Source organism: Bacillus sp. 1021 (assembly GCF_014534735.1).
Taxonomy (GTDB): domain Bacteria; phylum Bacillota; class Bacilli; order Bacillales; family Bacillaceae; genus Bacillus; species Bacillus siamensis.
In genome coordinates, this window is record NZ_JACVSR010000006.1 from 1 (window position 1) to 101,982 (window position 101,982).

98 protein-coding genes, 1 rRNA gene and 4 pseudogenes are annotated in these 101,982 nt (G+C 47.4%); 35 read left to right on the forward strand and 68 right to left on the reverse strand.

The window, feature by feature from the left end; genetic code table 11:
- Both ICW23_RS17330 and ICW23_RS17335 read right to left on the reverse strand, forming a co-directional pair.
- Nucleotides 1-62: ribosomal RNA gene (locus ICW23_RS17330) — 16S ribosomal RNA — on the reverse strand; the annotation flags it as partial.
- A gap of 230 nt (nucleotides 63-292) precedes the next feature.
- On the reverse strand, nucleotides 293-1,177 hold the full coding sequence (locus tag ICW23_RS17335) for a nucleotidyltransferase-like protein (protein WP_016936703.1): 885 nt from the start codon (nucleotides 1,175-1,177) through the stop codon (nucleotides 293-295).
- Between the two features lie 202 nt (nucleotides 1,178-1,379).
- Here ICW23_RS17335 and ICW23_RS17340 point away from each other — a divergent pair, with 202 nt between their 5' ends.
- Nucleotides 1,380-1,733 carry a YgzB family protein gene (locus tag ICW23_RS17340; RefSeq protein WP_007408568.1) on the forward strand — a complete coding sequence of 118 codons (354 nt, stop codon included), beginning with the start codon at nucleotides 1,380-1,382 and terminating at the stop codon, nucleotides 1,731-1,733.
- 34 nt (nucleotides 1,734-1,767) lie between these two features.
- Here ICW23_RS17340 and perR read toward each other — a convergent pair whose 3' ends face one another.
- Entirely contained in the window at nucleotides 1,768-2,205 is a 438-nt protein-coding gene (gene perR / locus ICW23_RS17345) for a peroxide-responsive transcriptional repressor PerR (RefSeq protein WP_013351502.1), read from the reverse strand.
- Between the two features lie 124 nt (nucleotides 2,206-2,329).
- Nucleotides 2,330-2,803, reverse strand: a complete 474-nt coding sequence (gene bcp, locus ICW23_RS17350) for a thioredoxin-dependent thiol peroxidase (RefSeq protein ID WP_188154860.1) — start codon at nucleotides 2,801-2,803, stop codon at nucleotides 2,330-2,332.
- Nucleotides 2,804-2,959: 156 nt separating this feature from the next.
- Here bcp and ICW23_RS17355 point away from each other — a divergent pair, with 156 nt between their 5' ends.
- Both ICW23_RS17355 and ICW23_RS17360 read left to right on the forward strand, forming a co-directional pair.
- The gene (locus tag ICW23_RS17355; RefSeq protein WP_016936705.1) at nucleotides 2,960-4,249 is read left to right on the forward strand and encodes a glutamate-1-semialdehyde 2,1-aminomutase; all 1,290 of its coding nucleotides are present in this window, start codon (nucleotides 2,960-2,962) and stop codon (nucleotides 4,247-4,249) included.
- Between the two features lie 209 nt (nucleotides 4,250-4,458).
- A complete protein-coding gene (locus tag ICW23_RS17360) occupies nucleotides 4,459-5,526 on the forward strand; it encodes an aromatic acid exporter family protein (RefSeq protein WP_016936706.1) in 1,068 nt (355 codons plus the stop codon).
- A gap of 76 nt (nucleotides 5,527-5,602) precedes the next feature.
- On the opposite strand, the gene ICW23_RS17365 is transcribed toward ICW23_RS17360, so the two are convergent.
- The 5 genes and pseudogenes from ICW23_RS17365 to fabL form a co-directional block, all read right to left on the reverse strand.
- Nucleotides 5,603-7,345, reverse strand: coding sequence for an ABC transporter ATP-binding protein (locus ICW23_RS17365; protein ID WP_049628142.1), 1,743 nt, complete (start codon nucleotides 7,343-7,345; stop codon nucleotides 5,603-5,605).
- A gap of 81 nt (nucleotides 7,346-7,426) precedes the next feature.
- Nucleotides 7,427-7,957, reverse strand: a complete 531-nt coding sequence (ntdP, locus tag ICW23_RS17370) for a nucleoside tri-diphosphate phosphatase (protein WP_003155475.1) — start codon at nucleotides 7,955-7,957, stop codon at nucleotides 7,427-7,429.
- A 135-nt stretch (nucleotides 7,958-8,092) separates the two neighbouring features.
- Nucleotides 8,093-8,359 (reverse strand): YgaB family protein, encoded by a 267-nt coding sequence (locus ICW23_RS17375; protein WP_003155476.1) that lies wholly within the window; start codon nucleotides 8,357-8,359, stop codon nucleotides 8,093-8,095.
- A gap of 160 nt (nucleotides 8,360-8,519) precedes the next feature.
- A pseudogene (locus tag ICW23_RS17380) lies at nucleotides 8,520-8,672 on the reverse strand (gamma-type small acid-soluble spore protein); the annotation flags it as partial.
- 84 nt (nucleotides 8,673-8,756) lie between these two features.
- Nucleotides 8,757-9,509 (reverse strand): enoyl-[acyl-carrier-protein] reductase FabL, encoded by a 753-nt coding sequence (gene fabL, locus ICW23_RS17385; RefSeq protein WP_045925463.1) that lies wholly within the window; start codon nucleotides 9,507-9,509, stop codon nucleotides 8,757-8,759.
- Nucleotides 9,510-9,591: 82 nt separating this feature from the next.
- Here fabL and ICW23_RS17390 point away from each other — a divergent pair, with 82 nt between their 5' ends.
- Nucleotides 9,592-9,816: a hypothetical protein gene (locus ICW23_RS17390; protein ID WP_016936709.1), complete on the forward strand. Its 225-nt coding sequence runs from the start codon at nucleotides 9,592-9,594 to the stop codon at nucleotides 9,814-9,816.
- A gap of 6 nt (nucleotides 9,817-9,822) precedes the next feature.
- Here ICW23_RS17390 and mutY read toward each other — a convergent pair whose 3' ends face one another.
- Nucleotides 9,823-10,920 carry an A/G-specific adenine glycosylase gene (gene mutY / locus ICW23_RS17395; RefSeq protein WP_047476561.1) on the reverse strand — a complete coding sequence of 366 codons (1,098 nt, stop codon included), beginning with the start codon at nucleotides 10,918-10,920 and terminating at the stop codon, nucleotides 9,823-9,825.
- A 224-nt stretch (nucleotides 10,921-11,144) separates the two neighbouring features.
- On the opposite strand from mutY, the gene ICW23_RS17400 reads away from it, so the two are divergent.
- Nucleotides 11,145-12,128 (forward strand): metal-dependent hydrolase, encoded by a 984-nt coding sequence (locus tag ICW23_RS17400; protein ID WP_016936711.1) that lies wholly within the window; start codon nucleotides 11,145-11,147, stop codon nucleotides 12,126-12,128.
- On the opposite strand, the gene ICW23_RS17405 is transcribed toward ICW23_RS17400, so the two are convergent.
- From ICW23_RS17405 to ICW23_RS17430, 6 genes are all read right to left on the reverse strand, one after another.
- Nucleotides 12,125-14,710: a YfhO family protein gene (locus ICW23_RS17405; RefSeq protein ID WP_188154861.1), complete on the reverse strand. Its 2,586-nt coding sequence runs from the start codon at nucleotides 14,708-14,710 to the stop codon at nucleotides 12,125-12,127. The genes ICW23_RS17400 and ICW23_RS17405 overlap by 4 nt on opposite strands.
- A gap of 36 nt (nucleotides 14,711-14,746) precedes the next feature.
- Nucleotides 14,747-15,727 (reverse strand): glycosyltransferase family 2 protein, encoded by a 981-nt coding sequence (locus ICW23_RS17410; RefSeq protein ID WP_016936713.1) that lies wholly within the window; start codon nucleotides 15,725-15,727, stop codon nucleotides 14,747-14,749.
- 218 nt (nucleotides 15,728-15,945) lie between these two features.
- On the reverse strand, nucleotides 15,946-16,806 hold the full coding sequence (locus tag ICW23_RS17415) for an alpha/beta fold hydrolase (RefSeq protein ID WP_016936714.1): 861 nt from the start codon (nucleotides 16,804-16,806) through the stop codon (nucleotides 15,946-15,948).
- A complete protein-coding gene (locus tag ICW23_RS17420; protein ID WP_064778741.1) occupies nucleotides 16,803-17,135 on the reverse strand; it encodes an SdpI family protein in 333 nt (110 codons plus the stop codon). Before ICW23_RS17420 ends, ICW23_RS17415 begins: the two co-directional genes overlap by 4 nt.
- 85 nt (nucleotides 17,136-17,220) lie before the next feature.
- Complete coding sequence (locus ICW23_RS17425; protein WP_016936716.1) at nucleotides 17,221-17,748, reverse strand: SH3 domain-containing protein; 528 nt, start codon at nucleotides 17,746-17,748, stop codon at nucleotides 17,221-17,223.
- Between the two features lie 133 nt (nucleotides 17,749-17,881).
- Nucleotides 17,882-18,151, reverse strand: coding sequence for a YfhJ family protein (locus ICW23_RS17430; protein WP_016936717.1), 270 nt, complete (start codon nucleotides 18,149-18,151; stop codon nucleotides 17,882-17,884).
- Nucleotides 18,152-18,274: 123 nt separating this feature from the next.
- On the opposite strand from ICW23_RS17430, the gene ICW23_RS17435 reads away from it, so the two are divergent.
- On the forward strand, nucleotides 18,275-18,427 hold the full coding sequence (locus tag ICW23_RS17435; protein WP_003155495.1) for a small, acid-soluble spore protein K: 153 nt from the start codon (nucleotides 18,275-18,277) through the stop codon (nucleotides 18,425-18,427).
- Between the two features lie 173 nt (nucleotides 18,428-18,600).
- Here the strand turns inward: ICW23_RS17435 and ICW23_RS17440 are convergent, their stop codons facing one another.
- The 3 genes from ICW23_RS17440 to recX all read right to left on the reverse strand — a co-directional run bounded on the left by ICW23_RS17440 (nucleotide 18,601) and on the right by recX (nucleotide 21,049).
- Nucleotides 18,601-19,794, reverse strand: coding sequence for an MFS transporter (locus tag ICW23_RS17440; RefSeq protein WP_076982532.1), 1,194 nt, complete (start codon nucleotides 19,792-19,794; stop codon nucleotides 18,601-18,603).
- A gap of 142 nt (nucleotides 19,795-19,936) precedes the next feature.
- Complete coding sequence (locus ICW23_RS17445; protein ID WP_016936719.1) at nucleotides 19,937-20,251, reverse strand: YfhH family protein; 315 nt, start codon at nucleotides 20,249-20,251, stop codon at nucleotides 19,937-19,939.
- A gap of 6 nt (nucleotides 20,252-20,257) precedes the next feature.
- Nucleotides 20,258-21,049 carry a recombination regulator RecX gene (gene recX, locus ICW23_RS17450; RefSeq protein WP_016936720.1) on the reverse strand — a complete coding sequence of 264 codons (792 nt, stop codon included), beginning with the start codon at nucleotides 21,047-21,049 and terminating at the stop codon, nucleotides 20,258-20,260.
- Between the two features lie 90 nt (nucleotides 21,050-21,139).
- Here recX and ICW23_RS17455 point away from each other — a divergent pair, with 90 nt between their 5' ends.
- The 3 genes from ICW23_RS17455 (at nucleotide 21,140) to ICW23_RS17465 (ending at nucleotide 22,468) form a co-directional block, all read left to right on the forward strand.
- Nucleotides 21,140-22,039 carry a TIGR01777 family oxidoreductase gene (locus tag ICW23_RS17455; RefSeq protein WP_047476553.1) on the forward strand — a complete coding sequence of 300 codons (900 nt, stop codon included), beginning with the start codon at nucleotides 21,140-21,142 and terminating at the stop codon, nucleotides 22,037-22,039.
- Between the two features lie 57 nt (nucleotides 22,040-22,096).
- The gene (locus ICW23_RS17460) at nucleotides 22,097-22,207 is read left to right on the forward strand and encodes a YfhE family protein (protein ID WP_003155504.1); all 111 of its coding nucleotides are present in this window, start codon (nucleotides 22,097-22,099) and stop codon (nucleotides 22,205-22,207) included.
- 69 nt (nucleotides 22,208-22,276) lie between these two features.
- Entirely contained in the window at nucleotides 22,277-22,468 is a 192-nt protein-coding gene (locus tag ICW23_RS17465) for a YfhD family protein (RefSeq protein ID WP_064778744.1), read from the forward strand.
- A 38-nt stretch (nucleotides 22,469-22,506) separates the two neighbouring features.
- Here ICW23_RS17465 and ICW23_RS17470 read toward each other — a convergent pair whose 3' ends face one another.
- From ICW23_RS17470 to mprF, 3 genes are all read right to left on the reverse strand, one after another.
- Nucleotides 22,507-23,091 carry a nitroreductase family protein gene (locus ICW23_RS17470; RefSeq protein ID WP_047476552.1) on the reverse strand — a complete coding sequence of 195 codons (585 nt, stop codon included), beginning with the start codon at nucleotides 23,089-23,091 and terminating at the stop codon, nucleotides 22,507-22,509.
- Between the two features lie 76 nt (nucleotides 23,092-23,167).
- Complete coding sequence (locus tag ICW23_RS17475) at nucleotides 23,168-24,052, reverse strand: PhzF family phenazine biosynthesis isomerase (RefSeq protein ID WP_095242129.1); 885 nt, start codon at nucleotides 24,050-24,052, stop codon at nucleotides 23,168-23,170.
- Nucleotides 24,053-24,150: 98 nt separating this feature from the next.
- Nucleotides 24,151-26,721 (reverse strand): bifunctional lysylphosphatidylglycerol flippase/synthetase MprF, encoded by a 2,571-nt coding sequence (mprF, locus tag ICW23_RS17480; protein WP_188154862.1) that lies wholly within the window; start codon nucleotides 26,719-26,721, stop codon nucleotides 24,151-24,153.
- 168 nt (nucleotides 26,722-26,889) lie between these two features.
- Here mprF and ICW23_RS17485 point away from each other — a divergent pair, with 168 nt between their 5' ends.
- The gene (locus ICW23_RS17485; RefSeq protein WP_188154863.1) at nucleotides 26,890-27,372 is read left to right on the forward strand and encodes a MarR family transcriptional regulator; all 483 of its coding nucleotides are present in this window, start codon (nucleotides 26,890-26,892) and stop codon (nucleotides 27,370-27,372) included.
- A 106-nt stretch (nucleotides 27,373-27,478) separates the two neighbouring features.
- Nucleotides 27,479-29,071, forward strand: a complete 1,593-nt coding sequence (locus tag ICW23_RS17490) for an MFS transporter (RefSeq protein ID WP_188154864.1) — start codon at nucleotides 27,479-27,481, stop codon at nucleotides 29,069-29,071.
- Here the strand turns inward: ICW23_RS17490 and ICW23_RS17495 are convergent.
- The 5 genes from ICW23_RS17495 to ICW23_RS17515 form a co-directional block, all read right to left on the reverse strand.
- Nucleotides 29,031-29,573 (reverse strand): YfiT family bacillithiol transferase, encoded by a 543-nt coding sequence (locus tag ICW23_RS17495; RefSeq protein WP_095242126.1) that lies wholly within the window; start codon nucleotides 29,571-29,573, stop codon nucleotides 29,031-29,033. The two genes, ICW23_RS17490 and ICW23_RS17495, sit on opposite strands and share 41 nt — an antisense overlap.
- A 25-nt stretch (nucleotides 29,574-29,598) precedes the next feature.
- Nucleotides 29,599-29,871 carry a ribonuclease inhibitor Barstar gene (locus ICW23_RS17500; protein WP_016936729.1) on the reverse strand — a complete coding sequence of 91 codons (273 nt, stop codon included), beginning with the start codon at nucleotides 29,869-29,871 and terminating at the stop codon, nucleotides 29,599-29,601.
- 22 nt (nucleotides 29,872-29,893) lie between these two features.
- Nucleotides 29,894-32,305, reverse strand: a complete 2,412-nt coding sequence (locus ICW23_RS17505; protein ID WP_188154865.1) for a PEP/pyruvate-binding domain-containing protein — start codon at nucleotides 32,303-32,305, stop codon at nucleotides 29,894-29,896.
- 344 nt (nucleotides 32,306-32,649) lie between these two features.
- Nucleotides 32,650-33,738 (reverse strand): acyltransferase family protein, encoded by a 1,089-nt coding sequence (locus ICW23_RS17510; protein WP_064778750.1) that lies wholly within the window; start codon nucleotides 33,736-33,738, stop codon nucleotides 32,650-32,652.
- Nucleotides 33,729-34,331: an NAD(P)H-dependent oxidoreductase gene (locus tag ICW23_RS17515; RefSeq protein WP_016936733.1), complete on the reverse strand. Its 603-nt coding sequence runs from the start codon at nucleotides 34,329-34,331 to the stop codon at nucleotides 33,729-33,731. The genes ICW23_RS17510 and ICW23_RS17515 overlap by 10 nt, the downstream gene beginning before the upstream one ends.
- Before the next feature lie 221 nt (nucleotides 34,332-34,552).
- Between ICW23_RS17515 and ICW23_RS17520 the strand changes: the two genes are divergently transcribed.
- Nucleotides 34,553-35,104: a PadR family transcriptional regulator gene (locus ICW23_RS17520; RefSeq protein ID WP_064778752.1), complete on the forward strand. Its 552-nt coding sequence runs from the start codon at nucleotides 34,553-34,555 to the stop codon at nucleotides 35,102-35,104.
- Between the two features lie 39 nt (nucleotides 35,105-35,143).
- On the opposite strand, the gene cyoE is transcribed toward ICW23_RS17520, so the two are convergent.
- The 20 genes and pseudogenes from cyoE to ICW23_RS17620 all read right to left on the reverse strand — a co-directional run bounded on the left by cyoE (nucleotide 35,144) and on the right by ICW23_RS17620 (nucleotide 60,658).
- The gene (gene cyoE / locus ICW23_RS17525; protein ID WP_188154866.1) at nucleotides 35,144-36,091 is read right to left on the reverse strand and encodes a heme o synthase; all 948 of its coding nucleotides are present in this window, start codon (nucleotides 36,089-36,091) and stop codon (nucleotides 35,144-35,146) included.
- A 303-nt stretch (nucleotides 36,092-36,394) separates the two neighbouring features.
- Nucleotides 36,395-37,252: a catechol 2,3-dioxygenase gene (gene catE, locus ICW23_RS17530; RefSeq protein WP_064778754.1), complete on the reverse strand. Its 858-nt coding sequence runs from the start codon at nucleotides 37,250-37,252 to the stop codon at nucleotides 36,395-36,397.
- A gap of 16 nt (nucleotides 37,253-37,268) precedes the next feature.
- Entirely contained in the window at nucleotides 37,269-37,673 is a 405-nt protein-coding gene (gene catD, locus ICW23_RS17535; protein WP_014304646.1) for a DoxX family oxidoreductase CatD, read from the reverse strand.
- A gap of 168 nt (nucleotides 37,674-37,841) precedes the next feature.
- Nucleotides 37,842-39,659: an ABC transporter ATP-binding protein gene (locus ICW23_RS17540; protein ID WP_016936738.1), complete on the reverse strand. Its 1,818-nt coding sequence runs from the start codon at nucleotides 39,657-39,659 to the stop codon at nucleotides 37,842-37,844.
- Nucleotides 39,640-41,373: an ABC transporter ATP-binding protein gene (locus tag ICW23_RS17545; protein WP_016936739.1), complete on the reverse strand. Its 1,734-nt coding sequence runs from the start codon at nucleotides 41,371-41,373 to the stop codon at nucleotides 39,640-39,642. The genes ICW23_RS17540 and ICW23_RS17545 overlap by 20 nt, the downstream gene beginning before the upstream one ends.
- Nucleotides 41,374-41,666: 293 nt before the next feature.
- Nucleotides 41,667-43,994, reverse strand: coding sequence for a peptidase G2 autoproteolytic cleavage domain-containing protein (locus tag ICW23_RS17550; RefSeq protein WP_188154867.1), 2,328 nt, complete (start codon nucleotides 43,992-43,994; stop codon nucleotides 41,667-41,669).
- A 198-nt stretch (nucleotides 43,995-44,192) separates the two neighbouring features.
- On the reverse strand, nucleotides 44,193-45,779 hold the full coding sequence (locus ICW23_RS17555) for an alpha-glucoside-specific PTS transporter subunit IIBC (RefSeq protein ID WP_029575234.1): 1,587 nt from the start codon (nucleotides 45,777-45,779) through the stop codon (nucleotides 44,193-44,195).
- 16 nt (nucleotides 45,780-45,795) lie between these two features.
- Entirely contained in the window at nucleotides 45,796-46,557 is a 762-nt protein-coding gene (locus ICW23_RS17560) for a MurR/RpiR family transcriptional regulator (RefSeq protein WP_188154868.1), read from the reverse strand.
- A gap of 67 nt (nucleotides 46,558-46,624) precedes the next feature.
- Nucleotides 46,625-47,974 carry a maltose-6'-phosphate glucosidase gene (gene glvA, locus ICW23_RS17565; RefSeq protein WP_060963313.1) on the reverse strand — a complete coding sequence of 450 codons (1,350 nt, stop codon included), beginning with the start codon at nucleotides 47,972-47,974 and terminating at the stop codon, nucleotides 46,625-46,627.
- Between the two features lie 171 nt (nucleotides 47,975-48,145).
- Nucleotides 48,146-48,328 (reverse strand): small acid-soluble spore protein H, encoded by a 183-nt coding sequence (locus tag ICW23_RS17570; RefSeq protein ID WP_016936743.1) that lies wholly within the window; start codon nucleotides 48,326-48,328, stop codon nucleotides 48,146-48,148.
- Nucleotides 48,329-48,393: 65 nt separating this feature from the next.
- A complete protein-coding gene (locus tag ICW23_RS17575) occupies nucleotides 48,394-50,202 on the reverse strand; it encodes a sigma-54-dependent Fis family transcriptional regulator (protein WP_188154869.1) in 1,809 nt (602 codons plus the stop codon).
- Nucleotides 50,203-50,309: 107 nt separating this feature from the next.
- Nucleotides 50,310-51,689 (reverse strand): dihydrolipoyl dehydrogenase, encoded by a 1,380-nt coding sequence (lpdA, locus tag ICW23_RS17580; protein ID WP_188154870.1) that lies wholly within the window; start codon nucleotides 51,687-51,689, stop codon nucleotides 50,310-50,312.
- 14 nt (nucleotides 51,690-51,703) lie between these two features.
- Nucleotides 51,704-52,897, reverse strand: a complete 1,194-nt coding sequence (locus tag ICW23_RS17585) for a dihydrolipoamide acetyltransferase family protein (RefSeq protein ID WP_188154871.1) — start codon at nucleotides 52,895-52,897, stop codon at nucleotides 51,704-51,706.
- A 14-nt stretch (nucleotides 52,898-52,911) separates the two neighbouring features.
- Nucleotides 52,912-53,940: an alpha-ketoacid dehydrogenase subunit beta gene (locus ICW23_RS17590; protein ID WP_016936747.1), complete on the reverse strand. Its 1,029-nt coding sequence runs from the start codon at nucleotides 53,938-53,940 to the stop codon at nucleotides 52,912-52,914.
- A pseudogene (locus ICW23_RS17595) lies at nucleotides 53,925-54,945 on the reverse strand (thiamine pyrophosphate-dependent dehydrogenase E1 component subunit alpha). The gene ICW23_RS17590 and the pseudogene ICW23_RS17595 overlap by 16 nt, the downstream one beginning before the upstream one ends.
- 272 nt (nucleotides 54,946-55,217) lie before the next feature.
- Entirely contained in the window at nucleotides 55,218-55,670 is a 453-nt protein-coding gene (locus ICW23_RS17600) for a DUF6884 domain-containing protein (protein ID WP_188154872.1), read from the reverse strand.
- 184 nt (nucleotides 55,671-55,854) lie between these two features.
- A complete protein-coding gene (locus ICW23_RS17605; protein WP_188154873.1) occupies nucleotides 55,855-56,838 on the reverse strand; it encodes a tRNA dihydrouridine synthase in 984 nt (327 codons plus the stop codon).
- A gap of 616 nt (nucleotides 56,839-57,454) precedes the next feature.
- On the reverse strand, nucleotides 57,455-57,754 hold the full coding sequence (locus ICW23_RS17610; protein WP_188154874.1) for a YfzA family protein: 300 nt from the start codon (nucleotides 57,752-57,754) through the stop codon (nucleotides 57,455-57,457).
- Nucleotides 57,755-58,249: 495 nt separating this feature from the next.
- The gene (gene rlmD / locus ICW23_RS17615) at nucleotides 58,250-59,650 is read right to left on the reverse strand and encodes a 23S rRNA (uracil(1939)-C(5))-methyltransferase RlmD (RefSeq protein WP_060963320.1); all 1,401 of its coding nucleotides are present in this window, start codon (nucleotides 59,648-59,650) and stop codon (nucleotides 58,250-58,252) included.
- Nucleotides 59,651-59,794: 144 nt separating this feature from the next.
- Nucleotides 59,795-60,658, reverse strand: a complete 864-nt coding sequence (locus tag ICW23_RS17620; RefSeq protein WP_188154875.1) for a DNA-3-methyladenine glycosylase family protein — start codon at nucleotides 60,656-60,658, stop codon at nucleotides 59,795-59,797.
- 106 nt (nucleotides 60,659-60,764) lie between these two features.
- Here ICW23_RS17620 and corA point away from each other — a divergent pair, with 106 nt between their 5' ends.
- The 3 genes from corA (at nucleotide 60,765) to ICW23_RS17635 (ending at nucleotide 63,346) form a co-directional block, all read left to right on the forward strand.
- Complete coding sequence (gene corA / locus ICW23_RS17625; protein WP_188154876.1) at nucleotides 60,765-61,724, forward strand: magnesium/cobalt transporter CorA; 960 nt, start codon at nucleotides 60,765-60,767, stop codon at nucleotides 61,722-61,724.
- A gap of 63 nt (nucleotides 61,725-61,787) precedes the next feature.
- Nucleotides 61,788-62,435: a hypothetical protein gene (locus ICW23_RS17630; protein ID WP_188154877.1), complete on the forward strand. Its 648-nt coding sequence runs from the start codon at nucleotides 61,788-61,790 to the stop codon at nucleotides 62,433-62,435.
- A 50-nt stretch (nucleotides 62,436-62,485) separates the two neighbouring features.
- Nucleotides 62,486-63,346 carry an NAD(P)-dependent oxidoreductase gene (locus tag ICW23_RS17635; protein WP_188154878.1) on the forward strand — a complete coding sequence of 287 codons (861 nt, stop codon included), beginning with the start codon at nucleotides 62,486-62,488 and terminating at the stop codon, nucleotides 63,344-63,346.
- 34 nt (nucleotides 63,347-63,380) lie between these two features.
- Here ICW23_RS17635 and pdaA read toward each other — a convergent pair whose 3' ends face one another.
- A complete protein-coding gene (gene pdaA / locus ICW23_RS17640) occupies nucleotides 63,381-64,172 on the reverse strand; it encodes a delta-lactam-biosynthetic de-N-acetylase (RefSeq protein WP_188154879.1) in 792 nt (263 codons plus the stop codon).
- A gap of 101 nt (nucleotides 64,173-64,273) precedes the next feature.
- Nucleotides 64,274-64,459, reverse strand: coding sequence for an SE1561 family protein (locus ICW23_RS17645; RefSeq protein WP_003155558.1), 186 nt, complete (start codon nucleotides 64,457-64,459; stop codon nucleotides 64,274-64,276).
- Between the two features lie 145 nt (nucleotides 64,460-64,604).
- Between ICW23_RS17645 and yfkAB the strand changes: the two genes are divergently transcribed.
- Nucleotides 64,605-65,726, forward strand: a complete 1,122-nt coding sequence (gene yfkAB, locus ICW23_RS17650) for a radical SAM/CxCxxxxC motif protein YfkAB (RefSeq protein ID WP_188154880.1) — start codon at nucleotides 64,605-64,607, stop codon at nucleotides 65,724-65,726.
- A 6-nt stretch (nucleotides 65,727-65,732) separates the two neighbouring features.
- Nucleotides 65,733-66,566 carry a mechanosensitive ion channel family protein gene (locus ICW23_RS17655; RefSeq protein ID WP_016936760.1) on the forward strand — a complete coding sequence of 278 codons (834 nt, stop codon included), beginning with the start codon at nucleotides 65,733-65,735 and terminating at the stop codon, nucleotides 66,564-66,566.
- Nucleotides 66,567-66,594: 28 nt separating this feature from the next.
- Here ICW23_RS17655 and ICW23_RS17660 read toward each other — a convergent pair whose 3' ends face one another.
- Complete coding sequence (locus ICW23_RS17660) at nucleotides 66,595-67,389, reverse strand: YfkD famly protein (protein WP_095242108.1); 795 nt, start codon at nucleotides 67,387-67,389, stop codon at nucleotides 66,595-66,597.
- 70 nt (nucleotides 67,390-67,459) lie between these two features.
- Nucleotides 67,460-68,539, reverse strand: a complete 1,080-nt coding sequence (gene cax, locus ICW23_RS17665) for a calcium/proton exchanger (protein ID WP_255034265.1) — start codon at nucleotides 68,537-68,539, stop codon at nucleotides 67,460-67,462.
- A 134-nt stretch (nucleotides 68,540-68,673) separates the two neighbouring features.
- Between cax and ICW23_RS17670 the strand changes: the two genes are divergently transcribed.
- Nucleotides 68,674-69,852, forward strand: a complete 1,179-nt coding sequence (locus tag ICW23_RS17670; RefSeq protein ID WP_016936763.1) for an MFS transporter — start codon at nucleotides 68,674-68,676, stop codon at nucleotides 69,850-69,852.
- Between the two features lie 185 nt (nucleotides 69,853-70,037).
- Here the strand turns inward: ICW23_RS17670 and ICW23_RS17675 are convergent, their stop codons facing one another.
- From ICW23_RS17675 to ICW23_RS17685, 3 genes are read right to left on the reverse strand one after another with little or no spacing between them, the layout of a single operon-like run.
- Nucleotides 70,038-70,877 carry a YihY family inner membrane protein gene (locus ICW23_RS17675; RefSeq protein WP_016936765.1) on the reverse strand — a complete coding sequence of 280 codons (840 nt, stop codon included), beginning with the start codon at nucleotides 70,875-70,877 and terminating at the stop codon, nucleotides 70,038-70,040.
- Between the two features lie 11 nt (nucleotides 70,878-70,888).
- Entirely contained in the window at nucleotides 70,889-71,215 is a 327-nt protein-coding gene (locus ICW23_RS17680) for a hypothetical protein (protein ID WP_016936766.1), read from the reverse strand.
- Nucleotides 71,216-71,228: 13 nt separating this feature from the next.
- The gene (locus tag ICW23_RS17685) at nucleotides 71,229-71,702 is read right to left on the reverse strand and encodes a low molecular weight protein-tyrosine-phosphatase (RefSeq protein WP_016936767.1); all 474 of its coding nucleotides are present in this window, start codon (nucleotides 71,700-71,702) and stop codon (nucleotides 71,229-71,231) included.
- 155 nt (nucleotides 71,703-71,857) lie between these two features.
- Between ICW23_RS17685 and ICW23_RS17690 the strand changes: the two genes are divergently transcribed.
- From ICW23_RS17690 to ICW23_RS17710, 5 genes are all read left to right on the forward strand, one after another.
- Nucleotides 71,858-72,073, forward strand: coding sequence for a DUF1128 domain-containing protein (locus ICW23_RS17690; RefSeq protein ID WP_003155571.1), 216 nt, complete (start codon nucleotides 71,858-71,860; stop codon nucleotides 72,071-72,073).
- 333 nt (nucleotides 72,074-72,406) lie between these two features.
- Complete coding sequence (locus ICW23_RS17695; protein ID WP_016936768.1) at nucleotides 72,407-73,600, forward strand: MFS transporter; 1,194 nt, start codon at nucleotides 72,407-72,409, stop codon at nucleotides 73,598-73,600.
- 27 nt (nucleotides 73,601-73,627) lie between these two features.
- On the forward strand, nucleotides 73,628-74,389 hold the full coding sequence (gene aroD / locus ICW23_RS17700; protein WP_188154881.1) for a type I 3-dehydroquinate dehydratase: 762 nt from the start codon (nucleotides 73,628-73,630) through the stop codon (nucleotides 74,387-74,389).
- A gap of 64 nt (nucleotides 74,390-74,453) precedes the next feature.
- On the forward strand, nucleotides 74,454-75,338 hold the full coding sequence (locus tag ICW23_RS17705; protein WP_045925423.1) for a shikimate dehydrogenase: 885 nt from the start codon (nucleotides 74,454-74,456) through the stop codon (nucleotides 75,336-75,338).
- A gap of 136 nt (nucleotides 75,339-75,474) precedes the next feature.
- Nucleotides 75,475-76,506 (forward strand): LacI family DNA-binding transcriptional regulator, encoded by a 1,032-nt coding sequence (locus ICW23_RS17710; protein WP_188154882.1) that lies wholly within the window; start codon nucleotides 75,475-75,477, stop codon nucleotides 76,504-76,506.
- Nucleotides 76,507-76,525: 19 nt separating this feature from the next.
- Here ICW23_RS17710 and ICW23_RS17715 read toward each other — a convergent pair whose 3' ends face one another.
- The gene (locus tag ICW23_RS17715; RefSeq protein ID WP_003155578.1) at nucleotides 76,526-77,041 is read right to left on the reverse strand and encodes a type 1 glutamine amidotransferase domain-containing protein; all 516 of its coding nucleotides are present in this window, start codon (nucleotides 77,039-77,041) and stop codon (nucleotides 76,526-76,528) included.
- A gap of 220 nt (nucleotides 77,042-77,261) precedes the next feature.
- Here ICW23_RS17715 and ICW23_RS17720 point away from each other — a divergent pair, with 220 nt between their 5' ends.
- The 3 genes from ICW23_RS17720 to ICW23_RS17730 all read left to right on the forward strand — a co-directional run bounded on the left by ICW23_RS17720 (nucleotide 77,262) and on the right by ICW23_RS17730 (nucleotide 83,632).
- Nucleotides 77,262-81,554 (forward strand): multifunctional 2',3'-cyclic-nucleotide 2'-phosphodiesterase/3'-nucleotidase/5'-nucleotidase, encoded by a 4,293-nt coding sequence (locus tag ICW23_RS17720; protein WP_188154883.1) that lies wholly within the window; start codon nucleotides 77,262-77,264, stop codon nucleotides 81,552-81,554.
- Between the two features lie 180 nt (nucleotides 81,555-81,734).
- A complete protein-coding gene (locus tag ICW23_RS17725) occupies nucleotides 81,735-82,874 on the forward strand; it encodes a YibE/F family protein (protein WP_188154884.1) in 1,140 nt (379 codons plus the stop codon).
- On the forward strand, nucleotides 82,871-83,632 hold the full coding sequence (locus tag ICW23_RS17730) for a YibE/F family protein (RefSeq protein ID WP_047476487.1): 762 nt from the start codon (nucleotides 82,871-82,873) through the stop codon (nucleotides 83,630-83,632). The genes ICW23_RS17725 and ICW23_RS17730 overlap by 4 nt, the downstream gene beginning before the upstream one ends.
- Before the next feature lie 39 nt (nucleotides 83,633-83,671).
- Here ICW23_RS17730 and ICW23_RS17735 read toward each other — a convergent pair whose 3' ends face one another.
- Together ICW23_RS17735 and ICW23_RS17740 are read right to left on the reverse strand one after the other, a co-directional pair.
- Entirely contained in the window at nucleotides 83,672-84,337 is a 666-nt protein-coding gene (locus tag ICW23_RS17735; protein WP_016936776.1) for an NAD(P)H-dependent oxidoreductase, read from the reverse strand.
- A gap of 131 nt (nucleotides 84,338-84,468) precedes the next feature.
- Nucleotides 84,469-84,596 (reverse strand): annotated as a pseudogene (locus ICW23_RS17740) (trehalose operon repressor); the annotation flags it as partial.
- Nucleotides 84,597-84,666: 70 nt separating this feature from the next.
- On the opposite strand from ICW23_RS17740, the gene ICW23_RS17745 reads away from it, so the two are divergent.
- The 3 genes from ICW23_RS17745 to ICW23_RS17755 are packed head-to-tail and all read left to right on the forward strand — an operon-like array spanning nucleotide 84,667 to nucleotide 85,631.
- Nucleotides 84,667-84,927: a spore germination protein gene (locus ICW23_RS17745; RefSeq protein ID WP_007408496.1), complete on the forward strand. Its 261-nt coding sequence runs from the start codon at nucleotides 84,667-84,669 to the stop codon at nucleotides 84,925-84,927.
- Between the two features lie 14 nt (nucleotides 84,928-84,941).
- Nucleotides 84,942-85,184 carry a spore germination protein gene (locus tag ICW23_RS17750; protein ID WP_003155595.1) on the forward strand — a complete coding sequence of 81 codons (243 nt, stop codon included), beginning with the start codon at nucleotides 84,942-84,944 and terminating at the stop codon, nucleotides 85,182-85,184.
- A 15-nt stretch (nucleotides 85,185-85,199) separates the two neighbouring features.
- Nucleotides 85,200-85,631, forward strand: coding sequence for an Hsp20/alpha crystallin family protein (locus ICW23_RS17755; RefSeq protein ID WP_016936777.1), 432 nt, complete (start codon nucleotides 85,200-85,202; stop codon nucleotides 85,629-85,631).
- 9 nt (nucleotides 85,632-85,640) lie between these two features.
- Here ICW23_RS17755 and ICW23_RS17760 read toward each other — a convergent pair whose 3' ends face one another.
- Nucleotides 85,641-86,018, reverse strand: coding sequence for a DnaJ family domain-containing protein (locus tag ICW23_RS17760; RefSeq protein WP_016936778.1), 378 nt, complete (start codon nucleotides 86,016-86,018; stop codon nucleotides 85,641-85,643).
- Nucleotides 86,019-86,265: 247 nt separating this feature from the next.
- On the opposite strand from ICW23_RS17760, the gene ltaS reads away from it, so the two are divergent.
- Nucleotides 86,266-88,203 carry a lipoteichoic acid synthase gene (ltaS, locus tag ICW23_RS17765; RefSeq protein WP_188154885.1) on the forward strand — a complete coding sequence of 646 codons (1,938 nt, stop codon included), beginning with the start codon at nucleotides 86,266-86,268 and terminating at the stop codon, nucleotides 88,201-88,203.
- A 40-nt stretch (nucleotides 88,204-88,243) separates the two neighbouring features.
- Here ltaS and ICW23_RS17770 read toward each other — a convergent pair whose 3' ends face one another.
- Entirely contained in the window at nucleotides 88,244-88,687 is a 444-nt protein-coding gene (locus tag ICW23_RS17770; RefSeq protein WP_007408492.1) for a YfmQ family protein, read from the reverse strand.
- Nucleotides 88,688-88,815: 128 nt separating this feature from the next.
- Entirely contained in the window at nucleotides 88,816-90,192 is a 1,377-nt protein-coding gene (gene nagE / locus ICW23_RS17775; RefSeq protein ID WP_188154886.1) for an N-acetylglucosamine-specific PTS transporter subunit IIBC, read from the reverse strand.
- A gap of 165 nt (nucleotides 90,193-90,357) precedes the next feature.
- On the opposite strand from nagE, the gene map reads away from it, so the two are divergent.
- From map to ICW23_RS17795, 4 genes are all read left to right on the forward strand, one after another.
- Complete coding sequence (gene map / locus ICW23_RS17780) at nucleotides 90,358-91,107, forward strand: type I methionyl aminopeptidase (protein ID WP_016936782.1); 750 nt, start codon at nucleotides 90,358-90,360, stop codon at nucleotides 91,105-91,107.
- A 56-nt stretch (nucleotides 91,108-91,163) separates the two neighbouring features.
- On the forward strand, nucleotides 91,164-91,475 hold the full coding sequence (locus tag ICW23_RS17785; protein WP_003155607.1) for a DUF3243 domain-containing protein: 312 nt from the start codon (nucleotides 91,164-91,166) through the stop codon (nucleotides 91,473-91,475).
- A gap of 81 nt (nucleotides 91,476-91,556) precedes the next feature.
- Complete coding sequence (locus ICW23_RS17790) at nucleotides 91,557-91,712, forward strand: hypothetical protein (protein WP_003155608.1); 156 nt, start codon at nucleotides 91,557-91,559, stop codon at nucleotides 91,710-91,712.
- Nucleotides 91,713-91,891: 179 nt separating this feature from the next.
- A complete protein-coding gene (locus tag ICW23_RS17795; RefSeq protein WP_003155609.1) occupies nucleotides 91,892-92,026 on the forward strand; it encodes a YflJ family protein in 135 nt (44 codons plus the stop codon).
- Nucleotides 92,027-92,066: 40 nt separating this feature from the next.
- Here ICW23_RS17795 and ICW23_RS17800 read toward each other — a convergent pair whose 3' ends face one another.
- Complete coding sequence (locus tag ICW23_RS17800) at nucleotides 92,067-92,726, reverse strand: MOSC domain-containing protein (protein ID WP_047476468.1); 660 nt, start codon at nucleotides 92,724-92,726, stop codon at nucleotides 92,067-92,069.
- Nucleotides 92,727-92,793: 67 nt separating this feature from the next.
- Here ICW23_RS17800 and ICW23_RS17805 point away from each other — a divergent pair, with 67 nt between their 5' ends.
- The gene (locus ICW23_RS17805; RefSeq protein ID WP_016936784.1) at nucleotides 92,794-93,066 is read left to right on the forward strand and encodes an acylphosphatase; all 273 of its coding nucleotides are present in this window, start codon (nucleotides 92,794-92,796) and stop codon (nucleotides 93,064-93,066) included.
- On the opposite strand, the gene ICW23_RS17810 is transcribed toward ICW23_RS17805, so the two are convergent.
- The 7 genes and pseudogenes from ICW23_RS17810 to ICW23_RS19315 all read right to left on the reverse strand — a co-directional run.
- Nucleotides 93,060-94,151: a nitric oxide synthase oxygenase gene (locus ICW23_RS17810; protein WP_188154887.1), complete on the reverse strand. Its 1,092-nt coding sequence runs from the start codon at nucleotides 94,149-94,151 to the stop codon at nucleotides 93,060-93,062. The two genes, ICW23_RS17805 and ICW23_RS17810, sit on opposite strands and share 7 nt — an antisense overlap.
- A 123-nt stretch (nucleotides 94,152-94,274) precedes the next feature.
- Nucleotides 94,275-95,069: an MBL fold metallo-hydrolase gene (locus tag ICW23_RS17815; protein WP_047476464.1), complete on the reverse strand. Its 795-nt coding sequence runs from the start codon at nucleotides 95,067-95,069 to the stop codon at nucleotides 94,275-94,277.
- 51 nt (nucleotides 95,070-95,120) lie between these two features.
- Complete coding sequence (gene citM, locus ICW23_RS17820) at nucleotides 95,121-96,419, reverse strand: Mg(2+)/citrate complex secondary transporter CitM (protein WP_095242097.1); 1,299 nt, start codon at nucleotides 96,417-96,419, stop codon at nucleotides 95,121-95,123.
- 193 nt (nucleotides 96,420-96,612) lie between these two features.
- A complete protein-coding gene (locus tag ICW23_RS17825) occupies nucleotides 96,613-97,575 on the reverse strand; it encodes a tripartite tricarboxylate transporter substrate binding protein (RefSeq protein WP_045925410.1) in 963 nt (320 codons plus the stop codon).
- 12 nt (nucleotides 97,576-97,587) lie between these two features.
- A complete protein-coding gene (locus ICW23_RS17830) occupies nucleotides 97,588-98,268 on the reverse strand; it encodes a response regulator (protein WP_188154888.1) in 681 nt (226 codons plus the stop codon).
- A complete protein-coding gene (locus ICW23_RS17835) occupies nucleotides 98,265-99,869 on the reverse strand; it encodes a sensor histidine kinase (protein ID WP_188154889.1) in 1,605 nt (534 codons plus the stop codon). The genes ICW23_RS17830 and ICW23_RS17835 overlap by 4 nt, the downstream gene beginning before the upstream one ends.
- 428 nt (nucleotides 99,870-100,297) lie before the next feature.
- Nucleotides 100,298-101,982, reverse strand: a pseudogene (locus ICW23_RS19315) (collagen-like protein); the annotation flags it as partial.

Sequence of the window (101,982 nt, forward strand, 5' to 3'; positions counted from 1 at the left end):
ACTTGCATGTATTAGGCACGCCGCCAGCGTTCGTCCTGAGCCAGGATCAAACTCTCCGATAAAGTAGTTTGACTGACTACGCACATCGCTGTGCGATTTATTTAAAACTTTGAATTAACAGGTACGTTTTGTCTTGTTTAGTTTTCAAAGATCATCTTCAACCTCATCTTGAGGCGACTTTCTCAGTATAACATTTCAGCAAGTTGCTGTCAAATGTTTTTTTGTTTTTATTTCTCCGCCGCTGTGTGCTTTTTGTCGAAGCGCATCAGCGACGTTTAATAATATAACACGCCTATAATTCAGCGTCAACACTTTTTTTGAAAGAATATCCTCGATGATATACTTCCTGTCCTTTTGTCTCTATTTGAGATACTTCAATAAAACCTTTTTCCGTCAGGTAATCAAGCATGACACCGAGATCTTGGGTGAAAGGCGCCAGCTCAGGATGCTGAAGCAATTCTCCAAACTGCCACATTTCTTTTTCACTCATAACTTGAAAAAGATGCGCAGAACCGATTTCAGCTTTTGAATGGATGAGAAAATCATTTGCTAAGAATAATAATTCGAGCCTTTTCTCCAAACTTTCGTGGCTCTCGACAAGTTCGGAATATAACTTATATACCTGCGGCTCAATATGGCGGACCTGATTCCAGACTGTCGTTTCAGGATAAAACCCCCGGTCAATCACTTCTATGCGGGCCAAGTGGTGAAGAGCATGCACGACCGCATAATATGCATCCAGAAAATGATCAGCTTCAAAAAACGCTTTTCCTTCTACAAACCTTCTGATCAGCTTGCCGTATTCCATTCCGATCTTTAATTTCCGCTCGGCGAAAGGAAAAGTGCTGAGCCGGTCATTGAGTTCAGATATATATTCATTGCGGTCAAACAGCACCTTGCCGTTTATGATCCAATCTATAACTCTTCTATTTGTCCCCAGCAGAATCCATTCCTGGAGCAGGGCATCCGTTACAATATGTAAGGAAGCGGTTTTGTGTTCGAATTCATAATGCTTTATAAAAAGAGGCTCTTCAGCCTGTTTGACAATGACAAGCATGACCGCATCAAAGTTATCCGTGATGGATGATGCTTTGCTCCTTCTCTCAATCATAAGGACGGCCAGCGTATCGGGATGACTTGCTCTTTCTTGGTAAATTGGACGGAGAAGATTGTCCATTACGATTCCTCCAATGCGATTGTTTCACAAGCTTTTGTTTCTACATTTCTATGATAAAACATGAAAGTCCTTTTTTCTAAACACATTGAACTATTATAACAAATTTCCTTTCAGCTGCCATATCTATTCTTCCCTTTTCTTACGAAAACATGAAGAATATGCCATCTGATTTGTGCTATAGTTAAACCAGAGGGGGATGGACATGGCGAAATACTCAAGCAAAATTAATAAGATCAGAACGTTTGCGTTAAGTTTGGTTTTCGTTGGGTTTATCATTATGTACATCGGGCTGTTCTTTAAGCAGTCTGTTTTGCTTGCCAGCTTGTTTATGATTCTCGGCCTGCTGTCGATCGGGCTGAGCACCGCCGTTTATTTTTGGATCGGCATGCTGTCCACAAAAGCGGTCCGGGTGATGTGCCCCGCCTGCGAGAAAGAAACGAAGATTCTGGGCAGAGTGGATATGTGCATGCATTGCAGAGAGCCGCTTACATTGGATAAAGGTTTGGAAGGCAAAGCGTTCGATGAGTCTTATAACAGAAAAAACAGTGTGAAATAAACAAAGCTGACCGTATCAAAGCGGTCAGCTTCGTTTAATGGTTTTCTTTTTTGGAGCATTCTTGGCAGACGCCGTAAATCTCCAAACGATGGTGGCTTACCTTAAACCCCGTTACGTGAGCCGCAAGCTGTTCCACTTCGTCAAGGCCAGGATAATGGAAGTCCACGATTTTTCCGCAGTTTTCACAAATGGCGTGATAATGGTCAGAGGTGACAAAGTCAAATCTGCTGGACGCATCTCCGTACGTAAGCTCCTTTACAAGCCCCGCTTCCCGGAATACACGCAAATTGTTATAAACTGTCGCAACACTCATATTAGGGAATTTCCCTTCCAAGGCTTTATATATATCGTCCGCTGTCGGATGAGCCATAGAGTCCACGAGATATTCCAGAATGGCATGACGTTGAGGAGTAATCCGGACTCCCGTATCCTTCAACGTGTCTAAGGCTTCTTTTAATTCATGTGCAGCCATCCGTCATGCACCTCTCTTCTAAAAAAGATTCTTACTTTATAATGTTTATAATTAGTGTACATCTTTTTCCGGTCTCCTGTCAAATGCAATCTGACGAAAACCCCGTGAGTTCAGCATTTGTCCATTAATTAGACGCAATTTGTTCTAATTCGCGAAGCGCTTCCTCAACATGATCTTTCACTTTTACCTTTCTCCATTCCTTCACGAGACGGCCTTCTTTGTCTAACAGAAAGGTGGAGCGTTCGATTCCCATATATTCTTTCCCAAAATTCTTCTTCAGCTTCCACACATCAAAAGCTTCCGCCAGTTTGTGCTCATCATCGACGAGGAGCTGGAAAGGAAGATCGTGTTTCTGCTTGAATTTTTCATGTTTGTCACGGCTGTCAGGGCTTACTCCGATGATAACCGCATCAAGTCCCGCGAAACTTTCGTGCTGATCACGGAAATCGCATGCTTCCGTCGTGCATCCGGGTGTCATGTCTTTCGGATAAAAATAGAGCACGACGTACTTCCCTTTAAAATCTGTTAATGATACTTTTTCTCCGCTGTCGTTCACTAATTTCATATCCGGTGCTGCTTGTCCGATTTCAATCGTCATTTCTTATACCTCCGGGTTTTTTATTAAGCGTATCCAATTCGCGTTAAGATTACAACCGTTATCCCCCGCTCTTTTCTGGAAGCATGAACCGTTGTACTCGCATTGAAGCATGCTACAATAGAATATGATGTAAGGAGATATTAGGAGGGTCATTTTTTGTATACAAAATCAGTTGAACTTCATAAGGAAGCGTTAGAGCATATCGTGGGAGGCGTGAACAGTCCGTCCAGATCCTACAAAGCAGTGGGCGGCGGTTCACCAGTTGCGATGGAAAAAGCAAATGGCGCTTATTTCTGGGATGTAGACGGGAATCAGTATATTGATTATTTAGCGGCTTACGGTCCGATTATTACCGGACATGCCCACCCGCATATTACAGAAGCGATTAAAAAAGCCGCTGAAAACGGCGTACTGTACGGAACGCCGACTAAGCATGAGGTCACTTTCGCCAAAATGCTGAAGGAGGCCATTCCTTCACTTGATAAAGTGCGGTTCGTAAACTCGGGTACTGAAGCTGTGATGACAACGATCCGGGTTGCACGCGCTTATACCGGCCGGACAAAAATCATTAAATTCGCCGGCTGCTATCACGGCCATTCTGATCTCGTGCTTGTCGCTGCGGGTTCAGGTCCGTCTACACTCGGCACCCCCGATTCCGCCGGTGTGCCGAAAAGCATCGCCAAAGAGGTGATTACCGTTCCTTTCAATGACATTGACAGTTACAAAGCCGCATTGGACAAATGGGGTTCAGAAATTGCAGCGGTTCTTGTCGAGCCGATTGTCGGCAATTTCGGCATCGTTGAACCTAAAGAAGGCTTTTTGGAACAGGTCAATGAATTGACCCATAAAGCGGGCGCGCTCGTCATTTATGATGAAGTGATCACGGCGTTCCGTTTTATGTACGGAGGCGCGCAGGATCTTCTCCAAGTAAAGCCTGATTTAACGGCGCTCGGAAAAATCATCGGAGGCGGGTTGCCGATCGGCGCTTACGGAGGCAAAAAAGAGATCATGGAACAGGTTGCTCCGCTCGGTCCGGCATATCAAGCCGGCACGATGGCCGGAAATCCCGCATCCATCTTATCCGGTATCGCCTGTCTGGAAGTGCTGAAGGAAGAAGGCGTTTATGAGCGGCTTGATCAGCTCGGCGCCAGACTTGAACAAGGCATTCTCGCCCATGCAGAGACACATGGCATTACCATTACCGTCAACCGTTTAAAAGGCGCGCTTACGGTTTACTTCAGTGATGAAAAGATCGTAAATTATGAGCAGGCGGAAAATACGGACGGAGAAGCATTTGCCAAGTTCTTCAAGCTGATGCTTGAACGCGGGATCAATCTCGCCCCGTCGAAGTATGAAGCTTGGTTTATCACAACCGCACATACTGAAGAAGATATCGACGCCACTTTAAAAGCGGTCGAAGATGCGTTCAGACATATGAAAAAATAACTGTTGAAACAAGCGGAAGCCCGGGGCTTCCGCTTTTTCTTTTTGTCCGATTTGTGAGATAATGGTTTTTTCAAAAAAAGACCTTGAATAATTGGTATGATCCCTGTATATTACTTTATTGTTTAGCAAATAAACCGACAGGGAAATGTAAGTGTCAGCCGTTCGTTCGGCACATAATTTATTAGAGAAAGGAATGCACGCACAAACCAATGAAACTTGGTGCCCGCATTTTTAAAACAGGGATTGCGATTACGCTCGCCCTCTACTTAGCATCATGGATCGGACTTCCGTCGCCGATCTTTGCCGGGATTGCAGCTATATTTGCCATACAGCCCTCTATTTACAGGTCTTTTCTTATCATTATTGATCAGGTGCAGGCAAATATCATCGGCGCTGTCATCGCTACGGTATTCGGACTGATTTTCGGACCGAGTCCGATTATGATCGGATTGACCGCAGTCATTGTCATTACGATTATGTTAAAACTGAAAATTGAACACACCATTTCAATTGCGCTCGTTACAGTTATCGCGATTTTGGAAACACCGGGAAACAGCTTCCTGACGTTCGCTCTGATTCGAACAAGCACCGTTATTTTAGGCGTGCTTTCTTCTTTTATTGTGAACCTTGTGTTTCTTCCGCCGAAATATGAAACGAAACTGACTCATCATACGGTTGAATACACCGATGAGATCATGAAATGGATCAGACTGACCATGCGCCAGTCGACGGAGCACTCGATATTGAAAGAAGATATTGAGAAGCTGAAGGAAAAGATGATGAAGCTTGACCATACGTATCTTCTTTATAAAGAAGAGAGAAGCTACTTTAAGAAGACAACGTATGTAAAGTCGCGCAAGCTTGTTTTATTCAGACAAGCGATTATTACGGCGAACCGGGCGCTTGATACGCTGAAAAAGCTGCATCGCTATGAAAACGAGATTTATCATATGCCGGAGGAATTTCAGGAGACGCTGACAGAAGAAATTGATTATCTGCTTCATTGGCACGAAAGAATTTTGATGCGGACTGTCGGCAAGATTAAGCCGCATGATGACGATGCGGAAGAAAGCATAAGATATAAACAGCTTTTGACGAAGTCTTTCTTGAAAAATCAGCAGAACTGCGAGGATGAACTGCTTGATTACAATATGCTCAGCATTATGGCTGCGGTTGCGGAATACCGCGAGCAGCTGGAACATCTTGATACACTGATTACGAGTTTTCAGACATACCACCCGAAAGACAGCGAATTAGAAACAGACGATGATGAGTAACCCGGTGCTAAGAAGAACCGGGTTTTTTTGTATAAAAAAACTTATGCCGCCCATTCGGCCGGCATAAGTTTTTCGGTCAATTTAAATTCTGGATCGTAAATAAATGTCTGTACTGGCCGTCACGCGCCATTAATTCTTCGTGCGTGCCGGTTTCAATGACGGAGCCGTTTTCCATGACGACAATTTTATCCGCATGCGTAATCGTGGACAGCCTGTGGGCGACGATAAATGTCGTCCGGTTTTTCGCAAGCTTGTCCATCGCTTCCTGAATGTAATGTTCACTTTCAAGATCAAGAGCCGATGTCGCTTCATCCAAAATCAGCAGCGGCGGATTTTTTAAGAATACACGCGCGATCGAAATCCTCTGCTTCTGCCCGCCTGACAATTTGACGCCCCGCTCGCCTACTTTGGTCTCATAGCCTTCGGGGAAGCCCATAATAAATTCATGGGCATTTGCCGCTTTCGCAGCCGCAACCACCTCATCCAGAGACGCTCCCGGTTTACCAATGGCGATATTTTCACGAATCGTCTCACTGAACAGAAATGTATCTTGAAGCACCATTCCGACTTGATTGCGGAGGCTTCTCGCTTCATAATCACGAATATCTGTGCCGTCAATCAGCAGGCTGCCGCCGGACACATCATAAAAACGCGGTATGAGGCTGACAAGCGTAGATTTTCCGCCGCCGCTCATCCCGACAAGCGCAACGGTCTCCCCTTTTGTCACCTTTAAGGAAACGTCCCGCAAGATCTTTTCTTTTCCTTCTTCATAGGAGAACGAGACATTTCGAAATTCAACCTCGCCTTTAATGCCGTCAGCTTTGACGGCATTCGGTTTATCAGTCAATTCATACGGCTCGTCGATAAATTCAAATATGCGGTCCATTGAAGCAATCGACTGGGTCAGCGTCGTCGATGAGTTGATCAATCTTCTGACCGGATTGTACATTCTGTCAATGTAACCGACAAACGCAACCATTGTCCCCACTGTCAGCGGGCCGTTTATGACAAAATAGCCCGCAAACGCGATAACGAGCAGTGGCGCTAAATCCGTAATGGTGTTTACGACCGCAAATGTTTTGGCGTTCCAATTCGTATGACGGATCGCTTTGTCCAGAAAATGTCCGTTTTTCTCATCAAAATTGGCTTGTTCATAATTTTCAATGGCGAAGCTTCTGATAACGGGCATCCCTTGAACTCTTTCGTGCAAATGGCCCTGCACCTGAGCGAGAGCCTGAGAACGCTCGCGTGTCAGTTTTCGGAGACGGCCGTAAAAGTATTTCACTGAAATTCCGTATAACGGAAATAAAATGACAGATATCAGTGTCAGCTTGATATCTAGTGTGAACATAATACAGATGACGATCAGCACCGTCATCATATCAAGCCAGATATTCATCAGTCCCGTTATGACAAAGTCTTTTGTCTGTTCGACATCATTTATCACCCGGGAAATGACTTCGCCTGTTCTCGTATTGGCATAAAACCGCAGGCTCAATTTTTGAATATGGTCAAACAATACTCCTCTGATATCGTAGAGCACCCGGCTGCCCGTCCATTGCGCGAAATATTGCCGATAATATTCTACCGGCGGACGCAGAACTAAAAACAGCACGAACATGATGCCCATAATCGTGAATAGTGATGACGTTTTAGCGCTTGCCGTGCCGCTCCCTTGAATAATGTCATCGACTACGTATTTTAACAGAAGCGGGAGAGCCAGCGGGATGGAGAACTTTATAATACCGATACACACTGTGATAAAGATTTGTTTTTTATAAGGTTTTACAAATTGCATATAGCGTCTGATTACGCCCACACTTTATCCCCCTCTCTCTTTAAGGCGTGTGAGCCCATGTGAAAAACCTGTTGACACCCCAACAGGTTTTTATTATATTCTTTATTTTGTATAGCGCAGATACCGTTCATACCACATATCAACAAATTCCGGAGCAAACGGTCCTTTCCGCTGATGAATCCAGTGCAGCAGCGTATTCAGATACTCCTTCAGAATGCTGTCGATCTCTTTAGGGTAATTCATTGATTTGCGGTGATCATCGTATTCATCTTCGTCAAGAATGTTATACGTCATATCCGGAAACACCTTGACATCCAAATCGTAATCAATATATTTGATGGCCTCCCCGTCATAAGCGAACGGCGAGCTGATGTTGCAGTAATAGTGAACCCCGTCATCTCTCAGCATTCCGATGACGTTAAACCACTGACGGGCATGAAAGTAGCAGATCGCCGGTTCTCTCGTCACCCACGTCCGTCCGTCGGATTCCGTCACCATTGTCCGGTCGTTAGCTCCGATGATACACAATTCCGTACTTTTTAAAATCGTCGTTTCATTCCAAATTCGATGAAGCAGCCCGTTATGCTTATAGCTGTGAATTTGAATGGTTTCTCCTTCCTTGGGATATCCCATATTTCTCCCCTACTTTCTGTAAAGCCCTGCAGTCAATGCAGCCGCAATTGCTTTCCGACAAGTCTTTTCACTATTATACCGTTACGAATTAAAAAATGAAAATAAAAGAACCACTCCGCTTCCGGAATGGCACATTCATTTCTGCACATAGGAAGACGGCTTTTCCGTGCTGCGATAAGACTGGATGACTTGCTCTGTCTGCCTTTGGAATAACTCCTGTATGCCGGCCAGATCTTTTCGCTTTGTCGCAATTTCGTCCTGTACATTGTCCAGCTTCGCATCTCTTTCCAGACTGATGAGTTCCGCCTCCACCTGCCGGCAGCGGTCGAGTTCTGACTGCAGCTCGAGAAGCTGATCCATGATCTTCATCTGTTCACTTACAAGCTTTTCAAACTCTGACATCGGGTTCCTCCTTAGGCTTTTAGGTTGATACTCCTTACCATTTCGATTTTCAGCCGGAAAACCCTTTGACTCATTCTGTAGAGGAATCACAAGTTTTGTCGTTTTGAGAAAAGAAAAAAGCACTTCCATCCGAGGATGAAGTGCTTTTTTGTTTCAGTGATTAGCTGTTTTGCTGTTTGTTTTGTTCAGCAGATTGGTTTTGCTTTCTTACCTGCTGCGCATCAGTTTCACTGCCGAATTCAGTGCCGTATTGACCTTGACCGGAAGCTGATTGCTGATTTTGTTTTTTCACCTGCTGAACGTCTGTTTTGCTGTATTTTGAGTTTGCCATTGTTATCACCTCCACGCACTTTAGAATGTGCAGGAGGTGTTAAGGCTATTCATGTTTTTTAAAAACTTATACGAGCAGAGAGCGTCCGCCGTCGATAATGATGGTCTGGCCGCGGATCATGTCCGCTTTTGAAGAAACTAAAAACTCCACCGTATCGATCATATCTTTAATTTCGACCATTCTGCCGGCCGGCGTATTTTGGCGGGCATCGTCGAGCAATTCGTCTCTGTTAGGGAAATGCTTCAGCGCGTCCGTATCAATCGCTCCGCCGGAAACCGCGTTTACGATGATGTTTTTCGGAGAAAGCTCAACTGCCAGGTAACGGGTTAACGCTTCTAAAGCGGCTTTTGAGACACCGACCGTCGTGTAGTTCTCAAGATAGCGGATGCTGCCGAGCGAGCTGATGCTGACGATGTGGCCGCCTCCGTTTTTCTCCATCAGCTTTGCCGCTTCCTGAGCGCAGAAAAGCAATGCTTTCGCGTTGATATTCATCGTCCAGTCCCAATGTGTTTCTTCGAGTTCCATAACCGGTCTCAGCACGCCTGAAGCCGCGTTATTGACGAATACGTCCAGTCTGCCGAATGTTTCGTCGATCTGGCGGAACATGTCTTTAATTTTTGCCGGCTGGCCGACATTGGCTTTAATGACAAGCGTTTTAACGCCGAGTTTCTCAATTTCTTCGGCGGTTTCTAATGCCGCTTTTTTACTGCGGGCGTAATTGATGACGATGTTGTAGCCTTTTTCCGCGAGTCTGATGGCTGCCGCTTTTCCGACGCCCCGGCTGCTTCCCGTGATCAGTGCGCATTTATTTTGTTCCATTTTTCCTCAGCTCCTTGCTGCGTATAGTTCTTTTCATTCAACAAACAATAAAAGCAATATTCATTGAAAGGGGTCTTTTTATATGTATGTCGGACGTGATATGGGCGAATTGGCCATGATGCCCAAACAAGATTGGAAAGATTCAGAGCTCGCCTATTTCCACCATGCCTTCCAGCAAATTATGCCGTATTTAAACGAGGAAGGCCAGTCCAAATACCGGGAACTGATTCAGGAAATCGAAGCCCGCGGCGGACTGAAACGGAATGAGGCGGATTACAGCCACGGCACGCGCGTCAGCTATGACTGACGCTTTTTACCGGCGGCCGCTTTCGTCCGCCATTTTCCAAATCTTTTGATGGGAAACGGGAAAAGCATATTCCTCGAGTTCCTCTTTTGTGACCCGTATTAATTCTGATGTATCCGACACTTGTTTTACTTTACCGAAAAAGACCGAAATATTCCAGACGAGATGAGTAAAAACATGCTCAACGATGCCTTCCAGCTCTCCGATTTCAGCGGTTGTTCCCATCTCTTTTTCTAAAAAGGCTTCAAGCTGCTCTCTTTCGGTCTTGATTCCTTTTTGGGTTTCGGTGTTCGGAAACTCCCACAGATTGGCGAGCAGTCCTTTTGGCGGCCGTTTATGAATATAGACATTGTCCTGGTCGTCTGTCAGCACAACGGCTGCCATTGTTTTCACCCCGGGTTTTTTCTTTTTGCTTTTGACGGGCAGCTCCCGCTCTGTCCCTTCCGCAAATGCCGAACAGTGCTTTTGCACGGGGCACAGCAGACAGGACGGCGATTTCGGGGTGCAGATGATCGCGCCGAGCTCCATTAAACCCTGATTGAATTCAGATGGTTTTTCATGAGAAATGAATGCGGATACCGCCTGTTCGAAAATGGTTCTCGTTTTCGGCTTTGCGATATCGTCCCATATGGAAAGAATTCTCGACATGACACGCATCACATTGCCGTCTACGGCCGGAACCGGCTTGTTATATGCAATGCTGAGCACGGCCCCTTTTGTATAAGGGCCGACACCTTTCAGTCCGCCGAATTCCTTTTCTCCGTCAGGAACGACTCCCCCGTACCGCTCGTGCACTTCTTTTACGGCGCTTTGCAGATTTCTCACACGGGAGTAATAGCCTAACCCTTCCCAGGCTTTGAGCACTTTTTCCTCATCGGCTTCAGCGAGCGCCGAGACGGTCGGAAATTGCTCAAGAAACCGTTGAAAATAAGGGATGACGGTATCTACGCGCGTCTGCTGCAGCATGACCTCTGACACCCACACCCGATACGGGTCCTGATTTTCTCTCCACGGCAGAATTCTCTGTTCTCTTTCGAACCATGTAATTAAATCCTCACGAAATGCGTCTATATCTTTTTGTTTCAATTTTTCTTCAAGTGCGTTCATATCTTCTCCTCAGATGTTTCGGGTCCCGCTTTTCTTGACACTGTATTTTGGTGTAAACTAAGGGCACGTTACGTAATATGTTACATTAAATAGTGATAAAGAAAAAGCGGAAACATATGAGAACGGCGGATAAACGCCATGATTGGGCAAACAGAAAATGGGGAATATCTTATAATGCGAAATATGCGGGCGACTGATGTATAACGCCTGCTAGGAGGTCACCAATGGATACTGGCACTCACGTTGTCATGGGCATCGCGCTTGGCGGAATCGCAACTCTCGATCCTGCCGTCGGCATGCATACCCCCATGTCTCAGGCAGTTATGATCGCCGCTCTTGCCGGCTCTCAGGCACCTGATATTGATACCATATTGAAGCTGAAAAATAATGCCGTTTATATTCGAAATCATAGAGGGTTCACGCACTCCATTCCCGCCGTTTTATTTTGGTCCATTCTGATTCCGGGCATTCTGTTTATGTTTTACCCGGAAGCGAACTTTCTGCACTTGTGGCTGTGGACGCTTCTGGCTGTCGTTCTGCATGTGTTTGTCGACATTTTTAACGCGTACGGAACGCAGGCCCTCCGCCCGTTTTCGAAAAAATGGGTCGCTCTCGGTCTCATCAATACCTTTGACCCGTTTATTTTCATCAGCCATTTGGCCGCGATTGCTGTGTGGTATATCGGAGGCCATCCGGGCGTGACATTTTTGACGCTGTATATCATCCTCGCAGGATATTACGCCGTCCGGTTTTTGATGCAGCTGCGGATTAAGCGGCGGCTGCGGGAGATGATTGAAGAAGAAATTGAAACCATCATTATTTCGCCGACGATGAAATTCAGGCAGTGGCGAATCGCCGTAACGACGGCGCATGCCTTTTATGTCGGCAGAAGCCTTGACGGCCATGTGGTGATATTGGATACATTCAACCGCGTGCCCGTACCGGAAACCGATGTGATGAAGGCCGCGAAACAGGATGAAAATATTGCAGCCTTTCTATCGTTTTCGCCCGTTTACAGGTGGGAGGTCGATACCTTTAAAGATCATTATGAGGTGCGCTTTATTGATTTGCGCTACCGAAGCAAAGGGCACTACCCCTTTGTCGCCATCGTCCACCTCAGTCATGATTTAGAGCCTCTTTCTTCTTACACAGGCTGGATTTTCAGCGAGGAAAAACTGCAGAAAAAATTAAAGCTCGGCTCTGTTTAAGAGCCGGGCTTTTTTTGTCTTCTCACATATATGGCGGCAAGCACGAGGCTGATGACCGATAGAGCGGCAGCCGGTTTAAAAAACGGCGGGTAATACGTTAATTGAATATCATTTTTTCCTTTTTGCGCTTTAAATCCGATAAAGGAATAATCCGCTTTTTCAATCTGTTCTTGTCTGCCGTTTATCTTCAGTTCCCATCCTTTTTCATATGGAATCGGAAGCATGATATACGGCGCGCCTGTTTTGTTTTCATACGAGATATGAAGCGTATTTCCGCGCCAGCTGAGATCGGCCGGCGATTCTTTTTCCGCTTTTCGGTATGCATTTTTCAGTGTTCCGTACCGTTCTTCGTAAAGCGCCAGTCTGTCGAGCTGATACGTTCCTTTCGGCAGCCGGATTTGAATGTTTTTTGTTTTCGGCACTCTGACGGTGAGATCATTTACACCTGTTTTATAAATGGATTGATTCGATTTTCTCGTTGTCGTGTAATCGTTCACTTTTAATGTAAATCCCTGGTCCTTCGCTTTGTTCAATAAATAAAAGCTGACATAATAATCTCCGCCGCCAGCCTCAGCGCCGTGCGGTGTAATGATCAGGCCGCCGCCGTCTTCGTTTACCGTCAGGATGCCGTCTTGATAATCCGCATGGTCGGCCGTTACCTTTGCCTGACGGATCATATTTTTCGCTTTTGGGGCTTTTTTCGTTTTTACTGTGCTCGATTCCGTGATGATCCCATCAAGCAACGCCCGCTCCCTGGCAAGGGCGGGCGCTTTTTTCAGGTCGCCCTCGTTATATACACGATCGGCTGTCCGGACGAACGGGAGCACATATTGATTTTGATAAACCGCATAGCGGGATGACTCCATGATTTTTTTGAATCCGTAAGGGACGCCGGCCTCGTTTGTTTTTTCCGTCATATAATATTTTCCGTAAAGCAGGCTGTATAAATTAGCCCTGTTTCCTAATGTCGCATAGCGGCTGACGCTTTCTCTTCCCATATCAATCTGGAGGTCGTTCCAGTAAAAGGACAGCAGATTGCGGTTCAGGATGCTTGAGTATACGCTGAATCCGTTGAACCCGTAAATGATCGGAGTGTTATTAAATACTCCGTTCATCCAATCTAAACGGGCAAAGGGATCCGGATCTTTTTCTTTCAGACGCTGAATAAGCTCTGTTTGTTCTTTGCCCTTATAATCAGGACCCGTCATAAAGGTATGAGATACCGTATAAATCTTCCCGCCTTCTGATAACGCATATTTTTCATATGTATTAGCCGTCAGCACCGCCGTCAAGAGAATGACGGCATAGACGGCGGGCACCGCGCCTTTCAGTCTTGTCTTTGCTGCAAGGAAAGCGGCAATGGTCAGCCCCAGAAGGAGCAGGATAGGCAAGTTGGCCTGATCAGAAATATCCAGACTGAACCGTCTCACCTGGCTCCAATAGAGCAGAACGGCGAGTACGGCGGATATTAGCATACTCTTCATGCTGATGTCTGAAAGCTTAGAAAGCCCTGCTGCAACCGTTCCGGCAATCGTGAAGCACAGGACGTATTCAAACCTGTTTTGCGGAGCTGAAAAACCGTTAAAGGCACTTGCCGCAAACGGACTGAAGTGAAACAGAATGTACAGCAGACTGATTCCCGCGAACAGCCGGAACAGCCGGTTTTTATATAAAGAAAATGTAAATAGAAAAAGCAAAAAAACCGCCGGCAGAATGATTATCCGGCTTGAAAATAAAATGTTGTCGGAAAAATCGAGCCATGCAATCTGCTCTGAATACGGCGGCCGCAGATTATGAAGATATCCGTATACGACAGGGATAAAGGAGACTGCGCTTATGCCGAAGCCGAGCAGGCCTGACAAAATAAACATTCTGCATTGAGTGAGCTTTTTGGCTTCATTCTCTTCAAGATGAATGATCCATCTGAATAAGATGTAAATGCCAATGAAAATCAGGTTAATATACGCGAAATAAAAGTTGTTGATCAATGTCAGCGCACAGGCGAAGATAAACCACGCCGGCTTTTTTTCTGTGATGATTTTTTCCGCGCCGAGCACGAGCAGCGGCAGCCACACCATACTGTCAGTGAAAAAGTCCCAATACACCTCATGCCGGAAGTAGATAATCGAGACCCCGTACAACACGGCGCCGACAAAAGCAGGCACCGTCCGTTTGACGAAATAACGGAACACACAGGCCGCCGTGAATATGACGAAACTCTGCTTGGCGATGCTGATAAAAACGGAGGCCTGGGCCCAAAACAGCGCATCCGCGTCACCCGACAGCTGCATAAGCTGCAGGATGCGGACAGCGGCGGAGATAAACAGAAAGAGAAAAGAAGTAGAGAAATAATAGCCGAGCTGACTGTACACTCCCCCGCCCATTCCGAACGAATAGCTGTAAAACAGCCGGCCGTTCATATATTGGTCAAACAGCAGCTTTTTGAAGACCGCCATTTGAGCGATCCCGTCTCCAGACCCCGTCATATAGCGGCCTGCCGACCACTCCTTCAAGAAAAAAATATGAGCGGCTGCCGCAGCCAGCACACAGGCTGCCGGCAAGATCCATTTATTTTTTTTCATATAACGTCCCCAGACCCTGCGCACAGCGGCGGCTGTTTAATGGTTCCACTTGCGCTTTTTTGTATAATTCGTTTCATTTTGTTCTCCGTACGTAATATTCGCTTCTTTAATTAAATAGTGCGGGCGTTTTTTTGTTTCATAGTAAATCCGGCCGATATACTCGCCGATGATGCCGAGACTCAAAAGCTGGATGCCTCCTAAAAACAGCACGGCGGAAATAATGGTGAAGTATCCGGGAACGGACACGCCGTGTGTCAGAATATGAATAAAGGTCGTTACAATATAAACCATCGACAGAAGCAATATCAGAATACCGGTGAAAAAGCAAACCCTCAGCGGTTTGTTGTTAAAGGAGACGACACCGTCCATTCCGTAGTTGAACAGATTGCTGAATGACCATTTGGACTTGCCGTTCTGCCTTTCGACATTTTCATAAAACACGATTTTCTGGTCAAACCCGATCCAGCAGAACAGCCCTTTTGAGAAGCGGTTCCCTTCACTCAGCTTCAAAAGAGCATCAACGGCCTGCCGGCTCAGCAGGCGGAAATCCCCGACTCCGTCACGCAGATCCACTTCGACGGCTTTGTTAATAAATTTATAATACAGGGAAGAAAGCACGGAACGCACGGGGCTGTCCCCTTTTCGATTGCGCTGCGCAATAACTTGGTCATATCCTTCTTCATAGCCTTGAATGAAGTCTTTCAGCAGATGCGTCGGGTGCTGCAGGTCAGCGTCCATCACGATTACCGCTTCGCCCTGCACGTGTTCAAATCCCGCCAAAATGGCCGCTTCTTTCCCGAAGTTGCGGGAAAAAGATATGTATTTGACGCGATGGTTTCTGGCGGCCAGTTCCTTAATCTGCTGAAGGGTGTCATCCGCGCTTCCGTCATTGATGTAGAAAATTTCATAGTCATAATGAATCGTTTGAAACTCTTTTTTTAAAGATTCATGGATGAGCTTGACGTTGTTTCCTTCATTGTAAGACGGAATAATAATTGAGATTAACCTTTGTTTCATGAAGGCACCTTCTTTTGTATTATTCTTTTTTTAGTGCGGCCTTAGTGGAATAGTCCGCAAAACTTCAGTAAGGCTTTTCCTTTTTTTAAAGTCGTTTAAACCCTTTTTTCGTTACAGGGAAAGAAAAATTTTTCTGCATATGGTTATATATTTTTATTTTGTCATGTTTTTCGGCAGATATGAGAAAAAAAAGAAAAAGTCTGTACGCGGGACAGACTTTATTGCTGAAGGTATTCATGAATCAAATGGCTGACGATGCGCGGTTTTTCGTGAATGACCCAATGCGAGGCATCATCTATGAAGATTAAGTCGCCGTTTGGAATCATCCGTTTTGTTTCCGAAGCGAGCTTTTTGCTCAGCGCGCGGTCATTGACGCCCCATATTAATCGGTACGGAACAGACATTTTAAGCGGAACTGAAGGGCCTAAACCGCCGCATCTGATCGCCCGGTACCAGTTCAGCATAGCCGTGAGGGCTCCTTTTCTGCCCCACGCTTCTTTGTAGCTGTCGACATCTTCCCGTGAAAAAAGCGCCGGGCGTTCGGATAAGCCGATGGCGTGATCCAATACGCGGTAATCGTCTTCTGATAATCTCCGTTCAGGTTTTTCCGGGAGCTGAAAGAACGCGATATAAGAGCTTTTCTTCCATTGCGGCGGGTAGAACGGTGTGACCTTCCGCATAACCGCCGGATGCGGGATATTGACCGTGATCAATTTTTCAACGTATTGCGGCCGCGTGGATGCCAAGTGCCAGGCTACAGCTCCTCCCCAATCGTGACCGATGACGACGGCCTTGTCATCTGTAAAGTGAGTGATCAGCCCGATAATGTCATCCCTGAGTTTATCAATGGTATAGTTTTCGATGCCCTCCGGTTTATCACTGAGATTATAGCCGCGCTGATCGGGCACGACAACATGGTATCCGGCATCCGCAAGCGGTTTGATCTGACTCTTCCAGCCGTACCAAAATTCCGGAAACCCGTGCAGCAGCACCGCCAAAGGGCCGTCTTTCGGGCCGGCTGAAGCCGTGTGCAGCGTCACTCCGTTTGTTTCGATCATGTGAAAAGTGATGTCATTCAATCGGTTCTCCTCCCCTTTTGTTTTAATCTTCTTTCTGTTAAGGCTATGATCAGCGCGCTGATCGCGATCAAATATACGGCCTGGACGATCAGGCTGTACGGCTGAGTGAGCGGAATGAGCAGGCTGCCCGCAAATCCGGCCGCGGCCGTCAGAAGGCCGAACAGAATCATGAGGACCGCACTGAAACGGTTGCCTTCTCTCCACTGGGATTCATCCGCCATAGAGCGTTTTGTCCGATATCCGTACAGGCTGTTAATTGACTTCGGCGGGAAAAGTGTGACTAAAATGCCGGCTGCAGCCATCAGAAGGCCGCCGATAACCATTATCATATCCGTCACTCTCCTTTTCATTTCATACGAAAGGAAAGGCGGAAAGTTTCAGAAAAAAAGCAGGCTCATCCGCCTGCCTGAATCTTTATTTTTGAACTAAGTCGGCCGTCTTCACATAACCTGCTTTCCCGCCGTATGTGACGTACGCCCATTTACGGTCAAATCCTCCGTCATGGCTGAATCCCCAGCCGAGCACATTGACGGTTTCCCCCGCTTTCACGGAGCTTTTTTTGCCGGTTTCCAAAGTCGGCGTATAAAAAGCGGTTTGTTTCGCGGTCACTGCCTTCATCGGCTGCTTCATCAGAAAATGAGTGGAGATATAGGCTTTCTGACCTTTGTAGTTAATCTCAGCCCAATCTGCCCCTTCAAGCTGTTTAACCTTTACGGCATCTTCTGAACGGAGCGTGCCGACAATCCGCCCTTGTTTATTTGGTTCTTTACGGACGTTAAGTTCTCCTGCTTTCACGATATATGTATCTGCTGCGGTGTCTATTTTTGTCTGCTGAACTGCTGCGGCATTCGCTGCCGGATCAAAAAAAACGGTGCCTGCGGCTAAAAATAAGCAAAGTCCTGCGGCCGGAATAATTGCGGTTAACCCTTTTTTCATGTTCATTGTGGTTCCTCCCCGCTATTTTATTAAGTTATTACACAATTCCACACTTTGCGGGTCATCAAACATGATTTTCCTATTTCTTTTATAAAAAGAAAAAACCGCCGGAAGAGATCCGGCGGAACGCGCTATTATGTTAATGCAGGAGTCCCCTGCTTTGATCCAAATAATGAGAAACGTCTTCCCGCATGCTTTGGAACATATGAAGCTTGCTGCCGTACGATTCAATCCATTCCTTGACGACGCGTTCTGTCATTTGCTCTCCTTGATACGGGCGGCCGGCTTTTGCGTAAGTCGCTTCGAAATCTCCCCATAAAAGCTCCACCCAAGTACGTGCTTGCAAATAGCTGAGCATATCATTTTTCTCAAGCAGCAAATTCGTCAGTTTGTCGATATATGTATTCATGTCTCTGTCTCCTTTCCTTGGGAAAACCTGCTGCTTTTACGCAGCTTGTCACAGGCATATACTAACTTTACGTCTTCAGTCCAGAAGGCGCAACCTTTTGATATTGGCCGAGGGGGAAAACAAATGGTCCGGAACAAAGCAAAAGGATTTCCCAATCAGAACAACAATAAGTTTGAAGGCGAACCGCGGGCAAAGGATGACTACGCTTCTAAACGGGCGGACGGTTCAATTAATTCGCACCCGCAAGAGCGCATGAGAGCTTCAGGCAGACGATAAACACACCGTAAAGAGACCGGAAATGATCCGGTCTCTTTTTTGCAAAGGACATTAACGTCAAACAAATACCGTAATATGTCAATAAAAAACCGCTGCCCGTTACTCTCGCTGACGGCTCACCGTGATGAAATCTGAAAAAGCTTGCAGACGGAATATCCGCTGCAAGCTTTTTGTTATCCTTTATGCATTTGGTATTCATAGACGTCCTTCTTCTCAGACAGATGAGCGAACGTGGACAGCACAAGGCCGAGAGCGGTCATCAGCGCACCGCCGGCAAACAGCCATGAGTAAGATCCCGTTCCGCCGAGAATCAAACCGCCGATCCAGGCGCCGAGAGCGTTTGCCAGGTTAAAGGCGGAAACGCTCACCGCGGCGGCGATCGTCGTGCCGTTTTCAGAGGAAGAAATAACCTTTGTCTGTAAAAGCGGCGGCGTGCCGAACGCACATGCACCGAATAAAAATGTCGCCGAAACGGCTGCGGCGGGAAACACAGCGATATAAGGGAAAATCGCCATGACGCCGATCAAGCCGATCATCACGCCGATCATTGTGCGTGTCAGCAGTTTGAGCGGCACTTTCCCTGCGAAGAAATTCCCCGCCACTCCGCCGAGACCGTAGGCAAATAACGCGCCGGTGATGCCGACCGTGCCGAATCCAGCTGAATCTCTTAAAATCGGCTCGATAAACGTGTAAGCGATAAAAACGCCTGAGTAGCCGAGAATGGTGATCGCAAAGGAAAAAATCACTTGCTTATGCTTAAAGACACTCCATTCATTCATCAGCATCGGAATCACTTTCGGTTTTTGATTCGGTACGACCAGCATCAGACCGATCAGTCCGATCAGGCCTAAAACAGAAATAATGAAAAAGACGGCACGCCAATTAAGGGCATCCCCTAAATAAGAGCCGAACGGAACGCCGAGCATCAGCGCCACGGTTAATCCTCCGTTCATCGATGCAGCGGCGGCGGACCGTTTTTCAGGCGGCACCATTTCACTCGCAAACACCATAGCAATCGCAAAAAAGGCTCCGTGAATGGATGCGGATAAAATTCTGGAAATCGCCAGTACAGCAAAGTTTGGCGCAAAGACGCTCATCAGGTTGGCAAGGACGAAAATTCCCATCAACCCGAGCAGCACCGGCTTTCTCGGGAGCTTAACCGCGACAATGGTTACGATCGGGCCCGTCAGGCAGACGCTTGCCGCGTACGCCGTAACAAGCATGCCCGCTGAAGATACATGTATATGAAAGTCATCGGCAATCGACGTCAAAATACCCATGACAGCATATTCCGTATACCCGATGGAAAACGTGCAAATCATTAAAACAAAAATCATTAATTTCACTGATGGCTGTTTCATTTTGATATTCAACGCGAATCGCCTCCTTTTTAATAAAAAACAACGAATTTCATCTTAAAAGATATCGAAATTGAATTCAATCATTTTTTACTGAAAGTTTGAAACGAATGTGTTCAAAAGAAAAAGAGGCCGGAGCCGGCCTCTTTTGTTAACTTTTTTCTTTCAAAACAGAAATCGGCAGCGCCTCTTCCCGGTCAGGCGACGATGATCTGTGCCCCCAGGCGAATACGCCGTTGATGTAATCAATGCTGAATGTGTCATCAGAACCTTCTATCTGATACACTGCGCCGGGCTGAAAGTCTTCCGGCTCCAGCATGTAGGCTTTGGCCATCGTGATTTTCCGTTCAAGCACGGCCAGTTCATTTACAATGCCCATCTGTTCCGCTTTTCTCGCTCTTTCCGTCAATCCCGCAATTTCTGTCTGTAGTTCATGAGGCGTCATTTGACTGTATCGTTTGTCCATTTCGGTTTACTCCTCTTCCTGCAAAAATTGTTCAATATCGTCAATCGAGAATCCTTTTCTGAATAAGTACTGTTTGACCTTCATTCCGCTTTCATAGCTGCCGTCATAGCGGTATTTCCTGATCGCCTTTTCCCCATGAATCTTCAGGGCTTCCATCTCAGCTTCGTCATCATTCTCATACTCCGTCTGCTCCAGGGCGGCGTTGATGACGTCGAATGGAAAACCTTTTCGCTGAAGCTGCATCTGCGCCCGCTGTCTGATCTCTTTTGTGGACAGCTTTTTGTCTTTTTTCAGGATTTTCCCGATATGTTTCAGCGCTTCTTGTATCTGCTCATCAAATGTAAACGCACTGAGCGTCTCCTTGATGGTATCGTCGTCTATTCCTTTCGCTTTCAGCTCGCGGAACAGGACGTCAGGGCCTTTGCCGTTTGTTTTTTTGTGGGTGCTTGCATAGGCTTCGGCAAATTCTTTGTCATTTAAGTAGCGGTAATCGTACAGTTTATGGATGACTTCAGGAATGACCATCTCAGGTGTTTCTTTTTTCTTCAGATGGTCCCGGACTTCTTTTTCAGAGCGCATCCGGTATGATAAAAAATCTACGGCGCGGTTAAAGGCTTTTTTCACTTCATCGCCGTGCTGGATTTCAAGAATGTCAAGCTCGTCCAGTTCTTTCCCTTTTTTCAGGTCAAAACGCACGAGCACGTCGGCGTCGACGCTGAATGCATATTTCTCATCAAGAAAGATGTTGAAGCGCTCGGTGTTTTTCTTTTGGGTCGATATTTTTGTAATAAACGGCATCCCGGTCTCCTTTCCAGCCCGATGTTCAGGCGTTTTTCTTTTTGACAAATGAGGTACAGTATATGTATCAACGTGTAAGGAGAGATGGATATGAATATCGCGATGACAGGCGGCACGGGTTTTCTCGGCCGGCATCTGACAGATGTGTTTACCCGCCGGGGACATCATGTCTATATTTTATCAAGAAAACAGAGAGAAACCGAACAAAAAAATGTGACATATGTTCAATGGCTGGCCGAAAACGCGGCGCCTGAGCGCGAGCTTCCCCCTATTGATGTATGGGTGAACCTCGCCGGCAAATCCATCTTTGACCGCTGGACGGACACAACGAAGGAACAAATCATCTCAAGCAGAATAAAAGCGACGAGAGAAGTCAGACGGATTATGAAGCAGCAGCCTCAAAAACCGCGGGCTCTCATTCAGGCAAGCGCCGTCGGCATTTACGGCACGAGCACAGAGAAAACGTTCACTGAGCAGTCCGATACGTCAAATGAAGACTTTCTCAGTCATACGGCTCATATGTGGGAGCGTGAAGGCCAGAAAATTGAAGCGCTCGGCATTCGGACGGTATATGCCAGATTCGGCGTGATGCTCGGTGAAAAAGGCGCCCTGCCGCTCATGGTTCTCCCTTATAAGCTGCTAGCGGGCGGCACCGTCGGCTCGGGACGGCAATGGCTGTCATGGGTTCATGTCGATGACGCCGCGGAACTCATCGCGTATGCGGCGGAGCATGATGACTTATCCGGCCCGATGAATGTGACATCGCCGAACCCCGTTGAAATGAAGCAATTCGGAAAGACGATCGCAAGCGTCCTGCACCGCCCCCACTGGATTCCCGTACCGGAAGTTTTTCTGGAGAAAGCATTGGGAGAGATGAGCCTGCTGATCGTAAAAGGCCAGCGCGCCTTGCCTAAGCAGGCGCTGACATCCGGTTTTCAATTTACGTATGAAGAACTTGATTTGGCTTTAAAGGATCTCTTATCTGCATAAAAACGGAAATAAAAGCCAATCCTATTGGTATTCTGTTTTGAAGGAGGGTCTTCTTTTATGGAAAAGAAGCGCGAAAAACATCAGCAGGGAGCCAATCTCAAAAAAATGCAGGAAGTCCTTTATTCCGGTGAATTCAAAAAAGCGGAAAGAGCAGCCAAACGGAAATAAACGAATAAAGATCGGGACCGGGCAGATACTATGTTTGTTTGATATCACTTTTTTCAGGGGGCGATTGTTATGGGCAGAAATCATACTCACAAAAACCGTGATAAAAACAAACAAAAACTTCCTCAAGTTCCGGCTGCTTTGAAACATGAAACAGACGGCACATATGAGGAATATTCAAGCGAGCTTGCTGATTCCGCTGACCGCGAAGCACAGGCGCGGATGAAAGCCGCGGACAACAGAGCAAAAAGCAAAACCCGCTAATACAAAATCCCCGCCTCTTCTTGAGGACGGGGATTTTTTTACAGTTCGGTAAACAGGCTTTTTGCCGGCGTCCGTTCTTTCGCCTTAGGCTGTTCATCCGGATAGCCCGTTTGGATGATGGCGGCGAAGCGCTCATTGTCTGCAAGGCCGAAGTCTTGATGCACCTGTTTGTCATACATAATGCGGCCGCTTTTCCAAACCATGCCGATGCCGTTTTCATGCGCGAGAAGCTGAAGGTTTTGAATCATGCCGCTCAGCGCCGCAAAATCATCATTTCGCGTAAATTCATTTTCATCTTCTTTTAAGACGACCAACAAAAATCCCGGAACGGCACTGAGATTTTTTCTCATGTTCCGCTCTTTTTCCTCGTTGAAATCATCTTTTATTTTTTTGAAAAATGAGACGTAGCTGTCCGCAAGCTTTTCTTTTCCCGCTTCGCTTGCCGCGTAGATAAAACGCCATGGCTCCGTCAGTCTGTGGTTCGGTGCGTAAACGGCCGTTTCGAGCATTTCTAGTATGACTTCAGAAGGAACGGTTTCCGGTTTAAATGACCGGATGGATCTTCTGTTTCTGATCGTATGTTTAAGACTTTCGTTTTGCTGTAATTGTTCGGTTTTCGGCATGCCGATTCACCTTCCTATTCAATTGAAAATGATTATCATTTATAATATAACGGATAGAACCGGCTTTTGTAAACCGTTACGGAAGCTGAAGATGAATTGATTCGGCATACACGGCCGTTCCTGTCATCTCGATTTTCACCTCTCCGCCTTCCTCCGTGATCCTGATTTCCACTTTTCCGTCTTTCCCTATTTCCTGTCCTTGTTCAATCGTGAGGCATTCGGCTTCAGAGCCCCCGTATTGCCGCATATAGGCCGCCATGACGCCTGAAGCGGTTCCCGTGACGGGGTCTTCGGTCGTTCCGGAAAAAGGAGAAGAAAAATGGCGTCCGTGCAGATCGCTTTCCTGATGAACGGTTTCCAGAGAAAAAGGATGGACGCTCGCTTTCGGAAGATCTTGCAATACAGCGGGAAATTGCGTGTTGTCCGGCACCATATTCCGTGATGCTTCCAGTGATTTCAGCGGAACAATCAATGTCCAGATCCCCGTTGATCCGTAAACAATCGGAAGCTCGCCGTGGAAATCCTCAGCCGTTATCCCGAGCGAAGCCGCAAGCTGTTCTTTGTCTCCCGTAAACGGCAGAAATTGCGGGGGAGCCTGTTCAAGCGTGATGTATACCCGCCCGTTTCGTTCAGCGGCTTTTACGGGAAGAATGCCGGCTTTTGTCTCAATCCGATACGTCTGATCAGCGTGAAGCCTTCCTTTTTCAATTAATGCGTAAAGAGAGGCAACTGTAGCATGTCCGCATAAATTCATTTCATGGCCGGGTGTAAAATAGCGGATGCGCAGATCGGCTTCTCCGCTTTTACAGAGAAATGAGGTTTCATTGTACCCTGCCATTTCGGCGATCATCTGCATCTCTTCATCTGAATAATCATCACCGTTAAAGACGATTCCAGCGGGATTTCCCAGATCAGGAATATCGGTAAACGCTTCATATTTAAATACAACTGCCTGTTTCATTCATCAGTCTTCCTTTCGTCTTATGATATGTTATTCAGTATAACAAAAGAAAATTAGAATTTTTAGTTAATTACATTAAAGGAAAAAAAAGACGCCTTTTAACGGCGTCTTTTTTTTGTTTTTCCGATCAGGCGGGTGACGAGAAACATCGTGACAGACAGTGATCTGTTTTTGCGGTATGCCAAGTATTTCCCGCGCCATTCCGGTTTGTATTTTTCTTTAAAGGCCCGCAGCCCGCTGAAGCTGTACATATACCGGACGTTGTTGAAGATGACGGCTGCGATTCTTTCCGACCAGAAAGATGTAAAGGCCGTTCCTACGTTTGACAACGGCGCCATCCCCATATTAAAAGTGGTATAGCCTTTTTCCTGCGCCCAGAGAAACAGACGGATGAAAAGCGCGTCCATAATACCGTTCGGCGCGTTTTTCCGATAACGCATCAAGTCGACTGATATTTCGCCTTCCTGGTACATCGGCATCAAGTTGGCAAAAGCGATGATCTCCCCTTCTGTGTCTTTCACGTAAGCAATCGGGGCTTGTTCCAAATAGTCCCGATCGAAGAAACCGAGAGAAAAGCCTTTCTCTTTTTTCGGTCCGAGCCATTCGTCCGAAATGTCTTTCAGCTTGGCCATAAACTCGGAAGAAAACGGCGGCTCCCCGACATGAAATGTGTAGCCTTCACGGTCAAATTTGTTGTTAATTGCTCGCAGCCCCGCTTTTTTCTTTCCTGACAGCGTAAATGCCTCCATATCCACGAGAGCTTCTTCTCCAAGCTTGAAGAAGTTATAGCCGAAGTCGTGGTACAGCGCCATGTCTTCACGTTCAATCTGATAAAACATGACACTCAGTCCCTGCTTATGCGCTTCGTTCAGAAATTCCTCGATCACCAGCGGAAAAGAGTCTTTCTGTCCTGACGGATCACCGAGCACGACAAGTCTTCTCGAAATCTGGCCGAACAATAAAAGCGCTTTGCCGTCGCTTGAGAAATAAAACCGCTTATCCCCGAGAAAGCCGAGATGGCTGAGCGCATTTCCGCCTTGTTCCGCCAAAAAGGTCTTCAGCCGTTCAGGATCGGCCTCTTCCCCGATCGGCTTCAATCTTTTATGATAAAAGACCGTAAACAAAAGGAAAAACAGAGGCACGACAATAATGGCCGTCATCGTCGCATATGTAATGTGCGAATTATTATGGACGAAGTAATCGTGGCGCAGCAGCCGATTCATTTTATCCCAAATAAAACCGGCAATGAGATTATAGTTAAACAAGGCGATAATAAACAGAGCGGCCGCAAAAATCATCTGGCCGAGTGTATACGATGCCTGTTCCCTGATAAACTGCCGCTTCAGCAGCACAAGCACGACGATGACGACAGGCAGAATAAAGATCGCACTGATGTTCATTCCTTTTAAGAAACTGAACACAAAACCGCCGACCAGCGCGGCGACCGCCATTGAATAAGAGCGTTTCGTCCGTTTATATAATTCAATCGGCAGAATTAATAGAATCAAAGCCGCGCTTAGCGATAACGCGTTAAACGCAAGGAGCGCCGGGCGCGGAATATGCGGAATGACCGTCTCTCTGTCGATCGGCAATGCGACGGACGCCAGCACGACCACTCCCGACACGAAAACCAAAAGCGACAGCGAACCGTAAAGCACTCTGATTAAGATCCCGCGCTGCAATACGAGAAGCACGTTCGTCGTTTCTACGGCAGGCGCCATCTTCGGATTTGATTCCAGCCGTTTCAGCGTGTTTTCCGTTAAGTCGCCGGCCGCAAAGAACAGCCCGAACACAAACGGAATAAATGAATACACAATCCGGTAGATGACGATGGATGTCACAACCGCTTCCTGCGGAAAGCCAATATTCTGCATGCCGAGCAGAAACAGGAGGTCAAACGAGCCTAATCCGCCCGGCACAAGGCTGATGATTCCCCCGATAGCGGCTATCGCGAATACACCGAATACATGGCGGACATCTGCGTGAATCCCCATGACATGCAGTGAATAATACATAACGACGGCCGCCGCAAACCATTCGGCAAACGAAGCTCCGATATAAGAAAAAATCGGATGCCTCAGTTTTGCTTCACCATCTTCCGTTCGAGCTTTTTTATTGTTGATCCAAGCGGCGATTAAGGCCACCGGCACAATAAGCGCCACGCCGGCGATGACAGCCCACAGCCACGGCTTCTCACCTGTGATTTCGCCCACCGGCAGCACCCGGGCGACAGTCAGAATACTGAAGACCGACAGCCCGAGCAGCGCTGAAGAAGTAAGCCAGGCAATGCCTGCGACAAGTCGTTTTACGTCGTTCGTATGCTCTTTGTACAGCATCGTCCGCAGTCCGACGCCTGCCAGACCCCCGAATCCAAGGACATTGTTAAAGGAATTGGCGATAAAGGAAACCCTGAACACTTTCCAATTCGGAATGTTGAGCCGCAACGCCCGTTTCAGCACAAAGTCGTAAAAGGACATCGCACTGACGGCAAGGAGGCCGAGCAGAACGAGGATAAATAAATCGTACCGCTCAATCCCGTTAATAATGTACAGCGTGCGTTTAAAAGAAAGATCTGTCAATTCCTTCTTCGACTGATAAATGACTAAAAGCAAAACTGCAATAGGAAATAATACTTTTAATATCGATAAGGCATTCTTTTTAGTCAGCAATGTTCTCTCCAATCATCATAAAATAGCTTATTTATTATAATTCCCCCAATAATCTCCAACATATTATACACTACCACCTCCTATTCAAACAAAACTCGTCTGCAACTTTCTTTCTCAGATGAAAATCAGTAATATGGTATGAAGGAGTATGAATGAGGAAGTGAGACGATGGATTATAACCTGCATGATACAACGGTCTTGGGCGGCGATATTTTTTCTCCTGAGGAACGGGATATTTGGGTGCTGTACATGAAAGTGATGACGTCGGCTGGACTCGGCGATGTGTCAGAATGGATGAAGCTTGATATGAGCATGCCGCAAATGAAGGTGCTGATGCTTCTGAACAACCACGGGACGCTGAAGGTGAGCGAAATTGCAGAAAAAATGGGTGCTTCCCTTTCAAATACCACGGGACTGCTTGACCGGTTGGAAAAATCGAGTTTCGTTACACGCGCCCCGTCAGAAGAAGACCGCCGTTCAGTCGTCGTTCAATTGACGGAAAACGCGAAAGACATTTTCCGCAGCCTTTATCAAAAAGGACATCTAAAATTGAAGCGTTCATTGGAAACGCTGACCGCTGAAGAAAAACAAACGGTCAATCAAGGGCTCGCCATTTTGGCAAAAGCGCTGGAATCCTCCAAACAGGCATAGAGATGAAAAAGGCCTGCCTTATCGGCGGCCTTTTTTTATTTGACATTTAATTCACTCAAAGTGAATAATATATTTTAAGTGAATTAAAATGAAAGGATTGATCAGTATGCCGGGACCAGTGCAAACAGGAAAAAACCAGAGCTGGGCCATCACCCTTTTTACGATCGGTGTGTTCATGGCGGCGCTGGACAACGGAATTATTTCCGCTGCTCTGACGACGATCAACAGGTCTTTTGATATTTCTCCTTCATGGGGATCGTGGGGCGTGACCCTTTACACATTGGGACTCAGTGTCAGTGTGCCGATTGTCGGCAAGCTGTCGGACCGCTATGGACGGAAAAAACTGTTTATGATTGAAGTCGGACTGTTCGGTCTTGGCTCTTTGCTTGTCGCACTCAGTCAGAGCTTCCCGATGTTTTTGGCGGCGCGGCTCATTCAGGCCTTTGGCGGCGGAGGAATTTTTATTATCGGCAGCTCACATGTGCTGGCTGTGTTTCCGAAAGAAAAACAGGGAAAAGCTCTCGGGCTTTTAGGGGCGATGAACGGTATAGCGGCCGTCCTCGGACCGAATATCGGGAGTTTTTTGCTTGATATAACCGGATCGTGGCATTGGCTGTTTTTGATTAATCTGCCGATAGCTGCCGCTCTGGTTGTGTGCGGCGGTTTGTTTATCGCTGAAACGAAAGAGCCTGAGGCGAAAAATCTTGATCTTGCCGGCACGATGATGCTGTCTCTGGCAATCTTATCTTGCATGATCGGTATCACAAACCTCGACGGGGCAAAGCTTTCAGAAAGCATCATGGACGTGAAGGTGTACGGATATCTTCTGGGGGCGGCACTTCTCTTTTGGGCGCTGCTTAAGGTTGAAAAGCGGGTTGAAAAACGCGGGGGCGATCCGATTCTCGCCTACTCGCTGCTGCAAAATAAAGTGTTTCAATGGACGCTTGTCATCGGGTTTTTATCGGGCGGGCTGCTCGCTGCGGTCATTTTTATTCCTTCTTACGCGGAGCAGTATTTGCACGTATCGGCGGAGAAAGCGGGTTATTGGATGACGCCGCTCGCGTTGGCATCAGGCATCGGAGCATGGCTCGGCGGGGCGGTCACGGATAAAAAAGGGCCGGTCTTCTCTGCTGTTGTATCAGGCGCTATCGCATTTGCCGGCTTCAGCCTGTTTCCGTTATGGGTGACGGATAAATGGGAATTTGTCACGGCGAGTGTCATTGCGGGGATCGGTTTCGGATTCCTGCTCGGAGCTCCGCTGAATGTGCTTGTATCAGAAACGGCGGGCCAAAACAAAGGGACGGCGCTCGGCACGCTTTCCCTCGTGAGGCAGGTCGGGCTGACGCTCGCCCCAGCCTTATATGCCGGCTTCATTACAGCCGGCTTTGACCGGATCGGAGATGACATCAAAAACCGTTTAGCAAAAAGCGGTGTTCCTGCTGACCAGGTGCAATTGCCCGATATCAGCGGCGGGCTTTCTTCGTTGCAGGAACAGGTAAGCCGAATCCCCGTTCCCGCCGTCAAAAAAGCGGTTTCTGATGCGATTGAAGCAGGCATTGCCAGCGGCTATCATCACCTTTATACGGCAGCCGCTGTCATTTCGTTATGCACGGTTGTGTCTGCGGCTGTTTTGGCGTTTTTCCGGAAGCCGGCATCCTCTAAGACAAACGCCAGTCCATCCGCCGGCAAAGCTCAGTAATATGGGCGATATGATGTTCAGAATGCCAGACATATAATCCGAGCGCTTGTTCCAGCGTAACCGTCTCTTTGGATACAGGATGGAAGTATCTCCGTTTATATTGGGCTTCCGTCATGAAGCGCAAAAGAGCGGCCCACCTTCTGTGCAGGATTGTTAACAGCTCAAGCGCATCCCCGCAAGCGGCCGTTTTGGAATCATGAAGATCGGCCCAGCCTTTTTCATCATAGGGACGGATTTCCGGTTCATCTTCTGTTAAAGCCAATTTAAACCGGGTATAACCGTTCATGTGGCTGTCCGCCAGATGGTGAACCACTTGACGGACAGTCCATCCCCCTTCGCGGTACGGCGTATCAAGCTGATTGTCCGACATCGCTCTGACAGCTTGTTTCAGTTTGGCCGGAGCGTGTTCCAGCGCATTGATCCATTCTTGTTTCTGTCCGGCCGAAATCGATTCAGCCGGCTGATATTCTCCAATCGGATAGCTGAGGGTTTGTTTTTCCATTTTTGTCTCTCTCCCGTTGATCGTATTATGAAAGTATGATGGTGATGTCGCAGCCTTCCGCTTTCGCTTCACGAAAGACTTGGAGCACACTCTCGGCGCCATTTTCTGTAAGCTGCTTGCTTTGTTCAAACTGTCTCCATTCTAAAACGAGGGGGTACTCAACCCAGCCGGTCAGACAATCCCATAAAGCGTCAAGGTTTTCACCGTAGTATTCAGGAAGGGCAAGCTCCTTTTTCAATGTCTGGTGAAGGTCGCTCATACTTCTGATTTGTTCCCCGTTAATGATTGCTTTTTTCATGTGCGGCTCCTTTCTCATGATTTTATTCTATCAGTTTACCATTTTCCTCTTCAGAAGTGACCGGAGTCTGCCGCGGTTCCAGCTGGACGATGCCTTGCCCGCCGTCAACGGCCACCCTGTCCCCCGTTTTCAGTTTTGACGTTGCATTTCCGCACCCGACAACAGCAGGAATCCCCAGTTCCCGGGCGACGATCGCCGCGTGGGACAAAGGGGCGCCGACGTCCGTTATGATAGCAGCCGCTCTTGGAAAAAGCGGGGTCCAGCCTACATTAGTTGTCGAGGTCACTAAAATTTCCCCCGCCGCAAAAGAATCCCCGTCTTCCGGGACATCAAGGACACGGACAATTCCCTCCACTCTCCCGGCCGCTCCCGCGAAACCTTTTAAAGTATACGCATCATCAGTTTCCGCAGGCATAAAAGCATCGTAATAATCCGCTCTTCTGTCAGGATCCTCAGCCCATTTAAACGGATTGAATCTTCCGTTAATAACGGATGGGAACGGCGGCAGTTTTTTATAAGTTTCATAGTTTTGCTTTCTCGCTTGAATCGACGCAACCGCCGGCTCTTTCCCCGCGAGCAGATCGGTTATTTCATGCAGATACAAGAAGAAAATATCGTCCTTCATGCCGGTCATTTCCGCCGCTCTGAGCGCGAATGCTCTGGCTGTCCGGTACACCCTGACAAATTCGGATCTGGTTGTTTCTCTAATATTCGCGTAATCTGACGCTTTTTCCATTTTGGCTTTGAGCCATTTGACCTTATGAGGAAACTTTTCTTCAAATCTTCGGAAGGCCTGTTCATGCGCCCGCTGCTGTTTCAAAAGCAATTGTTCGGCATCAATACCCGACTCCTTGTGTTCTTTGATCTGCTTCGTCAGCCAATCCCGGTTTTCTCCCGGATGCGGTATGGAAAGTTCGTATTCATGCGGGCCTCGATGACCTTGGTTCCTGAGATATTCTTCCTCGCTCATACGGCCTTTCATGACTTGATCAATGCCGATAATCGGCTCCAGGCTGGCCAGTCCGCCTTTTCCCCTCAGATTGGAAAGCAGGAGATTCGCATCTTCTATGCCTGCGAGTTTTGTTAATTGAGAGGTTAACGACGAAGAGGATTGCGCAGAATCACGCCCGCCGGATATTAACGCAAACCACGCATTGCACAAATACGGATAGATCTCATTGTTCCATATCGCTAATAATGCCCGCTCCGTTTCGGCACGTTTCAGCTTTTCCTCAATATTCCGGCACCACTCCGGCGATTCGTCCAAGTAGGAGGACATGTTTTTTTTTGCGTGCTTCATTTTCGACAGATACGGTTTCAGTTTTTTCGAGATGATCTTCAAAAGTTCATACTTTGAGAACGGATATAAAGGAATCTTCATTTCCGCCGGGATTTCTCCCAATGTATCGCTCATCATTTTTCCTATTTTACCGCCTTTCGGATTCAGACCGAAAGCGGCGAGAACGGAAAGAGGCTGGCTCATATTGTTATAGGCTCTTCCGCAAATATTGCCGGACCAGACATAATAGCCCGGAATAATGCCCGACTCTTCATCCAGATTCCGGAGGAGCGACCATGTCAGCGGCGTCATCACATCGGGAATCGCTTCTCCTATATTTGTGTTTGTCCATAAAAAATCACCGCTGAAAGAATCATTCCATTCATAGGTTTCCAGATTTCCGGCTTGTAAGGTCGTAATCGGGCGGGATTGAAGAATATACAATGTCCCGCCCGCGGCGGCCCATTCAATATCCTGCGGCCCTCCAAGATCTTTTTCCAGCTTTTTCGCCAGTTTATAGAGCTTTGACGCATATTTACGAAATTCCCCGGGGCCGTCATATTTTTTCTTGGGCCGTGCCAGTTTAAAAGAAAAGGCATCGGCTTCCCCGGAAACGAGCTGCTCCCCGAGACCGTAGACGTAATTGCCTGTCATCTCCCGCCTGCTCCCCGTAATCGGATCTGCGGTAAACAGCACTCCGGATATCTCAGACGGTATCATCAGCTGGATGACGATTGCGATTTCATGCTCATCTTCCATTCCCTGAACGGCGCTGTACGCTTTTACCCTTTCTGACTGTGCCGATCGGCGGACTTCATCAATCGCCCCGGACATGTCTTGATCTGTTTTGACATTCAACACCGTATCGAATTCTCCGGCAAAGGAAGCCTGAGCGGAATCCTCGCTCAGCGCAGATGAGCGTACGGCAAACAACGCAGATGCATGGCGGCTGCGGATGGAATTCACATATTGATCAATAGCCTCTCTCGCCTGATGGCGGAGCTGTCCGTCCTGAAAGGCTGAAGGCAAAATCACAAATCCTTCAGGCACAGGATACCCGCTTTGATACATTTTAGAGAGAATGCTTCCTTTTCCTCCCGCAGAGAAATAAAGTTCGGCCGGAAGTTCTCCGAATGTTTTGACACAGTCATTCATAATGTCCCCGCTCCTTTTTAGTCGTTCATCCAAGCTCACCGTTTTTCTCTTTTTCACTTTTTTTGAAAGTATTTCCTATAAGTATACAATATATCGGTCTTCACAAGGGAGAAAATCGATGGCGTTATTTTGTCATAAATGCATCCGGTCAAAACGGACGCAGGCGGGGGTCTTCAGCCAGTGAACGCGCTATTAAAATTAGAGATAGGCTGCCCGATACTGCTTACCTGGCATTCGCTGTCGGCTTGCCCGGGGGGCTTTGTATGCAGGATGTACAACTATCCGTCCTCGTGCCGGATAAAGCGGACCCGCATCAAAAAGGCGGCCGAAACGCCGCCTTTTTTTCAGACTGTGCGGCCTTGATGCGCCGCCGTGTTTCTTTTAATCTGCTTCGGCTGATACACTTTCCCGACAAACAAGTATCCGTATCTGAAATGGTTGCACCCCCAAGATATGAAAATGGGACCGAGCGTGCAGATCAAAAATAACAGAAGGATGGCAGCCGGCAAAGGCATTGACCGCAAATAGCCTTCCAGGAGGTATCCGCTGATTAAAAAGTAGGAGTGCAGCAGATAGATTGAAAACGAATAGTTGCTGATCATCATCACAATCGCGGGCACTTTTTTGAGCTTTGAAAACAGATGAAAACACAGAAAGATCATACTGACCGCGTAAATCATAATATCCGGACGTTTAGAAGAAATGGACCCGCCGCTGGTATATGAAACGGCCACAATCAATATGGCCGATACGGCCGCACTGAAGTAAACCGCATAACGGTACTGATTGATGAGCGCTAAAAAACGCCGGTATTCCTTTCCGCAATAAAATGCCAGACAGAAATAAAACAGCCAGCCCGGAAACGGAACCCAAAAGAACGGAAAAATAGAATCAAGCCCCGATGAAGCAGGCGGACGAACGATTGAAAAATAGGCCAGATAGACGGCATTGATGATAAACGAAACAGACAGCACCCACACGGGAGATGTGTTGTTCAGCCAGCGGTGCAGCAGCATATGGAGAATGTAAAATTGAAAGATCACAAGAATGAAGTAGCCGATGAAGTTTCCTAAAAAGACATTTTCTAAAAATTTACCGAAAACCGAAATGAAGCCGGCTCCCTCTTCTGCGACACTTTTCATTAAGATGGCATCCACCGCGGCGATAAACAGAAACGGCACGAAAATAACTTTTCCCCTTTTCTTTAAGAATCCTGCAGGGACGCCTTCCGGATAGGACCTGGCAAGCAAAAATTCCGAGATAAAGATAAACGCCGGCGTGCTGAACATCAGCAAAGTCCGGAATGCATCAACCGTACGGGCGGCGCTTGCTAAGGACTCTTCCTGAATCATCAGCACCATTGACACCACGTGCAGCAGAACGACACTTAAGCAGGACAGGCAGCGGATCACGAAAATTTCTTTTATCTGCATGCGGCCGCTCCTTTTTCACAAGCGCGGCGGACTTTGGCGTATGCCTGGCGCAGCCGCTTTTCCCGCAGCTCGGGTGTGCTCGTTTTAACTGAGGACATAAAGTTCCGTTCGGCTTTTTGAATGCCGCAAAATTGCAGAATTCCTTTTTTCAGCGTAATCCAGTCCGCGTTTTTCCGGAACCACTTTAAGTGCCGGTTCGGGGAGTCCGCCGTATAAAACACCTGTGCCGTCTCTGCCCGCAGCAGGCCTTTTACGCGGCCGTTTTCAAATGTATAGGCTTCTCCGGCGACAAGCACTTTGTCAAAAAAGCCTTTCATAATCGCCGGAACGCCTCCCCACCACAGCGGGTAGATGAAAATGAGATGATCCGCTTCTTTCATCAGTTTCCGGTATCTCTTCGTTTCAGCGTCCCGTTTCATATCCGTCCGCTTTTTTTCATCTCCGGCCTTCAGCACGGGATCAAATTGATCGGCGTATAAGTCAATGACAGTATAGCTTTTGCCGCTGTCCTTCAAAGCCATGGCGACATATTTTACGATAGCCGCATTGAAGCTGTTCTCATCCGGGTCTGCATACACAATCACCGTCTTCATATGTACCTCCCAGTATTTCTTAATTTTTACAATGATTATATCATGATGTCTTATGAATAAGGCAAAGACATGATGAAAGGGGTTTCAAATCTGTATGCGGCTGAAACCAAAATCCAATCCCGAAGTCTTTCTATGATCAGGATTTCCGCATCCGGCATTTCTGCGTTTTTTCGCAGCCGTGTGGTATACTAGCTGTCAAATGAATGGGCTTGGAGGACAACATGAGAATTTTAAAGTACGCGATTTTAGGGCTTTTAAGAAAAGGCGAATTGAGCGGATATGATATATCGAGCTATTTTAAAGAAGAGCTCGGCCAGTTCTGGAGCGCAAAGCACAGCCAGATTTATCCGGAATTGAAAAAACTGACGGCTGAGGGGTTTATTACGTTCCGCACTGCGATTCAAGGAACGAAGCTTGAGAAAAAAATGTACACGCTGACCGGCAATGGAGAACGGGAGCTTGCCGCCTGGCTGACGAAAAAAGATCCGATTCCGGAAACGGTGAAGGATGAATTTATGCTGAAGGCTTATTTCATCTCAGCTTTGACCCGGGAGGAAGCGGATGAGCTATTCACCGATCAGCTCGTAAAGCGGAAGGAAAAATTGACCGACTTGGAAAACAGTTATCACGAACTGATGACATCGTCCGAGGATGCGGATTCGTTTTCGTCTCCCGATTTCGGCCATTATCTCGTGCTGACAAAAGCGCTTGAGCGGGAACGCAATTACATTTCCTGGCTTGAAGATATTTTGGCTCTCATCAAAAAAGCATAAACAAAAAAACGGGCGGCTCTGTATCTATAAGCCGCCTGTTTACGTTCTGAGAACCGCCGTGATCAACGAATCAGCCATTAAAATAAGAAAAAGCAGGCTGAAATATACAATCGAATACAAAAACATCCCCTTCGACCATTGCGTGTCATCCGCCGCCTGAAAACCTTTGACGCTCCGGTACAGCCAGACGGCTCCGAGCAGAAGAGCGGACGCGGTATAAAGCGGGCTGACATCTATATAGAAAGGAACGAGCAGCGAAACCGCAGTCAGAACGGCGATGTAACGCAGCATTTTCATTTTTGTGACGCGGTTGCCTTTTACAATCGGCAAAAGCGGAATACCGGCGGCACGATACTCTTCCTTTCGCCTGATCCCGATCGCCCAAAAATGCGGCGGCTGCCACAAAAACATAATCGCATATAACAAAATCGCGGGCATATCAATACACCCGGCCAGCGCGCAATAACCGATTAAGGGCGGAGCGGCTCCCGGAAAGCTGCCGACAAATGTGCTCCAGACGGATTGTCTTTTAAACCAAAGCGTATAAACGACGGCATACAGTAAAAATGCAAGCAGGCCAAGAACGGCAGTCAGTACATTAAGCGCAGCAAGCATGATGAATCCGCATGCGCCGAGACAGATGCCGTACAGGATCATGACCGGCGGCGGTATTTTCCCCGTGACGCTTGCGCGGGTGCGGGTTCGCGCCATCTTTGCATCCATACCGCGGTCAAAGAAGTTATTAAAAACAGTGCTTGATGCCATGACAAGCGCCGTTCCGATCATGGCGATCGTCATAGCCGCAAATATACCGGGCCCTCCGCCCGTCCTTTCTGACTGAAGCCACGCGATCCAAAATCCGCCCAATGCAGCGAGTGAATTCGAGATGATAATCCCGGGTTTGGCAAGGATGATAAAGTCCTTGACCGTCACCCGGTTTCCGTTATGCTTCATCGGCTGTTCCGTCTGTGCTGCATTAGAATTCATCAGTTCAGATTCTCCTTTTTCGGCTTATCATATCAGGAAGAATAAGGAAGTTCAATTCATATCGGTTATTTTTCACAAAATTGTAAATAGCATACGAAAAGCCGTATCTTCTGACAGGATACGGCTTATGGCTCCCTGATCTGCCGAATGTACACAATTTTCAATTCAGCGGAGGCCCTGAGCGCGGGCCGGCGATGGCGGGCTCCAGGCGCCATTTTTGCGCGTCACTGTGATTTTCGCTCTCCTTTCGAGAACACTTCAGAAAAATAAAAAACCTTGCCGGTGAACGGCAAGGTTTGTTTCTTACAGTGTAAATGCGATATCCGCCCCTGACACAGGGTCTTTGACGAATATGCCCGCTTCTTTTTCTTCAATCTCAAAGCCGGCATCGGTCAGCGCTTTTGTCACACGTGAGAGCTCTTTTTGATGCGGGAGCACGATGGTGTAATAATCCAGTCCGCTTGCATTTCCCGGTTTCGGCGGCGCATGTGTTCCGGCCCATATATTCAGGCCGATGTGATGGTGATACCCTCCCGCTGAAACAAACAGGGCGGACATGGCGGCGTAATTGCCGACAATGTCAAAACCGAGGATATCGGTGTAAAAAGCTTTAGCTTCCTGTAAATCCGTCACATGGAGATGGATGTGACCGATTACGGTTCCTTCCGGGAGGCGGCTTTTCCGTTCAGCTCCGGCTTCTTTCAAAAGCCCGTCCACATCGACGGGCGCCGTTTGCATGACGTAATTGCCCTCTGCATCGCGCTGCCACGTGCTGCGGGGGCGATCGGCGTATATTTCAATGCCGTTTCCGTCCGGATCAGACAGGTAAAGAGCTTCACTGACCGCGTGATCCCCCTGACCGAGTGCAATGCCGTTTTCAATCAGCCGGGCCAATGCGATGCCGAGTTCTTTCCGGCCAGGCAGAAGTATTGCGAAATGGTACAGGCCGGTGACAGACCGCTCCGGGAGAATGACGGCGCTTGGATTTTCTTCAAGCATCAGCAGGACGCGTTTTCCGTCTGCTGACAGTTCTGCGGAACGATCGGTTTGCGAGATGACTTGAAAGCCAATCACATTTTGGTAAAAGTCGAGCGACCGTTCCAAATTTTTGATAGTCAATTTGACATAACCGATTGCTGTATCTTGATGAATGCCGGTCATTTGAACGCCTTCTTTCTTATGCTGAAAAAGTTTCTCCCTTTTTTGATTTGAAAAGGAGCTGGTCCAATGAAAGCAGACGGCTTCCTGAAAGCGCTAAGTGAATAGATGCCACCAGTAAGATGAAATCAAATTCCGAGCCGCCCATAAATGGTGAGGAAAGCTTCGCCGTAAAGATGGCGCCGACTAATGTGAGGGCAAACAGAACGCCGATTATGCGCGTCGCCAGACCGAAAAAGATCAGAACCCCGCCGACAAGCTCAATCGTTGCGATGACATAGACCATAAATGCCGGAAGCCCGATGCTTTGGAAAAATTGTGTGGTGCCTTCTAATCCTTGGAACTTGGATAAACCGTGTACAAAAAAGATAATACCTGTTACAACCCTTAAAAGCAGTGTTCCTGTTTCGAATGATTTATTCATAAAATCCTCCTTGAAAATTATTATCACTTACTTTATGTAAGCTAGTATATATACATAACTTATTTACGTCAAGTAATTTCGTTACATTTAACGAAAATAACTGAAAAGTACTATTTATCCTCATAAAAAAAAAGACCTCCGCACTCTGTCGGAGGTCTTTGTCCCTATTTACGATTCCCGGAACTGGCTTTCATATAATTCTTGATAAAAACCATTCTGGCTGAGAAGTTCGGCATGGGTTCCTTTTTCAGCCATTTCACCGTCTTTCAGCACAAGAATCTGGTCGGCTTTTTGAATCGTGTTCAGCCTGTGAGCAATAATGACGCTCGTTCTGCCTGCCATTAAACGGCCGAGCGCTTCTTGTATTTTCACTTCGGTCACTGTATCAATGTTGCTCGTCGCCTCATCCAAAATGAGCAGAACTGGGTCCGCGAGCACAGCTCTCGCGATGGAAATGAGCTGCCTCTGTCCTTGGCTGATGCCCGCGCCGTTTTGGGTAAGAACGGTATCATAGCCTTTCGGGAGCCGTTCGATGAATCCGTGGGCATTGGCGGCTTTTGCGGCTTCCTCCACCTCTTTGTCAGAAGCATCCAGCCGGCCGTAGCGGATATTCTCCCTGATAGTGCCTTGGAAGAGAAATGAATCCTGCAGAACAAACCCCATGTTTTTTCTCAGACTGGATCTTGTCAGTTTTTTGATGTCCGTTCCGTCAATGAGAATTTTTCCTTCATTCGGCTCGTAAAAACGGGCGATCAAGCTCGTAACGGTTGTTTTACCCGCTCCGGTCGGACCGACGAAGGCGATTGACTGTCCTTTCGGAACGCTGAAGGACAGATGTTTTAAGATCAGGCTGTCTTCCTGATAGCCGAAGGAGACATCGCGGAATTCAATGTCACCCGTTTTGATCGGCTGGTGCGCCGCATGCTCTTCATCTTCCCGCTCCTCTTTTTCATCAAGCACGTCAAACACCCGTTCAGCCCCGGCGATTGCCGATAACATCGTATTGAACTGATTGGCTAAATCATTCAAAGGGCGGGTGAACTGCCGCGAGTATTCGGCGAATACGACAATGGAACCGATTGAGATCCACCCTTTCAGCGCAAACAGCCCGCCGACCGCCGCTATAATCGTAAAGCTTAAATTATTTAAAGAGTTCATGACTTTCGGAATGAAACCCGAAATGGTCTGCGCCCAAAACCCCGATGATTTTAACGCCGCGTTTTTTTCTAAAAATTGCTCCATGACTCGGTCTTCTCTTGAGTAGGCTTTAATGACCTTCGCTCCTGATACCGACTCTTCAATAAAACCGTTCAGCTCGCCGAGGTTTTTCTGCTGCTGCTTAAACAAGAGTCCCGTCCGGTTGGTGATCCATTTGATGCTTAAAAACATGATCGGAATGATCAAAAGCGTAATCAATGTTAAAAGCGGGCTCATGTACAGCATCACGGCGATTGTGCCGACGAATGTAATGACGCTCGACAGCACTTGAATGACGGATGTATTTAAAGTGGAGCTGACATTTTCAATATCATTGGTGACCCGGCTCATCAAGTCCCCGAGCCGCTGTTTATCAAAAAACGGGATCGGCAGCTCATGCAGATGGGTAAACAGCTCGCTCCGCATTTTAAACACGGTGCTTTGCGAGATATTGATCATCCAATAGTTTTGAAACCATAAGGACAACGATTGCACGAGGTAAATCCCAAATAGTATGAACAGCACCCCCGCCAATCCGTCCGTCGTCCGTCCGACGATGAAATGATCAATCGCTTTCCCGATGACGAACGGTCCGAGGAGGCCGAATACGGCGCTTATGACTACCATGATGATCACAAGAGTCAATAGCCCTTTTTTCTCTGCTACATACGACCAGATTCTGCGCAGGGTCCCTTTTGCATCTTTTGCTTTCGCACGTTTTCTGCCGCCTTCACTCGATTTGAGCGGTATTTTCGGATAACGGAAAGGTTTACGAATGTCTTTCTCCACTGTCAGCTCCCTCCCTTCCGAATTGGGATTCATAAATCTGCCGGTACAGATGAGACTCTGCCATCAGCTCTTGGTGCGTGCCTTTTGCCAGCAGTTCGCCGTCTTCAAGCAATAAGATGGTGTCAGCCTTCATCGCGGTCGTTATTTTTTGCGTGATAATCAGTGTCGTGCATTCATAGGATCTGATCGCTTTTAAAAGCTTTGCTTCCGTCTGAAGATCCAGCGCGCTCGTACTGTCGTCTAACAGCAGGAGGGACGGCTTTCTGATAAAAGCGCGCGCGATGGAAATGCGCTGCTTCTGCCCGCCTGACAAATTGACGCCCCGCTGTCCCAGCACCGTGTCGTATCCGTTTGACAGCTTCATAATCGTTTCATGGATTTGCGCGTCTTTGGCTGCTTCCATTACTTCATCTAGTGAAGCATCCTCCCGCCCCCAGGCGATATTTTCACGGATTGTGCCCGAAAACAGGAGCACTTCCTGCGGAACATAGCCGATTTCCCTGCGCAGCCCGTGAGCGGAGAATTCACCGATCGGTTTTCCGTCTATGAAAATACTGCCTGAATCAGCCGTGTACAGGCGCGGAATCAGCTGAAAGAGCGTTGATTTTCCTGAGCCTGTCGCGCCCATAATGGCAACCGTTTCTTTCGGGCTGGCAGAAAAGGAAACGTGATGCAGCGCGTCTTTTTCCATGTCCGGATAGCGGAAGGACACTTCACGAAACTCAATCCCGCCGGCAAGCGCTTGTGCCGGGTCATGTCCCGTTCCCTCGCCGCCTTCAGTTTCCAGCACCTCTCCGATTCTTTCGCCGGAAGCCTTCGCCCGGGAAAATACCATAATGAGAAATGGCAGGACGGACAGCGCGCCTGTAATCCGCGTCGCATAGTTAATCACGGAAACGATATCTCCGACCTGCGCCCCGCCCTGATCAATGCTTTTGGCGCCGAACCATAAGATAAACAAAATGCAGCTGTTCATCAGCAGCATTAAGATCGGCATCGCCGCTTCCACGAGACGAAATGCGGATACTGTTTTTTCCATCAGCTTCGTATTCGATTTCAAAAAACGTTTCACTTCGTGGTTTGCACGGAGAAGCGCTTTAATCAGTTTGATCGCCGTCAGGTTTTCCTGCATGATCGTATTGACCTGATCAAGCCGCTTTTGCACAGACCGAAACAGCGCGCCGCCTCTTTTCAGCACCCAGAGCAAAAACAAAAGCAAAATCGGCACCGTGATCAGCAGAAAAAAACCGAGTTTCGCATTGACGGTCAGCGAGAGAATAATGCCGCCCGCGATCATTAACGGCGCCCGAAGCATAAACCGGAGACTCATAAAAAGCATATTTTGGACCTGCGTCACATCGTTTGTCAGCCGGGTGATAAACGATGTGGATGAGAATTGCGCAAACGTCGAATAGGAGAAGGACTGGATTTTTTGAAATAGCCCTTTTCGCGTATCATACGCATAGCTTTGGCTGATGTGGGCGGAGTAGAACGAATTTAAAATGCCCGATGCAAATGAAACAACGGTCAGTCCGATCATCACGCCGCCCCACAGCCAGACCGTTCCGAGCTCCTGCTTTAAAATTCCTTCGTCGATGATTTTCCCGATCAGCAGGGGCTGTATCAGCTCTACCGCAAGCTCGATGAGCATGAAAAACAGAGCGATTCCCGCCAACAGAGAATACGGTTTTACATATGATAAAGCCTTTGACATGTGTAAGCCTCCAAATTCTTTGTTCAGTATGTATGTATATTTATTTTATTTGTTTGTCTTAAATGAATAAAGGATTAACCCTTGAACCCGCACCTTTTATTATGTACTTTGTGAAGAAAAAACGGAAATTATTGAAGATCAAAATTGAAGGAATGAGGGCAGATATATGGAAGCTGTCTTATCTTTTCTTTTTACCAGTTCCTGAACCGGAACCTTGATTTTAAAATGAATTAGCGGAGCCTTTAATAAGGCGTCCGCTATTCAGGATGGTCATTTATGCTTTGTCATTTCATTTAACGAATAAAAACGAGAGCGACCCCGAATCCTTTATCGGCATCAAACTCTTTGATCACTTTCATGACCTGCCAGCGCTGGTTTGGAGCGTCGGATTTCGCTGCAATCCCGTTATGGGCATGAATAAAATCTCCGGCTTTCACAGTCTCATCGCATTTGACATATACCTGACCGATAAGCCCGACAATGTTCCACTCGTCTCGTTCTTGTCTTGAAGTGTAGTCTTCTTCAGGGCGAAAGTCCGGATTTTCTTTTGGCGCCATGACCGTATGGCCGTTCGCATCTTTCTGTTCTTCATAAACATAGCCGCCAAACTCATTCTTTACGTATCGGCCCGACCAGTGAAAACTCGACTCACCGAGAATCACTCCGGCAGTCTCGGAAATAACCCCGAGCATGAGATCACCCTCTTCAGCCGGTCTGATCTTATCACCTTCAAGTGTGACAAGTGTTCCCGTCGGAATTTTCTCCCCGCTCAGGCTCTCAAAATACTCAGCGTAGTCAGAGAATGTCGAGGAACCTGTTACCCCTCCGGAAGCCTTAATTGTTCCTTCTTTTGCGTGAAGCTCAATTTTTCTGTTGGCTGATGACGGAGTGCTGCCGGCACCCCAGCCAAGTGCTACAGAATCTGAATTCGGGTTAATTGTATTGTACGAAGACAGCACTGAAGATTGTGCCGCTCCGGCCGCTCTTCCCCGAACAGAACCAGCCACAAAATTATTGTTCCCTGTAGCATGAGATTCACGGGAGCCAATGACTCCGCTTCCTTTATGTTTGAATAAGAAATAAGGAGTGACTGCTCCTCCAATGTTAAAGTCAGTTTCATAACCTGAAAAATCACAATTGGATACATTAAGGTCTGGATCTGAGGAATAAATTCCAACTGTCCCGCTATTATTTTTTGGAGATCTCTGTCCCCAAACATTGCTAACAACAGACTCGTACATTCCGCTGCCGAATGCAACTCCTTTTTTTCCGGAGTCAATCAATGTGACACCATCCACCATCACTTTCCCTACTGAGTTATCCCCGCCGACAATATATAAGTCGTTGTCTGCAGTTTTAAATCCGCGGATGGTTATATTCTTTAGACTGATTAAGCGTCCTTTATAAAATACGCTGACTACCGAATTCCCCTTATAATCAATTGAACTGTCATCACAAATAGCATGGAAATTCACAACGCTCACACCATCATATCCGGAGATTTGCAACGCGTTTGGACCCGCCCCTTTGTATAGATCATTTGGTTTAGGGTTATATGAGATACAATTCGCAAGCTGCACATCATGTGCTGTCGCTGACTGAGGTTCGCTTGCTGTGTGGTGACCGATATGGCGAATACTATATCCAATGGCATTTTCATATGCGCGACAATTAACAAGCTGTACTCTCTTCGCAGCCGGTGCATAACCGTGTGCTTTAATTTCAAAGCCTCGGACTCCTCCAATTGAGATACAACTATCAATCATGACGTCTTGAGAGCCGTCATCAATTTCAAAACAATTCGTATTAGAAGTTCCGTCATTCAGCCCCATTGGATGGTAAGAGAGGCAATGACTGAAAGTCGTGTGTTTCCCAAAATGACAAGTAAAGTTATCATCGCCGGACCCTGTTGCTTCACAATGAGAAAACGTTACAAAGTTACAGCCGTTGGGCTGATAATAAGTGGGGTCGTCCATTTCTCCATGTCTGTTATAGTTCGGGCTTGTAGAATCAAAGCCGTGCAAGCCGCCGTTCCTCGCAAACACATGCTCGACAAAAGAATAGTCAACATTCGCAAAAAGCAAACAGCTTGAAGTAGGGCCCTTCGGAATCTTCCAGCCGGCAGGACGCGTATCCTTGTTCCAGTCCAGCGTAAGATGGCCGACGTAAATATTTTCATTACCGTTCGTATAATCGCTGTTGGTCAGAACAGAATGGCCGACCGGTGTTTCGTCTAATAATTTAATGACCGTTCTTTTCTTGCCTGCTCCGACAAGCATTGTATTTGACGGAACAAACAATCTGGATGTTCTGAATACACCCGCGGGAACCGTTACGACATAACCTCCGTCGGCCATAGCATCATGAAATGCCTGCGTGTCATCTGTTACTCCGTCACCTTTAGCCCCAAAATCCATTACGTTTCGCTCTGTCACATGTTCAAATCTGTTTTCATACATTTTAAGTCTTTCATTTAAATTTTCATAAGTTGACGTGCCATCGCTAAGGGCAGCACCGATTTTGCTGTCAATCGCTTCAAAGTTTTGAGCAATGCTTTCAACTTCAATCCCCTCCGTTTTATCGGGTTTGTAAAGTCCTAAAAACGTCGTATAGTTTGTCATGATCTTGCCTCCTATTTTTCAATTGCTATTTGAAACATCGCAGAAGTCATTCCGTTTTTGCATCTCCCTCTTTCACTCCTGCATGTACAGGTGGCAAAGGTATGACAAATTCATTCATACATTTTTTCAAAACATAAAAAGAGCGCCGGATTAACAAGCGCTCTTCCCATTCTGCACATAGTCTGCTGCTGCAGTATTTTAACCGTTCAATATTTTCTCGACACGCTCCCGCATTTGCGGAACGCCTAATCCGACAATGACCTGAAGCGCCTTGCCTTTTCTGACGACGCCGTGGGCTCCCAGCTCTCTGAAATCGGCATCACTTTTGACCTTTGATTCATCAGCGACAGTGACACGGAGACGGGTGGCGCAATTGGTGACCTCTGTAATATTGTCCTTTCCGCCCAGCGCTTCAATATACAAAGCGGCTGTATCCCGCTGTGTTTCGTCTGCCGCCGCTGTTTCTTTTGAAGCCTGCTTCCGTTCTCTGTACTCCTTTTTCGAATAAAGCTTTGTTTCCTTTCCTTCCTCTTTCTCTCTGCCCGGGGTGGCGATGTTGAATTTGAGAATGAGGAAGCGGAAGACGAAAAAGTAAATGGCGGTAAAGCACAAGCCGATGATGATCTGGTATACATACGTCAAACCGTGGCTTGGCGCCAGCGGGATCCAGTTCAAGGTCGCCGCTTCAATCAAACCGCCGCCCATATTTCCGACGACGCCGGCCATATACATGACGGTCGCCATGGAAGCGGCAAGCAAAGCATGAACCGCAAATAAAAACGGCGAGATAAAAAGGAATGTAAATTCAATCGGCTCCGTAATACCGGCGACAATGGACGTCAAGGTGACCGGGATCAAAAGGCCGGCGACGATTTTTTTCTTTTCCTTTGAAGCCGTGGCGTAAAAGGCGAGCGCGATTCCCGGAATGCCGAAGATTTTCGAGTTGCCGTGAAGCGCGAAGCCCCCCTGCGGGAACAATTCTTTCAGCGGTTTGACGCTTTGGGAGTATTCTCCGAGATGCTGGGCCCAATAGGTGACGATACCGCCTTCAGCTACAGCCGGCCCGTAAACAAACGGTGAGTAAATAAAATGATGCAGGCCCGTCGGAATTAAAATCCGCTCCAAGAACGTGTAAATCCACACGCCGACCGCCCCGGAAGAAACGAGAAAGCTTTGCAGCGATCCGATTCCGGACTGAACCATCGGCCATACGTAGGCCACCGCAAGTGAAATCGGTATCATAATGAAAAAAGAAATAATGACGATGTACGAAGATCCTTGGAAAATCCCCAGGAAATCCGGCAGTTTTTTATCAAAATAGCGATTGTGCAAGTAAACGACAATAGATGAAATAAAGATGGCGCCGATAATATTCGTATCAAGCGTTTTGATCCCGGCGATCATCGTCAGCCCGCTCGTTCCGCCGGCTTCCTGATTCATATCGACATGAAAAGCCCCGCCCCAAACCGTCAGAATCGCATTGATAAAGTAATTGAATGTAAGATAAACTGTAAGCGCTTCCAAACAAGCCCGCGCCTGCGCTTTTTTTGCTAAAGCGACAGGGATGCCGATCGCAAACAGGAGCGGCATTTGATTAAAGACGGTCCAGCCGCCCTGTTCAATGACATACCAGCATTGATACCAAAGCCCGTCAGGATCAGCCAGCGGCCCCATCAGCGTTTTATTTTTAAAGAGCGTACTCAGACCGACAATAATACCGGAAAATGCAAATAACAAAACAGGCACAAACATCGCGCTGCCAAAGCGCTGGACTTTTTGCATCATTTCACGTGACCTCCCGCTATTTATCAAAATTTTCAAGCTCTTTATAATCAACATATGCACGGAATAACGCTTCGCCCACCAGAAAAAACGGGGCAAATGCGACAATTTCCGTTTTATCGCTTAACGTTACCGGCTTGCTGGTCGCATAAAGATTATACGGCGTCGTCTGCGCCAGTACGTTGTTTTTCAGATTGGTGATTGAAATGAACGGAACTCCCTTTGCGGACAAGGTCCTTGCCTGCGGAATTAATTCGGGTGTTTCCCCGGATAAAGAAATAATGATGAATACGTCATCAACCGTAAAATCATCACACATGATATCAAACTCTGTGATGTCCTGTATTAAAATCAAATACTTCCGCCGGGATACAAACATCCGCTGCAGCTCGCGGGCGCACACCCTTTGAGCCGTGCCCGATCCGTAAACGAAAATCCGTTTTGCTTCATCTATCAGCCGGCAGATCTCCGTCATATCTTTTGACTTTACGTATTTTACGTTGGCTTCAATATCATCCAGCAGCTTTTCAAATGTCATATTCTCGCCTTCTTCAGGCTGATCCTCCCATTTCAGAAAAACCCGGAATTCACTGTAGCCGCTGAAGCCGAGCTTTTGGGCGAGCCGCAGGATCGAAGACCGAGAGACATTGCAGGCTTTCGCCATGTCATTGATACCGAGATGGTAGCACGTATGCTTATTGTTCAATATATATTTTAAAATATAAAAATCGTTGTCATTTAATTTCGCGTAATGCTGATTAACCAGTTCTTCAAGACTCATCCCAAAATCCCCCCGTTTTCTTTCTATTATATAGAATAACAGATGAAGAAAACGGGGAAGATTGTCATCAGGAAATATGAGACGGACTTACATCAAGCTCAGGCCAGTAATCCTTATTAGCCTCCATCAGATCTTCAAGAATCAGTCTTGCCACACGGGCATTCGGCACTGTTTTTGACAGGATCAGCGCCTGCCACAGCTTTTGAAATGACCGCTCTTCCCATGCTTCAGCCGTCAGTTTTTCGACAGATACCTGCTGTTCCATCAGGCCTTTTTGAAATTGCGGAATATTCCCGACGGAGAGCGGTTCCGGTCCGTTTGAACCTACGAGACAAGGAATCTCAACCATGGCTGACGGATCAAAGTTTGCGATCGCGCCGTTATTTTCAACGATTAACAGCATTCTCTCGCCGGTATTGTAAGCGATGGCCCGGGCAAGATCGACGATATAGGAAGCATGGTCGTCAATTGTAATTTCACTGTTTTCCGATGACTGCTCGCGCGTAATCATATCGCATTGGCTGAAAATGAAAGCTTCGCGCCCTTCCATGACTTCGTTGGCTCTCGTATGATTCGGATTTGATTTTTTCACCATATCATCAGGGAATAAGTAATATTGCAGATATGTGTTCGGAAGCGTATCCGGATCGGCCGCCTGAACGTCGCGCGCTTTTTTGAAGGTGTCATTCCAGCTTGCTTCGGTCTGTTCAGCCTCCGTCTTCGGAACGTAGCCGTATTCACGGACATGCTCTTTCAGCTTCGGCATTAAATCATTGCCCTCTCGATCCGTGATGGACGTCCACCAGCCAAAGTGGTTCAAGCCGTAATAACGGACCTTCATTTCTTTTCTTGAGGATAATCCGAGAATGTTCGCCATGCGATCCTCAATTCCGACCGGCATGTCGCAGATGTTCAATATTTTTGAATTCGGTCTGAGGCGCCTTGTCGCTTCGGCCACAATCGCCGCAGGATTGGAGTAATTCAGCATCCATGCGTCAGGCGAGTACGTTTCCATATAATCAAGGATTTCCAGAACGCCGCCGATAGACCGCATGCCGTATGCAATTCCGCCCGGCCCGCATGTTTCCTGCCCGACGACACCGTACTTCAGCGGGATTTGTTCATCCAGCGCGCGCATCGCATATTTCCCGACGCGGATATGCGCCATGACGAAATCAACATCCGTAAAAGCCGTCTCCGGGTCATCAGTCGCCAAAAATTCAATGTCCGGCGCTTTTTCTTTTATGAATACCTCACACGCACCCGCAATCCGCTCCTGCCTTTCTTTATCATTGTCATAAAGTTTCAGCTTTCTGATCGGAAACTCTTCCAGGTGATTCAAAAGCATTAATACAATTCCGGGGGTAAATGTGCTGCCGCCGCCTGCAATAACGATTGAGAATGATTTGTCTGTCATGTGAAGCCCTCCTCTGATAGCGTTTACATTTTATTTATATCATGAGAATGGCTTCTCTGTACCGGGTTTGTGGGAGTTAGATCATTTAATCATTTTTAGTTATTTTTCTCAAAAAGCGGGAAAGTTCTCACAGGAACAAAAAAGGCCTGCTGTGATCAGCAGACCTGTGTCTCAAAAATGCTCTTGTAAATCAGAAAGCTGCACTTCCTGCTCAAATTGAGGATTTCCGATCGGAAAAATCCTGGCCGTTTCCTTGTCCTCGTTGACATGCTGAATATAAATCGGGACGCCTTCATATGTCACATACGCCATGGCAGCGGATTCAGCAATGTCTTTCGCACGCTGTGTGTTCACGTCTCAAACCTCCTTTGGGCCTCACACATAACGTGTCCGGCAGCCAAGAGAAGTATGCTTGTTTCTTACAATTGTCCGGCGGTGAGTTTGAATTTTTTGAGGCGTTTGTAAAACGTGCTCCGCGGAATTCCCGCCATTTTGGCGGCCAGCGTGACATTTCCCTTTGCCGATTCAAGCGCGTTTACGATGATGTTTTTCTGAATGTGCTCCCGGATGGAAACAGGGGGCGCTTCTTCTTGGCTAAAAGACTGAGACTCTTCTGTGAGGCCTGACGCTTCAAGCAGAGATGGGAGAGGGCGCCCTGACAGCCTTCCGTCCGGGAACATGACGGACAGACGTTCAAACACATTAAACAATTCTCTGATATTCCCCGGCCATTTGCGGTTCTTTAAGATGTCTAAAAAATCATCAGGAAGCTCTCCCGGCCAGCCGCGGTTCCGCTGAAATTCAAAGAAGAGGCCGGGAATGTCTTCGGTGCGTTCTCTTAATGGCGGGAGATGGATCGGACAGACGTGAAGCCGGTAAAATAAATCCTCTCTCAGCTTTTTGCTTTCAACAAGCTGTCTCAGATCAGTGTGGGCGGCGGTGATGATTCTGATGTCAACGGGAATTTCTTTCGTCCCGCCGATCGGAGTGACCTTCCGTTCCTGCAGCACGCGCAACAGAGCGACCTGCATGGAGTGTGATATTTCTCCGATTTCATCGAGGAAAAGTGTGCCTTTATCAGCTTTTTGCAATGCGCCGATCTGCCCTTTCCTTTTGGCTCCGGTGAAGGCGCCTTCCGTGTAGCCGAACAGTTCGCTTTCAATCAGCTTCTCGGGGACCGCTCCGCAGTTCACTGCGATAAACGGGCCGTTTTTTCGGGAGCTGTTGTTATGAATCGCCTGGGCGGCAACCTCCTTTCCCGTACCGGTTTCTCCGGTCAGACAGACGGTTGCGTCCGTTCGGGCGACAAGCTCCAGCTGCTGCAGCATATGTCGGGATGACGGGCTTTCTCCTGCGGCGCCATGAAATATAAAAGACGGCTTTTCTTCTCGTTTGGTTACATAGAAGCATGTGAAGCCGTTCTCCTCCCGTTTCGCCTGCTTCATCTGAAAGCCCTGTTCCTCAAGCTCGCGCAGCATATGCCCGGTTAAATGCTGAACGGGGCGGCTTGCCGCGATAATCCGATTGATCTCATTGCAAAGCACGATCGGTTCATGAGACTTGGTGAGTTCCTCAAATTTTCCGATCATATCAAGTTCTGTCATCTTCATCTTTAAGGCCAGCTCCCGTTCCGCCGTATAAGCGATGGAGGAAGCAATTCCGAGCATAAATGGCTGAGCGCGGGCGGCAGGGCAGGAAATATCAATGACACCGGCCAGCCGCCCGTCTTCATAACGGATCGGAGCGGCGGAACAGCTCCACTGATGGGAAGCGAGCGAATAATGTTCAGAGCCGTGTATCATGACCGGCTCATTCGTATAAAGGGCCGTCCCGATCGCATTCGTGCCGACCGCCGTCTCCGTCCAGCAGGCGCCTTTTAAGAAATTGATGCGGTTCGCTTCATGAATGGTGCGCGGGTGACCGTTAACTGAATGGACAACGCCGTCGGCATCAATCAGGAGAACCATCATTTCCATTTCCCGCATCGCCGTCTTCATTTTTTCTGCGTGCGGCGACGAGGCCGCCAAAAATAACGCATGCTTTTCGGCCTGCCTTTCTATATGATCTGCCGGCATTACCTTCGGCCCCTTTTCCAGATAAGGGTTGACGTCGGCTTTTTTGCAGCGGTGCCATGAGGCTGCGATCCGCTTCTGAATACGGGATTCATCGAGCACGCCTTCTTTCACAAAACGCTTCCAGGTTTTAAAATCATTCCGAATGACATTCATCGTATCCGCTCCCCCCTGTTCAGACCATCTTTTCATATATTGTAGGGGAAAAGTAAAGCGCTTTCAATAAAAAATACCCCTTCTCAGTCTGAGAAAGGGTATCCCGGCTACACGGAATGCACCGCAAGTCCGGTGACATTCAGCAGAGCTTCCTGAAGTGTTTCCGAAAGAGTCGGATGCGCGGCGATCAATTGCTCTGACATATCCGCTGTCATTTCACCGTTCATCAGCATGACCGCCTGGCCGATCAATTCCGTTACGTCCGGCCCGATCATTGACACGCCGACGATTTCTCCGAATTCCGGTTCGGCAATGATTTTCATTTTGCCGCCGTGCTGATGTTTAATTAACGCTTTTCCGTTAGCGGAAAATGAGCATTCTCCGATTTTCACATCTCCGTATTTCTCTCTCGCCTGCGTTTCCGTCAGTCCGACAGCTGCCATTTCCGGCGATGTATAAATACAGCGGGGCACCGCCCGCATATCGACTTTGCTGTCCTTTCCCGTGGCATGCGAAGCGGCGGTGATGCCTTCATGAATAGCGGCATGCGCCAGCTGCATTCCTCCGGCCGCGTCGCCGCATGCATATATATGCGGCACATTTGTCTGCATATGGTCATTGACTTCAATGCCGCGCGGAGAATACCGGATGCCTGCCTGCTCCATGTTCAGCTTTTGCAAACGCGGTTTTCTGCCGATTGCAACCAGAATGTGATCAGCCCGGGCCTCAATTTCTTTGCCGTCTTGTGTCCACACAGCAGTTTTCCTTTCTCTGTCAATCCGCTGTAGGGCGGCTTTCGTCTGAATATCAACCCCGCTCTCTCTTAAAGAGTCTTCAAAAGCGGCCGCGATTTCTCCGTCTTCTGCCGGGAGCAGCCTGTCAGCCGATTCAATCACCGTTACTTTCGTTTTAAACCGGCTGAATAAAGATGCAAACTCGCAGCCGATTACACCTCCTCCGACAATGAGAAGAGAGGAAGGAATGTGCTGCAAAGAAAGCGCATCTTTGCTGTCGATCACCCAATTGCCGTCAAAAGGGGCAAACGGCAGCTCCGCCGGTTCAGATCCGGATGCAATCAATATCCGGTCCGCTTCCAGAATGTCTTTTGCGCCTTCTTCTTCTTCAATCAGCAGCGTCTGATCTGTGAGAAATGAAGCAGTCCCGCGGATGACTTTAATCTGATTTGCTTTCATTAAGTATTGAATTCCCTGCACGAGCTGGCTGACAATTTGCCGTTTGCGCCCCTGCATGCGGGCCCAATTGAGTGTAATGTTTTGCGGGAGTTCGATGCCGAATGTATCTGCGTGCCTGATTTTATCAAGCACATTTGCGCTTTCCAAAAGCGACTTTGTCGGGATGCACCCTTCATTGAGACACGTACCCCCGAGCGGTCCTTTGTCTATCAGGACGACTTCTGCTCCCCTCCGCGCGGCAGTCACGGCTGCTGCATATCCGGCCGGCCCGCCGCCGATAATGGCTAGTTTCATTTCTTCACCTCTCTCTATAAAATCAATCCGGCAGGCTCTTCAAGCAATGTTTTGACCGTTTTCAGGAAGTCCGCAGCCGGGGCGCCGTCACATACTCTGTGATCAAAAGTAAGGCTCAGCGGCAGGATGGTGCTTTTGACAAGCTCATCTCCTTTGAACACCGGCGTTTCATAGCTTGCGCCCACCCCAAGAATACCGGCTTCAGGCGGGTTTAGGATCGGGGTGAAATGCTCCACTCCGTACCCCCCGAGATTCGTAATAGAAAATGTCGATCCGCAAAGGTCATCGCCGGAAGCATTGCCTTCCCGCGCCCGCCGTGCAGATGTGCTGATGTGATCCGCAAGCTCAAGGAATGAGAGCTTTTCCGCATCCCGGATCACCGGCACGACAAGGCCGTTTTCAAGCGAAACCGCCATCCCGAGGTGGACATATGGATAGGTGATGATCCGCTCCTCTTGATAAGAGCTGTTCAGTTCAGGATGCTGTTTCAGCGCAAGCACCGCCGCCCGGGATACGAAGTGCGTGACCGTCAGCTTAACTCCGCTCCGCTTTTTCGCACTGTCAGCGAGCTGCCGCTGCCATTTCAACAGCTCTGTAATGTCGGCTTTCATGGTCAGCGTCAGCTGGGCGCTGTTTTGCAGGCTTTTGTGCATTCGGTCTGCAATCACTTTTCTCATCGCTGAAGCCGGTTTTCCCTCCGGCTGTGCCATCTGAACCGAAGACTGCGGTTCAGCTTCCGTCTTCATGGCTTTGATGACGTCAGCTTTTACAATTCGGCCTCCGGGACCCGTCCCGTTCAGCGTATCAACTTTCACTCCGGCTTTCTCGGCCATTTTTCGGGCAACGGGAGATATTTTCACGCGGTGTTTACGCTTTTGCCCGGCTTTGGGAGCGGGAATATGTTCAGGTTCAGCTTGCGGTTTCCCTTCATTTTCAGGCGCCGGTGTCTCTTTTTCCCGCACTTCTTCGCCGTTTTCCCCGATATAACAGATGGCCGTTCCCGGCGGGACCCCCTCTCCCTCTTTGACTTTAATATGAAGAAGCGTGCCGCTTTCAGGCGCTTCAATGTCCATTTCTATTTTTTCAGAGTTGATGCTGGCGATGCTTTCTCCCTTTTCAACCGGGTCGCCGACTTTTTTATTCCAGACGGATACTTCACCTTTCTTCATCGCCATTCCAAGCTTCGGCATCACTACTTTTACAGCCATTCTTTATCCCTCCTTTAATACGCCAAAGGTTCTCCTAAAAGCTCAAGCGTCTCATTTACGATACGGGCCGGCGCCGGAAGATAAATATCTTCTAAGACCGGTGAAAACGGAACAGGCGTATGCGGAGCCGTGATTCGTTTTATCGGTGCGTCCAGCAGGTCAAAGCCTTTATCCGCAGCAAGCGCCGCGATGTCTGTCGCAATGCTGCAGCGCGGATTGGCTTCATCAATAATGATCAGCCTGTTTGTCTTTTCAAGTGACGCAAGGATAGCCTCTTCATCAAGCGGTGACAGACTGCGGGGGTCAAGCACCTCTGCTTCGATCCCTTTTTTCGACAGCTCTTCCGCGGCTTCCAGCGCCGTATTCACCTGCTTGCCGACTGCAAAAAGTGTCACATCGCCGCCTTGGCGTTTAATATCGGCTTTGCCAAGCGGAATCGTATAATATCCTTCAGGCACCTCGCCTGTCATGCTGTAGGACGTTTTGTCTTCAAAAAAGAACACCGGATCATTGTCCTCAATCGCAGCCAGAAGAAGTCCTTTTGCATCATACGGATTTGAAGGGACGACGGTTTTCAGGCCGGGAATGCTTGTAAACAGAGCATACATGGCTTGAGAATGCTGGGCGGCCGCTCTGAAACCCGCTCCGTAAGTCGTACGCACTGTAATCGGCACTTGGGCTTTCCCGCCGAACATATAGCGAAATTTTGCCCCCTGATTAAGCACCTGATCAAAGCAGGTTCCGATAAAGTCATTGAACATCAGCTCGGCAATCGGTCTGAGTCCGGTAGAGGCCGCAGCCATGGCCGCTCCCATGTAGCCCGCTTCAGAAATCGGCGTATCAAGCACCCTGCTTCTCCCGAATTCCTGAACAAGCCCCTTCGTCACACCAAGCACGCCGCCCCATGCTTCATCATTCTGCAAATGGTCGACATCCGCGCCTCCGGCCACATCTTCACCGATTAACAGCACATTTTCATCTCTTTGCATCGCAAGTCTCATCGCTTCATTGATTGCATCGGACATGCTCACGATTCTTGCCATTTCAACATTCCCCCTTTTTTAATAGCTCACATACACATCAGTCAGAAGCTCAGATTCGCTCGGATACGGGCTTTTCTCACTGAAAGAAACCGCTTTTTCAACCGCTTGTTTCACATTGTTTTCAATATCGGCAAGCTTTTGTTCCGCTGTCTTTTCCTGAAGCAGATATGCTTTAAAAGCGCTGATTGCATCACGGTCTAAGTGATCCGTCTTTTCCTCTTTCGGCTTATACGTCTGGGCGTCTCCTTCGAAGTGGCCGTAATTTCTGTAAGTCATGCATTCAATTAATGACGGCCCTCCGCCGTTTCTCGCCCGCGTGACCGCTTCTTCTGCGGCTTCATAAACGGCCAGCACGTCTTTTCCGTCCACAGTTACGCCGGGCATCCGGTAAGCCGCCGCTCTGTCGGCAATAGAATCACAGGCCGACGCGTACGAAAACGGCGTCGCTTCTCCGTAGCCATTGTTTTCTGCGATAAACACGACAGGAAGATTCCATACAGCCGCCAGATTGAGCCCCTCATGAAACGTACCTTGGTTGTTTGCGCCGTCTCCAAAGAAGCAAACGCTTACATTATTAGTCCCTTTATATTTAGCTGTCAGCGCTGATCCGCAGGCAAGCGTAAATCCTCCGCCTACAATTCCGTTTGCGCCGAGCATGCCTTTATCCAGATCCGCAATGTGCATAGAACCGCCCTTGCCTTTACACAGTCCGGTCGCTTTCCCGAATATTTCCGCCATCATACCATCCAGATCACAGCCTTTGGCGATACAATGGCCATGTCCCCTGTGTGTGCTCGTAATGCTGTCTCCGTCATTCAAATGAGCGCACACCCCTGCAGCTACCGCTTCCTCACCGGCATACAAATGGACGAATCCTGGAAGCACTCCCTGCGCGAACAGTTCATGGACTTTGTCTTCAAAGCCCCTGATTTCCAGCATCTTTTGGTACATCCACAGCGCTTTCTCCTCAGTTAATGACAAGCCTTCTCGTTTTAACAATTCCATTTTTTGTGCGCCTCCTTCTATTTAGGGTTCATATTTATAAATGCAAGAAGTGTGCCAGCTTTTAAAGCCCGTAAAATCAATGTTTTTATTTTATACTGTGAGACAGTTTGGTACAGGTGTCTCATTTTGTCTCGATCTATATCCATTTGTCTCGTTTTCAGGCATACAAAAAAGACCGGACATCACCCGGTCTTTGACAATGATCGACGTATTTATTTCCTCGGAAATCTTTTAACAGCTTCATACTTCTGCACTGCTTGTCTGAATGGCTGTTACAGTTCATGCTTTTCTTCTAGAGCCTTATTCAGCGCTTGAAGCATGTAGCCAATGCCTTTGTACGATGACAGTGGCCAGCTGACATGCTGATGCTCTCCGATGACGGCGTTTAGGACGCTTCGGTATTTTTTCCCGCCAAGCATGACAATTTCAACGGTGTCAGAAAAGCCTTTTTCACAAAATTGGCGCTGCAGCTCCTCCGCTACCATGATCTCCGGATGACCGGTTCCAAAAGTGGCATCGTAATTTCCGGGAACCATATCATCCGGACGAAGGAATCCGTGTTTTGCCGACAAAATCACCCACTCATCGAAAAAAGCTTTCGCGTATCGCTCGCATGCCTGATGAAACGGACTGAGATAGGCGTCCTCCGCCTTTACCGGCCCTGTATCCGGATTGACGTCCCAGATTTTTTTCTTGCCGCAGGGGATAATGCACAGTCGTTTCATTTTTCTCTCCCCCTTTATGCAGTTTCTCATATCAATGTACCATTATCTGCTGATTTACGCATGATAAAACGTCAGGGGAACGGGACATAGATCTGCTTTCTGTAATCAGGGTGCAGGCGGTGGAAAGGCTGCACACAAAAAGACCCGGAATTCATAATCCGGGCCAGATGAGGAATTGTTTATGTCACTCTTGCTCCATCCCATCAAGATACTTTCTCTCAAAGTTATCGAGCAATGCACGCACTTCATCTGTTGACTTTGTATTCATGCATTGATTTCTTAATTCACTTGCTCCCCGGAATCCGCGGAGATAAATCTTGAAAAAGCGAGGGAGCGGTTTGTATGCTCTAGCTTCTTCTTTTGAATATTCATCATGAAGATTCAGATGCAGTCTCAAAAGATCAAGCAATTCCTTACTGCTATGCTCTTTCGGCTCCTTTTCAAAGGCGAACGGATTTGTAAAAATGCCTCGTCCAATCATAATCCCGTCAACACCGTATTGTTCGGCAAGCTTTAACCCCGTTTCCCGGTCAGGAATATCCCCGTTGATCGTCAAAAGGGTATCTGGCGCTATCTCGTCACGAAGTTTCTTGATTTCCGGGATGAGCTCCCAATGCGCATCTACTTTGCTCATTTCCGCTCTGGTACGCAGATGAATGGAAAGGTTAGCAATATCCTGTTTCAATACGTGTGTCAGCCAGCCGCGCCATTCGTCTACATCCGTGTAGCCAAGTCTGGTCTTCACACTTACCGGCAGTCCTCCCGCTTTTGCTGCCTGTATTAATTCGGCTGCAACTTCAGGACGGCAGATCAGGCCGCTTCCCTTTCCGTTCCCCGCCACATTAGGCACAGGACAGCCCATATTGATATCCAGCCCTTTAAACCCTAATTCCGCCATCCCAATACTCATTTGGCGAAAGTTTTCAGGCTTATCTCCCCATATGTGGGCTACCATCGGCTGTTCATCCTCTGTGAAAGTCAAACGGCCGCGCACACTATCCTTCCCATCCGGGTGACAATAGCTTTCTGAGTTTGTAAACTCTGTGAAAAACACATCCGGCCTGCCAGCTTCACTCACAACATGGCGAAAAACGACATCCGTCACATCTTCCATTGGCGCCAGTACAAAAAATGGCCGCGGCAATTCACGCCAGAAATTATCTATCATAACAAATTCATATCCTTTCATTAGGGAATACGGCTGCATCATTTATTAAAAAACTGACCATGCTTTCCTTTTACACTTATAGCACGTGAAAGCATTTCTTATCAAACGATAGTAAATTTTGAACATTTCACTTTTTACACGTGAAAAAGTGAAAAAGCAAACTGAAGCAGAACACATTAATTGAGTTAACGTAATAGACTATTGCTATAGTCATCCCCATATCGTTCATTTCTGATCAACTCAGTCAACTCCTTAACCTTTAATAGGTTCTAAGAGAAAAAGTGTGATGATTAACTGCACCTTATTTATATTGTGGTTTATTAATATTAGCGCTGACCTTCATCTTTCTTAGCGGCCTTACTTATGAACTTTTTGGATAAAAAGAATTCCAGCCTAAATAGAATATCATATGAGTTCTCCCTATTACCAATGCAAAATAATTGGCCATATGTCAATATCTTTATAACGTTTTAGTTTTAAAGTTATTACTTATAAACAAAATATCTGCAAAAAAAATAATTACATTTATAAGGCGTCGCCAGAAATCACCCATATATGTTTGGATAAGGTTTCGATTTGGTAATCCTGATCCAAAACCAATAAAATAGACTGCTGACTAAGTTCCGCAGTCTACTTTTCGAATATCCTTTTTTATACCTGTGATGATTTGTATAACAGTGTAAACCCCCAAGAAAACAGTGACAATATTAAACCATGGATTATCATAGAATGAAAGATAGTTTTGAAAGAAATCCAGTTCAACTATATTTGCTGGGAATCCATTCATTTCTCTATACTTAGGACCCCATCCCGTTAATTCTACAAAGTTAAAATAAAGCTGTGAAACTAAAAATGCCAAAACCGTGAGAAACCAACTTCTTTTATATAACGGTCGTTTTTTGTTTACTTTATCCATTTAACCAGTTTCCTTTTCTGCATTTTTTTACTAAGTGTGCATCTAAAATCATTATATTATGAAGCAGCAGATGTGCCAACTTCTTTTCTCACTACCTTCATAAGTCTGTATGTGAACTGTTTTAATTCCAACCTTCAATGATTATCATCGAACGATAAGTGTTAGAGTTTTAACTGTTTATAACCATTCTTTTTTAGTCTTTTTTAAGAAACGATCAATTTTTATTATTGGCTGCCGATATAACGGATTTGAGAACTGGATAGAGTTATGCCGGCACTTTCGGAGTAGTAAAATCTCTTCCCTCTTACTATGTACTTTTCCTGCCGAACCCTATTCCCATGCTTTTCTGCTCGATATTAGCTGTTTTCATTCGCTTATCTCACGTTTTTTCAACTCTTTTCGTCAGTTAAAATAATAATCCGCACATGAAAAAGATCCGGAAATCAGCAATGTTCATTCTGCCGAAATCCAGATCTGATGAGAAATTGTTTAATTTTAGTGAGACGATTTCAACACAAGCTTCGCTACTGCTTCCACATGAGCCGTCTGCGGAAACATATCCACAGGCTGAATATATTCGACGCGATAGTCTTTCGAGAGCGCCTGCAAGTCTTTGGCCAGTGTGGAAGGATTGCAGGATACGTAGACGAAGCGTTTCGGTTTTACTTTTTTGATGGTGTCTAAAAATGTTCTGTCACAGCCGGTTCTCGGCGGGTCGACGATGACCACGTCAGGACGGAAACCTTCTTTCGTCCATTTCGGGAGCCAGTGTTCGGCTGTTCCTGTGACATATGCCGCGTTTTTGATGCCGTGTTTTTTAGCGTTCTTCTTCGCATCATCAATTGATTCTTTAATGACGTCCATGCCGCGGATCTCTTTTGCACCGCTTGAGACCCACATGCCGATCGTACCGACGCCGCAATACGCGTCAACGACTTTCTCTGTTCCGGTCAGCTGCGCCGCTTTTTTCACTTCGTCATACAGCTTGACCGTCTGCTCAGGGTTAAGCTGAAAGAAGGCACGGGCGCTCAGTTCAAATGACACGTCGCCAAGCACTTCTTGAATGGCATGGCTTCCGGCCAGCGCTTTTGTTTTGTCACCGAAAATGACGGATGTGCGCGCGCCGTTTATGTTTTGAATAATCGATTTCACTTCCGGCAGACGATTTTGAATGGCTTTGACGATTTCGTCTTTATTCGGCAGTGTCTCCTTCGCAGTGACAAGCACGACCTGCACTTCGCCTGTTTCAAAACCGACTCTCGTCACGATCGTGCGGACATCGCCTTTTTTGGTCCGTTCGTTATAAACAGATACGTTGTGTTTTTCCAAAATGCGGCGGACGATACCCGTTGTTTTGTTTGTCGCCGGATGCTGGACAATGCATTCTTTGATCGGAACAATTTTATGGGAGTCAAGTCCGTATAAGCCGGCAATGATGCTGCCGCTTTGCGAGCGTCCGACTTGGAACTGGCTTTTGTTCCGGTAATTCCACGGGTTGTCCATTCCGATCGTTTCTTTAATGTTCATTTCTTCGGCATTGAATCTCGTATGACGTTCCAAAGACTGAATGACGATATCGCGTTTTTCGCGAAGCTGCTGGGTGTAAGCCAGATGCTGAAGCTGACAGCCGCCGCACTGGTCATAGACCGGACATGGCGGTGTGACGCGGTGTTCAGACGGCTTGCGGATTTTTTTGACGCGTGCTTCTGAAAATTTCGGCTGCACATTTGTCGCTTCGGCAACGACTTCTTCGCCGGGCAGAGCGCCGGGAACGAAGACAACCTTTTTCTTAAAATAACCGACGCCCTCTCCATTAATGCCGAGACGTTTAATGGTCAGCGGAAATGTCTGTCCGATTTTCAATTCGGCAGGCGCCTTTTTTTGATGTTGATTCACGTTTTTTTCTCTCCGTTTCTATATAAAGCCTTCCTCATGGGAAAACGGCTGATTTGAAATACCGCATCTTTTCAGTATAACATGCAGCCGGCGGTTCCTTCATGTTTTTCATTGGAAGTTTCCAAAAAATGATCAAAGCGGTTTTCATTCAATACTTCTCCACAAATATAAGGACGCATAGCTTAAATAAGGCGCCCATTCGCTGCTTACCTGGAGCATCACGTCTTTTGACGGTTTATCCTCAAGGGCAAAGCGGCGTTTGACAGCGTTTTGCAGGCCGATGTCCGCCAAAGGAAACAGATTCGGGCGGCCGAGGCCGAACATGAGGACGTTTTGGACGGTCCACGGTCCGATGCCTCTGATGGTGATCAGCTTTTTCATAATGTCTTCATCCGATAGATGGGAAAGTTCCGCCAGATTGAGCGCCCCGTCTGCAATCATCCTTGAAATGTCAATCGCATATTCCGCTTTTCTCATACTGAACTGGAGCTCCCGCAAGTCCTGATAATCAAGCGCCGCAATCGTTTTCGGTTCGGGATAGCACCAGACGCCGTCTTTTTGTTCACCGAAGGCATGGACGAACCGTTCCGTTAACGTAAAAGCGAAGGACAGGTTGAGCTGCTGGTGGATGATGCATTTCATAAGACAGTTGTAGACGTCATATTCTAAGACGAGCGGGGTTCCCGCATGCTCCTCAAAAAGCGCCGACAGATTTGTTTTTGAGAAATGATCAAGCACCGGCTGAAGCGGCTGCTCCCACTGAAAAATGTGTTTGATCCGTTCAATCATCTCCTCGCGGTCACTTTCTCCGCTGACGAGAAAAACCGGGTCTGCGGCGGTGCCTTCCGCTTGAACCGTGATGACGGACAGTTTGCCGTCCCATGTTCTGAGCGGCACTTTGATTGATCTTGCTTTAAGATCGACCGCATTCAGCGGATCGAGTGACAGCCTTTCAAGCACTTTATCAAAATGATACGGCGGCGTGACCGAAACCGTTTCCTCCCACATATGCTCCACCCCTTTTTGTCCAAGTATATCATGAAGCGGCCCGGCGGCAATTCGTATACTTTTCTTCATAACGCCGCATGATATAATGGCAGGCGGAGGGTTGTTTATGATACATATAACCGCAATCACAACACATAATGAGATATTAGATAATATCCCCCTATCACGTACAGAACAACCGGACATCGCATGGTACTGGGTTGATTTTTTCGGCGCCGAGAATGATGAAGTCGAGCTGCTGCGGGATTATTTTCATTTTCATCCGCTTGCGATCGAGGATTGCTTTCAGCACATGCAGCGGCCGAAAATCGACCACTATGACGGCTACCGTTTTTATGTGCTCCACGCTTTAAACCCGGACACACTGGAAATGGAAGAGGTGGACATCTTTCAGTCCGACCGTTTCATCGTCAGCTTCCATTTGCACGAATCGCCCGGTGTCTCAAGGGTGAGAGAACGGTTTTTCGCTTCTCCGGGATTAGCCAAAAAAGGGCCCGGACATATCACTTATATGATTATGGATCAGCTTGTCGATGAATATTTCCCTGTGCTGTACAAAATTGAAGACCGGCTGAATGAGATTGAAGACAGCAGAACACATAAATCTTACGGCACTTTAATGAATGAAGTGTTTGAATTGCGGACTGATCTTTTGAACCTGAGACGGACGATCATTCCGATGCGCGATTTAATGTACCGGATTTTGAGCCTTGACCATGTAAAAGAAAGCCGTGAAACGAAGGCGTATTTCAGCGATATTTATGACCACCTGTTAAAACTCGCTGAGCTGATCGAGTCAAACCGTGATATGACGTCAGATCTGCGGGACAGCTACGTAACGCTGAATTCAAACCGGATGAACGCCATTATGATGACGTTAACCATCGTCTCGACCATCTTTATACCGCTGACGTTCATCGCGGGGGTGTACGGTATGAATTTTGATAACATGCCTGAACTTCACTGGAAATACGGATATTTTATCGTTTTGGGCGTCATGGCCGTTCTTGTGGCCGCCATGCTGTTTTGGTTCGCCCGCAAAGGCTGGTTTAATATTTTCAAGTAAGAACGGCTGCCGGCTGTTCTTTTTTTTGAGAAAACATGATATGTTGGAAAAAAACGTAAAGAGGTGTGCGCCGTTATCATGCTTTCTCACAAAACCATTTCTTCTGTCCTCCTGCTTTTTTGTGTCATGTCCATTGCCCCGCTGTATAACGGCTGTACGATGTCTGATTACATCTTTGAATCGCTCGGCTTTTCTCCCTGGTCTGAAGACGGAGCCCATATCTCCGTCATTCACGGGGTCGTCCTTTACTTTGCGGCGTTAATCTGGTGTGCCGCCGCGTTCAGGCGGACGCTTCCCGCGGCGGGGCTGTTTTTGATGTTTCTCAGTATGGGGGCCGCTTCCGGTATCAGTCCCGCCACCGAATATGCCGCTTTTTCCTTAAAACAATTCGCGCCCGAAAAAGAGGCTGTCGAATATTTGAAGCACCGCAGCGAATGCAGCCATTTCATTGAGGGAAAAAGAGCGAGCATGAGCTGTACGCTTTATGTCAATCACTACGGAAAAGGGGAACAAGCCATTTCTGTCACGCCGGATTTATCTGAGGACATAAAAGACGTCACATTCAAATCAAAAACGTTCACAGTAAAGCCCCGTTCAAAAACAATCATCAAGACGCGGTTTACCGGATTTCATAAGGGGAAAGCCGCATCAGATTCCGGCTGGTCATCAGACCCAGAACTGAAAGTGGCAAGCCTGTACACAGCACAATAAACATTTTGCATGTATAATAGCGGAAAACATCACATTGGAGGGACTGTCAAATGAAGATCGCCATCGCGGGACTCGGCAATATGGGCCGCCCCATCGCCGAAAATATCATGAAAGCCGGATACAGCCTGACTGTATATAACCGGACGAAGGAAAAAGCGGCTGATCTGCTGGAAAAAGGGGCTGAATATGCCGAAACGCCCCGCCAGGCAGCAGAACATGCGGACATTGTGCTTTCAATGCTGTCAGACGATGAAGCCGTAACAGGCGTGACGTTCGGAGCTTGCGGCATTATTGCCGGGTTATCTGAAAACGGCATTCATATTTCAATGAGCACCATCAGTACGGCGCTGTCAGAACAGCTTTCCGCTGCACATTCGGGCAGAGGCCAATCCTTTATCGCCGCTCCCGTCCTCGGCCGGCCCGATGCCGCTGAGAAGGCCGAGCTTCGCATCATCACAGCCGGACCGGCAGAAGCGAAGAAAAAGGCCGAGCCTTTGCTAAAAAGCCTGAGCCAGCAGATATTTGACGTCGGTGAAGAAACAAAGACCGCCAATGCTGCGAAAATCAGTATCAATTTCTTGCTCGTTTCTATGCTGGAGGCGCTATCAGAATCATTCTTAATGATGGAGAAGTACGGTTTAGAACGGAAACAATTTTTAGAAATCGCCAGCGCGCTCTTTGGCTCTCCTGTCTATCAAAATTACGGTACCATTATGGCGGAGCAGGCATTTGAGCCGGCCGGCTTCAAAATGTCTTTAGGGCTGAAGGATACCAATCTGGCGCTCACCGCCGCGGAACAGGTTTCCGCCAAACTCCCTCTTGCCGAGCTGGCCAAGAGCCATTTTGAAAGCGGGATCGAACAAGGCTTCGGGGATCTGGATTGGGCCGCTTTGATTAAATGTCTGAAATAACAAAACACCTCTCCTTATAACGGAGAGGTGTTTTTTACAGACGCGGCAGCTTCATTTCTTTCTCAAACATCAGATCATCGATGCTTTTAAACGTGTATCCTTCTTTTTTCAAATCGGTAATCGCATCGTCCAAAGCTTCTGAATTGTCCTTTGAAACGGTGTGGAGAAGGTAGATCGCGCCGGGATGCGCCTGTTTTATCATGTGATCATAGGCGTATTTTTTCCCTTTCTGCTCGTTAACCTTCCAATCGACAAATGCGACGGACCAGAAAACGGTTTGGTAGCCGAGGCGCTTCGTTTCTTTCAGGACATATTCGCTGAACACGCCGCGCGGCGGACGGAGATACAGATTGTCCCGCTTTCCGGTAATGTTGTAAACAGCTTCCGTGACAGAATCGAGTTCATCTTGAATCTGATCGCCCGTTTTTGTCGTCAGATCAGGATGATGAAAAGAATGATTGCCGATGATATGGCCTTCCTTTGACATCCGTTTAATCAAATCAGGCTGCTCTTTCACAAAATGACCCGTGACAAAAAAAGTGCCTGTGACATGATGTTTCTTTAAAACATCAAGCACTTTCGGGGTATACCCATTTTCGTATCCGTTATCAAACGTTAAGTAAATGGTCTTTTCTTTCGTATTGCCTAAATAAAAGGCATCGTATTTTTTGACAAGATTGTCCAGCTGTCTGCCGGCATCCGGCGGCTGATGATTGACGCTGCGTTTAAATCCCCAGTTTATCCGTTCATTCGGCACGGCCTCTGCACTTTTTATGCCTCCCGCAAGTAAAACAGCCATGCAGCAAATTGAACAAAACCATTTCATGCCCAGCACTCCTTCTGCATTTTTCCTTATTTTGCAGTAGGCTCATCCCTTTTATACAGCCGCATTATGGAAAGAGAAAAACCCCGGCAGTCTGCCGGGGTTTATTCCCAATCTTTTTTGAAGCGTTCGTATTTTGCTTCCAGATCATCAAGCATGCCGATGAGCCGGTCTATATCTTCAACGTCCGTTGATTCAGGGTCTAATGAATCAATGACATTCATAAACATATCGAGTCTGTTCTTTAAGTAATCGAGCTGCTGATCTTTGCTGTTTACTGCATTCCCCATACTTCCACTCCATTCATTTTTTATAATGGTAGCGTATTTTTTGCCGTTTTTCAATGGTTCCGCTACTTGCGATCTTGGCAGATCAGGTCTAAAATTAACACTTGGCAGACGTTAGTATGCCCATTTATAAAGGAGTTAGATAGTCATGACACAAAACACAACACTGCGTCCGATCACACCGGAGTACGATCCTTGGGAAGCGTACATGGATGTCGACCAGTATGGAGATATGAAACTGACGAACGTTGAATTTACAACGACGACCTTGTGCAATATGAGATGCGAGCACTGCGCCGTCGGGTACACGCTTCAGCCGAAAGATCCGAATGCGCTGCCGATTGACCTTTTATTAAAGCGGCTTGAAGAAATTCCGCTGTTACGCTCGATCAGCATTACGGGCGGCGAACCGATGCTTTCGCTGAAATCGGTAAAGGAATATGTCGTCCCGCTTTTGAAATATGCGCATGAACGCGGCGTGCGCACACAGATCAATTCAAACCTGACGCTTGATATCGGCCGCTACGAACGGATTATTCCTTATTTAGACGTTCTTCACATTTCCCACAACTGGGGAACGGTCGAGGACTTTGCCGATATCGGATTTGCGATGATGGAGAAGAAACCGACATTTGAACAGCGGGCGCGCTATTTTGACAAAATGATTGAAAACAGCCGCACGCTGGTCGAAGCGGGCGTGATGGTTTCAGCGGAAACGATGCTGAATAAACGCACGCTTCCGCATATTGAACATATTCACCGGCAGATTACGGAAGAAATGAAATGTCAGCGCCACGAAGTCCATCCGATGTATCCGAGTGATTTCGCCAGCGCGCTTGAATCACTCAGCCTGAAGGACATGAGACAGGCCATTCATCATCTGCTCGATATTCGCGATGAAGAAACATGGATGCTGTTCGGCACGCTCCCGTTTTACGCATGCAGCCCTGATGAAGAAGATCAGAAGCTCCTCCGCCGCCTGCGGGAAGCGAAAAACGTTACGGTGCGAAACGATCCTGACGGCCGCTCCCGCCTGAATGTCAACATCTTTGACGGAAATATCATTGTCACGGATTTCGGTGATACACCGCCGCTCGGCAATATTAAAACTGACAGCCTTCCTGAAGCGTATGACAAGTGGAGACAGACGAAGCTGAGCAAAGAGCTGAACTGCCGCTGTACAAACGTCCGATGCCTCGGACCGAACGTCCTTGTCAAAAACAGTTATTATCAGGAGACAGATTTTTCATTACGAAAAGCCAGAGGATAACAGAAGATGGAAACGACAATTACGGATATTTTGAAAAGCAAAGTGGTTGAGATCATCATCGTCGCTCTCGTGCTTTACGCCGGTGTCTTTCTGATCAACCGCTTTGTACAGGTGTTATTTAAACGCACAGATTTCTTGGAGGAACGGAAAGGGAAAACGATTGAGAGCCTCGTCCGATCCATCACCCAGTATACGGCGACGATCGGATTTATCTTTTACGTCATTTCTTTATTCGTTCATGATTTCGGCAGAATTTTAGCCGGAGCGGGCGTTGCCGGTATCGTCATCGGTTTCGGCGCCCAGTCTTTAATCAAGGACATTTTGGCCGGTGTCTTTTTAATATACGAACGCCAGCTGCATAAAGGCGATTACGTGACGATTAATAATCTCTTCAACGGCACAGTCGAAGAAATCGGGCTCCGTTCCATGCAGATCCGTGAGTTCTCCGGCAAGCTGCTTACCATTTCAAATGGTGAGGTGAGACAGCTTCAAAACTATAACATTGATTTTATGAGGATTACCGAGTCTGTCGTGATCAGTTACAAGGAAGATCCTGAGCGGGTATACGCCGTCTTAGAAAAAGCCTGTGACATGCTCAATGATGAACTTCGCGATTCACTGAAGCGGGATGAATTTCTCAATGCTGCGGAACCGTTTCAAGTGCATGGAATCATGAGCCTGAACAAATTGACGAGAGGCATTGAATTTACCGTCAAAGGCATGGTTCAAGACACAGAATACTTCTCGGCGAGCCTTGCGGTGAGACGCGTTCTTGCCCGGGAACTGTACAACAACAATGTGCAATTGCTTGAGGAAATGAATCATACACAAAAAAGCTGATTCCCAAACCGGAATCAGCTTTTTTTATTTATCTCGGCTGCGCTGTCATTTGAAAACCGAATGTGACATGATCCTGCACCGGAATCCAAGCGCCGATTCCTTGCGAGGTCACATTTTTGACGACAAGTTTCCGCTTGCTGCCTTTCAGCACCAAATACACTTCGCCGTATGTTACTTTTCCTTTCTCATTAACGGCCGGGGCATAGGCGTGCAGGTAGCCGAGCCGCTGCGGAGAAATTTTATAAATCTGATCGCGTTTTGTGCCGGCGCCGATGACCGTTTCAAACGCGAGCGGCAGTTTTGTTTTCTTCATCGCTTTTTGCATCATCATGCTTTTCACGTCTTCTGCGTTCGGCACTTTCGCTGTGAGCCCGCCTTTGATTTTGTATTGCTGTTCTTGGGCGTATGAGATTTCCGCGGCTTGCTGCCCGCCCCGGTTATCCGCTCTGTTCGTGTTGATTTTTTTATATTCCCAGTTGGCGACCGTTTCGTTCGATTGATAACCGAGCGCCCATTTCCCGAGAAATATTGTCGCCCGGTATCCGATGGCAAGCGGTGAACCGGAAACCGAGGATTCATTCAGCATCTTTATCAGATGCGGATTTTCGATGTTGATCTCTGATGTATCTAACAATTCCTTTGCCAGTTTGCTCGGCTGAAGCATCGGCTGGTCCTGTGAAGCATTCGGATACGTATTTTCCTTGGAAATGCTGACGACAGAGTTGGGAACCTTAAACGGTTTCTTTGCACCGGCAGACGGAGCTGCAAAAAAACTAAAGGATAACAGCAGAATCAATGTGGCATGAAACAGCTTTTTCATCATATCACTCTTTCTATAGCATTTTCCTTTAGTCTTTTCCTCCGTAATCGTTGTTATCCGCATTTTTTACAGGTTAAAGCAGGAAAAATCCGATCGCCATGATGACATAAGCGGCAAGGAGAGTAGCCCCCTCAAACCAGTTCGAATCACCGTCATTTGAAATCATCGTCATCAAAAGGACGGATGATATCATCGCGACAAGCTCAGGCAATGTGAATACCAGCGGCATATTCACCGGGAAAAAGATGGAACAGATCACAAGAACCGGGGCTACAAACATGGCGATCTGCAAAGTCGAGCCGACCGCGATTTCAACGGCGACATCCATCTTGTCTTTGTACGCCATAATAATCGCCGACGCATGCTCTGCGGCATTTCCGACGATTGCGACGATAATCACCCCGATAAACAATTCGCTCCAGCCGAACTGTTCAGCCACCGCATGAAACGTATGAACAAGGTTTTCAGATATGTAGGCGACAATAATGGTTGCGATAAATAAGACGGCTGTCGCCCTTTTCCCCGACCACTCAGGCTGCTCCTCTTCTTCCTTGGCCTCCGGCTGGTTCGGCTGATAAACGCCGCGGTGGGTGACGAGCTTGAAGTAAAGAGCCGCCACGTATAAAAGGATCATGATGATGCTGATGCCGACACTCAAATCAAGTTTGCTTTTTTCCCCCATATCCATGGAAAACACTTCGGGAATGACAAAAGCTACGATAATGGCAAATATCAGCAGGCCTGAATTATGGCGGGCATCATGAATATTGAATTCCTGCCGCTTGTATTTCAAACCGCCGATAAAAAACGACAATCCCGCGACAAGCAGAAGGTTGCCGAGCACCGAACCGGTCAGTGAAGCAAGCACGATGCCCGTCAGCCCTTCCTTTAAGGCAAATAGCGATATAATCAGCTCTACCGCATTGCCGAAAGTGGCATTCAGCAGACCGCCGATCCGCGGTCCCGCGATAATGGCAAGAGATTCAGTCGCTCTCCCCATATAACTTGCAAGCGCAATAATCGTCAAGCAATAAATAATAAACAAAACCGCTGACGGCCAGTGCATCAGGCCGCCGATGACTGAAAGCGGCACTCCCGCCGCAGCCGTAAAGAAAAAAATCCGATTCATATCTGCCTGGCTCCTTTTTCGAATGAGTCTTTTTTTATCCTTCTCAAAAACTCCCTCAATTACACTTCCGAGTCAGCCCGAATTGGCATTTTCAGGTTGCCGGACGCGGAAAATCCGTGTACGATCAAGAAAGATACTGAAGAAGGAGAAAATACGCGATGTCACGACTGCACTTCTTTATTTTGGTTCTGCTTGTTTCCATCTCCGGTTTTTCCCAAGGCATGCTTTTGCCGGTGATTTCCGTCATTTTTGAAACGAACGGAGAATCAGCCGCCATAAACGGCCTTCACGCAACAGGCTTGTATATCGGCGTGCTTCTCGCGTCGCCATTTATGGAAGCGCCGCTGAGAAAGCTCGGATTCAAACCTCTGATGGTCGCGGGCGGATTTCTTGTCATCATCAGCTTATTCAGTTTTATTTGGCTTCAATCCATATGGTTATGGTTTTTTCTTCGGCTGCTGATCGGAATCGGGGATCATATGCTGCATTTTTCCACCCAAACGTGGGTGACTTCCAAGTCAACGCCCCAAAACAGAGGAAGAAACATTTCGCTGTACGGACTGTCCTTCGGGCTTGGATTCGCTGTCGGCCCGTTCATGGTCCCTCTTGTGAAAACAAGTCCGTCCCTTCCGTTTATCGTATCCGGCTGTATCAGTCTTGCCGCCTGGCTGTTTGTGTTTGCCTTACGTAACGAGTACCCGGCGCAAGGTCCGGATGAAACATCCGGGGACAACAGCGCAAAACGGTTTTACCGCGCCCTTCTTTTCGGCTGGGTCGCTTTTCTCCCGGCTTTCGGCTACGGTTTTTTAGAAACGGCGCTGAACGGGAGTTTTCCCGTGTACGCCCTGCGCTTAGGCATATCCGTTGATGCCGTCGCGCTGATATTGCCCGCTTTCGCCATCGGAGGTATTGTATTCCAGTTCCCTCTCGGTTTATTAAGCGATCGATTCGGGAGAAAACGTGTCCTGCTCGTCATCTTATTAACGGGTGCCCTTTGCTTTTTGACGGCCGGATTGTTTCCGTCGCCTTCTGTCATCGGCGGCTGCTTTTTCATGGCAGGGATGGCGGTCGGCAGTATGTTTTCCCTCGGCATCAGCTATATGAGCGACCTGCTGCCGTCCCATCTTCTTCCGGCGGGCAATCTGCTCTGCGGGATTTCGTTCAGCCTCGGCAGCATGATCGGGCCGGTGGCGGGCGGCTGGTATATGCAGCGGTTTGAAAGCGCCAATTTGTTTTACTTTATTACGGTGATTCTGGTCTGTATTTGGCTTGCGCTCGTCTTCGGGAAAACAAAGCACAGCGCCGCATCCGAATCCCATTCTTTTCCCGCCTCATAAAAAGCCGCCTGATTTAGGCCAGGCGGCTTCTTTCTAGTGGTATCCGTTCTGCCCGTTGGCGCTTCCGCTTGTTTTATTCTTCGGGCCGTTTTTTGAGTTTTGTTTATTATGGCTTCCGCCTTTTTTCGTATGCTTGGTCATAGCCGATTCCCCTCCGTTTTTCAGCTTGAACGTCATCCGTTCCTCTATAGCTTGCTCCCGCGATACGGATTTTCATCAGGAAGCTTTTTACGTTTATGTAAAAGCGCGTTGATTTCTCCTCCTAAAATCAGCAGGGTTCCCGTAAGGTAAAACCAGATCATAAGGACGATAATTCCCCCGATGCTCCCGTATGTGGCGCTGTAGTTGGCAAAGGTGCCGACGTAAAATGAGAACAGCATACTGACGATAATCCAGCCGGCTGCCGCAAATACGGCTCCCGGCAGCACAAAACGGAGGGAAAGCCTTTTATTCGGCGCGAAAATGTAAAGCGCGGTAAAGACGATTAAAAGGATAAGCGGACTGATACCCCAGCGGACAACCGACCACACCTGCAAAAACAAGCCGGGGGCGCCGATAAAATCTGCGGCCAGCAGTCCGATTTCTCTGCCGAATACCGGCAGAAGCAGTGCGATTAAAATCGTAACCACCATCGCGATGGTTAAAAAAATTGAGGTCAGGCGAATGATGATAAATGAGCGGTTTTCCTCGACTTCGTAGGCATGGTTAAATGCTCTGACAATCGCGTTCATACCGTTAGAAGCCGACCAGATGACGGCGATAATCCCGAATGACAAAAGTCCGCCGCTGCGCTTGTTCAGCGTTTGCTCCGTAATGGATTTTACCATGGACATGGCGCTGTCGGGCGCGTATTGATCGACTGCGCCGAGCACGTCTTCTGCCGATATGGGAAGATAGGCGGTGAGCGTCAGCATGAAAATCATTAACGGAAACAATGACAGAAGAAAAAAATACGCCAGCTCCGCCGATTTACTTTGTCCTTCATGCAGAGAAAATCTTGCAAACAGCTCCTTTATAAAACTCATGACATCCCACCTCAATGATCGTTTTTCGAAAAATGCTCCTTCGTCTCTTTTAAAAGGTCAATGACCTGCGGCGTCGTCTGCTTCAGCTTGGTGATCTGTCCGTTTAAAAAACTCAGATCGTCCGATACGGTATTGGCGATGCTTTTCACTTGATCCAGTTTTGCAGAAGCCTCCTGTTTCAAGGCTTCGGGATTATTCCGGTAAAATGCCGCACGCCGCCTGCACGCGTCCATGTTCCGGAAACATGCCTCTCTTGTCGGCTTATGTAATAAAGAAAGTGCTCCGCCGGCGGCAGCGCCGATCAGAATCGCTTTTGCCATGATGCGTGTCTGCTTCATCGGTCAATCCCCCTTATAAATGATGGTCTTTCTTTATTGTCTCCAGCAAATGACGGCACCCGGACTCGATCAGAGCGTACACTTCGCTGAAATTTCCGGTATAATACGGATCAGGCACGTCCGCAAGATCCGACTCCGGTACATAATCAAGCAGCCTTGCGATACGCGGCGCCGCTTTTTTATAACCGGCCATGCTGCGCAGATGCCCTATATTTTCAGCATCCATCGCAATGACGTAATCAAAATCGGTCAGATCAGACTCACGGACCTGTCTCGCCGTGATACCGCTTGTGCTGATCCCTTTCTCTTTAAGGATCTGCTCCGTTCCCTCATGCGGCGGATTTCCCGCATGCCAGGCGCCGATTCCCGCTGAATCAATGTTAATCTGCCCGTTCAGCCCGTTTTTCTTCACCATATCAGAAAATACCGCCTCTGCCATAGGCGAACGGCAAATATTTCCCAGACAGACAAACAGCACATGTATCATATCGATAACCTCCCTATTCTTTCCCCGCATTTTGAGGATCAAAAACCTTATCATCATCTTAGCAATTTTTCTGCGGCTGTGGAAATAAGCTTTTATTCTAAATGAATTCTGTTAGAATAAAGGGTACGAAAACGGTCATGAAAGGATGCATGAATTTGCCGAGCCAACAAACAGAAACGTTAAACAAAATGATTGAAGACATTTCGCAGAAGCTCAACATGCTCAATGTCGGCGTCATCAGAGCGGAAGATTTCAGTGATGAAAAAATAGAAGATCTTACATACCTTCATCAAATGGTCATGAAAAAAGCATCATTCAGTCCGAGTGAAATGCAGGCCATTGCTGAGGAGCTCGCCTCTCTCAGAAAATAAACCCGTGTCAGCCCCGCCGAAAAACAGCGGGGCTTTTTTGATTTAAAAAAGTAAAAAATAAAAGTTCATCGGTTTGACACAATTAAAAAGAAGGCGTATAGTAACTGTGAACTTGGTAGAACGATATACTAAATGAGCGGTCCGCTAATTTGTTTTTTTATTTAGTAGAACGATATACTTGCTGTCTTATCAGCGTTAATCAAGTATACCTGCAGCCGTTTTATCAAACCATTTTTTAAAGAAAGGCAGTGGTTCAATAAAGGGGAATGGTTCTGTGCGTTTATCAATTTAAAAAATAATTTAACTTTAATAACCGCATTAGGGGATGTCATCATGAAAAACATATACACCAAAATGGCAGCGGGTCTTTATATCAACTATTTCCTGCTGGGCATGATCAATATTATTATCGCATCGAATATGGAAGCATTATCAAAACAGCTTCATACATCAGCAGCCGGAGTCAGCTATTTGGTCTCCGCCATCGGCATCGGGAAGCTGATCTCGCTTCTGTTTGCCGGAAAGCTCTCGGATACATTCGGGAGACGGCCGTTTATCGTGGCGGGCGCATTTCTGTATCTGATTTTCTTAATCGGAATTCCGCTTTCGACAAACTATACGGAAGCGTTTATCTTTGCTATTTTCGCAGGGATCGCCAATTCATTTTTGGATTCCGGCACATATCCGGCGCTTATTGAAGGATTTCCGAAAAACGCAAGCTCTGCAACCGTGTTAATCAAAGCGTTTGTATCCATCGGCGCGACGGTGCTTCCGTTTTTTATCGCATTTATTGCGGACAGGCATTTGTTTTACGGGTGGACGTTTTTCGTGCCCGGCATCATTTTCTTCCTGAACGGCTTTTTCCTGTTGAAAGTTCCGTTCCCGAATCATAAACAAAAAGATGACGGCGGCCGGACGGAAGCTTCCCCGTCTGATGACACGTTCAGATCACAGCCGTCGATATGGCGCGAAGGCCTTGCCATTATTTTGTTAGGCTTTTCATCAACGGCGCTGTTTATGCTCGTTCAAGTATGGCTTCCTAAGTTCGGTCAATCCGTTTTGGGTATGCCCGAAGTGCAGGCCGTCAAATTGTTGAGCTATTACAGCATCGGGGCGCTTGTGTCCGTGTTATTGCTGGCTGTGCTGTTAAACAGAGTGATTCAGCCGATTACGGTTATGGTGCTGTACCCGGTGATCGCGGCAATCGCGCTGCTTGCTCTGATTTTCATTCAGCAGCCGGCCGTATCGGTCATCAGTTCCTTCGTCATCGGACTTTCAACTGCGGGCATTCTGCAATTGGCGATGACGGTTATGGCTGTTTTATTCCCTAAAAATAAAGGGACCATCACATCTTTTGTTAATATAGCATCAAGCTTATCTTTTATTGTCATTCCGCTTATAACGGGAGCGATATCCAAAACGGCCGGCCTGACCCCTGTTTTTCTGCTTGATATCGGAATTGCGGCCGTCAGCGCCCTCCTCGCATTGTTTATCGGTATCCGTTTTAAGCAAGTGATGAAAGCCTGACTATTTTTTAAAGGGAGAGAACGTATCATGCAATCTATTACAATCAGAAACACGGTCATCGGCGAAGGACTTCCGAAGATCATTGTGCCGCTGATGGCAGCCGGAGAGAAAGAACTCCTTGAAGAAATTGAAGCCGTCAACAGGCTTAACCCGGATATCATTGAGTGGCGGGCGGATGTATACGAGCACGTTGAGAGCCCGGACGCCGTAAAAGGCATGCTTGAAAAGGTGCGGAAAGCCGCAGGCGCAACACCGCTGCTTTTTACATTCAGAACCCATAAAGAAGGCGGGAATAAAGTTATTGACGTCCGCCTTTACATTGAATTGCTTAAAACCGTAATCGAAACAACACACATTGACCTTGTAGACGTTGAATTGTTTACGGGAGAAGCGGAAGTCAAATCAATTGTGAAAACTGCTGAAGACAACGGCGTATATGTCGTCATGTCCAATCATGATTTTCATCAGACACCAAAAAAAGAAGAAATCATCTCCCGGCTGCGGAAAATGCAGGCGTACGGCGCGCACATTCCGAAAATTGCGGTGATGCCGCAAAGCACTGAAGATGTTTTCGTCTTATTGGATGCCACGCATACGATGAAAACACAATACGCAGACCGGCCGATCATCACGATGTCAATGGCGGGAACGGGCCTGATCAGCCGGCTGGCCGGGGAAGTCTTCGGCTCGGCGTGTACGTTCGGCGCGGGCAAAGAAGCATCTGCGCCCGGACAGATTCCCGTTGCTGAATTGCGAAATGTACTCAGCATTTTAAATAAAAATATGTAACCAGCGTTTTTCTTCCCTCAAGCGGAATGAAAAACAAATGAATGGACTAACGGAGGAATACATCATGAAGAAAGATTTAGGACGGATTAACGGAAAAACTCAGCTTATCGGATTATTCGCGACACCGATCGGACACTCTTTATCTCCGACGATGCACAACCTGGCGTTTAAAAAATTAGGGCTGAACTACGCTTACCTCGCATTTGAAGTCGGCAATGAACAGCTTGAAGATGTGGTGACGGGAATGCGCGCCTTAAACGTCAGAGGTTTCAATGTCTCGATGCCGAATAAGATGAACATTCTCCCTTACCTCGATGAACTCGCGGATTCAGCGAAATTCACCGGTGCGGTGAATACAGTGGTGAATGAGAACGGAAAATTGACCGGACACTCCACTGACGGTATGGGATACGTCCGCAACTTAAAAGAACACGGCATCGACATCACAGGCAAAAAAATGACGCTGGTCGGTTCCGGCGGAGCCGCTACTCCGATTGCGATTCAATCCGCATTGGAAGGCCTCGGCGAAATCTCAATTTTCGCCCGCAATGACGCGTTTTTCGAAAAAGCGGAAGAGAATGTCCGCATCATCAATGAAGAAATGAAGGGCTCTTCTTGTAAAGCGAATCTTTTCCCGCTCGAAGATCAAGATGCGCTGCGTGCTGAAATCGCTTCTAGCGATATTTTCACAAACGGAACGGGTGTCGGCATGAAACCGCTTGAAGGCTTGAGCGTCATTGAAGACACATCCATGCTCCGTCCGGATTTGATTGTGACAGACGTCGTTTACAACCCCGTTACGTCGAAATTGCTTGAACAGGCTCAAGCGGCCGGCTGCCAGACCATTAACGGCCTCGGCATGATGCTTTGGCAGGGCGCCATGGCGTTTGAATATTGGACAGGCCGTGAAATGCCGGTTCAGTATATTAAAGAGCAGATGTTTGAATAATCTATTGTGACAGAAGCGCCGAAGGACAATCCGTCTTCCGGCGCTTTATCTTTTTCTCCCCCTCTCTCTTTCTTCTCACGCGCCAAAACGCTTATAATGGAGGTAACGAATAATAACCAAGTGAGGAATGCGACGTATGAAACAGCAAAAAAAACGCCGAGTGACATTGCAGCAGGTCGCTGAGCATGCCGGCGTCTCAACATCCACCGCCTCATTAATCGTCCGCAATAATCCGCGAATTTCCGAAGCAACCCGTGAGAAAGTGCTTCAATCCATGCAGGAGCTTGGGTACGTATATGATCGGGTCGCCGCGAATTTACGATCACAGACGTCCACAACGGTAGGATTGATTATCACTGACATTTCCAATACGTTTTTCTCAGAGTTTCTAATCGGCGTGCAGAATACACTCGAGGAAGTCGGATTAACAGTGCTCTTAGGCACGACTTTTGATTCCGTCGCCAAGCAGGAGCAGCTGATCTCGACCATGCTGGAACACAGGGTCGGCGGATTGATTTTATGCCCGGTTTCAGGAGCAGCTGAGGAAACCCTTTCCCGCCTTGAGCAGCTTGATATTCCGGTCGTGCTCGCCGTCAGGGAGATTGCCGATGCGGACTGTGATTTTGTCGGAGCTGACTATGAGGAAGGCACCTATAAGGCAGTGCGCCACCTCATTGAGAAAGGGCACCAGGAGATTGCGTTTCTGGGCGGCGTGAAGCACTCATCAACATGGACGAAACGGATGAAAGGTTTTAAAAAAGCGCTCCGTGAAGCGGATCTTGAAGTGAAAAGAGAATTTGTGATTGACAGCGCGCCGACCCGCGAGGCAGGCTATGAGGCAGTGATGGAGCTGCTCCGCCGGCCTGAGCGCCCGGCCGCGATTTTCTGCTTCAGTGATTTGGTCGCGTTCGGCGTCATGCAAGGGATCAGAAAAGCAGGACTCATCCCGGGCGAAGATATTGACATTGTCGGCTTTGATAACGTGCCGGAAGCTGAAATTTCTTATCCCCCGCTTACAACCGTTTCTTCTTTTCCCCGGCAGTCGGGAAAAGAAGCGGCTCAATTGCTGCATCATAAAATCACCAATTCCCAGCACCAAAAACAGCGCATTATTCTGGCGCCCGAGCTGGTCATTCGTGAATCTTCACAAAAAAAGCGGAACGCCTGATACGGCGCTCCGCTTTTTATTATGCAAGCAGTTTTAATGATTCGCGGTTGAATGCCGGAATGTCATCCGGTGTGCGGCTTGTGACCAGCTGGTTCTGGCAGACGACGACTTCTTCATCCACCACATTTGCGCCCGCGTTTTCCATGTCAATACGGATGGATGTAAACCCTGTCGCTTTGCGCCCGTCCAATGCTTTCGCGTTGATGAGAAGCTGAGGGCCGTGGCAGATGGCGAAAACCGGTTTTTTATCATCCATAAACGCTTTCGCAAATTGGACGAAACGGTCATCCGCACGCAGCATGTCAGGTGAGAATCCGCCCGGGATCAGCAATGCGTCAAAGTCTTTCGGATTCACATCATCGATGGACGCATCCACTTTCACTTCCGCTTCCCCTTGTTTGCCTTTGACTGTTTTTCCTTTTTCCTGTTCAATCACTGTTAATTCATGACCCGCATCTTTAAAAGCTTTTGCAGGTTCCGTATATTCGACGTCCTCAAAATAATCCGTTAATACAACTGCAATTTTTTTACCCATAGTTACTACCTCCTGCTTGATGAAGTCTACATAAATCCATGTACCCCAGCCACACTAACATCAAACATAAAAGACTCATTTACCGCCCATTCGTTTTACATAGGTCATTATCCTCATTTTTCTTCTTTTTACAAGAATCATCATGAAATCTATATAAACTTTCACAAAATATTCTTACAATGGTACTGCATGACAAAATTTGTTGAAAGGTGGAGAACAGGTGAGAATACAGAAAAGACGATGCAGCGTCAATAAGACACTCCGTATTCTGCTGCCCCTAGTTATGATACTTAGTCTAATCCTCCCAATAACACCCATTAAAGCAGAAGAAAACAAATCCTCCAGTGTGAACCTCAGCATTTTAGCGACAACTGACGTTCACGCCAATATGATGGACTACGATTACTACAGCGACAAACCGACAACGGAATTCGGGCTGGCCCGAACGGCTCAGCTCATTGCGAAGCACAGAAGCGAAAATCCGAATACGCTGCTTGTCGATAACGGAGACCTGATTCAAGGGAATCCCCTCGGAGAATACGCTGTAAAATATCAGAAAAACGATATCATTTCAGGCGCAAAGACCCATCCGATTATTGAAGTGATGAATAGTCTGCACTATGACGCAGGAACACTCGGCAATCATGAATTTAATTACGGGCTGGATTTTCTGGACGGGACGATGAAAGGCGCTGATTATCCGATCGTCAACGCCAATGTGAAAACATTGAGCGGTGAAAACCGTTATACGCCTTATGTCATAAAAGACAAAACCGTTACGGATGAAAACGGCGGAAAACACCAGCTAAAAGTCGGTTACATCGGCTTTGTCCCTCCCCAAATCATGACGTGGGATAAAAAAAATCTTGAAGGACGCGTTCAAGTCGAGGACATTGTGGAATCCGCGAAGAAAACCGTCCCGAAAATGAAAACTGAAGGTGCTGATATCGTCATCGCCCTCGCCCACAGCGGCATCGAAAAAAAAGCACAGTCCTCCCGTGCGGAAAATGCCGTTTTTGATCTGGCAACGAAAGTCAGCGGAATTGACGCGATCGTATCAGGCCATCAGCACGGTCTGTTCCCCGATGCTGAATACAAAGGCGCTGATCAATTCGACGTCGATAAAGGCACGATTAACGGCATCCCCGTTGTCATGTCAAGCAGCTGGGGCAAATATGCGGGCGTCATCGACCTTAGGCTTGAAAAAACAGACAGCGCGTGGCATGTGGAAGATGCAAAAGGCAGGATCGAGCCGATTGCCGGCAATGTGACTTCGGAAAACGAAACCGTCGTCAATACCGTCAAAAAAGCGCATGAAAGCACACTGAAATACATCAGAGAACCCGTCGGCCAGACAAAAGCCGATATCAACAGTTTTTTCGCCCAAGTCAAAGATGATCCGTCCATTCAAATCGTGACGGATGCGCAAAAATGGTACGCCGAAAATAAGATGAAAGATACGGAATATAAAGATCTGCCAATCCTCTCGGCGGGCGCTCCGTTTAAAGCCGGCGGGCGGAACGGTTCAAACTACTATACAAACATTTCCGCAGGTGACCTCGCCATCAAAAATATCGGCGATTTATACCTGTATGACAACACGGTTCAGATCGTCAAGCTGAACGGCAGCGAAGTGAAAGACTGGCTTGAAATGTCCGCAGGGCAATTTAATCAGATCGATCAGGCAAAAGGCGGCAGCCAAGCGCTTTTAAATGACGCCTACCGCTCATACAATTTTGATGTCATTGACGGCGTCACCTATCAGGTCGATGTCACTAAACCGGCGAAATACAACGAAAACGGAACAGTCATTCATCCCGATGCAAGCCGGATCGTCAACCTTTCTTACCAAGGAAAGCCCGTCAGCGCCAATCAGGAATTTCTGATCGTCACAAATAATTACCGCGCTTCAGGAGGCGGAGGATTTCCTCACTTAAGCAATGATAAAATCGTATACTCATCAGCCGATGAAAACAGGCAAGTCTTAATGGATTACATCATCCAGCAGAAAACAATTAATCCGCAGGCTGATCATAACTGGTCCATCCGTCCGGTCAAAGGGACAAACCTGACATTTGAATCTTCCTTGGCCGCAAAGCCGTTTGCCGACCGCGCAGATGACGTCGCCTATATCGGAGAATCACAAAACGCGGGCTACGGACAGTACAAGCTCCAATTCAAAGATGATGAACCGGGCACAGATCCGCCGAAAGATGACGCATGGAAGCTCACCGTTATGCATACAAACGACACGCACGCCCACCTTGATAACGCGGCGAGGCGGATGACGAAAATCAAAGAAATCAGATGCGAAACCGACCGCAGCATTCTCCTGGATGCGGGAGACGTTTTCTCAGGCGATCTTTATTTCACAAAGTGGCAGGGACTGGCTGATTTAAAATTGATGAACAGCATGGGCTACGACGCAATGACCTTCGGAAATCATGAATTTGATAAAGGCCCGGGTGCTCTCGCCAGCTTCCTGAGCGGGAACGGAAGCGCGGCTGACCCGTCCGGAAAATACAATTTCCAAGCGCCTGACTTCCCGCTCGTCAGCTCAAATGTCGATGTGTCCAAAGAGTCAAAACTCAGACCATTCATGAAAAAAGCAGACACCTTTACAGCAGGGAAAAAGAAAAAAGCAGGCATCTATCCATACATTCTGCTTGATGTAAACGGAGAAAAAGTCGCCGTATTCGGCTTAACGACGGAAGATACGTCCGTCACATCAAGCCCGGGTAAAAGCATTGTCTTTCATGATGCCTTCCAATCCGCACAAGATACGGTAAAAGAGATACAGAACAAGGAACATGTCAATAAAATTATCGCCCTGACCCATATCGGGCATCAGCGTGATCTCGATCTCGCCAAAAAAGTAAAAGGCATCGACTTAATCGTCGGCGGACATACGCATACGCTTGTAGATAAAATGGAGATTGTCAAAAACGAAGAGCCGACCATCGTCGCCCAGGCAAAAGAATACGGCGAATATTTAGGCCGGGTGGATGTCGCATTTGACAAAAACGGGGTCGTCCTGCCGGAACAATCCTCTCTTCAAGCCCTGCCGGTGAATGAGCAGACGAAAGAAGATCCGGATCTGAAAACAGAGCTTGATCCGTTTAAAAAAGAGCTCATCTCCGTCAAAAATGAAAAAGTCGGCTCCACGAAAGTCGCGCTTGACGGCCGGCGCGAGCATGTCCGCTCTAAAGAAACCAATCTCGGAAACTTCATCGCGGACGGCATGCTGCAAAAAGCGAAGGAAGCTGCCGGCGCCCAGATCGCGATCACAAACGGGGGCGGCATCCGCACGGGCATTGATAAAGGAGACATCACACTCGGCGATGTGCTGAATGTGATGCCGTTCGGCAACACGCTTTACGTCGCGGATTTAACCGGAAAACAGATCAAACAAGCCTTGGAACAAGGGTTAAGCGGAATTGAGGCTCAAGGGGGCGCCTTCCCTCAAGTTGCCGGTTTAACATACACGTTTACACTGAATAAAAAGCCGGGACACCGCGTTCTTCAAGCTGCTGCCGTGCAGGATGACGGCAGCGTAAAGCCGATTTCTGATAAGAAAACATACAGAGTCGCCACCAGTAACTTTGTCGGCGAAGGCGGAGACGGCTATTCCGTCTTTAACGAAGCGTCCCATAAAGAAGACCTTGGATTTGTCGACTATGAGGTCTTCATCGAACAGCTTGAAAAAGCGGGAAAAGCGGTGGAACCGAAAGTTGACGGCCGCGCGCAAGAAGTGTACCTGCCGACGAAGCAAAAAAACGGCTCGTGGACGCTTGAAGATGACAGCGCATTTGCGGTCTATGCCAAAAACGCCAATACACCGATCGTATACTACGACAAGAATGACGGCGCCAAACAGCCGATTGATCTCAGCGTGACCAAAAAACAGATCGGCCTGTTAAAGGACAGAACATCTGATTCTTCCCTTACGATCCTGCATGACAAGTTCAGCATGAAAATGCCGATGGCAAACGCTGCAGCTGATGACACACGGTTCGGCGTGACGCCGAAAAAGAAAGTTAGCGGCGCGCTTTCAAACGTATACGACTTTACAATGAAGCAGAAAAACAAAGACATCAAAACATTCAAAGCGCCTGTAAAGCTTACCATGCGCATTGAGAATACGAAAAAGGCGAAACAGCCGGGCATTTATCACATAGACCGGAAAAAGAACGCCTATACAAAAACAGACAACGGATCGGTTTCACACGATCTCGTCACGGGCTATACCAATCATTTCAGTGAATACGCGATATTAAACGCAAACACGAAGAGCGCGCCGCCGACAAGCGGAGATCACGGCTCCGGAAAGCAGCCAAACGGACAAAACCCTTCATCCGGCCAAGCACAGGACGGAGTATCGCCGGGCGGCCTGCTTCCTGATACAGCCACAGCGATGTATTCCATCCTCCTTGCCGGGTTTCTCATCAGCGCGCTCGGAACGGCACTGTATCTGTATCAAAGAAGAAAAGCAAAAAAAGTGAACGAAGCATAAAAAGGCCGCTTTTCTCGGGCGGTTCTCCCAAAAGCTCTCCTGATCTGATGTCAGGGGAGCTTTTCTCGATCCGCCTTCTGAATCGACAGCGGTACGGCCGAATGATAAAATATGAGCGTTATTTATGCCGCAGCTGCATAGCTTGACACTTCACGGCGAGGCCTGTTTGGAGGACTTTTTTTGATAATAACAAAAAACAAACGAAACAGCATGACTTACAAAATAAAGCTGTTTTACGTGATAACAGCGCTTTGCTGTATCAGCTCGCTCATTTTCGTCAATTGCAACGCTTCTTTTTATGAGCGCCCGATTGCCAAAGTGACGAAAACAGCATTGGAACACCAGTCTGATGTGCAGGACATGCACAAAAACAAAGATAAGATTTTCAGTCAGACGATTACAGCCAAACTTGAAAACGGCAGTCAAAAAGGAAAGCTCATTCATTTGTCCAATCAGTATTCCTCATCCGGAGCGAATGATCAAAAGTATCAGCCCGGTGATGAAGTATTCGTGTCAATTGATAAAGGGAAAACAACAAGTAAGGATATAACCGGAAGCATTATAGATAAAAAACGGGATAAACAGCTTTGGCTGATCGCTTGGATTTTCATATTCACCCTATTGATCGTCGGCAAAAAACAAGGCTTCTTTTCGATCATCAGCCTGATGTTTAACGCTGTTTTATTGTCTTATGCATTAGATTTATACCGAAAGCACCCGAATATCGGGCTGATTTTCATCTGCGGTATCTGTATTCTCATCTTTACTGTCATTTCATTGCTGCTTGTCAGCGGTTTTCACGCGAAAACATATGCCGCCATAGCCGCGACGCTCGCAGGCACTTTTGTCTCCCTGCTCATTACGTATTTGGTGATGGCGGCAACCGGAGAAAAAGGTCTCAGATATGAAGAAATGCAGTATTTAACCCGCCCTTATCACACGGTATTCATGGCCGGCGTATTTATCGGATCACTGGGAGCGGTCATGGATGTGGCCATTACCATGACGTCATCTGTCTTTGGATTATATGAAGAAAACAAGAGTATCTCATTACAAGCACTCAAACGTTCCGGAATGGAGATCGGTAAAGACATCATGGGGACGATGACCAACATTCTGTTTTTTGCTTATATCAGCGGCTCTATACCGATGATGCTTTTGTATTTGAAAAATGATTCCCCGATAGGATTCACTCTTTCTATGAACATTTCCTTGGAAATAGCCAGAGCATTGGCCGGGGGAATCGGAATTGTATTAACCATCCCCGCCAGTCTGTATGCTTCTGTCTTTTTTATTAAACGAAAGAAGGCAAGCTCATGAATGTCATCGTAATTCTTGCGGCGATTTTATTTCTATTGATGGTTCTCATCGGCGGTAAAAAGGGAGCGAGGTCTTTTATTGCGCTATTTTTAAATTTCGGCGTTCTCTTTCTCACCATCATTTTAATGACAGACCCGCACATCAATCCGATTGTTTTAACATTGCTCTCTTCCGCCGCGATTTGCAGTATTACACTTTTTTATATTAACGGGGGAAACGTCAAAACCGTAACCGCCTTTATTTCTGCCATGCTGACGATCGTATTGATGCTGTTTTTTATTCTGGCCGTCACGAAACAGACTTCGATTCAAGGGTTTGGTGAAGAAGAACTGGGTGATATCGGCATATTCACACTTTTTGTCGGGGTGGATTTTGTGAAGGTTACCGCGGCTATGATCATTATGGGCACGATAGGAGCAATTACCGATGTCGCGATCTCCATTACATCACCGATGAGAGAGATTTACAGCTATAACCCGTCCATGAGCCGAAAAGATCTGTACAAATTCGGTTTAAGCATCGGGAGAGATATTTTAGGAACGAATACGAATACGTTATTCTTTGCTTTTTTCGGCAGCTATTTGGCTTTAATTATCTGGTTTAAAGACTTATCATACTCTGCTGAAAAAATAGTGAACTCAAAAGTCTTCAGCGCGGAAGCCGTCACCATTCTTTGCGCCGGCGTCGGGATCGGCATCATCATTCCCGTTACGTCCTGGATCACCGCCTGTTTTTTAGCGAAACAGACGAAACGTTAAAAGCTGCCGGGAAAATCCCGGCAGCTTTTTTTATTGATTTTATACCCACTTTACAACGTCTTTTGCGGCAGATCTTGTTTTCGGACGCGGTTCTCTGACACGGTAACCGAATGCGGCCATGACAGAGATGTCGAAACTTCCGTTTTCCAGAAGCCCTTCTTCCTCAAGGATCCGGTGGATTTCTTTGTAGTTGAAGCCTTCTACAGGGCAAGAGTCGATTCCGATCTGCGCCGCGGCTGTCATCATATTGCCAAGTGCGATGTATGTCTGTTTTGAAGCCCAGTCAAACAGCGCTCGATCTGATTCAAGCAGATTGAAATCATTTTTCTGGAAATCTTCTGTTTTGCTGATATAGCCTTCATACATATCTTCCGGCATTTTTTTGACTTCCTTCAAGTGGTTTTTGACATAATCGGCGTCAAAACGGATATCCTTTGCCGTCCGGGCAAGCAGAAGTACGAAGTGGCTTGCAGTCGGCAGCTGCTTTTGCGCGCCCCATGTGAACTCGCGGAGTTTTTCACGAAGCTCCGGGTTTTGAACAACGACAAATTTCCAAGGCTCCAATCCGAGTGAGCTTGGGGACAGTCTTCCCGTTTCTAAAATGAATTCAAAATCGCTTTCTGAAATTTTTTTCTCAGGATCAAATTCCTTTGTGGCGTGTCTGAATTGATACGCTTCGATGATCTGCTGTTTTTTATCTGACATCATGATCTCTCCTTTTTATCTCGTTATGTACTATTGTAGCCATTATTTTTGAAAGTACCAGTACGCACATTTTTGTTGGATAGTATTCATTTTGATACTGACAAAAAAACGGCTGCCGCAGCAATCCGTTTTTATTTTTCTCTTCTCGCAAAGCCGACGAAACGGAATGTATCGAGCCTGTGCCGGCTTTCCGTTACTGAAAGAAGCTGGTGTCCTCCAAAAACACATGGTTTTTCACGACTGCCATATGGCTGGATCCGGGCGAAATTCACAACAGGAGCGCAAAAAGCATACAGTACTGTACAACTAAGTTAAAGAGGTGTGAAGAGATGCCATCCACTGTTATCAACCTGTACTATCTGAAGATTAACAGTATTTCTGGCAACGGATCTATTACGATTGGGGAAGCGGCATACAACAGTCCCACCACAAACAACAAATCACAAGGACTGAACTCTTCATTCGGCGATACGTCACCTATAGAATCGATGATGGAGAACTTGTTAAATGATCCTGATGTAAACGACCAGACAGCCATCGGAACCGCAGATACCGCAAATATTACACCGGTGCCGCCCATTATAGATTAAAGGGGTTTTTATAAATGCCTTACCAAATTAACGTCGTCAATATAAAAGTAAACGGAGCCACCCAAAACGGAAACGTCGATATCGGTCAGACCGTACAAAACAGCCACACTGCCAACAGCAAGTTTGTCGGCGCGAACTTTTCTTTAGGAGACTTTTCACCGGCCGCCGGATGTTTGAATTCGGGCCATCTTGACCCTGATGTGAGCGACCAGGATCAGATCGCCAACCCGTCAATGCCGATCGCAAATCAAATATAAGGGGGGTTTGCTGAAGTGGATATCGAAAAAATGAGAAAGTGGCTTGAGATTACGAACGAGCACAAGCCCAGCGACTTTTGGACCAATGTCCTGAAACGGAAATCTCCCGAAGAATTTTTCTCCTTACAAAAAAACACCTTGGTTTATGATATCTATCAGGATGAACAGCACACATTTGTCATTGTGGAAATGCCCGGCGTTTACGAAGAAGAATTGACATTGAGGCTTGTGTCAAGAACGCGGCTGCATATAAAAGGAAACATCACGCCCCTTTTTCCAAAGGACATGGGGATCTGCCAAAACCGATATTACGGAGAAATTGATGAGACGATTGAACTTCCTGAACCGGCTGAGCCCCATCTGCTGCAGGCGCAGTGCATGAACGGCCTGCTCCACATTTCCTATCCGCGCCTTATGGAGTACATTCCTTTTCAGCAGAAAATATAAGGAACCGGTTTACGGACGGTTCAGGCGTCTGTACACTTTCTCCTTATAATGAGAAGATGCGGGTTCTGAGAACATGTCTCTCTCCTCCGTCAGCTTGTCGAGTCTGACTTGTTTTTCCGTCCGTTTGTTCCGCAGGTGATCCAGCTCCGTTTCATTGCGGCACTTGGCGATCAAATAATCGAGCGTCATCAGCTCTTTCTTCAGCGCGCCCTCATCCTCGGCGATCCCGGCATTTTTCAACATGCGGTAGCCCATTCTGAGCGACTCCGGAAGATGTGCGGCATCGTCTTTCGGCAGGGGCTTTCCCATGCCTTTGATGCCGGCGAATTCTCCATCCTTAATGGCGCGCTTGATTTTATCTTCAGCCACGATATGGGCAATATCCATCACTTGTTACCTCCTTTTTTCAATTAGACCGGATCATATCCATACAAAAACCCTGTTCCCATTTTGTTCCATTCGAATTTTTCTTAGGCGGCATTCATCAGATAAACCGCCGTTGCGACAGCGTTTTTCGCCCTTTTTCCGATGAGCCTTTTCCACCTTTTCTATTTGCTGGTTTCATGGTATATTGATTACGTTCGTTTTTTCTATCGTTCCGTGTAAACCGTGATCGGAAAAAAGGAGTGTAACAATGAAAACATTTATAAAAGAAAGAGGACTTGCCTTCTTCTTGATAGCGGTCGTGCTATTGTGGGTGAAAACATATGCTGCTTATATTTTAAACTTTAACCTCGGCATAGACAACACGATCCAGAAAATATTGCTTTTTGTGAATCCGCTGAGCTCCGGCCTGTTCTTTCTTGGATTTGGACTTCTTTTCAAGAAAAAATTACAGCAGACAGCCATTATTGTGATTCATTTTTTATTGTCTTTTTTGCTTTATGCAAACATCGTCTATTATAGATTCTTTAATGATTTCATTACCATCCCGGTCATGATGCAGGCAAAAACAAACGGCGGCCAGCTCGGAGACAGCGCGTTCTCATTAATGAGATGGACAGACGCCTTCTACTTCCTGGATACCGTCATTTTGATTATTTTGGCCCTTAAGATGAAAAAACCGGCTGAAAAACCGGCGAAGAAATCATTCAGAATCGTTTTGGCTTCCGCCGTGCTTGTGTTCCTGATCAACCTCGCCGTAGCGGAAACCGACCGTCCTGAGCTTTTGACACGCTCATTTGACCGTAACTATCTGGTGAAATACTTGGGCACGTACAACTTTACGATTTACGATGCCGTGCAGAATGTGAAGTCAAACAGCCAGCGCGCGCTTGCCGATTCAAGCGATGTAACGGATGTGGAAAACTATATGAAGGCCAACTATGACGTGCCGAACAATGTCTACTTCGGAAAAGCCGAAGGAAAAAACGTCATCTACGTCTCATTAGAGTCTCTGCAGTCCTTCATCATTGATTACAAAATTAACGGCAAGGAAGTGACGCCGTTTTTAAACAAACTGGCGCATGACAATCAAACATTCTACTTTGATAACTTTTTCCACCAAACGGGACAAGGTAAAACATCAGATGCGGAATTTATGATGGAGAACTCTCTGTACCCGCTCTCGCAAGGTTCGGTTTTCGTCAATAAAGCGCAAAACACGCTGCAGTCCGTTCCTGCGATTTTAAAAGGCAAAAACTACACGTCTGCCGCTTTCCACGGAAATACGCAGACTTTCTGGAACCGTAACGAAATGTACAAAGCGGAAGGCATCGATAAGTTTTTCGATTCTGCTTATTATGACATGAGCGAAGAGAATACGAAAAACTACGGCATGAAAGACAAACCGTATTTCAAAGAATCCATGCCGCTCTTAAAGAGCCTGCCGCAGCCGTTCTATACGAAGTTCATTACGCTGTCAAACCACTTCCCGTTCGGGATGGATAAAGAAGACACAGACTTCCCGGCGGGAGACTTTGGCGATTCGGTCGTCAATAACTACTTCCAGTCCGCGAACTATCTGGATGAATCAATCGAACAGTTCTTTCATGACCTGAAAAAAGACGGCCTGTATGATAAATCGATTATTGTGATGTACGGAGACCACTACGGCATCTCTGAAAACCATAATAAAGCGATGGCGAAAGTGCTTGGCAAAGATGAGATCAATGAATACGACAATGCCCAGCTTCAGCGGGTTCCGCTCTTTATCCACGCTCCAGGCGTGAAAGGCGGCCGCAATCATAAATTTGCCGGCGATGTCGATGTCGCGCCGACCGTTCTCCATCTGCTCGGTGTCGATACGAAAGATTATCTCATGTCAGGTTCAGATATCTTATCGAAAGAGCATAGAGAAGTGATTCCGTTCCGTAACGGCGACTTCATCTCACCGAACTACACGAAAGTATCCGGCAAGTATTACGATACGAAAACCGGAAGACTTTTAGATGATTCAGAAGTCGACAAAAAAGAAGACTCACTCGTCAAGACTGAGCTTGAGATGTCTGATAAGATCATCAACGGAGATCTGCTTCGCTTCTATCAGCCGAAAGGCTTCAAGAAAGTGGATCCTTCAAAAATCGATTATACAAAGCGTGAAGATTCTTCAGCAGATGATCAAAAAGAATAAACAAAAGCCAGATCATATCAATGATCTGGCTTTTTTATGTTCAGCTCCCGGCAGCGGCCATAGAGCGCTTTTGCAGGCTGTCGGAAAGAACCGAATAAGCGACGACTTTCTTTTTCTGCTGTTTGACGACATCTACATGATCTTCGTAGCTGTATACAAACACCGTCACATCTTTTTTCCCTTTTCTCGTCTTAATGACAAGCGGGTCGGCTCCATTCTGCGGATGAAGATACCGCTCTTCATCACCTGGGTATATATAATGCCGTTCGATAAATACGGCTTCGTTAAAATCATCAATCACCCGGCGTTTGTCTTCGCCTTCCAGACGTTTTCCGCCGAGGGATACGGCAGCGGACGCGTCACTGAGCTTCGAATGGGTTTCAAATTTTCGGAGAATCCATTCCACCGCTCCGGTAGGAAGGCATGTCAGCACAATCTTAATCAGGCTTATGACAACAATTGAAACAACTGCAATCCACGTCACCTTACATCATCTCCATACTTGTTCTACATTAATCTTACCACAAGAGGAAACCTTGTTTTTTGTCCATTATGTGAAACTTGATATATGTTCAAAAAAACCCGGATCACATAGATGATCCGGGCTTCGGTCTACTTCTGACCGTCATGGCGGACGGCCTCTCTCAGCTCTTCTGCGACAAATTCGACGTTCGGCCCGATAATGACCTGCGCCGTTTGATTCCCCGTTTTGATAACCCCTTTTGCTCCCGCTTTTTTAAGTGCCGTCTCATTAATGAGGGATGTATCCTGAACGGTCAGTCTGAGGCGGGTCGCACAGTGGTCAATCGTTTCGAGATTTTGTCTGCCGCCGAGCCCCTTGAGCATGGCATGTTCTTCAACCGAACCGGCCGTATCCTCACTAAGCACTTCTTCCTCTTCCTCATCATCTTCCCGTCCCGGCGTCTTCAAGTTTAACGATTTGATGAGCACGTAGAAGACAACAAAATAGATCACCGCATAACAAAGCCCGACAACGAGCAGCAAAAGCGGTTTTTCCGCAATACCGTAGCTGAGAATATAATCGATCGCCCCCGCTGAGAACGAAAAGCCTGACCTGATGCCGAGAATATTGACGATAAATAAAGAGAACCCGGTTAATAAAGCATGAACCCCGTACAGAAGCGGTGATAAAAACATAAATGCAAATTCAATCGGTTCTGTAATTCCGGTAATAAATGCCGTCAGCGCAAGGCCGATCATCATCCCGGCCGTCGCATTGCGCTTGCTTGGCTTAGCTGCGGCAATCATTGCCAGACAAGCGGCTGGAAGCCCGAACATCATAATCGGAAAGAATCCCGTCATATAAGTCCCGGCCGTCGGATCCTTCGCAAAGAAGCGGGCCAGATCTCCCGTTTTTCCGTGAAAATCGCCAAACTGGAACCAAAAAATATTATTCAGCACATGATGAAGACCGAATGGAATCAAAAGCCGGTTAAAAATCCCGTAAATTCCGGCACCGATGCCCCCGAGCCCGATCATCCATTCCCCGAATGACGTAATCACCGACTGAATCGGCGGCCACACAAAGCCGAAAATACCGGCCAAAATAATGGTAATCAGCGCCGTTACAATCGGAACGAGCCTTCGTCCGCTGAAAAATCCGAGATATTCAGGCAGCTTCGTATCCTTAAAGCGATTATACGTGTATCCCGCAATTAACCCCGCGATAATCCCTCCGAAAACGGCCATATTATTTGTCGAATTGATTGATTTTACAGCCGCGTCCAGCATAATATAGGAAATTGCTCCCGACAGAGCGGCGGCCCCATTGCTGTCTTTTGAGATCCCGATCGCGATTCCGATCGCAAAAATCAGCGGCAAATGATCAAATACCGCTGTCCCCGCCGCATAAATGAACGGAATATTTAATAAATCCTCTCTGCCGATGGCCAAAATAATACCCACGGCGGGCAGAACGGCAATCGGAAGCATAAAGGATTTTCCGAGTTTTTGCAAAAATTGAAGCATTTTACCCATCCCCCTTCTTTTTTCTTAAATATATCACATAAGTTATCTAGTGATCTATACCAATTTTCCCTTCATTTATGCACATAAGGCTTGTTGGTTTTCTATTTATAAAGCAGTTGTGGTAAGCTTGAATCAGATGATTAAACATAGAAAGCGGGAATGACAATGATTGTAACGAACGATCAAGAATTAGAAGGTCTTAAAAAAATCGGCAGAATCGTCGCCCTGGCGCGTGAAGAAATGAAGAAAAAGGCAGAGCCCGGCATGAGCACGAAAGATCTTGACCTGATCGGAAAGGCGGTGCTTGACGAACACGGAGCCGCTTCCGCTCCGGAGAAGGAATACGATTTCCCCGGCGTGACATGCATCAGCGTAAATGACGAAGTCGCTCACGGCATTCCGAGCGCCTCTAAAATCTTAAAAGCCGGGGATCTTGTAAATATCGATATTTCGGCGGAGTTCGGCGGTTTTTATTCCGATACGGGAATTTCATTCGTGCTCGGAGAAGGCGATGAACGTCTGCAAAAGCTTTGCAACTGCGCACAATCCGCGTTTCAAAAAGGACTGGAGCAGGCAAAAGCCGGAAAACGCCAAAATCAGATCGGCAGAGCCGTCTACCATGAAGCCCGCTCCAACGGATTTACCGTCATTAAAACGCTGACGGGCCACGGAATCGGCAGAAACCTCCATGAAGCGCCGAACCACATCATGAATTACTACGATCCGTTTGATAACGCGCTGTTTAAAAACGGCACCGTGATCGCGCTTGAGCCGTTTATTTCCACGAAGGCTGAAACCATTGTTGAAGCGGGAGACGGCTGGACATATAAAACACCGGATAAAAGCCTTGTCGCCCAAGTGGAGCACACCATCGTCATCACAAAAGACAAACCGATTATTTTAACGGCATTGTAATGTTTCATCTCCCTCCCAAACAGGTATACAACAACTAACCCGAAGGAGGGAGACGCATGAAAAAAGATAAAGAAAAAATCAAAATCGAAAACGAAATACACGCCATGCACGGCGTAACGAAACAGCAGATTTTAGAGGATTTCGAGGAATTTAAAGCGTACCTTCACCAGAAAATTTCCGCCGGAAAGAAACTAGGCCTGGATGACAGCAAAATCATCAAAAGCGCCGCCATCCTCGGGGACTATCTCGCCAAGCACGAGGAGCCCCGCAATGCGGAAGAAAAACTTTTACAAGAGCTGTGGGATATTGCGGATGACAATGAAAAACAGCATTTGGCCCAGCTTCTCGTCAAACTTGCCGGACACTGATACAGTGCCCGGCTTTTTATGTTTCGTGACAAGAGATGTGCTACACTGGACATATGTCTGTGAAAGGAGCCATTTTTCAACATGTGGTTTATTATCTTCGGGTTTATTTTCTTTATTGAAAGCATCATTCTTACCGTTTACGGGGTGAAGAAAAAGAAGGGGATGCTGATTTATTTCGGCGTCGTATTCGGAATTATGACACTCGGCACGGTGCTGTTAAAATTAACCGGCCATTAAGCATGAAAAGACCGTCCTTTACATATATATGTAAGAAAGCTTTACATCTCTGAATCGAAAGGCTCAGTTTTTGCTTTTCCCCTTTTCAGCGTCTTTTTATAGATGTTACAATGCCAAAAGTTTGGCAAAAACTGAAGAAACTCTCCCCTGCGGGAGAACGGAGAAAGGAGTTTTCTGACATGCATTATGGCAGTAAAGGCTGGTATGTAGAAGAATTAAAGAAAAAAGGAATTACCCACTATGAAGGAAGAAAGCTTCAAAGCTTCAAAAAGTATTTCCTTGCCAATCTTCTGGAAACAAAGAAACAAGCATAATGTCAATCAGCCGTGCTGTCAGTGCAGCGCGGCTTTTTTTCTATACATTCAAGAGCCTGTCTCTTTTTTTAAGGAAGGACTCCCTCCAGCTTTCTGACAGCGCTTCTTCCCGCAGCACTTCTTCAATGGCCGGCAGATTGCCTGAATCACGGTATTTCACTTCATTCGCATACCAGACGGAAATGCTTTCTTTGCCTCTCGACAAACGCTTGAGGACCGGATGCGGATCGACATATCCTTCTTCAAGCACCCTGAAATAAAAGCCGGTAAATCCCGTCTGCTGTACACGGAGCACCATATCTTTGATGCCGTATTTGAGGGCGAGTTTGACGCAGGGCTGGCGCGGCTGGCTTACTTGCACGACGGCTTCGCCCAGCTGAAACACGTCTCCGAGCCATACGTCCTGTTCGGCCAGCCCTTTGACTGTTACATTCTCTCCAAACGCTGCGGCGGGCAGTTTTCTTGCAAGCGTTGTTTCCCAATATGAATAATGCTCGGCGGGATACACGCACACCGCTTTATCAGGGCCGCCGTGATTCTTCAAATCGGCTTGTCCGTCCCCCGCAAAATGGGTTTTATACAGCATGACGGGAGAATCCGCAGGCCGCTTGACGATGCCGGAATTGATTTGTCTGCCGGCAAATTCATGAATTGCCGGCATTCCGAGATTGATAGATAAGACAGAATAGTCTTGCGTCATCCCGTTCACATCCTTTGCGAAATATCATATCTATCCTTTATCATAGTAGGAAAAAGGTGGTTTTTCCATGCTTCAATATCATATGTTTGCAGACGGCCGGGTTCAAGGCGTCGGTTTTCGCTACTTCGTCCAGATGGAAGCAGACAGACATAAGATTACCGGCTGGGTCAAAAACCGCGATGACGGCCGGGTTGAAATCCTTGCCGAAGGCCCTGAAGAGTCGTTAAAACACTTTGCCGAAGCCGTCAGAAAAGGCAGCCCCTTCTCAAATGTAACAGGCGTAACCATCGAAGAATCACGCCATCTGAAAGGGTACCGCACCTTTTCCATCAGTTACTGATAAGGCTTGTCCTGATAAAAATAATTCGGCTTCACAATCGTATTGTCGTATAATTTATGGAAAATGTGGGTGGAAGCCGGCGAGATCGGCGGAATCAGCCAGGTCCAGTCTCCCGTCAGCTTTCTGCCCGCGTCTTGTTCCTGCTCTTCAAAGCGCTTAAACTGATTTGCCGCCGTATGATGATCGACAATGCTGACACCGTGTTTTTTGTATGAATAGAGCACTGCCTTATTCAGTTCTACAAGCACCTGATCTTTCCACAGGTCGGTATTCAGGCTGGATGAAATCCCCATGGCCGACGCGATTTTTCTGAGCAGATCATACCGTTTTTCATCAGCAAGATTCCTTGCGCCGATTTCGGTTCCCATATACCAGCCGTTAAAAGGCGCGGCGTTGTACGACAGTCCGCCGATTTCAAGCCTCATGTCGGCGATAATCGGAACCCCGTACCATTTGATATTCAAATCGGCAAACTCTTCTATATCAGGATGGGAGATCGGCACCTCTTTCACGAGAGCCTGAGGCAGGTCGTACCAAACGGGCTGCTCGTCCCCTTTCATCCGGAACAGCAGCGGCAAAATATCAAAATCGGTCCGCTTTCCGCGCCAGCCGAGTTTTTCGCAGACAACCGTCAGCTCATACGATGCCGGATCGCCGATTCTTCCTTTTTCAGTCTCATATCCCGCATAGCGAATGAGCTGATGATTCCAGATTTCGACCTGTTTCTCCCCATTCTTCTCAGGAGGGAAAATCGTAATTGTCGGTTTAATTTTTCCGTCGTTCGTCGCGATTTCGATATGTTCAAATAAAGCGTCGCGCACCTCTTCTTTTGTATACACGCCGCGCCGGTCAATGACGTTCAGCGATTGCCAGAACAGACGCCCGATACAGCGGTTGCTGTTGCGCCATGCCATTTTTGCCCCGTGTTCAAGCTCTTCCGCCGTATGGACGTAACTGCCCGTCCGATCTATCTCATCTTTTATCGAGTGAAGACGCGCATTGATTTGCGATTCCATGCCGAGTTCCTGATAGCAGACCTCAATAAAATCCTTCGCCTCATCCCAGAGTAATTCCGTATGTTTCAAAAAACTCTCTCCTTCAATTTACATCTGCTTCTCATTGTATCGTTTTTAAGGGTGAACACAATGGTTTTTTTGTCTCATACTGGAAAGTGCAAAGAAAAAACACCTGTGATTTTCGCAGGTGTTTCACAAAACGGAATGCAGTTTTTCAGCCAGTGTAAGCAAATCATCACGGTAGTTTTTTCCTGACATCGGAATCCCGTGACCCGTCAAAAGCGCTTCCGGCTCCAGTTCGGCAAGTTTTTGAACGGATGCTGCCGCAGTCTGCGTATCCGCTGTGAAATAGGCGGGCGGCCCGTGAAGCTCTTGCTTTTGAATGACAACGTCCGCAAGGGATTCCTGCTCAACAGTGATCACGGCATCACCGGCAATCAAAACGCGGTCTTTCTCCCGGAATAATGAAATATGGCCGGGGGTGTGGCCGGGCGTATGAATCCATTTCCAATCTTCAAGCAATGGAACGGCGCCGTCTGAAGGCAGCGCCTGAACGGACGGAATGCGGATCGTATGGCGGGGAAACAGCGGTGACAGCTTTGCGACAAGCCCTTTTTTCGCATCCGGCCTGGCAGGCGGATAATCCGCTTTTCCCGTGACGTACGGGAGCTCCTGTTCATGAATATAAACCGGTACATCCCAATGCTTAAGCAGCTCTTCCATCGCACCGACATGGTCAAAATGGCCGTGCGTCAAAATGACGGCCTTCAGCTGATACCCCTGCCCGAACCGGCGTTTCATTTCATCTGTAATCATTTCCGCCGATTGCGGCATTCCCGCGTCAACAAGAATGATTTCCCCCGGAACTGAGGGATTTTCGATAAAGTAAACATTCGCAATCTGCACGGTCAGTCCGTAAACGCCGTCCGCCGCTTTAAAACCGACGCCGCTTTTAACCGAAAAAAGCGGCATAAACGGATCACTCATCATGGCACCTCCTCTGATGCCTTTAGTGTGCGACGAACAGGCTGTTTTATGTTAAAAAATCGTGATCGCGCCGATAAGGAGTGCAAAGGCAGTCATGACGATAACGGCAAGAACCGCCCATTTCATCGCAAATTTCTGATGCTCATCAATGGTTACCCCGGCAAGCCCGACTAATAAATGCGTCGACGGCACGAGCGGACTTAACATATGAATCGGCTGGCCGATAATCGAAGCGCGGGCGATTTCCACCTTATCAACACCATACGCCACGGCGGTTTCGGACAAAATGGGCAGCACGCCGTAAAAATAGGCGTCATTGGGCATCAGAAATGTAAAAATACCGCTCGTTAAGGCAACAATCGCCGGAATAAATCCCCCCAGCTGCTCCGGAATAAGCGAAACGAGAGATATGGCCATTTCATCAACCATCTTCGTCCCCGTTAAAATTCCGGTAAACACGCCTGCGGCAAAAATCATCGACCCGATCGCTAGCACATTGCTCGAATGGGCTGAAATGCGCTCCCTTTGATCGTTAAGCTTCGGATAATTGACAATCAGCGCGATACAAAACGCGATGATGAACAGCACGGTTAAATTCACTTTTCCTGATACTAAAAACCCGACTAAAGAAAGCGTTAACAGTAAATTGAACCACCACAGTTTCGGCCGCTTCCATTCATCTTCCGCAGCCGCAGCCGTTTCATTTGTATGGGACGGCTGCTTTAATTCGATCACCCCAAGCCGTTTCCTTTCCATCCTTCCGAGTACATAAGCGACCGCAATCATACACACCATGCCGCTCGCAATAACAGGCAGCATCGGTCCCGTCAGCTCCGCCGGGTCCACGCCGAGCGCGCTCGCCGCACGCGGCGTCGCGCCGCCCCATGGGATCGTGTTCATAATCCCCATGCCGACCCCGGCGATTCCCGCTAAAATAATCGGACGGATTCCGAGCATAATATATAAAGGCAGCATTGCGCTAGTCGTAATCATATACGTCGTCGAACCGTCTCCGTCCAGCGCGACAAGCATGGTCAGCACGGCTGTTCCGACAACAATTTTGAGCGGATCGCCTTTGACCAGATTTAAAATACGCGCAACCATCGGATCGAATAAACCGGTATCAATCATAATGCCGAAATAAAGAATCGCAAACATAATCATGACTGCAATCGGCGCCACCTGTTCAATACCGGAGATCATCATCCCGCCGACCCGGTTAAATGAAAAGCCGGCAATCAGCGCAAATACGATCGGCGTCAATACGAGCGCCGTTAACACCGAAAGCCGTTTTGTCATAATCAGCACCATAAAAACAACCATCATAAGAAAGCCTAAGATTGCTAACACAGTATGTCCCCCTTATTATGAATACGCTTACATTTTAAAGGCCCGATTCCCCTTCATCCGCCTTTTTGCTATATTATGAGAATTGCATATTGAAGTAAATATTTTGGATTTTAAAGATTTTTAATTTTTTATAACCTTTTCGTTCATTTTGTTCATTTATAAATAAAAAGGATTCCGCATGTCTGCGGAATCTTTATTTTTCGCTGCTCATCATTTCTTTATAAAACTCAGTCTGCTCTTCTAAAAAGTGTTTTGCGCCGCTGCTGTTTTTATAAAAGCTCTCCCAATCCTGTTTTTTCATCATTTGTTTCCACTCAGCAGATGAGGTAATCTGTTTCAAAGCCTGATCCCAATAAGCGATCTCGCCTTCGGTCATGTCTTTCGGTCCCATGATGCCTCTCCAGTGGGCAAAGACAAACGGCACTCCCTGTTCTTTCCATGTCGGGACATCGCTGAAGCCCGAAAGCCTTTTGTCAGAAGTAACGGCCGCTAATGTGATTTTCCCTTTTTGATAGGTGTCTCTCGCTTCTGAAATGGTCATCGAGGCGGCATCTATATCATGATTGATAAGAGCTTCAATGACTTCATTGCTGCTCCCGTATTGAAAAAAGCGGATATCAAACGGCGAAATTCCCGCCATTTCCGCGGCTCTCGCAAAGGAGAGCTGGTCATCATTTCCGAGACCGGGCGCAAATCCGATCTTTATGCCGCCCGGATGTGTTTTAATATCGCCGAGCAGCTGCTTTCCGCTTTTTATCTTTGAATCTTTCGGAAGAGCGACAGTCTGCCACTCTTTTGCAATAATGGCCAAAGGCGTAAAATCATCTGCCTTCAGCCGGCTTTGTCCTAAAATTTCATTGCTTAACAGCAGGCTTGAATTCATACTGATGACATCCGTTTTGCGTTCGTTTACATATTTCCAGCCGCTGTCTCCGCCTCCACCGGGCTTATAGATAATCTTTACGGGCCGGTCTAATATATGCTTCCGCTCTATTACCGATTGCAAAGCTTTTGCCGTTACATCCCAGCCCCCTTGAGGCGCTGCGGGTACGACGATTTCAATCGGTCCTCCGGCTGAGCGGATGCCCGCCATCTGCCGTCCGTCAAATGAAACCAGCGCCGCCAGCAAAACAAGGAGCACTCCCAACCGCTTCATTTCTCCCATCCCTTATTCATGTGCTAAATAATATTTCCGTTCCGGCCTGCCGATAATGCCGTACTCTAATTCAGCGAGCGCTTCTTCCTGAGAAACGAGAAACTCGGCGTAGCGCCGCGCTGTTGTTCTGGAGGCCCCCATTTTTTCACCCAGTTCTTCAGCCGTCATCCCTTTTTCTGCAGTCCTGAGCGCGTTTTTGATTTTTTGAAGTGTAATAGAATTAATGCCTTTGGGCAGATCATTGAGCTGTTTTTGTTCTTTGTGGCCGCTTCCGAAAAACATATCGATGACGGACTGGCTCAGCTCCGGCTGTGAGTGCAGCCATTCTCTTTTTTCACGGTACTGCAAAAGCACTTCTGTAAATTTATGTGCCGAAACCGGCTTTATGACATAGTGGGAAACGCCTGATCTGAGCGCTTCCTGCAGCAATCTTGTTTCGGCAGAAGCCGTAATAATGATGATATCAACAGAAGGAAAACGGCAGCGGATGAGCGGAAGCAAATCTGTTCCCAGCTCATCCGGCATATAAATATCCAAAAGCAGCAGATCAGGCTGCCGGTTCTCAAGCAGTGATATGGTGTCTTTGGCATTGATTGCTTTGCCGATTACATTGAATCCATCAAGATGTTCGATGAATTTTTCATGGATTTGCGCGATTCGAAAGTCGTCCTCTGCAATCGCGATATTAATCACACGGATTCCCCCTTTGGCCTTTCTTTCGGTATAAACACCGTAAATACGGCACCGCCGCTCTTTTGCTGTGAAATCTCTATCCATCCCTGCAATTCACTGACGGCTTCCTTCAGATTGGCTAAGCCGTATCCTCTCCTTGTCCCCTTTGAAGAGTATCCCTTTTCAAATATCGTTTCTGTTTTTTCCTGAGGCACCCCATCTCCCGAGTCCGCCACTTCTATGACAATATCCCTTCCGATATCAGTCATAAAAAAGGATACCTCTTTTTTCTCTTTTTCGGCGACGGCTTCGAAAGCGTTATCAATAAGATTTCCGATGATTGTAATGAGCTGGGATGAGCCCACATGCGCCGGCAGCGATTCTAAAAAGCTGTTTTCATCTATTGAAAGCTTCACTTTCTTCTCAGATGCCTTTCCCATTTTTCCTAATAGTATGGCCTGAACCCACTGTGAATGAATGTTTTGAAAGAGGATTTCGTGCTGTTCATTCTGGATGGCGTACTCTTCTTTAATCAGTTCAATGGCTTCATCGTATTCTCCCAGTTCTAACAGACCGAGTATCGCGTAAAGCTTGTTTGAGAATTCATGCGTTTGCGCACGGAGATCTTCCGAGTATTTTTTTATTTCAGTCAGCTCGTTAATCAGCTTCTTGAGCTCCGTTTTTTCGCGGAAGCTTATGACCGCTCCGTATACTTGCCCGGCCTGTCTCATCTCTTTTACGTTTAAGATAAACACTTTATCCCCGGCTCGCACCTCCACGTTCGGCGGTAATTCTCCGCCTGCAAAAACGGGCATGAGCCTTGCGCCCGGCATGATTTCTTTTATATGCCTTCCGATCATCGGTTCCGGAAGATGCAGCATATCAGCCGCAGACAAATTCATCATGGTCACCGCGCCTTCTTTGTTTACGGCGATAATCCCTTCTTTAATCGCAAGGAGCATCGCATTTCGCTCCCGGTACAGCGCCGCAATTTCATGCGGTTCAAGGCCGAGTGTATCTTTACGGATGCTTTTTGCGAGCGCCGCCGCTCCCCCGATGCCGATAAGGAACACCAAACATGCAAAATAGCTTAAGTGCCGCAAATGCGCTTTCATATCTTTTTCTATCTCATCTTGCAGAAACTCGACTGTCACCGTTCCGACGACTTCGTTATGATTTTTTTCCTCCAGAATAACCGGTGCGCTTCCCCGGACGGCCTTCATTCCGTCAGAAACCGGAGCCCCGCCGAACATGACGACTTTGTTTTTCAGATTTTGATTATCTTTCGGAATGCTGCTGCGATCCGAATGAAACACGGCACGCCCTTTTTGATCGGTAATGTAGACGGCGTGCGCACCTGCCTGTTCTTTCATTTGTTCAATGACGTCTAACTTTTTAAAAGCATTTTGATCCGCAAGCCGGAATGCCTCTTTTACAGGCGGCATGTATGATATGGTTTTTGCCGTCTGCACCGCCAGCTGTTCCGCCTGCTTCTGGCCTTCCTTTAATTGCTGAAAGGCAAATATAACGGTGAGCGTTCCGATGACAAGTATTAATAAAGCCGTAATTAATCCGGCGATTTTCATTTGCAGAGAGACATAAAACCGTTTCTCTTCCAACACAGCACCAGCCGTCCTTTCCTCCTAAAATCATACCACTTTTTATATCCTTATTTTTTATTTTTAAGAATTTTCGTGATCTTTTTCTCTTGCCGATTTTCAAAAAGGATGATAGGCATATTTTCACTTTTGAGGATTTATGTAACAAGGAATGATCGCGCCTGCTCCGGTTAGCCCTGTTGCTCAGTCAACCCCGTTCATTTATGTTGGCAATGACAGCCTCATAACAATACCCACAGCAGCCATCCCAAGACTCGTATCTGTTATACCATGTATCTCCTTTTCTCACTACACTATCTCTTCTTACAATATTTTCAGAATACAACTGTGTTTCAACCCCCCCCATTTAAAGGATTAATTTACAGAAAAAAAGGACCTAACCGTATATCAGTCAGGTCTTTCATCTTTAAAATATCAGTCAGGTCTTTTCATTATGATGTCGGAAAAACAATGCTGTTAAAATCGATATTCAGAGCAGTTGCTGTCGTTAAATTATTAGCAGTTGTGAAAATAACCCTGAGCTGGTAAGTGTTTGTTCCTGCGGTCGGCGCAGTATCCACTGTTGTATCAGCAATCGAAAAACTATCCGTAGCTGCGGTTGGACTAGTTCGCGACAGAGTTCTTGTATGAATTTGCACTGCTCCCCTATATAATCTCACTTCAAAAACAAAGTTTGAATTTGCTGCAGTTGTTAACGCGACACTGAGTGCATAATCCAGCTTTACATTCTGCAAAGCATTAACTGGGATTGCCAGCGTAGCAACGGGAACTTCAGTATTTAACGGCGGAAAAACAGTGAGCGGCCCATTAGTTCTTGTGAAGAGCAAGGTTGGTGTACTGCCTGTTGAGCCGGTTGCTCCAGTTACCCCAGTGGCTCCTGTTACTCCAGTCGCGCCCGTTACTCCGGTTGATCCTGTTGAGCCAGTTGCTCCCGTTACTCCGGTTACTCCGGTTGGACCCGTTACTCCTGTTGATCCGGTTGCACCTGTTGGGCCAGTTACTCCTGTTGCTCCGGTTGGGCCGGTTGAGCCGGTTGGGCCGGTTACACCAGTGGCTCCGGTTACTCCAGTCGCGCCCGTTACTCCGGTTGATCCTGTTGAGCCAGTTGCTCCCGTTACTCCGGTTACTCCGGTTGGACCCGTTACTCCGGTTGCACCGGTTGCACCCGTTGGGCCAGTTACTCCGGTTGCTCCGGTTGGGCCAGTTACTCCTGTTGCTCCGGTTGGGCCGGTTGAGCCGGTTGGGCCGGTTACACCAGTGGCTCCGGTTACTCCTGTCGCGCCCGTTACTCCGGTTGATCCTGTTGAGCCAGTTGCTCCCGTTACTCCGGTTACTCCGGTTGGACCCGTTACTCCGGTTGCACCGGTTGCACCCGTTGGGCCAGTTACTCCGGTTGAGCCCGTTACTCCTGTTGCACCAGTTACACCAGTTGCTCCGGTTGCTCCAGTTGGACCCGTTACTCCTGTTGTACCCGTTGGGCCGGTTGATCCAGTCACTCCGGTCGAACCAGTTTCTCCTGTTGATCCGGTTACGCCAGTTGCCCCGGTTAATCCGGTCGCTCCTGTTACTCCGGTTGCTCCGGTTACACCTGTTGCTCCTGTTGCTCCTGTTGGTCCCGTTTCACCAGTTACTCCTGTTGGTCCCGTTGCTCCGGTTGATCCAGTTACACCAGTTACTCCGGTTGCTCCGGTTGGACCCGTTGGGCCAGTTTCTCCAGTTACTCCGGTCGCTCCTGTTTCTCCAGTTGAGCCGGTTACTCCGGTCGCTCCTGTTACTCCTGTTGATCCGGTTACGCCAGTTGCTCCAGTTGGACCCGTTTCACCAGTTACTCCTGTTGATCCGGTTGGACCTGTTGACCCGGTTGGACCCGTTGGGCCGGTTGCTCCAGTCACTCCGGTTGAGCCTGTTTCTCCTGTTGATCCGGTTACGCCAGTTGCCCCGGTTGCTCCGGTTGGGCCTGTTGACCCGGTTGGACCCGTTGGGCCAGTTTCTCCAGTCACTCCGGTTGAACCAGTTTCTCCAGTTGAGCCGGTTGCTCCGGTTACTCCTGTCGCTCCTGTTGGACCCGTTGGGCCAGTTTCTCCAGTTGAGCCGGTTGATCCTGTTGCTCCTGTTG

Coding starts and splice junctions, on each gene's coding strand:
- ICW23_RS17575 (WP_188154869.1), bottom strand. CDS start 50,202: ATGAATGTCATTCGGAATGATTTTAAAACCTGGAAGCGTTTTGTGAAA.
- ICW23_RS17715 (WP_003155578.1), bottom strand. CDS start 77,041: ATGGGTAAAAAAATTGCAGTTGTATTAACGGATTATTTTGAGGACGTC.
- ICW23_RS17420 (WP_064778741.1), bottom strand. CDS start 17,135: ATGATAATGGTTATCGGCGGCCTTCTGATGGCTGCAGCCGGCATTTTA.
- ICW23_RS17390 (WP_016936709.1), top strand. CDS start 9,592: ATGTATGTCGGACGTGATATGGGCGAATTGGCCATGATGCCCAAACAA.
- ICW23_RS17485 (WP_188154863.1), top strand. CDS start 26,890: ATGGATTATAACCTGCATGATACAACGGTCTTGGGCGGCGATATTTTT.
- map (WP_016936782.1), top strand. CDS start 90,358: ATGATTGTAACGAACGATCAAGAATTAGAAGGTCTTAAAAAAATCGGC.
- ICW23_RS17610 (WP_188154874.1), bottom strand. CDS start 57,754: ATGGATAAAGTAAACAAAAAACGACCGTTATATAAAAGAAGTTGGTTT.
- ICW23_RS17730 (WP_047476487.1), top strand. CDS start 82,871: ATGAATGTCATCGTAATTCTTGCGGCGATTTTATTTCTATTGATGGTT.
- ICW23_RS17425 (WP_016936716.1), bottom strand. CDS start 17,748: ATGAACATGAAAAAAGGGTTAACCGCAATTATTCCGGCCGCAGGACTT.
- ICW23_RS17505 (WP_188154865.1), bottom strand. CDS start 32,305: ATGAATGACTGTGTCAAAACATTCGGAGAACTTCCGGCCGAACTTTAT.
- ltaS (WP_188154885.1), top strand. CDS start 86,266: ATGAAAACATTTATAAAAGAAAGAGGACTTGCCTTCTTCTTGATAGCG.
- ICW23_RS17585 (WP_188154871.1), bottom strand. CDS start 52,897: ATGGCTGTAAAAGTAGTGATGCCGAAGCTTGGAATGGCGATGAAGAAA.
- ICW23_RS17660 (WP_095242108.1), bottom strand. CDS start 67,389: ATGATGAAAAAGCTGTTTCATGCCACATTGATTCTGCTGTTATCCTTT.
- ICW23_RS17590 (WP_016936747.1), bottom strand. CDS start 53,940: ATGGCAAGAATCGTGAGCATGTCCGATGCAATCAATGAAGCGATGAGA.
- ICW23_RS17645 (WP_003155558.1), bottom strand. CDS start 64,459: ATGGGGAATGCAGTAAACAGCAAAGATCAGCAGCTCGATTACTTAAAG.
- ICW23_RS17750 (WP_003155595.1), top strand. CDS start 84,942: ATGCCTTACCAAATTAACGTCGTCAATATAAAAGTAAACGGAGCCACC.
- ICW23_RS17710 (WP_188154882.1), top strand. CDS start 75,475: ATGAAACAGCAAAAAAAACGCCGAGTGACATTGCAGCAGGTCGCTGAG.
- catD (WP_014304646.1), bottom strand. CDS start 37,673: ATGAATAAATCATTCGAAACAGGAACACTGCTTTTAAGGGTTGTAACA.
- ICW23_RS17695 (WP_016936768.1), top strand. CDS start 72,407: ATGAAAAACATATACACCAAAATGGCAGCGGGTCTTTATATCAACTAT.
- ICW23_RS17815 (WP_047476464.1), bottom strand. CDS start 95,069: ATGAGTGATCCGTTTATGCCGCTTTTTTCGGTTAAAAGCGGCGTCGGT.
- bcp (WP_188154860.1), bottom strand. CDS start 2,803: ATGACGATTGAAATCGGACAAGCAGCACCGGATATGAAATTAGTGAAC.
- ICW23_RS17795 (WP_003155609.1), top strand. CDS start 91,892: ATGCATTATGGCAGTAAAGGCTGGTATGTAGAAGAATTAAAGAAAAAA.
- ICW23_RS17340 (WP_007408568.1), top strand. CDS start 1,380: ATGGCGAAATACTCAAGCAAAATTAATAAGATCAGAACGTTTGCGTTA.
- recX (WP_016936720.1), bottom strand. CDS start 21,049: ATGCCGTTTATTACAAAAATATCGACCCAAAAGAAAAACACCGAGCGC.
- ICW23_RS17670 (WP_016936763.1), top strand. CDS start 68,674: ATGTCACGACTGCACTTCTTTATTTTGGTTCTGCTTGTTTCCATCTCC.
- ICW23_RS17705 (WP_045925423.1), top strand. CDS start 74,454: ATGAAGAAAGATTTAGGACGGATTAACGGAAAAACTCAGCTTATCGGA.
- ICW23_RS17515 (WP_016936733.1), bottom strand. CDS start 34,331: ATGAAGACGGTGATTGTGTATGCAGACCCGGATGAGAACAGCTTCAAT.
- ICW23_RS17745 (WP_007408496.1), top strand. CDS start 84,667: ATGCCATCCACTGTTATCAACCTGTACTATCTGAAGATTAACAGTATT.
- yfkAB (WP_188154880.1), top strand. CDS start 64,605: ATGACACAAAACACAACACTGCGTCCGATCACACCGGAGTACGATCCT.
- aroD (WP_188154881.1), top strand. CDS start 73,628: ATGCAATCTATTACAATCAGAAACACGGTCATCGGCGAAGGACTTCCG.
- ICW23_RS17545 (WP_016936739.1), bottom strand. CDS start 41,373: ATGTCAAAGGCTTTATCATATGTAAAACCGTATTCTCTGTTGGCGGGA.
- ICW23_RS17735 (WP_016936776.1), bottom strand. CDS start 84,337: ATGTCAGATAAAAAACAGCAGATCATCGAAGCGTATCAATTCAGACAC.
- ICW23_RS17825 (WP_045925410.1), bottom strand. CDS start 97,575: ATGAAGCGGTTGGGAGTGCTCCTTGTTTTGCTGGCGGCGCTGGTTTCA.
- ICW23_RS17375 (WP_003155476.1), bottom strand. CDS start 8,359: ATGTCAGAGTTTGAAAAGCTTGTAAGTGAACAGATGAAGATCATGGAT.
- ICW23_RS17635 (WP_188154878.1), top strand. CDS start 62,486: ATGAAGATCGCCATCGCGGGACTCGGCAATATGGGCCGCCCCATCGCC.
- ICW23_RS17490 (WP_188154864.1), top strand. CDS start 27,479: ATGCCGGGACCAGTGCAAACAGGAAAAAACCAGAGCTGGGCCATCACC.
- fabL (WP_045925463.1), bottom strand. CDS start 9,509: ATGGAACAAAATAAATGCGCACTGATCACGGGAAGCAGCCGGGGCGTC.
- ICW23_RS17445 (WP_016936719.1), bottom strand. CDS start 20,251: ATGGACAAACGATACAGTCAAATGACGCCTCATGAACTACAGACAGAA.
- ICW23_RS17800 (WP_047476468.1), bottom strand. CDS start 92,726: ATGACGCAAGACTATTCTGTCTTATCTATCAATCTCGGAATGCCGGCA.
- ICW23_RS17655 (WP_016936760.1), top strand. CDS start 65,733: ATGGAAACGACAATTACGGATATTTTGAAAAGCAAAGTGGTTGAGATC.
- pdaA (WP_188154879.1), bottom strand. CDS start 64,172: ATGAAATGGTTTTGTTCAATTTGCTGCATGGCTGTTTTACTTGCGGGA.
- ICW23_RS17550 (WP_188154867.1), bottom strand. CDS start 43,994: ATGACAAACTATACGACGTTTTTAGGACTTTACAAACCCGATAAAACG.
- ICW23_RS17335 (WP_016936703.1), bottom strand. CDS start 1,177: ATGGACAATCTTCTCCGTCCAATTTACCAAGAAAGAGCAAGTCATCCC.
- ICW23_RS17605 (WP_188154873.1), bottom strand. CDS start 56,838: ATGATAGATAATTTCTGGCGTGAATTGCCGCGGCCATTTTTTGTACTG.
- mutY (WP_047476561.1), bottom strand. CDS start 10,920: ATGAACGCACTTGAAGAAAAATTGAAACAAAAAGATATAGACGCATTT.
- ICW23_RS17785 (WP_003155607.1), top strand. CDS start 91,164: ATGAAAAAAGATAAAGAAAAAATCAAAATCGAAAACGAAATACACGCC.
- lpdA (WP_188154870.1), bottom strand. CDS start 51,689: ATGAAACTAGCCATTATCGGCGGCGGGCCGGCCGGATATGCAGCAGCC.
- ICW23_RS17560 (WP_188154868.1), bottom strand. CDS start 46,557: ATGAGTCTTGAAGAACTGGTTAATCAGCATTACGCGAAATTAAATGAC.
- ICW23_RS17405 (WP_188154861.1), bottom strand. CDS start 14,710: ATGAAAAAAAATAAATGGATCTTGCCGGCAGCCTGTGTGCTGGCTGCG.
- ICW23_RS17620 (WP_188154875.1), bottom strand. CDS start 60,658: ATGTGGGAGGAAACGGTTTCGGTCACGCCGCCGTATCATTTTGATAAA.
- ICW23_RS17465 (WP_064778744.1), top strand. CDS start 22,277: ATGGGCAGAAATCATACTCACAAAAACCGTGATAAAAACAAACAAAAA.
- ICW23_RS17555 (WP_029575234.1), bottom strand. CDS start 45,779: ATGATGCAAAAAGTCCAGCGCTTTGGCAGCGCGATGTTTGTGCCTGTT.
- ICW23_RS17600 (WP_188154872.1), bottom strand. CDS start 55,670: ATGAAACGACTGTGCATTATCCCCTGCGGCAAGAAAAAAATCTGGGAC.
- ICW23_RS17685 (WP_016936767.1), bottom strand. CDS start 71,702: ATGATACATGTGCTGTTTGTCTGTCTGGGAAATATTTGCCGTTCGCCT.
- ICW23_RS17435 (WP_003155495.1), top strand. CDS start 18,275: ATGGTCCGGAACAAAGCAAAAGGATTTCCCAATCAGAACAACAATAAG.
- corA (WP_188154876.1), top strand. CDS start 60,765: ATGATACATATAACCGCAATCACAACACATAATGAGATATTAGATAAT.
- ICW23_RS17790 (WP_003155608.1), top strand. CDS start 91,557: ATGTGGTTTATTATCTTCGGGTTTATTTTCTTTATTGAAAGCATCATT.
- ICW23_RS17410 (WP_016936713.1), bottom strand. CDS start 15,727: ATGAAACAAAGGTTAATCTCAATTATTATTCCGTCTTACAATGAAGGA.
- glvA (WP_060963313.1), bottom strand. CDS start 47,974: ATGACAGACAAATCATTCTCAATCGTTATTGCAGGCGGCGGCAGCACA.
- ICW23_RS17760 (WP_016936778.1), bottom strand. CDS start 86,018: ATGGATATTGCCCATATCGTGGCTGAAGATAAAATCAAGCGCGCCATT.
- ICW23_RS17470 (WP_047476552.1), bottom strand. CDS start 23,091: ATGCCGAAAACCGAACAATTACAGCAAAACGAAAGTCTTAAACATACG.
- ICW23_RS17400 (WP_016936711.1), top strand. CDS start 11,145: ATGGATACTGGCACTCACGTTGTCATGGGCATCGCGCTTGGCGGAATC.
- cyoE (WP_188154866.1), bottom strand. CDS start 36,091: ATGAATTCTAATGCAGCACAGACGGAACAGCCGATGAAGCATAACGGA.
- ICW23_RS17460 (WP_003155504.1), top strand. CDS start 22,097: ATGGAAAAGAAGCGCGAAAAACATCAGCAGGGAGCCAATCTCAAAAAA.
- ICW23_RS17360 (WP_016936706.1), top strand. CDS start 4,459: ATGAAACTTGGTGCCCGCATTTTTAAAACAGGGATTGCGATTACGCTC.
- ntdP (WP_003155475.1), bottom strand. CDS start 7,957: ATGGGATATCCCAAGGAAGGAGAAACCATTCAAATTCACAGCTATAAG.
- ICW23_RS17430 (WP_016936717.1), bottom strand. CDS start 18,151: ATGAATACATATATCGACAAACTGACGAATTTGCTGCTTGAGAAAAAT.
- nagE (WP_188154886.1), bottom strand. CDS start 90,192: ATGCTTCAATTTTTGCAAAAACTCGGAAAATCCTTTATGCTTCCGATT.
- ICW23_RS17500 (WP_016936729.1), bottom strand. CDS start 29,871: ATGAAAAAAGCAATCATTAACGGGGAACAAATCAGAAGTATGAGCGAC.
- ICW23_RS17510 (WP_064778750.1), bottom strand. CDS start 33,738: ATGCAGATAAAAGAAATTTTCGTGATCCGCTGCCTGTCCTGCTTAAGT.
- ICW23_RS17520 (WP_064778752.1), top strand. CDS start 34,553: ATGAGAATTTTAAAGTACGCGATTTTAGGGCTTTTAAGAAAAGGCGAA.
- ICW23_RS17455 (WP_047476553.1), top strand. CDS start 21,140: ATGAATATCGCGATGACAGGCGGCACGGGTTTTCTCGGCCGGCATCTG.
- ICW23_RS17475 (WP_095242129.1), bottom strand. CDS start 24,052: ATGAAACAGGCAGTTGTATTTAAATATGAAGCGTTTACCGATATTCCT.
- perR (WP_013351502.1), bottom strand. CDS start 2,205: ATGGCTGCACATGAATTAAAAGAAGCCTTAGACACGTTGAAGGATACG.
- ICW23_RS17495 (WP_095242126.1), bottom strand. CDS start 29,573: ATGGAAAAACAAACCCTCAGCTATCCGATTGGAGAATATCAGCCGGCT.
- catE (WP_064778754.1), bottom strand. CDS start 37,252: ATGACCGGCATTCATCAAGATACAGCAATCGGTTATGTCAAATTGACT.
- ICW23_RS17675 (WP_016936765.1), bottom strand. CDS start 70,877: ATGAGTTTTATAAAGGAGCTGTTTGCAAGATTTTCTCTGCATGAAGGA.
- ICW23_RS17680 (WP_016936766.1), bottom strand. CDS start 71,215: ATGAAGCAGACACGCATCATGGCAAAAGCGATTCTGATCGGCGCTGCC.
- ICW23_RS17805 (WP_016936784.1), top strand. CDS start 92,794: ATGCTTCAATATCATATGTTTGCAGACGGCCGGGTTCAAGGCGTCGGT.